97 protein-coding genes, 1 tRNA gene and 7 pseudogenes (2 of these 105 cut by a window edge) are annotated in these 113520 nt (G+C 67.8%); 60 read left to right on the forward strand and 45 right to left on the reverse strand.

Annotation, left to right across the window (positions count from 1 at the left end; translation table 11 throughout):
* The 3 genes and pseudogenes from selA to LXE91_RS30515 form a co-directional block, all read left to right on the forward strand.
* On the forward strand, nt 1–1292 hold the 3' portion of the coding sequence (gene selA / locus LXE91_RS30505) for an L-seryl-tRNA(Sec) selenium transferase (protein ID WP_039370259.1). Its footprint begins 148 nt before the window's first position; 1292 of the gene's 1440 nt are visible here — the last part of the coding sequence; its start codon lies beyond the left edge, outside the window; the stop codon is at nt 1290–1292.
* A pseudogene (gene selB, locus LXE91_RS30510) lies at nt 1289–3212 on the forward strand (selenocysteine-specific translation elongation factor). The gene selA and the pseudogene selB overlap by 4 nt, the downstream one beginning before the upstream one ends.
* Nucleotides 3213–3244: 32 nt before the next feature.
* Nucleotides 3245–3340, forward strand: a tRNA-Sec gene (locus LXE91_RS30515).
* A gap of 247 nt (nt 3341–3587) precedes the next feature.
* Here LXE91_RS30515 and LXE91_RS30520 read toward each other — a convergent pair.
* Nucleotides 3588–4643 carry an SDR family oxidoreductase gene (locus LXE91_RS30520; RefSeq protein ID WP_039370256.1) on the reverse strand — a complete coding sequence of 352 codons (1056 nt, stop codon included), beginning with the start codon at nt 4641–4643 and terminating at the stop codon, nt 3588–3590.
* A 58-nt stretch (nt 4644–4701) separates the two neighbouring features.
* On the opposite strand from LXE91_RS30520, the gene LXE91_RS30525 reads away from it, so the two are divergent.
* Nucleotides 4702–5748: an AraC family transcriptional regulator gene (locus LXE91_RS30525; RefSeq protein ID WP_039370254.1), complete on the forward strand. Its 1047-nt coding sequence runs from the start codon at nt 4702–4704 to the stop codon at nt 5746–5748.
* A 173-nt stretch (nt 5749–5921) separates the two neighbouring features.
* On the opposite strand, the gene tkt is transcribed toward LXE91_RS30525, so the two are convergent.
* Nucleotides 5922–7976, reverse strand: coding sequence for a transketolase (gene tkt, locus LXE91_RS30530; RefSeq protein ID WP_039370251.1), 2055 nt, complete (start codon nt 7974–7976; stop codon nt 5922–5924).
* 635 nt (nt 7977–8611) lie between these two features.
* On the opposite strand from tkt, the gene LXE91_RS30535 reads away from it, so the two are divergent.
* The 10 genes and pseudogenes from LXE91_RS30535 (at nt 8612) to LXE91_RS30580 (ending at nt 17049) form a co-directional block, all read left to right on the forward strand.
* Nucleotides 8612–8866, forward strand: a complete 255-nt coding sequence (locus LXE91_RS30535; protein WP_220497290.1) for a response regulator transcription factor — start codon at nt 8612–8614, stop codon at nt 8864–8866.
* Between the two features lie 17 nt (nt 8867–8883).
* Nucleotides 8884–9060, forward strand: a complete 177-nt coding sequence (locus tag LXE91_RS30540; protein ID WP_232352778.1) for a helix-turn-helix domain-containing protein — start codon at nt 8884–8886, stop codon at nt 9058–9060.
* 198 nt (nt 9061–9258) lie between these two features.
* Complete coding sequence (locus LXE91_RS30545; protein WP_135370719.1) at nt 9259–10386, forward strand: hypothetical protein; 1128 nt, start codon at nt 9259–9261, stop codon at nt 10384–10386.
* 161 nt (nt 10387–10547) lie between these two features.
* The gene (locus LXE91_RS30550) at nt 10548–12248 is read left to right on the forward strand and encodes a S8 family serine peptidase (RefSeq protein ID WP_052760183.1); all 1701 of its coding nucleotides are present in this window, start codon (nt 10548–10550) and stop codon (nt 12246–12248) included.
* Nucleotides 12249–12327: 79 nt separating this feature from the next.
* The gene (locus tag LXE91_RS30555; protein ID WP_135370718.1) at nt 12328–12987 is read left to right on the forward strand and encodes a ribonuclease T2 family protein; all 660 of its coding nucleotides are present in this window, start codon (nt 12328–12330) and stop codon (nt 12985–12987) included.
* Between the two features lie 34 nt (nt 12988–13021).
* On the forward strand, nt 13022–14080 hold the full coding sequence (locus LXE91_RS30560) for a hypothetical protein (protein ID WP_223274291.1): 1059 nt from the start codon (nt 13022–13024) through the stop codon (nt 14078–14080).
* Nucleotides 14077–15033 carry a bestrophin-like domain gene (locus LXE91_RS30565; RefSeq protein WP_223274292.1) on the forward strand — a complete coding sequence of 319 codons (957 nt, stop codon included), beginning with the start codon at nt 14077–14079 and terminating at the stop codon, nt 15031–15033. Before LXE91_RS30560 ends, LXE91_RS30565 begins: the two co-directional genes overlap by 4 nt.
* Nucleotides 15020–15562 carry a glycoside hydrolase family 19 protein gene (locus LXE91_RS30570; RefSeq protein WP_039370246.1) on the forward strand — a complete coding sequence of 181 codons (543 nt, stop codon included), beginning with the start codon at nt 15020–15022 and terminating at the stop codon, nt 15560–15562. Before LXE91_RS30565 ends, LXE91_RS30570 begins: the two co-directional genes overlap by 14 nt.
* A 137-nt stretch (nt 15563–15699) precedes the next feature.
* Nucleotides 15700–16194: pseudogene (locus LXE91_RS43795) on the forward strand (hypothetical protein); the annotation flags it as partial.
* 642 nt (nt 16195–16836) lie between these two features.
* Nucleotides 16837–17049 (forward strand): hypothetical protein, encoded by a 213-nt coding sequence (locus tag LXE91_RS30580; RefSeq protein WP_039370284.1) that lies wholly within the window; start codon nt 16837–16839, stop codon nt 17047–17049.
* A 61-nt stretch (nt 17050–17110) separates the two neighbouring features.
* Here LXE91_RS30580 and LXE91_RS30585 read toward each other — a convergent pair whose 3' ends face one another.
* The 3 genes from LXE91_RS30585 to LXE91_RS30595 form a co-directional block, all read right to left on the reverse strand.
* Complete coding sequence (locus LXE91_RS30585) at nt 17111–17536, reverse strand: NUDIX hydrolase (protein ID WP_039370238.1); 426 nt, start codon at nt 17534–17536, stop codon at nt 17111–17113.
* Between the two features lie 217 nt (nt 17537–17753).
* The gene (locus tag LXE91_RS30590) at nt 17754–19142 is read right to left on the reverse strand and encodes a nucleobase:cation symporter-2 family protein (protein ID WP_039370235.1); all 1389 of its coding nucleotides are present in this window, start codon (nt 19140–19142) and stop codon (nt 17754–17756) included.
* 142 nt (nt 19143–19284) lie between these two features.
* Nucleotides 19285–20241, reverse strand: a complete 957-nt coding sequence (locus tag LXE91_RS30595) for a LysR family transcriptional regulator (protein ID WP_039370232.1) — start codon at nt 20239–20241, stop codon at nt 19285–19287.
* Nucleotides 20242–20344: 103 nt separating this feature from the next.
* On the opposite strand from LXE91_RS30595, the gene LXE91_RS30600 reads away from it, so the two are divergent.
* Complete coding sequence (locus LXE91_RS30600) at nt 20345–21082, forward strand: SDR family oxidoreductase (RefSeq protein WP_039370230.1); 738 nt, start codon at nt 20345–20347, stop codon at nt 21080–21082.
* A gap of 8 nt (nt 21083–21090) precedes the next feature.
* Here the strand turns inward: LXE91_RS30600 and LXE91_RS30605 are convergent, their stop codons facing one another.
* Nucleotides 21091–22068: a LysR family transcriptional regulator gene (locus tag LXE91_RS30605; RefSeq protein ID WP_039370226.1), complete on the reverse strand. Its 978-nt coding sequence runs from the start codon at nt 22066–22068 to the stop codon at nt 21091–21093.
* A 133-nt stretch (nt 22069–22201) separates the two neighbouring features.
* Between LXE91_RS30605 and LXE91_RS30610 the strand changes: the two genes are divergently transcribed.
* From LXE91_RS30610 to LXE91_RS30620, 3 genes are all read left to right on the forward strand, one after another.
* A complete protein-coding gene (locus LXE91_RS30610) occupies nt 22202–22918 on the forward strand; it encodes an SDR family oxidoreductase (RefSeq protein WP_039370223.1) in 717 nt (238 codons plus the stop codon).
* A 207-nt stretch (nt 22919–23125) separates the two neighbouring features.
* Nucleotides 23126–23461 carry a putative quinol monooxygenase gene (locus LXE91_RS30615; RefSeq protein ID WP_039370220.1) on the forward strand — a complete coding sequence of 112 codons (336 nt, stop codon included), beginning with the start codon at nt 23126–23128 and terminating at the stop codon, nt 23459–23461.
* A complete protein-coding gene (locus LXE91_RS30620) occupies nt 23458–24615 on the forward strand; it encodes an iron-containing alcohol dehydrogenase (protein WP_039370216.1) in 1158 nt (385 codons plus the stop codon). The genes LXE91_RS30615 and LXE91_RS30620 overlap by 4 nt, the downstream gene beginning before the upstream one ends.
* Nucleotides 24616–24700: 85 nt before the next feature.
* Here LXE91_RS30620 and LXE91_RS30625 read toward each other — a convergent pair whose 3' ends face one another.
* Together LXE91_RS30625 and LXE91_RS30630 are read right to left on the reverse strand one after the other, a co-directional pair.
* Nucleotides 24701–26881 (reverse strand): ornithine decarboxylase, encoded by a 2181-nt coding sequence (locus LXE91_RS30625; RefSeq protein ID WP_039370213.1) that lies wholly within the window; start codon nt 26879–26881, stop codon nt 24701–24703.
* A 546-nt stretch (nt 26882–27427) separates the two neighbouring features.
* A complete protein-coding gene (locus tag LXE91_RS30630) occupies nt 27428–28480 on the reverse strand; it encodes an RNA-guided endonuclease InsQ/TnpB family protein (protein ID WP_039370210.1) in 1053 nt (350 codons plus the stop codon).
* A 92-nt stretch (nt 28481–28572) separates the two neighbouring features.
* Between LXE91_RS30630 and LXE91_RS30635 the strand changes: the two genes are divergently transcribed.
* Entirely contained in the window at nt 28573–30873 is a 2301-nt protein-coding gene (locus tag LXE91_RS30635; protein WP_039370206.1) for an Orn/Lys/Arg family decarboxylase, read from the forward strand.
* Nucleotides 30874–30919: 46 nt separating this feature from the next.
* Complete coding sequence (potE, locus tag LXE91_RS30640) at nt 30920–32305, forward strand: putrescine-ornithine antiporter (RefSeq protein ID WP_039370204.1); 1386 nt, start codon at nt 30920–30922, stop codon at nt 32303–32305.
* A 24-nt stretch (nt 32306–32329) separates the two neighbouring features.
* Here the strand turns inward: potE and LXE91_RS30645 are convergent, their stop codons facing one another.
* Nucleotides 32330–33238: a LysR family transcriptional regulator gene (locus LXE91_RS30645; RefSeq protein ID WP_039370200.1), complete on the reverse strand. Its 909-nt coding sequence runs from the start codon at nt 33236–33238 to the stop codon at nt 32330–32332.
* Nucleotides 33239–33412: 174 nt separating this feature from the next.
* Here LXE91_RS30645 and LXE91_RS30650 point away from each other — a divergent pair, with 174 nt between their 5' ends.
* Complete coding sequence (locus tag LXE91_RS30650) at nt 33413–33997, forward strand: putative glycolipid-binding domain-containing protein (protein WP_039370197.1); 585 nt, start codon at nt 33413–33415, stop codon at nt 33995–33997.
* A gap of 42 nt (nt 33998–34039) precedes the next feature.
* On the opposite strand, the gene LXE91_RS30655 is transcribed toward LXE91_RS30650, so the two are convergent.
* Together LXE91_RS30655 and LXE91_RS30660 are read right to left on the reverse strand one after the other, a co-directional pair.
* Nucleotides 34040–35032 carry a sulfonate ABC transporter substrate-binding protein gene (locus tag LXE91_RS30655; protein WP_039370194.1) on the reverse strand — a complete coding sequence of 331 codons (993 nt, stop codon included), beginning with the start codon at nt 35030–35032 and terminating at the stop codon, nt 34040–34042.
* A 305-nt stretch (nt 35033–35337) separates the two neighbouring features.
* The gene (locus LXE91_RS30660) at nt 35338–35745 is read right to left on the reverse strand and encodes a DUF427 domain-containing protein (protein ID WP_039370191.1); all 408 of its coding nucleotides are present in this window, start codon (nt 35743–35745) and stop codon (nt 35338–35340) included.
* Between the two features lie 289 nt (nt 35746–36034).
* Here LXE91_RS30660 and LXE91_RS30665 point away from each other — a divergent pair, with 289 nt between their 5' ends.
* The gene (locus LXE91_RS30665; RefSeq protein WP_039370188.1) at nt 36035–37696 is read left to right on the forward strand and encodes an ABC transporter substrate-binding protein; all 1662 of its coding nucleotides are present in this window, start codon (nt 36035–36037) and stop codon (nt 37694–37696) included.
* Between the two features lie 100 nt (nt 37697–37796).
* Here the strand turns inward: LXE91_RS30665 and LXE91_RS30670 are convergent, their stop codons facing one another.
* From LXE91_RS30670 to LXE91_RS30705, 8 genes are all read right to left on the reverse strand, one after another.
* A complete protein-coding gene (locus LXE91_RS30670; protein WP_039370185.1) occupies nt 37797–38744 on the reverse strand; it encodes a TauD/TfdA dioxygenase family protein in 948 nt (315 codons plus the stop codon).
* Nucleotides 38745–38902: 158 nt separating this feature from the next.
* Nucleotides 38903–39856, reverse strand: a complete 954-nt coding sequence (locus LXE91_RS30675; RefSeq protein ID WP_039370181.1) for a TauD/TfdA dioxygenase family protein — start codon at nt 39854–39856, stop codon at nt 38903–38905.
* A gap of 148 nt (nt 39857–40004) precedes the next feature.
* On the reverse strand, nt 40005–40850 hold the full coding sequence (locus tag LXE91_RS30680) for an ABC transporter ATP-binding protein (RefSeq protein WP_039370178.1): 846 nt from the start codon (nt 40848–40850) through the stop codon (nt 40005–40007).
* Nucleotides 40851–40890: 40 nt separating this feature from the next.
* A complete protein-coding gene (locus LXE91_RS30685; RefSeq protein ID WP_278068144.1) occupies nt 40891–41712 on the reverse strand; it encodes an ABC transporter permease in 822 nt (273 codons plus the stop codon).
* A gap of 39 nt (nt 41713–41751) precedes the next feature.
* Nucleotides 41752–42594: an ABC transporter permease gene (locus LXE91_RS30690; protein WP_039370174.1), complete on the reverse strand. Its 843-nt coding sequence runs from the start codon at nt 42592–42594 to the stop codon at nt 41752–41754.
* A 15-nt stretch (nt 42595–42609) separates the two neighbouring features.
* The gene (locus tag LXE91_RS30695) at nt 42610–43677 is read right to left on the reverse strand and encodes an ABC transporter substrate-binding protein (RefSeq protein ID WP_039370172.1); all 1068 of its coding nucleotides are present in this window, start codon (nt 43675–43677) and stop codon (nt 42610–42612) included.
* Between the two features lie 337 nt (nt 43678–44014).
* Nucleotides 44015–45001, reverse strand: coding sequence for an ABC transporter substrate-binding protein (locus LXE91_RS30700; RefSeq protein ID WP_278068145.1), 987 nt, complete (start codon nt 44999–45001; stop codon nt 44015–44017).
* Nucleotides 45002–45158: 157 nt separating this feature from the next.
* The gene (locus LXE91_RS30705) at nt 45159–46037 is read right to left on the reverse strand and encodes a LysR family transcriptional regulator (RefSeq protein WP_039370170.1); all 879 of its coding nucleotides are present in this window, start codon (nt 46035–46037) and stop codon (nt 45159–45161) included.
* Between the two features lie 100 nt (nt 46038–46137).
* Here LXE91_RS30705 and LXE91_RS30710 point away from each other — a divergent pair.
* Nucleotides 46138–47708, forward strand: a pseudogene (locus LXE91_RS30710) (MFS transporter).
* Nucleotides 47709–47795: 87 nt separating this feature from the next.
* Nucleotides 47796–47912: pseudogene (locus LXE91_RS30715) on the forward strand (AEC family transporter); the annotation flags it as partial.
* 78 nt (nt 47913–47990) lie between these two features.
* Here LXE91_RS30715 and LXE91_RS30720 read toward each other — a convergent pair.
* From LXE91_RS30720 to LXE91_RS30735, 4 genes are all read right to left on the reverse strand, one after another.
* Nucleotides 47991–49169: a LysR family transcriptional regulator gene (locus LXE91_RS30720; RefSeq protein ID WP_039370165.1), complete on the reverse strand. Its 1179-nt coding sequence runs from the start codon at nt 49167–49169 to the stop codon at nt 47991–47993.
* Nucleotides 49170–49230: 61 nt separating this feature from the next.
* Nucleotides 49231–49959 carry an aspartate/glutamate racemase family protein gene (locus tag LXE91_RS30725; RefSeq protein WP_039370162.1) on the reverse strand — a complete coding sequence of 243 codons (729 nt, stop codon included), beginning with the start codon at nt 49957–49959 and terminating at the stop codon, nt 49231–49233.
* Between the two features lie 22 nt (nt 49960–49981).
* Nucleotides 49982–51532 (reverse strand): NCS1 family nucleobase:cation symporter-1, encoded by a 1551-nt coding sequence (locus tag LXE91_RS30730; protein ID WP_039370159.1) that lies wholly within the window; start codon nt 51530–51532, stop codon nt 49982–49984.
* 251 nt (nt 51533–51783) lie between these two features.
* Nucleotides 51784–52137, reverse strand: a complete 354-nt coding sequence (locus LXE91_RS30735) for a hypothetical protein (RefSeq protein WP_076841375.1) — start codon at nt 52135–52137, stop codon at nt 51784–51786.
* An 88-nt stretch (nt 52138–52225) separates the two neighbouring features.
* Here LXE91_RS30735 and LXE91_RS30740 point away from each other — a divergent pair, with 88 nt between their 5' ends.
* The gene (locus LXE91_RS30740) at nt 52226–52774 is read left to right on the forward strand and encodes a DUF3005 domain-containing protein (RefSeq protein ID WP_039370157.1); all 549 of its coding nucleotides are present in this window, start codon (nt 52226–52228) and stop codon (nt 52772–52774) included.
* A 64-nt stretch (nt 52775–52838) separates the two neighbouring features.
* On the opposite strand, the gene LXE91_RS30745 is transcribed toward LXE91_RS30740, so the two are convergent.
* Together LXE91_RS30745 and LXE91_RS30750 are read right to left on the reverse strand one after the other, a co-directional pair.
* The gene (locus LXE91_RS30745; RefSeq protein WP_039370154.1) at nt 52839–53600 is read right to left on the reverse strand and encodes a DUF4397 domain-containing protein; all 762 of its coding nucleotides are present in this window, start codon (nt 53598–53600) and stop codon (nt 52839–52841) included.
* 293 nt (nt 53601–53893) lie between these two features.
* Complete coding sequence (locus LXE91_RS30750; RefSeq protein ID WP_039370150.1) at nt 53894–55201, reverse strand: MFS transporter; 1308 nt, start codon at nt 55199–55201, stop codon at nt 53894–53896.
* A 533-nt stretch (nt 55202–55734) separates the two neighbouring features.
* Between LXE91_RS30750 and LXE91_RS30755 the strand changes: the two genes are divergently transcribed.
* Nucleotides 55735–56181 carry a MarR family winged helix-turn-helix transcriptional regulator gene (locus tag LXE91_RS30755; protein ID WP_039370146.1) on the forward strand — a complete coding sequence of 149 codons (447 nt, stop codon included), beginning with the start codon at nt 55735–55737 and terminating at the stop codon, nt 56179–56181.
* A gap of 63 nt (nt 56182–56244) precedes the next feature.
* On the opposite strand, the gene LXE91_RS30760 is transcribed toward LXE91_RS30755, so the two are convergent.
* From LXE91_RS30760 to LXE91_RS30780, 5 genes are all read right to left on the reverse strand, one after another.
* Complete coding sequence (locus LXE91_RS30760) at nt 56245–58530, reverse strand: xanthine dehydrogenase family protein molybdopterin-binding subunit (RefSeq protein ID WP_039370142.1); 2286 nt, start codon at nt 58528–58530, stop codon at nt 56245–56247.
* A 219-nt stretch (nt 58531–58749) separates the two neighbouring features.
* The gene (locus LXE91_RS30765) at nt 58750–59403 is read right to left on the reverse strand and encodes an isochorismatase family protein (RefSeq protein WP_039370139.1); all 654 of its coding nucleotides are present in this window, start codon (nt 59401–59403) and stop codon (nt 58750–58752) included.
* Nucleotides 59404–59422: 19 nt separating this feature from the next.
* The gene (locus tag LXE91_RS30770) at nt 59423–60463 is read right to left on the reverse strand and encodes a 2,5-dihydroxypyridine 5,6-dioxygenase NicX family protein (RefSeq protein WP_039370136.1); all 1041 of its coding nucleotides are present in this window, start codon (nt 60461–60463) and stop codon (nt 59423–59425) included.
* A 47-nt stretch (nt 60464–60510) separates the two neighbouring features.
* The gene (locus LXE91_RS30775) at nt 60511–61341 is read right to left on the reverse strand and encodes an alpha/beta fold hydrolase (protein ID WP_039370135.1); all 831 of its coding nucleotides are present in this window, start codon (nt 61339–61341) and stop codon (nt 60511–60513) included.
* Between the two features lie 27 nt (nt 61342–61368).
* Nucleotides 61369–62121, reverse strand: a complete 753-nt coding sequence (locus LXE91_RS30780) for a maleate cis-trans isomerase family protein (protein ID WP_039370131.1) — start codon at nt 62119–62121, stop codon at nt 61369–61371.
* Nucleotides 62122–62419: 298 nt separating this feature from the next.
* Between LXE91_RS30780 and LXE91_RS30785 the strand changes: the two genes are divergently transcribed.
* From LXE91_RS30785 to LXE91_RS30800, 5 genes and pseudogenes are all read left to right on the forward strand, one after another.
* The gene (locus LXE91_RS30785) at nt 62420–63577 is read left to right on the forward strand and encodes an FAD-dependent monooxygenase (RefSeq protein WP_039370128.1); all 1158 of its coding nucleotides are present in this window, start codon (nt 62420–62422) and stop codon (nt 63575–63577) included.
* 142 nt (nt 63578–63719) lie between these two features.
* Complete coding sequence (locus tag LXE91_RS30790; RefSeq protein ID WP_039370125.1) at nt 63720–64223, forward strand: (2Fe-2S)-binding protein; 504 nt, start codon at nt 63720–63722, stop codon at nt 64221–64223.
* Complete coding sequence (locus LXE91_RS43800) at nt 64213–65076, forward strand: hypothetical protein (protein ID WP_423191625.1); 864 nt, start codon at nt 64213–64215, stop codon at nt 65074–65076. The genes LXE91_RS30790 and LXE91_RS43800 overlap by 11 nt, the downstream gene beginning before the upstream one ends.
* Before the next feature lie 65 nt (nt 65077–65141).
* Nucleotides 65142–66625, forward strand: a pseudogene (locus LXE91_RS43805) (c-type cytochrome); the annotation flags it as partial.
* Between the two features lie 256 nt (nt 66626–66881).
* Nucleotides 66882–67214 (forward strand): hypothetical protein, encoded by a 333-nt coding sequence (locus LXE91_RS30800; RefSeq protein ID WP_039357398.1) that lies wholly within the window; start codon nt 66882–66884, stop codon nt 67212–67214.
* A gap of 119 nt (nt 67215–67333) precedes the next feature.
* Here LXE91_RS30800 and mmsB read toward each other — a convergent pair whose 3' ends face one another.
* The 3 genes from mmsB to LXE91_RS30815 all read right to left on the reverse strand — a co-directional run bounded on the left by mmsB (nt 67334) and on the right by LXE91_RS30815 (nt 71199).
* On the reverse strand, nt 67334–68224 hold the full coding sequence (gene mmsB, locus LXE91_RS30805; protein WP_039357328.1) for a 3-hydroxyisobutyrate dehydrogenase: 891 nt from the start codon (nt 68222–68224) through the stop codon (nt 67334–67336).
* Nucleotides 68225–68240: 16 nt separating this feature from the next.
* Entirely contained in the window at nt 68241–69767 is a 1527-nt protein-coding gene (locus LXE91_RS30810) for a CoA-acylating methylmalonate-semialdehyde dehydrogenase (protein ID WP_039357325.1), read from the reverse strand.
* 112 nt (nt 69768–69879) lie between these two features.
* A complete protein-coding gene (locus LXE91_RS30815; protein ID WP_039357321.1) occupies nt 69880–71199 on the reverse strand; it encodes an MFS transporter in 1320 nt (439 codons plus the stop codon).
* Between the two features lie 161 nt (nt 71200–71360).
* Between LXE91_RS30815 and LXE91_RS30820 the strand changes: the two genes are divergently transcribed.
* Both LXE91_RS30820 and LXE91_RS30825 read left to right on the forward strand, forming a co-directional pair.
* On the forward strand, nt 71361–72320 hold the full coding sequence (locus LXE91_RS30820; RefSeq protein WP_039357318.1) for a LysR family transcriptional regulator: 960 nt from the start codon (nt 71361–71363) through the stop codon (nt 72318–72320).
* A gap of 284 nt (nt 72321–72604) precedes the next feature.
* Nucleotides 72605–73102 carry an SRPBCC family protein gene (locus LXE91_RS30825; protein ID WP_039357315.1) on the forward strand — a complete coding sequence of 166 codons (498 nt, stop codon included), beginning with the start codon at nt 72605–72607 and terminating at the stop codon, nt 73100–73102.
* Between the two features lie 64 nt (nt 73103–73166).
* Here the strand turns inward: LXE91_RS30825 and LXE91_RS30830 are convergent, their stop codons facing one another.
* Nucleotides 73167–73889 (reverse strand): haloacid dehalogenase type II, encoded by a 723-nt coding sequence (locus tag LXE91_RS30830; RefSeq protein ID WP_039357395.1) that lies wholly within the window; start codon nt 73887–73889, stop codon nt 73167–73169.
* Nucleotides 73890–74366: 477 nt separating this feature from the next.
* Here LXE91_RS30830 and LXE91_RS30835 point away from each other — a divergent pair, with 477 nt between their 5' ends.
* Complete coding sequence (locus LXE91_RS30835) at nt 74367–76619, forward strand: putative bifunctional diguanylate cyclase/phosphodiesterase (RefSeq protein WP_039357310.1); 2253 nt, start codon at nt 74367–74369, stop codon at nt 76617–76619.
* 19 nt (nt 76620–76638) lie between these two features.
* Here the strand turns inward: LXE91_RS30835 and LXE91_RS30840 are convergent, their stop codons facing one another.
* A complete protein-coding gene (locus tag LXE91_RS30840; RefSeq protein ID WP_039357308.1) occupies nt 76639–77706 on the reverse strand; it encodes a response regulator in 1068 nt (355 codons plus the stop codon).
* Nucleotides 77707–77772: 66 nt separating this feature from the next.
* Entirely contained in the window at nt 77773–78777 is a 1005-nt protein-coding gene (gene cheB, locus LXE91_RS30845; RefSeq protein WP_039357305.1) for a chemotaxis response regulator protein-glutamate methylesterase, read from the reverse strand.
* Nucleotides 78778–79114: 337 nt separating this feature from the next.
* Here cheB and LXE91_RS30850 point away from each other — a divergent pair, with 337 nt between their 5' ends.
* Nucleotides 79115–79543 (forward strand): hypothetical protein, encoded by a 429-nt coding sequence (locus LXE91_RS30850; protein WP_039357302.1) that lies wholly within the window; start codon nt 79115–79117, stop codon nt 79541–79543.
* 46 nt (nt 79544–79589) lie between these two features.
* Here the strand turns inward: LXE91_RS30850 and LXE91_RS30855 are convergent, their stop codons facing one another.
* Nucleotides 79590–79814, reverse strand: coding sequence for a hypothetical protein (locus LXE91_RS30855; protein WP_039357299.1), 225 nt, complete (start codon nt 79812–79814; stop codon nt 79590–79592).
* A 336-nt stretch (nt 79815–80150) separates the two neighbouring features.
* On the opposite strand from LXE91_RS30855, the gene LXE91_RS30860 reads away from it, so the two are divergent.
* The 4 genes from LXE91_RS30860 (at nt 80151) to LXE91_RS30875 (ending at nt 83258) form a co-directional block, all read left to right on the forward strand.
* Nucleotides 80151–80840 carry a DUF969 domain-containing protein gene (locus LXE91_RS30860; RefSeq protein ID WP_039357296.1) on the forward strand — a complete coding sequence of 230 codons (690 nt, stop codon included), beginning with the start codon at nt 80151–80153 and terminating at the stop codon, nt 80838–80840.
* Nucleotides 80837–81787: a DUF979 domain-containing protein gene (locus LXE91_RS30865; RefSeq protein ID WP_039357293.1), complete on the forward strand. Its 951-nt coding sequence runs from the start codon at nt 80837–80839 to the stop codon at nt 81785–81787. The genes LXE91_RS30860 and LXE91_RS30865 overlap by 4 nt, the downstream gene beginning before the upstream one ends.
* Nucleotides 81788–81797: 10 nt before the next feature.
* Nucleotides 81798–82820, forward strand: coding sequence for a DUF2891 domain-containing protein (locus LXE91_RS30870; protein ID WP_039357291.1), 1023 nt, complete (start codon nt 81798–81800; stop codon nt 82818–82820).
* Between the two features lie 114 nt (nt 82821–82934).
* Entirely contained in the window at nt 82935–83258 is a 324-nt protein-coding gene (locus LXE91_RS30875) for a hypothetical protein (RefSeq protein WP_039357289.1), read from the forward strand.
* A 42-nt stretch (nt 83259–83300) separates the two neighbouring features.
* Here the strand turns inward: LXE91_RS30875 and LXE91_RS30880 are convergent.
* Nucleotides 83301–83519: pseudogene (locus tag LXE91_RS30880) on the reverse strand (IclR family transcriptional regulator); the annotation flags it as partial.
* Between the two features lie 15 nt (nt 83520–83534).
* On the opposite strand from LXE91_RS30880, the pseudogene LXE91_RS30885 reads away from it, so the two are divergent.
* A pseudogene (locus LXE91_RS30885) lies at nt 83535–83738 on the forward strand (aldehyde dehydrogenase family protein); the annotation flags it as partial.
* Nucleotides 83739–83783: 45 nt separating this feature from the next.
* On the opposite strand, the gene LXE91_RS30890 reads toward LXE91_RS30885, so the two are convergent.
* The gene (locus tag LXE91_RS30890) at nt 83784–86024 is read right to left on the reverse strand and encodes a TonB-dependent receptor (RefSeq protein ID WP_039357281.1); all 2241 of its coding nucleotides are present in this window, start codon (nt 86022–86024) and stop codon (nt 83784–83786) included.
* Between the two features lie 323 nt (nt 86025–86347).
* Between LXE91_RS30890 and LXE91_RS30895 the strand changes: the two genes are divergently transcribed.
* A complete protein-coding gene (locus LXE91_RS30895) occupies nt 86348–87412 on the forward strand; it encodes an asparaginase (protein ID WP_039357278.1) in 1065 nt (354 codons plus the stop codon).
* A gap of 88 nt (nt 87413–87500) precedes the next feature.
* Here the strand turns inward: LXE91_RS30895 and LXE91_RS30900 are convergent, their stop codons facing one another.
* Nucleotides 87501–88475, reverse strand: coding sequence for a LysR family transcriptional regulator (locus LXE91_RS30900; RefSeq protein WP_039357275.1), 975 nt, complete (start codon nt 88473–88475; stop codon nt 87501–87503).
* Nucleotides 88476–88629: 154 nt separating this feature from the next.
* Here LXE91_RS30900 and aspA point away from each other — a divergent pair, with 154 nt between their 5' ends.
* Entirely contained in the window at nt 88630–90036 is a 1407-nt protein-coding gene (gene aspA, locus LXE91_RS30905; RefSeq protein ID WP_039357272.1) for an aspartate ammonia-lyase, read from the forward strand.
* Nucleotides 90037–90144: 108 nt separating this feature from the next.
* On the forward strand, nt 90145–91656 hold the full coding sequence (locus tag LXE91_RS30910; protein WP_039357269.1) for an amino acid permease: 1512 nt from the start codon (nt 90145–90147) through the stop codon (nt 91654–91656).
* Nucleotides 91657–91717: 61 nt separating this feature from the next.
* Here the strand turns inward: LXE91_RS30910 and LXE91_RS30915 are convergent, their stop codons facing one another.
* On the reverse strand, nt 91718–92401 hold the full coding sequence (locus tag LXE91_RS30915) for an alpha/beta hydrolase (protein ID WP_039357266.1): 684 nt from the start codon (nt 92399–92401) through the stop codon (nt 91718–91720).
* Between the two features lie 214 nt (nt 92402–92615).
* Between LXE91_RS30915 and LXE91_RS30920 the strand changes: the two genes are divergently transcribed.
* The 9 genes from LXE91_RS30920 (at nt 92616) to LXE91_RS30960 (ending at nt 101161) form a co-directional block, all read left to right on the forward strand.
* Nucleotides 92616–92858: an antitoxin gene (locus LXE91_RS30920; protein WP_039357263.1), complete on the forward strand. Its 243-nt coding sequence runs from the start codon at nt 92616–92618 to the stop codon at nt 92856–92858.
* Nucleotides 92859–92988: 130 nt separating this feature from the next.
* Nucleotides 92989–93231, forward strand: a complete 243-nt coding sequence (locus LXE91_RS30925; RefSeq protein ID WP_223274293.1) for a PIN domain-containing protein — start codon at nt 92989–92991, stop codon at nt 93229–93231.
* Nucleotides 93232–93549: 318 nt separating this feature from the next.
* Nucleotides 93550–93858, forward strand: coding sequence for a DUF485 domain-containing protein (locus tag LXE91_RS30930; protein ID WP_039357260.1), 309 nt, complete (start codon nt 93550–93552; stop codon nt 93856–93858).
* Nucleotides 93855–95585: a cation acetate symporter gene (locus LXE91_RS30935; RefSeq protein WP_039357257.1), complete on the forward strand. Its 1731-nt coding sequence runs from the start codon at nt 93855–93857 to the stop codon at nt 95583–95585. Before LXE91_RS30930 ends, LXE91_RS30935 begins: the two co-directional genes overlap by 4 nt.
* Nucleotides 95586–96042: 457 nt before the next feature.
* Entirely contained in the window at nt 96043–98424 is a 2382-nt protein-coding gene (locus tag LXE91_RS30940) for an MCP four helix bundle domain-containing protein (protein ID WP_039357255.1), read from the forward strand.
* 22 nt (nt 98425–98446) lie between these two features.
* On the forward strand, nt 98447–99175 hold the full coding sequence (locus LXE91_RS30945; protein WP_039357393.1) for a methyl-accepting chemotaxis protein: 729 nt from the start codon (nt 98447–98449) through the stop codon (nt 99173–99175).
* On the forward strand, nt 99172–99753 hold the full coding sequence (locus LXE91_RS30950) for a hypothetical protein (RefSeq protein WP_039357253.1): 582 nt from the start codon (nt 99172–99174) through the stop codon (nt 99751–99753). Before LXE91_RS30945 ends, LXE91_RS30950 begins: the two co-directional genes overlap by 4 nt.
* Nucleotides 99754–99795: 42 nt before the next feature.
* The gene (locus LXE91_RS30955; protein ID WP_039357252.1) at nt 99796–100755 is read left to right on the forward strand and encodes a chemotaxis protein CheX; all 960 of its coding nucleotides are present in this window, start codon (nt 99796–99798) and stop codon (nt 100753–100755) included.
* Nucleotides 100756–100795: 40 nt separating this feature from the next.
* Nucleotides 100796–101161, forward strand: coding sequence for a response regulator (locus LXE91_RS30960; protein ID WP_011355572.1), 366 nt, complete (start codon nt 100796–100798; stop codon nt 101159–101161).
* Nucleotides 101162–101201: 40 nt separating this feature from the next.
* Here the strand turns inward: LXE91_RS30960 and LXE91_RS30965 are convergent, their stop codons facing one another.
* Nucleotides 101202–101633, reverse strand: a complete 432-nt coding sequence (locus LXE91_RS30965; protein WP_306453750.1) for a DMT family transporter — start codon at nt 101631–101633, stop codon at nt 101202–101204.
* Nucleotides 101634–101681: 48 nt separating this feature from the next.
* Here LXE91_RS30965 and LXE91_RS30970 point away from each other — a divergent pair, with 48 nt between their 5' ends.
* From LXE91_RS30970 to LXE91_RS30985, 4 genes are all read left to right on the forward strand, one after another.
* A complete protein-coding gene (locus tag LXE91_RS30970; RefSeq protein WP_039357250.1) occupies nt 101682–102266 on the forward strand; it encodes a hypothetical protein in 585 nt (194 codons plus the stop codon).
* A gap of 10 nt (nt 102267–102276) precedes the next feature.
* A complete protein-coding gene (locus LXE91_RS30975; protein ID WP_039357390.1) occupies nt 102277–102729 on the forward strand; it encodes a DUF3592 domain-containing protein in 453 nt (150 codons plus the stop codon).
* A gap of 152 nt (nt 102730–102881) precedes the next feature.
* The gene (locus LXE91_RS30980) at nt 102882–103826 is read left to right on the forward strand and encodes a hypothetical protein (RefSeq protein ID WP_039357247.1); all 945 of its coding nucleotides are present in this window, start codon (nt 102882–102884) and stop codon (nt 103824–103826) included.
* A gap of 35 nt (nt 103827–103861) precedes the next feature.
* Nucleotides 103862–104287 (forward strand): DUF3592 domain-containing protein, encoded by a 426-nt coding sequence (locus LXE91_RS30985; protein WP_039357244.1) that lies wholly within the window; start codon nt 103862–103864, stop codon nt 104285–104287.
* 13 nt (nt 104288–104300) lie between these two features.
* Here the strand turns inward: LXE91_RS30985 and LXE91_RS30990 are convergent, their stop codons facing one another.
* Nucleotides 104301–105182 carry a LysR family transcriptional regulator gene (locus LXE91_RS30990; protein ID WP_039357239.1) on the reverse strand — a complete coding sequence of 294 codons (882 nt, stop codon included), beginning with the start codon at nt 105180–105182 and terminating at the stop codon, nt 104301–104303.
* 133 nt (nt 105183–105315) lie between these two features.
* Here LXE91_RS30990 and LXE91_RS30995 point away from each other — a divergent pair, with 133 nt between their 5' ends.
* Together LXE91_RS30995 and LXE91_RS31000 are read left to right on the forward strand one after the other, a co-directional pair.
* A complete protein-coding gene (locus LXE91_RS30995) occupies nt 105316–106737 on the forward strand; it encodes an MFS transporter (RefSeq protein WP_039357238.1) in 1422 nt (473 codons plus the stop codon).
* A gap of 180 nt (nt 106738–106917) precedes the next feature.
* Nucleotides 106918–107715 carry an enoyl-CoA hydratase gene (locus LXE91_RS31000; protein ID WP_039357386.1) on the forward strand — a complete coding sequence of 266 codons (798 nt, stop codon included), beginning with the start codon at nt 106918–106920 and terminating at the stop codon, nt 107713–107715.
* Nucleotides 107716–107878: 163 nt separating this feature from the next.
* On the opposite strand, the gene alr is transcribed toward LXE91_RS31000, so the two are convergent.
* Nucleotides 107879–109000, reverse strand: coding sequence for an alanine racemase (alr, locus tag LXE91_RS31005; protein WP_039357235.1), 1122 nt, complete (start codon nt 108998–109000; stop codon nt 107879–107881).
* A 302-nt stretch (nt 109001–109302) separates the two neighbouring features.
* Between alr and LXE91_RS31010 the strand changes: the two genes are divergently transcribed.
* Entirely contained in the window at nt 109303–109674 is a 372-nt protein-coding gene (locus LXE91_RS31010; protein WP_039357232.1) for an MAPEG family protein, read from the forward strand.
* Between the two features lie 27 nt (nt 109675–109701).
* Here LXE91_RS31010 and LXE91_RS31015 read toward each other — a convergent pair whose 3' ends face one another.
* Nucleotides 109702–110670: a LysR family transcriptional regulator gene (locus LXE91_RS31015; protein ID WP_039357229.1), complete on the reverse strand. Its 969-nt coding sequence runs from the start codon at nt 110668–110670 to the stop codon at nt 109702–109704.
* 119 nt (nt 110671–110789) lie between these two features.
* Between LXE91_RS31015 and LXE91_RS31020 the strand changes: the two genes are divergently transcribed.
* Nucleotides 110790–113520, forward strand: partial view of an ABC transporter ATP-binding protein/permease gene (locus tag LXE91_RS31020; protein ID WP_039357227.1) — the 5' portion only. The gene runs 809 nt beyond the window's last position; only the first 2731 of its 3540 coding nucleotides appear in the window; its start codon is at nt 110790–110792; the stop codon falls past the right edge of the window.

Genomic DNA, 113520 nt, shown 5'->3' on the forward strand with positions numbered 1-113520 from the left:
GCTGGCGTACCGCCGCGCAGCACGATCCGGCTGCGGCCGAGCCGCTCGACGAGCCGCGCATCGCCGCGGCCGTCGCGCATGCGCTGGCCGCGCAGAGCGCGGGCGCGGTGCGCGCCGTGTTCAACCTGACCGGCACCGTGCTGCACACGAACCTCGGGCGCGCGCTGTTGCCCGACGACGCGGTGCGCGCGGTGGTCGACGTGCTGACGCGGCCGGTCAACCTCGAATTCGACCTCGCCACGGGCCGCCGCGGCGATCGCGACGACCTGATCGACGATCTGTTGTGCGAACTGACGGGCGCGGAGGCCGCGACCGTCGTCAACAACAATGCGGCGGCCGTGCTGCTGGCGCTGTCGGCGCTGGCGACGAAGCGGGAAGTCGTCGTGTCGCGCGGCGAGCTGGTCGAGATCGGCGGCGCATTCCGCATCCCCGACATCATGAGCCGCGCGGGCGCCAGGCTGCGCGAAGTCGGCACCACCAACCGCACCCATCTGCGCGACTACGCGGACGCCATCGGCCCGCGCACCGCGCTGCTGATGAAGGTTCACTGCAGCAACTACGCGATCAGCGGCTTCACGAAGGAGGCGACGCTCGCCGAACTCGCGCCGCTCGCACGCGAGCACGGGCTGCCGGTGGCCGTCGATCTCGGCAGCGGCACGCTCGCCGACCTGTCGCAATGGGGTTTGCCGCACGAGACGACCGTGCAGGAAACCGTTGCCGCCGGCGCAAACGTTGTCACGTTCAGCGGCGACAAACTGCTCGGCGGCCCGCAGGCCGGCCTGATCGTCGGCGATCGCGCGCTGATCGCGAAGATCAAGAAGCATCCGCTCAAGCGCGCGCTGCGCGTCGGCAAGCTGACGCTCGCGGCGCTCGAGCCGGTGCTGCGCCTCTACCAGTCGCCCGAGTTCCTGCGTGACCGGCTCACGACGCTGCGGCTGCTGACGCGCCCGCAGCGCGAGATCGCCGAGGCTGCCGAACGCGTGCGTCCGGCGCTGCAGGCCGCGCTCGGCAGCGGTTTCGACGTGACGGTCGAGCCGATGTTCAGCCAGATCGGCAGCGGCGCGCTGCCGGTCGACCAGTTGCCGAGCGCCGGGCTCGTCGTGCGCACGGCGGACGGCAAGCGCGGCGGTCGCGCGCTGGCGCAACTCGAGAAACGGCTGCGCGCATGGCCGCGCCCGGTGATCGGGCGCGTGGCCGACAATGCGCTGCGGCTCGACCTGCGCTGCCTCGAAGCCGCCGACGAAGCGGTGTTCGTCGCGCAATGCGTGCCGCTCGCGGGGCCCGCTGCATGATCGTCGGTACCGCCGGACACATCGACCACGGCAAGACGACGCTGGTGCGCGCGCTGACGGGCGTCGACACCGATCGCCTGAAGGAAGAGAAGGCGCGCGGCATCTCGATCGAGCTCGGTTACGCGTATACGCCGCTCGACAACGGCGACGTGCTCGGCTTGATCGACGTGCCGGGCCACGAGAAGCTGATTCATACGATGGCGGCCGGTGCATGCGGGATCGACTTCGCGCTGCTCGTGATTGCGGCCGACGACGGCGTGATGCCGCAGACGCGCGAGCATCTCGCGATCCTGCAGCTGCTGGGCGTCACGCACGGCGCCGTCGCGCTGACGAAATGCGATCGCGTCGACCCTGCGCGGGTGGCCGACGTGCGAGACGAGATCGCCACGTGGCTGAACGACTCGACGCTCGCCGGCGTGCCGATCTTCGAAACGCGTGCGACTGCCGCGGACGATCCGGGCGTCGCTGCGTTGAAACGTTACCTGGCGGATGCGGCGATCGCGTGGCGCGCCCGGCGCGATGACGGGCTGTTCCGGCTCGCGGTCGATCGCGTGTTTACGCTCGCGGGGCAGGGCACCGTCGTGACGGGCACCGCGTTCGCGGGCCGCGTCGCGACCGGCGACACGCTCGCGATCGTGCGCACGGGCGGTGCGGCCCGCGTGCGCAGTATCCACGCGCAGAACCGGCCGGTCGAGGCCGGCCGCGCGGGCGAGCGTTGCGCGCTGAATCTGGCCGGGGTCGACAAGGCCGATGTCGAACGCGGCGATACCGTCGCCGATGCGCGGCTCGTCGCGACGTCGCCGCGTCTGGACGTCGAACTGACGCTGCTCGAGGATGCGGGGCTCACGCTGACGCACTGGGCGCCATTGCACGTGCATCTCGGCACGCTGCATCGCGTGGCCCATGTCGCGCTGCTCGACGGCGACACGCTCGCGGCCGGCCAGCGGATGCGCGTGCAGCTGGTGTTCGACGAGCCGGTGTTCGCGCTGCCGGGCGACCGCTTCATCGTCCGCAATCCGCAGGCAACGCGTACCGTCGGCGGCGGCCGCGTGCTCGATCCATTCGGGCCGGCACGCAAGCGTCGTACACCCCAGCGCCGCGCGTGGCTCGATGCGCTGGCCGAATGGCTCGACGAAGGACGCCTCGATGCGCTGCTCGCGCAGGCGCCGCTCGGTATTGCGCGGACGACGCTCACGCACCTGACGGGGTTCGCGCCGAATGTGCTGGCGTTGCCTGGCGATGCGTTGGCGATCGGGCAACGCGATGCCGCGTCGAACGAAGGCGCGGTGATTTCGCAGGTGCACTGGCGCGCGCTGCAGACGCGGGCAATCGAGACGCTGCGCACGTATCACGAACGCATGCCCGACGAACAGGGGCTCGACGCCGCACGCCTGCGGCGGATGGCTGCGCCGCTCGTCGGCGATGCGCTGTGGCGTGCGCTCGTCGATGCGCTGGTCGCGGGCGGCGAAGTCGCGCGCAGCGGGCCGTGGCTGCATCTGCCGTCGCATTCGGTGAGCCTCGAGCCGCGCGAGGAAGTGCTGGCGCAGCAACTGCTGCCGCTGCTGCATGCGGGGCGCTTCGATCCGCCGTGGGTGCGCGACCGGCCCGCGACACGGGCGCGGCCGAGGACGCGGTGCGCACGCTGCTGCGCAAGCTCGCGCGGCGCGGCGACGTGCAACAGGTCGTGCGCGACCTGTTCTATCATGCGGACGTCGCGCGCGAACTGGCGGCGCTGGTCGCGCATCTCGCGCCGTCGCGCGGCGGCGGGCTCGATGCGGCGACGTTCCGCGACGCGACGGGGCTCGGTCGCAAGCGCGCGATCCAGATTCTCGAGTTCTTCGATCGGGTTGGGTATCTCGCTTCCACCGCGATCTTCACTACCTGCGGCCTGACAGCGGTTGGGCGGGTATTCAGGCGTAGGCGCTCGTTGTTCTTCGGTTTCTTTTTCCCACGGAAGGCATTCGTATCCGGTGGTACGGCTGGACTTCAAATCCAGTTGGGGGTGTCAGACACTCCCGGGTAGGTTCGACTCCTGCTGCCTTCCGCCAGTCATGGCTTCCCGCGCATTCCGGCGACTTCCGTCAACGCCCCGCAGATCGATGATTTCAAAGTGATCTTTGGGTGGCGGTGTGCTTGCGGCTTCCACTCGTGTTCCGCACAGACGGGCAGTGGTGGTGTCAGGCATGGAGCCTCCGTGGAAGACAGGAACAAAACCGGAGACACGAGCTTTCGGCGCGCAGGCTCCCCTATTTTCAGGCCGAAACAAGATGGCAGCGGCAGGCAGCCGTGCGGATGCTATCGCCGGCTGGCATCACGCAGTAGCCCGAGGCGCACGAGGCTTTCGGCCGTGGCGACAATGGCGTCCTCGCGTGGACGGGGCGACCAGCCGAGCAAGCGGATGGCCTTCTGGCTGGTAGCGTTCAGATTGCGGCCGAGCAGCGGCAGCGATCCTCGCAGCGCGGGATCCCTGAGTGCGCCGATGCGTACCAGCCAATCGGGCAGCACCCGGGTGGACACATGGCGCGCGGCATCCCCCATGCGCGCTTTGAGCAGTTGCGCGACTTCGGCGAGCCACATGCTTTCGCCGGCGATGGCAATGAAGCGCTCGCCGTTCGCGGCTTCGTGGGTCATCGCGCGCACGTGCAGGTCGGCGACATCGCGCACGTCGACGAAACCGGAATTGATTCGCGGATTGCCCGGCTGGCCGTCCAGCATGCCCCGGATCAGGCGGATGGAGTGCGAATAGTCGTCGCCGAGCACGGGCCCGAGAACCGTCACCGGATTGATCGCGGACAGTTGCATGCCGCGTCCTTCTCGCGCGACGAAATCCCACGCCGCGCGTTCCGACAACGTCTTCGACTTCTGATAAGGCCAGACGTCGGCGGCCGTCAGGTTGCTCCAGTCGGTCTCGTCGAAGGGGCGGCTCATTGGCCCGTGTCCGGCGCAGATCGCACCGAAAGCAGAGGTCAGCACGACGCGTTTTACACCGGCGTCCCGCGCCGCACGCAGCACGCGCAGCGTGCCTGCTACGGCGGGCTTGACCCAATCGCCCTCACTCGTCTGCGTGCCGGTGGGCGTGGGCGACGCGCCATGCACGACGTAGGCGCAGCCGGCGGTTGCCTGTTGCCAGCCGTCGCCAGCGAGGAGATCCGCCGCGACGAATGACAGACGATCTCCGGGTGCTGCGCCGCCTCGTTCGAGCTGGGCGCGCACCTGCGTCTCGCGCGTGAGCGAGCGAACGGTGGTTCGCACCTGATAGCCTCGATTCAGCAGCGCCAGGATGCAGTGTTGTGCAATGAAGCCGGTGCCGCCGGTTACGAGAACCGATTTGAGGCTGGTATTGCTGTTCATGTCGTTGATTGTCGAGGATGAAGAACCGGGAGGTTAAGACCCGGCCCGCGGCTTGTTAATGCTCTATAGTGCGATTTACTTGCGCGACAGTACGATGATGAGTGACGACCCCTTCTCCGACATCCTGAGACTCACGAACGCCGAATCGCTGGCGACGGGAGGCTTCTCCGCCGGCGGCGCTTGGGCCGTTCGATTTCCGGCACCGGACAAGATCAAGTTCTTTGCGGTGGTAAAGGGCGCGTGCTGGGTTTCCATCGACGGAGAAGAAACGCCCATCCGCTTTGGGCGCGGTGACGTCGGGTTGCTGACGGCAAAGCGGTCTTTCGTCCTCGCAAGCGACCCTTGCGTTCCGCCGGTCGACGCGATGGCGTTGTTCTCGGGCGCCGGAAAGTCGACGGTGAAACTGGGCGATGGCGACGATTTCGCGCAGATCGGCGGACACGTACTGCTCGATCCGGTCACGGGCAGCTTGCTGTCGGACGTTCTGCCGCCATGGATTCACGTGCCGGCCGTCTTGCCGCAGGCCGTGAAGGTCCGCTGGCTTCTCGAGCAACTCGTGGAAGAGCGTGCAGCCGACCTGCCTGGGGCACAACTCGTATCGGCCCAGCTTTCCCAACTGCTGTTCATTCAGATACTGCGCGCACATCTGAAAACGTCCGCGTCCTTGACGGGATGGCTGCGCGCGTTCGGCAACCCGCGCATCGCCCCCGCATTGCGACTGATGCACGGCGATCCCGCTCGTTCATGGCATCTGGACGAGCTTGCCGCCGCGTGTGCGATGTCGCGGACCACGTTCGCTTCTCACTTCAGGGCGAGCGCCGGTGTCGCGCCGCTGGCCTATCTTGGCGAGTGGCGCATGCGTCTTGCCGAGCGCCGTTTGCGCGACGAGAACATGCCGGTCGCGGTGCTTGCGCAGTCGCTCGGCTACTCGTCCGAAAGCGCATTCAGTCATGCGTTCAAGCGCATGTCCGGGCATTCGCCGAAGGCGTATCGTCATATCGTACGGACTGCTTCTGAAGGCGTGGGCGGAGAGCGGGGCCGCGTTCGTGCGGACGTCGAGGCTACCGGTTCGACGCTGCAGTCGCTTCCATCGGAACCTCGGTGAAATGCGCGAGCGACCCGCGGATCGGATCGCGGGCATGTCGGATTCACGGCCCTCAAGACAGGCGTTGCCCTTCCTTACGCAAGGATCCTGTCAGGTGACGCAACGCGTCCAGCAGTTCGACGGCGGGCGCGGGGAGCACGCCGCCCGACACAGCTGCGTTGTCGCGTGCTCGACTAGTGCATGCCGTTATCTCGCAGCACGTCCCGCGCGGCACGAACGATCGCCTCTACCGTGATGTCGAATTTCTCGTACACGTCGTTGATTTTTCCGGACTCGCCGAAGCTGTGCATGCCGACAAATCGGCCTTTCGGGCCGATGTATCGCTCCCATCCCAGTTCGACCGCGGCCTCGACCGCGACTCTCGCAGGAGACGCGCCCAGCACAGCCTCCTGGTAATCGCGTGGCTGCTCCTCGAAGAGCAGGCGGCACGGCATCGATACAACGGTCGTCGGCACACCTTCCTTCTGCAGGATGTCGCGAGCCTGGACAGCGAGGTGAACCTCCGAGCCTGTCGCGAGCAGCGTGAGTCGGCGCGGTCCGCCATCGGCCTTCCGCAAAATGTAGGCGCCACGCGCCGACTCGTTGTCGTTGCCGGGCTCGTTGCGCACGAGCGGGACCGGCTGTCGCGACAATGCGAGGAGCGCAGCCCTGCGGGGCTGTTCGAGAATCAGTTCCCAGCACTCTGCCGCTTCGATTGGATCGGCCGGCCGATACACGGCGAGCTGCGGAATGGCCCGAAGTGCCGCGAGATGTTCGACGGGCTGATGGGTCGGGCCATCTTCTCCGAGGCCGATCGAATCGTGCGTCATCACAAAGATGGATCGCACCCGCATCATCGCGCTCAACCGGATCGCCGGGCGGCAGTAGTCCGAAAAACAAAGGAAGGTACCGCCGTACGGAATCAGGCCGCCATGCAGTGCAATGCCGTTCATTGCAGCGGCCATGCCGTGTTCGCGGACGCCGTAGTGGAGATACGAACCTTTGAACTGGCCAGGCTCGATCGCGATTTGATTCTTCGTCTTCGTATTGTTGGACACCGTAAGATCCGCCGAGCCGCCGAGCAATTCCGGAATCGCGTCAAAGAGACGATCCAGCACTTCGCCGCTGGCCTTGCGGGTGGCCATTTCACTACGACTGGCAATAAACGCCTGCCGTGCCGCGGCAATTGCCTGCTTCCAGTCATCTGGAAGCTTGCCCGCATTGCGCCGCTCGAATTCGGTACGCAGCGCCTGCGGCGCCCGGCCGACGCGTTCTTCCCACGCGAGTCTCGTGTTGCGGCCGCGCGCCCCGATCTCTCGCCATGCCTTCAGCAGGTCATCCGGGATTTCAAACGGCGGCGAATGCCAGTCGAGGGTCTGTCGTGCGCCCGCGATTTCGTCCTCGCCCGGCGCGTCGCTATGCGCGCGCTCGGTCCCGGCCTTCGTCGGAAAGCCGAACCCGATGATCGTCCTGCATGCGATCAAGGTCGGTCTGTCATTCGTTGTTCGAGCGGTTTCGATAGCGCGCCGAATCGCATCCGTGTCGTGACCGTCGATTTCCAGGACGCGCCATCCGGCCGCGTGAAAGCGCTCGATCTCGTTGTCCGAGACCGCGAGGCTGGTGGCGCCGTCGATGGAAATCGAATTGTTGTCCCAAAACGCAATCAGTCTGCCCAACCGGAGGTGGCCGGCCAAGGAGATGGCCTCGTGGCTGATGCCTTCCATCAGGCAACCGTCACCGAGAAATACGTACGTGTAGTGATCGACAAGATCATCGCCGAAGTGCGCATTCATGATGCGCTCGGCCAGCGCCATTCCGACGGACTCCGCGAGGCCTTGTCCGAGGGGGCCGGTCGTCAGTTCGATTCCCTCGGCGTGCGAGTACTCCGGATGGCCCGGCGTCTTGCTGCCGACTTGCCGGAAGCGCTTGATCTCGTCCAGGGTCATGTCGGAATAACCCGTCAGGTAGAGGAGGCTGTAGAGGAGCATCGACGCGTGTCCGTTGGAAAGCACCAGCCGGTCTCGATCGATCCAGTGGGGCGCGGATGCATCGAATTGCATGAATTCCTTGAACAGGACCGTCGCGACGTCAGCCAATCCCATTGGCGCACCAGGATGACCGCTGTTGGCTTTCTGGACGGCATCCATTGCAAGGAAGCGAATGCAGTTCGCCAGCGCGCGAAGATGTGGGTCTCTTGGGGGCGGCACGGCTTTGGGCGTCGCCCGGGAATGTGCGGTGGGATCACTCATCGGTTCTCCTGTTTTGGCTCGGAAGGATGAGGCCGCGGCGCAATATCCATGCCTTTCCCGGCGCGACTGTCACGTCGGGTGACGACGATCCCAACGTCGCCATGGTGACGTGGGGGCCCTCGAGCGTAGCAGTCGGCGATGGTGTTCAGACGGCTTCGCGTTCCCGTTGTGCCAATCGGATCGCTTTCAATCGTCGAAGTCGATGTCGTTATTTTGTAATGTTCGGGTGAAAGTTTTCATTTTTGTTTTTAATGATTGAAATAATAAACAAAAATATAAATTCACAAATGAAATGCAAGTTGAGTGCATGTCATGGCGATCGATTCAATCAGTGATATCAATCATCATGAGAAATCGAGTGCTCGGCGTATGATGCATGCTCACGATCGCCCTGAATTCAAATGGTCGGCACACGGCTGGTCTCACGATCCTGCAGCCGCAAATAATCAAAAAGTCGTTTTGCAATGGGCGACCCAGAAATAGAAAAAGCATTTCCAAGCGCATCCGCCGTGGTATGTCGCGTGCATCAAGAGAGATGTCCGGTCGCCCGTGAGGTTGTCGTGAGTGCTCAAAGGAGACCGCCGCTCCCGTGACAAAGAAGGGGATGCCCTTTCAATTGTCGACGGGGATCCATATTGAAACTCACCACACGTGAGACAGTCGTGTTGGGCCTGATTTCGCGAGGCCTTACCGACCGTGAAATCGCGGCCGAACTGTCCGTTTCCGTCTATACCGCGCGCAAGCATCGCGAAAATCTCCTCAATAAATTCGGCTTCAGGAAATCGGCGGAGCTGACCATGCGCTATTTCGCTCTTTTTCCTGATGTGCTCAAAAAAACGGTATTCGGCATCGTCCCGACCCGTTCTCGTCGCGCGAACGCGAAATCCTGAATCTGCTTGCCGCCGGCATGAGCGACAAGCAGGTCGCTCGCGCGCTCGGCATCAGCGACCAGACCGCCCGCAAGCATCGCGCGCATCTTCTCGGCAAGACCGGCTCGCCCAACATCTGCGCGCTTCTCCATACGGCCGTGCTGTCCGGCTGGCTCCCCGTTCCCTTTCACGTTACCGAGCCCGGCTCGCCGTAGCGAGACGCGTACCGCATTTGCCGTATGGAACCGGCAGGACCCGACTCGCAGAATCGATCTGCCGATTCGTCCGATGTTTCCGCCGACCCATGCGTACCGGGCCGATGGATGCGTGGACGGCCGGCATGTCGACGGCGCACACGACGCAGGGCCTGCGAGTCGTGCTCCGACTGATTCCTCTTCATTAAGGATTCGAAAATGACTCATGTACACCATGCATTGCCGGGGGTATCGCACGCGGTCTCGGGATATGTTCCGGCTTACGCGACGGCGGTTGCGCAAGGGGAGTTCGCGCCGCAGGGCATCGGCGGCGCGGTCATCGGCACGGCCGCGCCGGTGCTCGGCGAGCTGCTCGGCCGGCTCGGCGGGCTGCTGCCGTTCGCCGCGCAGCCGCAGGCGGCGTTCGCACCGCAAGGCGTGTTCGGCGACATCCTGAAATCGGTCGCGCCGACCGTCGGCACGGTCGCGGGGCAACTGGGTGGGCTGCTGCCGTTCTCGGCTCAACCGCAAGCGGCGCTTGCGCCGCAAGGCATTGGCGGCGCGGTCATCGGCACGGCCGCGCCGGTGCTCGGTGAACTGCTCGGCCGGCTCGGCGGGCTGTTGCCGTTCGCTGCGCAGCCGCAGGCGGCGCTCGCACCGCAAGGCGTATTCGGCGACATCCTGAAATCGGTCGCGCCGACGATCGGCACCGTCACCGGGCAACTGGGTGGGCTGCTGCCGTTCTCGGCCCAGCCTCAGGCGGCGTTCGCGCCGCAGGGTATCGGCGGTGCGGTCATCGGCACGGCCGCGCCGGTGCTCGGCGAGTTGCTCGGCCGGCTCGGCGGGTTGCTGCCGTTCTCGGCTCAACCCCAAGCAGCGTTCGCACCGCAGGGTGTATTCGGCGACATCCTGAAGTCGGTCGCGCCGACGGTCGGCACCGTCGCCGGGCAACTGGGTGGACTGCTGCCGTTCTCGGTCCAGCCGCAGGCGGCGTTCGCACCGCAAGGCGTGTTCGGCGACATCCTGAAGTCGGTCGCACCGACGGTCGGCACCGTCGCCGGGCAACTGGGTGGGTTGCTGCCGTTCTCGGTCCAGCCGCAGGCGGCGTTCGCACCGCAAGGCGTGTTCGGCGACATCCTGAAATCGGTCGCACCGACGGTCGGCACCGTCGCCGGGCAACTGGGTGGGTTGCTGCCGTTCTCGGCTCAGCCGCAGGCGGCGTTCGCGCCGCAAGGCATCGGCGGCGCCGTGATCGGCACCGCCGCGCCGGTACTCGGCGAGCTGCTCGGCCGGCTCGGTGGGCTGCTGCCGTTCGCGGCGATCCCCGCCCAGCCGGCATTCCACTGACCTGTCGCGACAGTAGACCTGCGCCACCCGCGGCCTCCGCGGTGGCGTATCCGATGGACGCGCGTCGCGCAACGACCCGATCGCTCCGGGGCGCGCGTCCGTCGCTTGCGACCGACTGACCCACGGCGTGCCTCGAGTGTCGCGCCACGAAGGAGATTGCGATGGACAAGGACAAGAAGCCCGCCGCCGCGAAGGCGGCAGCCGTGCCGGCGGACGGTGCCGCCGCACCGGATGTCGTGCCGCCCGATTCGGCCGATGAAGCGGTTCATGTGACGAGCGGCAAGCGCCAGTATCTGATTGCGCCCCGGCGCGGCGTGCTTGCTCGCCAGGCCGCGGTGACCCCGATGTCGGCCCACGACCTCGACAATGCGGTCGGTCGGCTGCCCGGCGTCGAAGTCGTGCGCGTGATCAATAGCCACAAGAATGCACAGATGATGTCCGCGCGGCCCGACGAGGCGACCGACACGTACGTCGTCAAGATGGACCCCGCGCACGCGCAGCTGCTGCAGGCGACGGCGCCGCCGGAAATGATCGTCGAGGAGGACCATCCGCTCGGCTACGGGAAAAAGCCGCAACAGGAGTCCGGGGCCGAGCTTCGTCCGCAGGCGGCGATTGCGTCGACCATCCTGCGCCCGGTGACGATCCGCGTGCTGGGCGCGGACGATCAGCCCCAACCCGGCATTCCGGTGACGCTCACGGGCGACGGCTTCCCGGTGAGCGGCACGACCGACGCGCGAGGCGAAACGACGCTGGCCGTCGCGCAGATGGCGCCCGGTCCGCTCCAGTCGCTGGCGGTGCGGCCGTCGCACACGTACTGGAATGTCCACCTGTCGGCGCCGCTGCTGTCGAGCGATCAGGCGAATGTGGTGCGCCTGACGCCGTTGTCGCAGCCGAACCCGAACGTGCCGCCGCATGCCCCCTTCGGGTGGGGGCAGCGCCTGATGGGCCTCGACGAGCTTCCCGCCACGGCGACGGGGCGCGGCGTGCGCGTCGCGATCGTCGATTCGGGGGCGGACGCGTCCCATCCGCTGCTGAACCATATCGTGCGCGGCGCCGATCTGACCAACGACCAGAACCCGGATACGTGGAAGGACGACGTGATCGGCCACGGATCGCATTGCGCGGGCGTGATCGCCGCGCGCATCAGTCCGCAGGCTGCCGACGCGCAGATGGCGATGCGCGGCTTCGCGCCCGACGCGGAGATTCACGTGCTGAAGATCTTTCCCGGCGGCCAGTTCAGCACGCTGATCCAGGCGCTCGACTATTGCATCGATCACGACATCGACGTCGTGAACCTGAGCCTGGGCGCACCGCAGGCGTCGCTCGCGGTCGAGCAGAAGCTGATGGAGGCCGTGCAATCGGGCGTCGCATGTATCGTCGCGGCCGGCAATTCGGGCGGACCCGTCCAGTACCCGGCGTCGTCGCCATACGTGCTCGCGGTGTCGGCGCTGGGACTGCATCGCGAGTTGCCCGTCAACACGTGGGAGCAAACGCAAATCGTCGCGCAGGCTGCGACGGCTGAAGGCCTCTTCTCGCCGACGTTCTCATGCCACGGCCCGCAGATCGGCGTGTGCGGACCGGGGGTGGGTGTCGTATCGACGGTGCCGGGCGCGGCGTTCAACGCCGAATCCGGCACCTCGATGGCGGCGCCGCACATCACGGGGCTCGCGGCGCTGCTGGTGAGCGATCCGCAGATCGCCGGCCATCTCGGGCCGCGCAGGCCGGAGCGCGTCGCCGCACTGTTTCAGCTGATCCGGATGATCTGCACGCCGATCGTTCAGTACGACGTCACGAACCGCTTCGGCGCAGGCCTGCCGCGCTTCCAGAACCTTCGGCAGCTGTTGCAGCAGGCGGGCCGCTGACGGCGCGCGAGCCGCGCCGGCCGTCGGCCGATTCGTCGGCCGGCGCAAATCGTCACACACACACGAGGAGAACCACATCATGTCGACCCTGTTACGCATGACCCGGGCTGCCTGCGTCGCCAGCCTGATTCTGACCGGAGCCGGCGCGCACGCGCAGGACTGGACGCTGGCGCTGTCCTGGAAGCTCGGTGCGTGCGTCGGCGGCGAGGGTGCCCAGACGTGCACGGCAGGCCAGCCGTCAGCGGTGCGCCAGGCCGCCGACGGCGCGCCGATCCGGATCACGGCGATCGGCCTGTATACGCCGCGGCGCGACTGCGACACGGCGCCGGTGCCGGCCGGCACGCTGTCCGACGATGCCGCGCCGTATATCGCACCCGCGAGCGCCGACGATTTCCAGCAGCACTGGAATCGCTACGGAAGCTGCACGGGGTACGCGCCCGCCGGTTACGCCGCCGAGATCGCGGCCATGGCGCGTGCGGTCGGCCTCACGAATCTCGGCCGCTACCTCGGCGAGCATGACAACAAGGTGGTGCGGCTCGACGAGCTGAAGAACGCGCAACTGCATGATTTCTTCCTCGGCGCGGACAAGTCCGTGCAGTTCCTGTGCACGCCCGACGGACGGCTCGCGGAAGTGCGCTACCGGCTGCGCGACTGGTCCGACGTGTTCGTGTATCGCGACAAGGGCGGCATGCTCGTCGTGGCGCAGGGCGGCAATTGCGGCGACGAAGTGCGGCTGTAGCGCACGTTGCGAGCCGACACGCGGGGGAGTCGACATGGAAACGCATCGTTCGTGGTTCAGGACACAGGCGGACGAATCGCCCGCCGCGGACGGCGCTGACGCAGCCTCGTCGAGGCGCGATCTGGTCGGGCAGTTGCTGATCGAATGCAGCGCGATGGCGCGCTACGCGTTGCAGCACGGGATTGCCGTCGCCCCCGACCTGATCGCGCAATTGTCGATGCTGATGGCCGGGGTGCCGCATGCCGCGGCCGATACCGCGGTGGCCGATGCGTCGTCGGTGCACGGCGCATCGTACGCGCTTGCCGCGATTCATCGCCGGCTTGCCGTTGCGATCGCACCGGCCACGCCGCAGGCCGTCACGCTGCTCGACCGCGAACTGCGCGTCCGCTCGCGCCTTGCGTGGTTGGGGCCCGTGCCGCTGATTCGCGCGCTGACGCTGTCCGCCGCGACGTTCCTGGTCGCCGTGATCGCGACGTCGCTGTCGCCGGAAGTGTCCGTCGCGAATATCGACCAGGGGTTTCTCGATTCGCACGGCACCCAACTGCTGTGGAATGCGCTGTTCCTGCTGTTCTGCGCGGGGCTCGGCGCATCGTTTGCCACGCTGTTCCAGGCGCATCGCTACGTCGCGAATTCGACCTACGACCCGAAGTACGACGCGTCGTACGGCGCGCGGCTGATTCTCGGCGTGATCGCCGGCCTGATCCTGGTCGAGCTGCTGCCGCCGCACCTGTACGACGGCGGCAGCATGCGCAGTTTCGGCAAGCCGGCGCTTGCGATGCTCGGCGGGTTTTCGGCGACGGCCGTGCATCGGCTGCTGCACCGGCTCGTGGAGACGCTCGAGACGCTCGTGCGCGGCGATACCGCTGCCGCCGCGCAGGCGACGTTCGAAGCGCATCGCGCCCATGCGGCGACCGAGCGCGTGCAATGGCAAAGCGAACTCGCGGCGGATCTGCTGCGGCTCCAGCAATCGCTTGAAGCGGGCATGCCGCCCGATGCAATCAAGCAGCGGCTCGCCGACTTCACGCGCGCGATGCTGTCGGCGGACGTGCCGCAGGCAGGGCGTCGCGACGGCGCAAGCGCAATCGGGGAATGACCATGCTCTTTCTTTACAACTGGCCGTCGTGGCTGATGGGGTTGTTCATCGTGATCGCAACCGTGTCGGCAGCGCTGGGCGCCTATGCGCTGTTCCGGTGCATCCTGCCCGTCGACCTGCTGCCCGAGCAGCGGGCGATGGCGATCACGATGGTGTCGGTCATCACGACGATCAACTCGTTGCTCATCGCGTTTTCGGCGATCAGCGTGTGGGACGCCTACAACGGCGCGGAGCACACCGTCGAGGCGGAGGCGACCGCGGCCGGCGAGCTGTCGCGCGATCTCGCCGCATTCGGCGACCCGGTCGCCAATGCGGCGCGCGACGCGCTGCGTGCCTATCTCGACGGCGTCGTCCGTGACGAGTGGCCGAAGATGCAGCAGCAGGCAAGCGCGGATGCGCAGGCGGCGGCCCGCTTCGATCTCCTGTTCGACCTGGCGAACCGGATCGAGCCGCGCAGCGAACGGCAGCGCGTGCTGCTCGGCGAGGTGCTCGCGCGAGCGAACGAAATGGCGAAGCATCGCGAACAGCGCCTGCTGACGCTCGACGCGGCGATGCCGGTCACGCTGTGGGGCGTGGTGGTGCTCACGAGCGTCTTGTCGTTTCTGCTGCTCTACCTCCTCCCGGGTACGCGTTTCCACATCGCGCTCGTGACGAGCTGGGCGCTCACGCTCGGCCTCGCGTTCTTCTTCGTGCTTGCCGTCGACCGTCCGTTCGCGGGCGAAGTCAGCGTCAAGCCCGAGCCGCTGCGCGCGATCGTCGCTGCGATGGACGGGCAATCGCGGCGTAGCGGCCCGGCCGCGTCGCGCGACGTTCCGGCATTGCCGCGCAGCCGGCGGCGGACGCGCGCGGACGACGCGGCCGTGGCGTCCGCCACGACCGTTTCCCCACCGCCGGGCGAGCGCACCACGCGCCTGCCTGATCAGATGCAAGGAGACCACGATGACACTCGATGAATTCCGGGCCGCCGCCGCCGTGTCCGCCACGCTCGCGCAACGCTGGCATCCGGCGCTTGCCGACGCGATGGCCGAGTTCGGCATTTCGACACCTGCACGCGTGGCGGCGTTCGTCGCGCAAACAGGCCACGAGACGCTCGGCTTCACGCTCACGCGCGAGTTGTGGGGGCCGACAGCCGCGCAGCGCGCGTATGAGCCGCCGTCGCGCAAGGCTATCGAGCTCGGCAATGCTCAGCCGGGCGACGGCAGGCGCTTCCTCGGACGCGGGCTCATCCAGATCACGGGGCGTACGAACTATCGCGAATGCGGCAACGCGCTGGGTGTCGATCTGGAGCGCGAGCCGGAACGCCTCGAGCACGAACCGCTGGCCGCGCGTTCGGCGGCCTGGTGGTGGGCGCGGCACGGTTGCAACGCGATCGCCGACTCGGGCGATTTCGTGTCGCTGACGAAACGCATCAACGGCGGCGTCAACGGACTCGAGGACCGGATGCGCCGATGGGCGATCGCGAAGCAGGCGATGTGTCTGTGAGTGTGCGGCATGCAGCGAGGACTGACCAACCAACGGAGGGCAATATCATGAACGCGCGAATCTGGGGTGAATTCAAAACGATACGGGGTGCGTTGATCGCGGCGGCGATCGCGGTGGGCGCGCTGCCAGGGTACGCAATGGCGGAAATCGAATGCCAGCGTGTCACCGTGAAAGAGGGGAGCGCGTTGAATTCGACGTGGGGAAAAGACCTGCATCATCTGCAAAGCACCGGCGATGTCGACAATACCGTCAACTCGCTGTGCAGCCCCGACTGGGTTCATGCCGACGATTACTGGCTCTATGGCAACTATTACCCGCTCCACCGCGGGCATTCCAAGCAGGGCGATGGCGCGCGCCTGTTCGTCCAGTCGAGGCCGAAACAGCCCGAGCTGGCCCGATACCTTTGCAAGGACACTGGCGTGAATGGTGCGATACCGTATGAGAAGGCGACGCCGATCGGCGTATTCGCTTACGAAACCTTCGTGCCGAAGACGTCGAAGGCGACCGACATCGCGAAGCAAGTTGAATTGCATGTGCTGTGCGTAGACAGGAACGCGCGAGGACAGGGGCTGGGCATCCAGATACTCAATGAGGCTGTGCAGCGCGTGACTGAGGGCGTCAGTGACGACAAGAGGGTTCGCATGCAGCTGACCTCGCACGTGAAGGCGCACGATTTCTACGACAGGCTCGACATGACATGCCGTGACGAAGGAGAAAGCGGTGCCATCGCGCGTGTCTACGAGCGCACACTGACCCACGGCGAGCGTATCGAAAGGCGTCGTCCGATCTATTACATGGACTTGCATGACAACGGGCAATGCAAACGAGTGACGTTCGGCTGTGGCCATCGAGACAACTATGACAAGCTGCGAAAACTGGCGTTCGACTCGGAAGCAAGTTACGAGCACGGACACGACAACGAGGTATTTTTTATCGGTGACTGGGCGGGCGACTACGGGTGCGACGCTGACGCGGCGCCGATAAGTTACGACGACGTGATCCGGAAGCTGGACGGTCACACCCAATGACGTACCGGAGGCGGTTGCATTGTCGAGCAACGTGCCGCATCCGACAGGCAGCCGCCCCCTCTGTTTTCCGCCACGCCACCGTCGGCATCGTGTTGCGCGATCCAAACCGTGCTCACGGTCGAGATTGGAAAAACTTGATCGGTAAAAGCACTGAAACGCGGTGAATTTTTTCCCCGCTATAGTGGAATGGCTGGTCACGGTTGCGGTATCGCTGCTGGCCAGGTCATGACTGTAGAAAGGTGCTATATGAAAAACAAAATCGACAAGACCGTCGGACCGATCTGGGGTGTGGCAGCAGGATTGCTTCTTGCTGGTGCGGGATTGAGTTTTGGTATTTTCCCGGCGGCGCTGCGCAGCTCGGGCAGCGCAAACGACTTCATGGCGTCAGGCGCCGCGATGCTGGGCATCTTCCTGGTCGTCTATTCCACGCGCGAATTGCGAAGAAAGCGCGTGCACTGAGCGTTCGCGCGCCGCTGATTCCCGACGATCGACACGAGCCGGGCGACGGCTCGCACGTGTGTTACGTCTTGCGGATTTCGTGGTTGTAGACGAGTTCGACGATTCGCTTCGTCGGAATACTCGCGCGCAGGCGGTCGACATTGTCGATCGGAAACCACTTGCATTTCTCGATCTCGTTGCTCGCTTGCGGTATCTGGTCCGGCCCGACCTCCGCGAAGAACACGTGATGGATCTTCGCGAGCCCGGTGAACTGCATCGAGTACACCAGATCCTGGCCGGTCATGCCGGTTTCTTCGCACAATTCGCGATGCGCGGCTTCGAGCGGTGTTTCCCCGCGCTTGATCGTGCCGCCGGGAAGGGCCCAGCGCGACGCCGCACGCGTGACGAGCAACACGCGCTCTTCGCGATAGCAGACGACGGTCGCGCGTTCCTTGATCGGAACGGCAGTCGTTTCGGGGGCTTGGTCGGGCGCGAGGGTTTGGGGCATGCTGCGATTCTAACCAGCACAAATCGATCGGCCAAGGCCGCTTGACCCGGTTTGACGATTGATTGCCGCCGATGCGCGGCCGGCACGCTGCGTGCGCGCCCAAAGCACACGGCCGGCGGCGGGGCCGTGCGCCGGACCGCCGATGCCGATTGGCACGACGACCGACGCGGCCCATCACGCGTGCCACGTTGTCATGCGGTTCGCACCGCGATTGCTTTTACTTCTTCTCCGGCAGGAACCAGTTCATCACGAGCGCGCAGATGCCGCCCGTCGCCACGCCCGATTCCAGCACGTTCTTCAGCGCGTGCGGCAGGCTGTTGAGGATGTCCGGCACTTGCGACACGCCGAGGCCGAGCGCGAGCGACACCGCGATGATCAGCAGTGCGCGACGATCGAGATGGACGCCCGCGAGGATGTTGATGCCCGATGCGGCCACCGCGCCGAACATCACCATCGCCGCGCCGCCGAGCACGGGCTCCGGCACGGCCTGCAGCACGCCCGCGACGACCGGGAACAGGCCGAGCACCACGAGCATCCCCGCGATCCAGATGCCGACGTAGCGGCTGGCGACGCCGGTGATCTGGATCACGCCGTTGTTCTGCGCGAACACCGAGCTCGGGAACGTGTTGAACACGCCGGCCAGCAGCGAGTTCGCGCCGTTCACGAGCACGCCGCCCTTGATCCGTTGCATCCACACCGGGCCCTCGACCGGCTCGTTCGAGATCTTGCTGGTGGCCGTGACGTCGCCGATCGCTTCGAGCGACGTGACGAGGTAGATGATCAGCATCGGCACGAACAGCGCCCACGAGAAGCCGATGCCGAAATGCAGCGGCGTCGGGACCTGGAACAGCGCGGCCTGGTGCATGCCGGTGAAATCGAGGCGGCCGAGGAACGCGGCCGCGAGATAGCCGATCACGAGCGCGATGACGAGCGCGGTGCTGCGCACCCACACGATCGGCACGCGGTTCAGCAGGATGATCGTGCCGAGCACGAGGCCCGACAGCGTCAGGTTCTCCGCGCTCGCGAAGGTGCCCTTGGCCATCGCGCCATAGCCGCCGCCCATGCTGATCAGGCCGACCTTGATCAGCGTGAGGCCGATCAGCAGCACGACGATGCCGGTGACGAGCGGCGTGATCAGGCGCTTCACGAACGGCAGGATGCGCGACACGCCCATCTCGACGAACGACCCGGCAATCACGACGCCGAAGATCGCGGCCATCACGGTCTCGACCGGCGTGCCTTGCTTGACCATCAGGCTGCCGCCGGCGATCAGCGGGCCGACGAAGTTGAAGCTCGTGCCCTGGACGATCAGCAGGCCGGCGCCCAGCGGGCCGAAGCGCTTGCACTGGACGAAGGTGGCGATGCCGGAAATCACCAGCGACATCGACACGATCAGGGTCGTATCGCGGCTGGATACGCCGAGCGCCTGGCAGATCAGCAGGCCGGGCGTGACGATCGGCACGATGATCGCCAGCAGGTGCTGCAGCGCGGCGACGAAGGCGACCATCGGCGCCGGCCGGTCGTTCGGGCCGTAGACGAGGTCGCGCGCCGAATCTGCGGCGTCGGCGCCGTGAGCGGCGGGTTGGGCGGAGGAGGCGGGTTGCATGGCGAGCGGGCCGGACAGGGTGGAAAGTGCGGCATTTTAGCCGAACGGCCCGCCCGCGCCGCTGCAATGGCGGTGATTCGGCAGATCGGGAAAACGGTGGCGGACCGGTGCCCGGGCCGGCCGTGACCGCGGCGCCCGTCGGTCAGCGGGGCGGTCGCAACGCAGGCGCGGTCGGGATGACGGTCGGGGCGGTGATCGCGTGGAACCCGGGCAGCTCGGGAATCCGTTGCTCCATGAACTGCAGGAACGTGCGGGTCCGGAGCGGCAGATACCGGCGCGACGCATAGACGAGGTGCAGCGCATGCGGCGGCACCATGTCCCACTTCGGCAGCAACCGGACGAGTCGACCGCTGTCGATCAGGTCCTGAACGAGCCACGCGGGCCCGCTGCCCACCGCGTTTCCGGCAAGAAAGCATTCCCGCAGCGCCATCGAGCTGTTCACGCGATACCGGCCGCGCATCGGAACGACGACCTGTTCGTCGCCGCGCGCGAAGGCCAGTTCGTTGCCGATGTCCGCGCGTGCGTAGCCGACATACTCGTGCTTCGCGAGATCGTCCGGCCGGCGGAGCTTCGGTGCCCGCGCCACGTACGCCGGCGTGGCGACCAGCAGGCGCGGCGACGACGCGATGTGGCGCGCCACGGCGTCGGGCGGCAGCAACTGGCCGAGGCGAATGGCGACATCGACGCCTTCCTCGACCAGGTCGATCACGCGGTCGGTCAATTGGAGCTCGACCTCGATCTCCGGCCACGCGGCGAGGAATTCGAGCACGAGCGCGTTCAGCCTCAGCTCGCCCAGCCCCAGCGGCGCATTGACGACCAGCTTGCCGACCGGCCGCACCGTTTGCCCGCGCACTTCAGCCACCGCGCTCGCATATTCGTCGATCACGCGCTTGCACCGATCGTAGAACCGGCGGCCTTCGTCGGTGGGCGCGAGGCTCGTGGTCGAGCGTTCGAGCAGGCGAACGCCCAGTTCCTTCTCGAACGCGGCGACGATCTTGCTGATCGTCGGCTGGCCGGTGCCTTCCTCCCGCGCGACCGCCGAGAAATTGCCGAGCTCGATGGCGCGGACGAACACGCGCATGGATCGCAGCGAATCCATCTTATTCCTTCATGGAATGAACCTTATTCGAGTCTCCCACATTCCTGTGCAATGGAGAATGACCTAACGTTCGCGAACCTTCAATCCCTGATGAGGAGTCGACATGAACGAGGCAACGCAATCTTCGGCACTGGACGGTGCGCACGTCGTGGTATTCGGCGGGAGTTCCGGCATCGGTCTCGCGGCCGCAGCGGCCGCGAAGGCAAAAGGCGCCAGTGTCACGCTGGTGGGCCGGACCCGCGCGAAACTCGACTCTGCCGCACAGGCGATCGGCGGCGCGCGCGTCGCGGTGGCCGACATTGCGGACCGCCATGCCGTGCAGGCGGTATTCGACACGATCACGCGCGTCGATCACCTGGTCGTCACCGCCGGCCGGTTCATTGCCGGCAAGCTGAACGAGACCGATCCCGATCACCTGCTCGCCGCGCTGCAGGAGCGTATCGCCGGGCCGGTCTATGCGATCCGCGCTGCGTTGCCGCTGATGCCCGCGACCGGTTCGATCGTGCTGACAGGCGGGCAACTGTCGGATCGTCCGGCCGCGCAAGGCACGTCGGTCATTGCCGCGGCCGTGCGCGGGGTCGAGGCGCTGGCGCAGTCGCTCGCACTGGAACTGAAGCCGATCCGCGTCAACGTGATTGCGCCCGGCTTCGTCGAGACGCCGCTGTACGACGCGTTCGGCCCGGACGCGCGCGATGCGATCCTCGCGGGCGCGGCGGCGGCATTGCCCGGCGGCCGTGTCGGGCGCGCCGATGAAGTGGGGGAAGCGATCGCGTTCCTGCTGGGCAACGGCTTCATGAACGGCGAGATCCTGCACATCGACGGCGGCGGCCGGTTGGTCTGAGCCGCGCGTCAGCCTGCCGAGCGCATGCTGGTGCGGCGTGCCGGCGGGCGCGGCGCGCGGCCATCCGGATACGCGCGCTGGCAGACGGCGATCACCGCATCGCGCAAGCGGCGGTGCACGGGGTCGCCATGCATGCGCGGATGCCAAAGCGCCGACACGAGGATCTCGGGCAGGCGCGCCGGGATCTCGAAGCTGCGCAGCCCGAGGGCCTCCGTGAGCCCCGGCGAGACCGCGTTGCCGAGGCTCGACCGTGGCACGAGCGCGATCAGGTCAGTGCTGGCCGCGACACGCATCGCATCGGGGTAGCCCGGTACGACGACATGCACGGTGTGGCTCGGGCCGCCCTTGTCGGTCGAGTCGTCGGCCGGCCCGCCGAAATCGCCGAGCTGCGACGCGATCACGTGACGGCAGGCCGCATAGCGCGCGGGCGTGATTCTCCCCGATGCAAACAGCGGATGCCCGGCGCGTGCCACCGCGACGTGCCAGTCGTGAAACAGCATGCGGGTGTGCAACTCGGGGGCATCGTCGCCGCGCTTGCCGATTTCCAGATCGACGGTGCCGTCGCGCAGCGCCTGCGGATCGCGATCGGGCTTCGGGACGAAGCGGATGCGCACCAGCGGCGCGATTTCGCCGAGTGCGGCGACCACCGGGCCGGACAGCATTTCCATGAACGATGCGGCCGCGCGAACGGTGAATGTGGATGCGTGCGTCGCGATGTCCACGTCGGCCGTCGCCGGCCGCAGCACCGCGCGCGCATCGCTTGCGATCGCATGCACGCGGTCGCGCAACGCGGCGGCGTGCGGTGTCGGCACGAGCTTGCGCCCGGCGCGCACGAGCAACGGATCGCCGGTGGACATTCGCAGCCGCGTGAGCGTGCGGCTCATCGCGGACGTGCTCAGGCCAAGCCGGCGTGCGGCGCCGGTCACGCTGCCTTCCGACAGCAGCACGTCGAGCGCGGCGACGAGATTCAGGTCGATGTCTTCCATGGCGACAGGATACGCCTCTGAGCGATTTGACATGGCGCTGGATGCAACTATAAGTTGAATCCAGTGCGTCTGGCGCCTGTCGTGGTGCGCACCTATAGTGGCTGCATGACGAAACCCGGCAAAGGCGGAAACCATGCAATCAACTGTATCGGACGGAAATGCGCCCGCGATCCTGCTCGTCGCGGCGTCACGCGGCCTCGGGCTCGCGATGGCGGAGACGTTCCTGGACAAAGGCTGGCGCGTGACGGGCACCGTGCGCGCAGGAGCGGGGCGCACGAAGCTGCACGACCTCGCCGACCGGTTCGACGGCCGGCTCGGCATCGAGACGCTCGACATCTGCGAGCCGGCGCAACTGGCCGCGCTGCGCGAGCGGCTGTCGGGCCGGCGCTTCGACATGCTGTTCGTGAATGCGGGCACGACGAACGAACCCACCGAAACGATCGGCGAAGTGACGACCGACGAGTTCGTGCGCGTGATGATCACGAATGCGCTGGCGCCGATGCGTGTGATCGAGACGCTGCAGGGTCTCGTGACCGAGGACGGCCTGATCGGCGCGATGTCGTCGGGGCAGGGCAGCGTCGCGAACAACGTCAGCGGGATGCGCGAGGTCTATCGCGGCAGCAAGGCCGCGCTGAATCAATTCATGCGCAGCTTCGCGGCGCGTCAGGCCGATACGCGGCGTGCGATGGTGCTGATGGCGCCCGGCTGGGTCCGTACGGAACTGGGTGGGCCCGATGCGCGCCTGACGATCGAGGAAAGCGTGCCGAGTCTGGTGAACGTGTTGATCGCAAAGCGTGTGCGCCCGGGGCTCGACTATCTCGACTACCTGGGGAGGACGGTGCCGTGGTAGCCGGCGCGTCGCGCGAGTAGAGGCCACTGGCGATCCGCCGTGTCGTTCGCGGCGCGGTGGCGGCACTGCGAAGGTCGCGCCGATTCAATACAATGCGACGACCCGCCAGTGACACGGCGTTGCGCCGTCGCGTTCGAATCCTTCCGGTTCGCCGCGCATTGCGTGCGTCCCCGTCGTGACGGCCCCCAGTCGAACACGGAGCGCAACATGAACGAACCTTACCTGCAGGTCATCGCGCATTTCTACGCCAAGCCCGGCAACGGCGACCGCGTGGTCGAATTGCTCGCGGAGCTCGCGCCCCTGACGCGCGCCGAGCCGAAGAATCTCGACTACGCGTATTTCCGGTCGCCGGAGGACCCCGACCACGTCGTGATCCTCGAACGCTACCGCGATGCGGACGGCCTCGACGTGCATCGGGAAACGCCGCATTTCCAGCGGATCGGGTTCGGCGCGATCATCCCGTTGCTCGATCGTCGCGAAGTGTCCAGCTACATGGTGCAGCCGGACACCGGCACGGCGACGCCACCGGGAGGCGCCCGATGAACCCGTTTCAATTCCGTACCGTTCCGACGCAGGTCGTCGAATTCGGCGCCGCGCGGCGGCTCGGCGCGTTGTTGCGCGAGCGCTTTCCGGCGCTCGTGCGGCTGTGCGTCGTCACCGACGCGTTCCTGCATCGCAGCGGCGTGCTCGCGCCCGCGCTGGAGAGCCTCGCCGCGCACGGCTGGCAGGTCACCGTGATCGACGACGTGATCGCCGATCCGCCCGAGCACGTGGTGCTGGACGCGACCGAACGGGCCGTCGCGGCCGATGCCGAGATCGTGCTCGGCCTGGGCGGCGGATCGTCGATGGACGTCGCGAAGCTCATCGCGGTGCTCGCGCCGGGGCAGCAGGCGCTGGCCGACATGTACGGCGTCGACAAGGTCGCGAGCGCGCGGCTGCCGCTCGTGCAGATGCCGACGACGGCCGGCACCGGCTCGGAAGTGACGGCCGTGTCGATCGTCACGGTCGGCGAGGCGCGCAAGATGGGCGTCGTGTCGCCGCACCTGTTCGCGGACGTCGCGATCCTCGACGCCGAACTGACGCTCGGCCTGCCGCGTGCGGCCACGGCCGCGACGGGCATCGACGCGATGGTACATGCGATCGAGGCCTACACGTCCGCGCGGCTGAAGAACCCGGTATCCGACATGCTGGCCGTGCACGCGCTGACGCTGCTGTCGCGCAACCTGCTCGCGGCGTGCGACGACGGCCGGAATCGCCACGCGCGCGAGGCGATGCTGGTCGGCGCGATGTTCGCGGGGCAGGCGTTCGCGAATGCGCCGGTCGCGGCCGTGCATGCGCTGGCCTATCCGGTCGGCGGGATCTTCCATGTGCCGCACGGGCTGTCGAATGCGCTCGTGCTGCCGCACGTGCTGCGTTTCAACGCGCCGGCCGCCGCGCCGCTGTATGCGGAACTCGCGGCGATCGTCGCGCCGTCGGCGACGGGCAGCGATGAAGCGCGCACGCACGCGCTGATCGCCGAGATCGACCGGCTGATCGTCGCGACGGGCATTCCGCGCACGCTGCGCGAGGTCGGCATCGGGGAGGGCGACCTGCCGAGGATGGCATCGGATGCGATGCTGCAGACGCGCCTGCTCGTGAACAATCCGCGCGAGGTGACGGAGGCCGACGCGCTGGAGATCTACCGGCAGGCGTGGTGACGCGGCGAGCGCGTCGTGCCGCCCGTCATGCATTCACGATGTGCTCGGGACCGCGAGCGGCGCGTGGCCGCCCGCCAGGTCGCCGCTATGCGCTCGACGCGTCGGCGCCGGCTGCCACCACGTATGCCGAAGCCTGCTTCGTGCCGTCCGGCCGCGCTTGCAGATAGACGCCCTGGATTTCCGGCTCGAAACCCGGCAGCGCGTTGATCCCGGCTTCGAGCGCACGGAAGTAGTCGAGCGCCGGACCGCCCCATGCTTCGCCGGGCACCACGCAGAAGATGCCGGGCGGATAGGGCAGCGCACCTTCCGTCGCGATCCGGCCTTCGATGCGATCGAGCGTGACGAGCTCGACGTTGTTGCGGATCAGCTCGGTATTCGCGGCCTGCGGCAGCATCGCCTGCTTCGGGAACTGCGCACGCCGGAACATCTGCTTCTGCAGATGCTTCATGTCGTGGCTGCGGTAGAAGTCGTGCATCCGCTGGCACAGCTGCCGCAGGCGCATGTTGCCGTACAGCTCCGGATACGCTTCGCACAGCGATGGAATCGCTTCGCGCAGCGGCGTGTCCTGGTCGAGGTGGCGCTCGAACTGCGCGAGATGCGCGACCAGATGCTGCAGCTTGCCGAAACTTTCGGAAGGCGTGAGCAGGAACAGGATCGTGTACAGGTCGGCCTTCTCGGGCACGACGCCGTGCTCGCGCAGGTAGCGCGCCAGGATCGGCGCCGGCGCGCCGAACGCCGCGTACTCGTGCGTGTCGCGATCGATGCCGGGCGTCGTCAGCAGCAGCTTGCACGGGTCGACGAAATACTGATCGTCGGCATAGCCTTCGAAGCCGTGCCACGTGTCGGCCGGATGAAAGCGGAAGAAGCGCAGGTCGTCGACGATCTGCTCGGTCGGGTAGTCGGCCCACGGGCGGCCGTCGATGCTCTGCGGAACGAACGGCCGGATCTGGCGGCAGGTCTTCAGCAGCAGCTTGCGCGCATCGACGCCGTGCGCGACGCAGTCGCGCCACAGGCGCTTGCCGGCCGGCCCCGCATGCATCTGCGCATTGACGTCGAGCGCGGCGAACATCGGGTAGAACGGGCTCGTCGACGCATGGATCATGTACGCGTTGTTGAAGCGCCGGTGATCGCAGAAGCGCTTCTGGCCTTCGATGTGGCTGTCCTTCTTGTGGATCTGCGAAGTTTGCGAGAAGCCGGCCTGCTGCTTGTGCACCGACTGCGTGACGAAGATGCCGGGATCGTCGGGGCCGAGCGTGAGCATCAGCGGCGAGCAGTCCTGCATCATCGGGATGAACTGCTCGTAGCCGACCCACGCCGAATCGAACAGGATGTAGTCGCACAGGTGCCCGATCCGGTCGACGATCTCGCGTGCGTTGTAGATCGTGCCGTCATAGGTGCCGAGCTGGATCACCGCGAGCCGGAACGGGCGCGGCAGGCCGGCGCGCTCCGGTGCGACGTCGCGGATCGCGTCGCGGATGCGCGTTTCGTCGAGTGCCGCGCTGTCGACGCCGCCGATGAGGCCCCACGCGTTGCGCGCGGTCTCGAGGTAGACCGGCCGCGCGCCCGACAGCACGAGCGCGCCGAGGTGTACCGACTTGTGGTTGTTGCGGTCGAACAGCACGAGATCGTCGGGCGCGAGCAGCGCGCTGGTGACGACCTTGTTCGACGTCGACGTGCCGTTCAGCACGAAGTACGTCTTGTCCGCGTTGTAGATCCGCGCGGCATTGCGCTGCGCTTCCAGTGCGGGGCCTTCGTGGATCAGCAGGTCGCCGAGCCGGACATCGGCGTTGCAGAGGTCGGCGCGAAAGATCGTCTCGCCGAAGAAGTCGAAGAACATCCGGCCGAGCGGGTGATTCGAGAAGAACTGGCCGCCCTGGTGGCCGGGGCAGTCGAATTCGACATAGCCGCGCTGCACGTATTCGCGCATCACCTTGAAGAACGGCGGCAGCAGGTTTTCGCTGTAGATGTCGGCGGCGGCCGAGATCTGCCGGCCGTAGTAGTGGCGCCCTCCGTGGCGGAGCTGGATCACGCCGTTCGCGCTCGGCAGGATCGACGGCGGCACTTCCTGGCCGGGCTCGACGGCGACGAAGAACGGAATCGCGAACCCGGTTCTTTCGACCGTTTCAAGCACCTGTTGCGCCGATTCGATTCCGACGACGATGGCCGCGATATTCGTGAAATCGGTCTGGAATACGTCGACCTGTTCGTGCGTGGTGACGAAGGCGCCGATCAGCGCCGGCTCGACTGCGATTTTCAACAGGCTCACGCGAACTCTCCCGTAAATGTGCGGAAAACGGGAGCGGCATTCGCACGGGCGCGTAATCCGCGTAATCCGTGAAATCCGTGAAATCCGGCACGCGCCGCAGCCGATTGAAACGCTCCCGCGAATGCTGAATGCCGAATGACGCGGCGCACGAAAAAGCCCTGTATGGTGCGGCCCGGCCGCCGCCGGGCAACGCACGGCGCAGCCGATCGTAGCAACAAAACCTGACGAATTCAATCGACCGGAATCGATCCTCAGATTATCGGGCGAGAACGATCGAATAATCGGGAATCGGCATGCTGCAATGCACATCAAAATGAACCGTTCGTGAAACGCGATTTGAAAACGACCGATCGTTTCACCGAATCGTCTGCTTTTCATCAAATGGCATCTATGGCATAGTCGGCTCCGAATTGGATGGCGAATCAAACCGGATTTGCGAGCGTCTCACGCCGCCGCCCGTGGCCTGCTGTCCGCGTGCTCGTGAGACGAATTAAACCCAACGAAGCATCGGATCAACGAGGGCAAAAACTTGACGTCCTCCCGCGCCTAAAGGCGAAAGATTCCCACATCTGGCGATGCACGTCCGCATCGGAGAATGTTCATAGCAGCGTTGGTATCTCGATCATGTTCGACACCACAGTTACTGCAGGTCCACTCTCTTATTCGCAGTCCCGCGATACCTTTCGGTCGCGTCGTGCTGTCTTTCGATCCGCACGCCGAACAGGACTGGGTCGAACCGCTTTCGTCGACTTCCTCGAACGTGGCTCCGTGCGCGATCGCTTTGTAGCGGAGCTTGTTTCGGAAGGACGACCAGGATGCGTCGTAGACGCTCTTCGCCATCCTGGTTCTGGCGAGTTTGACAGCCGATACGTTGCCGATCGCGATGTAATCGAAGCGCCGCACCAGATCGAGCGCGAGCTTGTGCTGGAAATCGGCACGGGCGTTCGCCACCTTGGCGTGCAGCTTCGCGATATGTCGCTTGTGCTTTCGCGCCCGTTGCGCTTTCGCCAGCTTTTCCGCCGCTCGTCGACCGAACTGGTCATTGGGCAGCTTCTCTCCGGTCGAAAGTGTGGCGAAGTCTTTCAGGCCGAGATCGATGCCGACACCGGAACGGATAGGTCGGGCCGGAACATCCGGCGTCTCGATCACGATGTTCAGAAACCAGTTGCCACGCGCATCTTGCGCAAAGTTGGTCCCGTCCTTGATCTTGCCTTCGGGAAGCAGCCGGCTGTTGAACACGCGAAAGGTGTTGCCGGCGAAGCGAAATGCGTTGCCTTCGCGCTTCAGGTCGCGGCCCTTCAGCGGCACCCAGCCCAGCGATTTCCTGCCGCGATAGCGCAGGTAGGGCCGACGGTGCTGACTGCGCGACTTCGCATATTGTTCGCACGTCGCGTTGACCGTGCCGGAGTGGATGCCGAGTTCCTTGCTACTCCCCGTCGTCAGCACGTTCAGGTCGAATCCCGTCGGCCACTTCTTGCTCCACTTGAGCGCGTGCTTCTGCGTGTCATTGCAAAAGTTCCAGACGTAGTTCACCGCACGGCTCTGCTTGTTGAGCAGTCCGTTGAGCGACTTTACGCGGTAGCGGTAGACAAGAATCATGCCGGTGATCCTATCCGGTGGAAGAAGCTGCCTGTCAACAGCATTCCTTTCCTTCCCGCCATCAATGGCGGGATTTCTCGGAGCAAATTCTGATGAACACTTCTGTCGGTGGCATTCGTCGTCTCGGCATGCGCGCGCTGCTCGTCGACGACGAGATCACGCAGGAAACCGCGACCGGGCGTGCGGTCCGCACGCTGAGCGCGGAGCTCGTGCAGCGCGACATCGACGTGCTCACGGCCACGTCGGCCGACGATGCGATCATGCTGATCCGCTCCGATCCGTCGATCCAGTGCGTGCTCCTCGACTGGGATCTCGGCGTGGACGGCCATGGGCCGTCCGAGGCCGTGGTCGACGCGATCCGGCATCGCAACGCCAACGTGCCGATCTTCCTGCTGGCCGACCGCAGCGTCGCATCGTCGGTGCCGTCCAAGGTGATGGGCCAGGTCGACGATTTCGTGTGGCTGCTCGAGGATACGGCCGACTTCATCGGCGGGCGCATTCACGCGGCGATCGAACGCTATCGCGCGACGGTGCTGCCGCCGATGTTCGGCGCGCTCGCGAAATTCTCGCGCGTCTACGAATACTCGTGGCATACGCCCGGCCACACCGGCGGCACGGGCTTCCTGAAATCGCCGGTCGGCCGCGCGTTCTTCGAGTACTTCGGCGAAGCGCTGTTTCGTTCCGACCTGTCGATCTCGGTCGGCGAGCTGGGCTCGCTGCTCGACCACTCGGGCCCGATCGGCGAAAGCGAGCGCTACGCGGCCCGCGTGTTCGGCGCGCATCGCACATATCACGTGACGAACGGCTCGTCGACGTCGAACCGCATCATCCTGATGGCGAGCGTGAGCCGCGACCAGATCGCGCTGTGCGACCGCAACTGCCACAAGTCGGCCGAGCACGCGATGACGATGTCGGGCGCGATCCCGACCTACCTCGTGCCGACGCGCAACCGCTACGGGATCATCGGGCCGATCGCGTCCGAGCGTCTCACGCAAACGGCGATCCGCGAGGCGATCGCGTCGAACCCGCTCACGGCCGGGCTGGCCGATCGCCAGCCGAAGCACGCGATCGTCACCAACTCGACGTACGACGGCCTGTGCTACAACGTCGCGCGCGTCGAGGAACTGCTCGGCGCGAGCGTCGACCGGCTGCATTTCGACGAAGCGTGGTACGGCTATGCGCGTTTCAACCCGATCTACCGCGATCGCCATGCGATGCACGGCGACCCGCGCGACCATCATGCGGATCGCCCGACGGTGTTCGCGACGCAGTCGACGCACAAGCTGCTGACCGCGCTGTCGCAGGCGTCGTACATCCACGTGCGCGACGGCCGCAACCCGATTCCGCATGGCCAGTTCAACGAAACATTCATGATGCACGCGTCGACGTCGCCGAACTACGCGATCATCGCGTCGAACGACGTCGCGGCCGCGATGATGGACGGCCCCGGCGGCGCGGCGCTCACGCACGAGTCGATCGAGGAAGCCGTCGCATTCCGGCAGATGATCGCGCGGATGAACAGCGAGTTCGGCGCGAAGGGCGACTGGTTCTTCGAGTGCTGGCAGCCCGACACCGTGCTCGAGACGCGCACCGGCCGCACGCTGCCGTTCCACGATGTATCGCCCGAGCTGCTCGCGAGCGACCCGTCGTGCTGGGTGCTGCGTCCCGGCGCGCAATGGCACGGCTTCGGCAATATCGAGGACGGCTACTGCATGCTCGATCCGATCAAGGTGTCGATCGTCACGCCGGGCGTCGCGCCGGCCGGCGGGCTGATGCCGGTCGGCATTCCGGCGAGCGTCGTGACCGCGTATCTCGATGCCCGCGGGATCGTCGTCGAGAAGACCACCGACTTCACGATCCTGTTCCTGTTCTCGATCGGCATCACGAAAGGCAAGTGGGGCTCGCTCGTCAGCGCGCTGTGCGACTTCAAGCGCGACTACGACGCGAACCTGCCGCTCGACATGGCGATTCCGTCGCTCGCGAAGGAGCACGGCTCGCGCTATGCGGGCATGGGGCTGAAGGACCTGGCCGACACGATGTTCGCGGCGATGGAGCAGCTCGGCACGACGCGGCTGATGTCGGAGGCGTTCTCGATCCTGCCGAAGCCGGAGATGAGCCCGGTGCGCGCGTACGAGCATCTGGTGCAGGGCCGCGTCGAGCAAGTCACGCTCGAGGAGCTGGCCGGGCGCACGGTCGCTACCGGCGTCGTGCCGTATCCGCCGGGCATTCCGCTCCTGATGCCGGGCGAGAGCGCGGGGCCGGCGGGCGGCCCGGTGCTCGGCTACCTGAAGGCGCTCGAAGCGTACGACCGGCGCTTCCCGGGCTTCGCGCACGATACGCACGGCGTGGAAGTCGAGGACGGCACGTACCGCGTGTATTGCCTGACGGCCTGAACGAGCGACCGGCCGCGCGGCGGCCTCACATCGAAGGATCGACATCATGGAAAACGCAGCGCGCATGTCCGACGCGGCCACCGCGGCCGCGCCGAAGAACCGGATGAACGTCTGGCAGCTGACCATCCTCACGGCGGTCAACATGATGGGCTCCGGCATCATCCTGCTGCCGTCGAAGCTCGCGCAGGTCGGCACGATCTCGCTGCTGTCGTGGATCGTCACGGCCGGCGGCTCGCTCGCACTGGCCTATGCATTCGCGCGCTGCGGGATGCTGAGCCGCAAGCCGGGCGGCATGGGCGGCTACGCGGAATACGCGTTCGGCAAGGCCGGCAACTACATGGCGAACTACACGTACGGGCTGTCGCTCGTGATCGCGAATGTCGCGATCGGTGTGACGGCCGTTGGCTACGGCACCGTGCTGTTCGACGCGACGCTGTCGCCGCTGCAGACCGGCCTGTGGACGATCTTCCTGCTCGTGCTCACGACGGTCGCGAACTTCGGCGGCTCGCGCATCACCGGCCGGATCGGCGCGGTGACGGTGTGGGGCGTGATCATTCCGGTCGTCGTCGTGTCGCTGATCGGCTGGTTCTGGTTCAGCGGCGCGACCTGGGGCGGCGCATGGAATCCTAACAACCTGCCGTTCGGGCCGGCCGTCGGCAGCTCGATCGCGGTGACGCTGTGGGCGTTCCTCGGGCTCGAATCGGCGTGCGCGAACTCGGACGCCGTCGAGAATCCGGAGCGCAACGTGCCGATCGCCGTGCTCGGCGGCACGATCGCGTCGGCGATCTTCTACATCGTGTCGACCAACGTGATCGCGGGGATCGTGCCCAATGCGATCCTCGCGAAATCGAATGCGCCGTTCGGCATCGCGTTCGCGACGATGTTCACGCCGACGGTCGGCACGATCGTCACCGCGCTGATGGTGATCGCATGCATCGGCTCGCTGCTCGGCTGGCAGTTCACGGTCGCGCAGGTGTTCAAGAGCTCGGCGGACGTCGGCTACTTCCTGCCGGTGTTCGCGCGTGCGACGCGCACCGGCACGCCGATCGTCGGGATGGTGATCCTGCTGGTCGCGCAGGTCGCGCTGGCGCTGATGACGATCAGCCCCGAGCTGAGCAGCCAGTTCCAGAAGATCGTCGATCTCGCGGTCGTCACGAACCTCGTGCCGTACGTGATGTCGATGGCCGCGCTGATCACGATCCAGAAGGTCGCGAAGGTGCCGCCCGCGAAGGCGCTGCTGACGAACGTGATCGCGATGGTGGCCACCGCGTACAGCTTCTATGCGCTGTTCAGCTCGGGCGAGCAGGCGCTGATGCTCGGCGGCCTGTGCGTGTTCCTGGGCTGGACGCTGTTCGGCTTCGTCAGCGCGCGCTTCTACCAGATGGAAGTCGACGCCCACGTGAAGGAGCCGGGGAAGTCGCTGCAGGCGTGATACCGGCGGCGGCAAGCGCCGCCGTCATCGGGCAGGGCGGGCCAGCAGCGGCGGGAGGTCGTGCTTCAGCAGGTCGACGACGGCCCGCACGCGTGGCGGCAGCGGCCGCTGCGCGTGCACGAGCACGTTGAGCGCGAAATCGGGAATCACGTACCGCGGCAGCAGCTCGACGAGCGTGCCGGCCGCGAGCGCGTCGGCGCAGGCCGGCTGCTGGACCACGCCGATGCCGCCGCCGGCCACGATCGTGTCGAACATCGGGCGCCAGTGGCTCGTCGTCATGATCGTGCGGATGCGCGCGTAGTCGAGCGCGTCGCCGTCGCGCTGCAGCGGCAGCCTCTCGCTCGCGAAGACGCCTTTAACGCGGATGAACGGGTGGTTCGCGAGATCGGCCGCCGTGTCGATCGGGCCGTGCCGCTCGAGATACGACGGCGCGGCAACGAGCCGGCGGCCGACCGTGCCGACCGGATGCGCGACGAATCCGCCGTCGCCGAGTTGCCCGACGCGGATCGAGATGTCGACGCCTTCCGTGACCAGATCGACGATGTCGTCGTTCAGGACCAGATCGATGTGCAGGTTCGGATACGCAGTGCGGACATGCATCAGCACACCCGGCAGCACGACCTCGCCGACGCATTGCGGCGCCGCGAGCCGGATCGTGCCGTCGAGCGCGTTTTCCGTTTTCGAGACCGACGCGACCGCTTCGTCCGCCGATTCGAGCAGCGCCTTGCTGCGTTCGTAGAAGATCCGGCCTTCCTCGGTGCACGTGAGGGTGCGCGCGCTGCGCAACAGGAGCCGTGTGCCGAGATGCTTCTCCAGTCGCTCGATGCGCTCGCTGACGGCCGGCTGGCCCATGTCCAGATCGCGCGCCGCGCCGGACATCGTGCCGCGCTCGACGACCCTCACGTAAATGCGCATCGTCGCCAGCAAATCCATGAAGTCGCGCCCCTTGTCCGGTTCCGGTTGATGCCGATCGACGGATGGTACCAAAGCAGCACTGCCGGAAGGTGCGCGGCGAACCGATACTGACCATCGGTTGACGAGGCCGCGTGTGTTCGCCGGTGCGATGGGGGACAATCGGCTTCCGTGCGCTCGACCGGAGACGATGACATGACGCAACAGGATGAAGCGGTGCGTACGCGCTGCGTCGCATGGCAGGTCGTGCAGACGTGGCAGGCAGCCGAATGGTGCCGACTCGGCGAGTCGCGAACGGGAGTCGACCTGTCGGGATCGGTGTCGGGTGCGATCGACGGCTCGCCGTTTCGCATCGAATACGCAATCGCATGCGGCCCGGACTGGCTCACGCGCTCGGCATGCATCACGCAGTGGGGCGGGACGCAGCCGCCGCGGCAGTGGGATATCCGCTGTGACGCAGGGCGATGGACGATCGATGGCGTCGACGTCCCGGCGCTCGCGGGCGCGACCGACCTCGATCTCGGTTTCAGCCCGTCGACGAATACGCTGCCGATCCGGCGGCTCGGGCTGGCCGTCGGCGAAGCGGCCGTGATCCATACCGCGTGGCTGCGCTTTCCGGATTTCACGTTCGTGCGCGGCGAGCAGCGCTATACGCGCACGGCGGAGCATGTGTACCGCTACGAAAGCGGCACGTATGCGGCCGATATCGCAGTCGACGAAGCGGGTCTCGTCACCGACTACGACGAATGGCGGCGCATCGGCGCGGCCCCCACACGCTGATTCACGCGTATCACCGCGCCGCCGCGCGTTGGCCGCGATGCGTCAGCGTGCGCTCGCGACCGACAGCTTGCCCGGAATCAGCTTCAGCGCGCTGAATGCGTCCGCGATGTTCTGCTGATACGCGAGCGTCGCGTCGCTGATCGGCTGCACGCCGTAGCCGGCGCGCTTGAGTGCGACTTCGAGCGTCGGCGCGTCGAGGCCGACGAGCGGCGACAGTTGCGTGGCGACTTCGGGCACATGGTCGCGCGCCCAGCGGTCGACCGCGTCGACTTCGTCGAGCAGCGCGCGCACCACCTGCGGGTGAGCGGCCGCGTATTTGCGCGCCGCGAGGTAGTACTGCGTATTGCGCACGAGCCCTTCGCCGTTCGCGATCACGCGCGCGCCGATCTGCCGCTCGGCGGCGGCCAGGTACGGATCCCAGATCACCCACGCATCGACGTTGCGCTGCACGAACGCCGCGCGTGCGTCGGCGGGCGTCAGGTAGATCGGCTGGATGTCGGCATACGTGAGGCCCGCATGTTCGAGCGCCTTCACGAGCAGGTAATGGACGTTCGAACCCTTGTTGAACGCGACCTTCTTGCCGCGCAGCTGCGCGACGTTGCGGATCGGCGAATCGGGCAGCACGACGATCGCCTCGCCCTGCGGCGCGGGCGGCTCGTTGCCGACGTAGACGAAATCGACGCCGCCCGCCTGCGCGAAGATCGGCGGCGTCTCGCCGACCGTGCCGACGTCGATCGCGCCGGCGTTCAGGCCTTCGAGCAATTGCGGGCCGGCCGGGAATTCGAGCCATTGCACGGTGACGCCCTGGCTCGCGAGCCGCTTCTCCAGCGTGCCGCGCGCCTTGAGCACGACGAAGTTGCCGTATTTCTGGAAGCCGACGCGCAGCCGCGTGCCGCTGTCTTGCGCATGTGCAGGCAGGCCCGCGAGCGGGCCGAGCGCGAGCCCGGCCAGCCCGGCGGCCGCGCCTTGCAGCCACTGGCGGCGATGCGGGTTCGCCGGTGTCGGTTCAACGTCTGCGTGCGGTGTGTCGTTCATCGAGGTGTCCTGCGTGCGGGTTCACGGGCCGCGCGCGAAAGACGGCGCGGCCGGCGCACGGCGGCCCCGATGCGGGCGATGCGCGCCACGGGCCGGCCCGTGCCGGATCCAGGACGATACGGCCGTGCAGGCCGGCGGCCAACCAACGAATCCGCATATGCAAATCAGCGGCCGGCCACGCGGCCTCGTTCGGGCCGGTGATCGGCACGAGAACCCGCCGGCACGGGCGCGCCGCGTCGGCGAATCCGCACCCGCACCCGCACACGCACAGCCGCCCGGCATTCGACGCACGACTGCCGCGACCCTCAATCGGAGCCGGCCGGGATTTCCTCGATCGAATCGACGCGATCCGGATAGAACGCGAGGTGCCCGCGGATCGCATCGACGGCCGGATACGGCGCCTCGTAGGTCCAGACGGCATTGACCGCGCGCTCGCCGCCGACCGGAATCGAGTAGTAGGCGGCGTCGCCCTTGTACGGACAGTACGTCGCGTGATTGGTGCGTTGCAGCAGTGTCAGGTCGGTGTCCTCGCGCGGGATGTAGAACACCGCCGGGTAGGCGGCTTCGCGCAGCGCCAGCGCGCGGCGCGTATCCGCGACGACCCGGCCGGCCGCCTTGACCACGACGCGCCGCGGGTGCAGTTCGACCGTGATCGGGTGATCGGGGCCCGGCGTCTTCACCGGGCGAGCAGACGTATCGGAGCTGACAGGCATCGTATGTCCTCCTGGAATCGGCGGCGCGGCGGCGCCGGGCGAATCCCGGCGCGCCCGTGCCGGCGTTGGCCAGCCGATACGATGCGCCATTTCGGGCAAGTCTGCAGGGGGCCGGAAGACGGCGGCGCGAAACGGCCGCCCGGCGCTCGGGTGGACGTTTTCATGCACGGGCAGCGGGTTGCATCCACGACGATAAGCAACGCGAAATTAATTGGTAAGCGATCGCCGGGAGGCGCGCGAAGATCGGCCGTCGTCATTTGCATGACAGCTCTTTCCTGTCTCCGTCACCATGAAGAATGCTTTCGTTTCGTCAGCTGCGCGCCGTGCGCGCGGCACACCCCATGTCGCCGCCGCCCTGCGCTGCATCGCGGCGTCGCTGCTGCTTGCCGGCGCGGCCACGCAGGCGCTCGCCGCGCCGTCCGGCAAGACGCTCGTGTTTTGCACCGAAGGCAGCCCGGCCGGCTTCGATCCGGGCCAGCATACGACGAGCACCGATTTCGATGCGAGCACGTACCCGGTCTACAACGGGCTCGTGCAGTTCAAGCGCGGCACGCTCGATCTCGAGCCGGCGCTCGCGACGAGTTGGGACGTGTCGCCCGACCAGCGCACGATCACGTTCCACCTGCGGCGCGACGTGAAATTCCAGACCACCGCGTGGTTCAAGCCGACGCGGCCGTTCCAGGCCGACGACGTCGTCTTCACGTTCCACCGGATGCTCGATCCCGACGATCCGTTCCGCAAGGCCTATCCGGTCAGCTTCCCGTATTTCAGCGACCTCGGCTTCGACCGCAACATCGAGCGCATCGACAAGGTCGACGACTACACGGTGCGCTTCGCGCTGAAGACGCCCGACGTGGTGTTCGTGCGCAATCTCGCGATGGCGTTCGCGTCGATCCTGTCGGCCGAGTATGCGTCGCAGCTCGCGGCGCGCCATCGCGAGGCCGACATCAACCAGTTCCCGGTCGGCACGGGGCCGTTCCTGCTGCGCACGTACCAGAAGGACGCGCTGATCCGCTACGACGCGAATCCCGACTACTGGAAACCGGACGACGTGAAGCTTTCGCGCCTCGTGTTCGCGATCACGCCCGATCCGGCCGCGCGCCTGCAGAAGCTGGTGGCCGGCGAGTGCCAGATATCGGCGTTCCCGCGGCCGGCCGATCTCGACACGGTGCGGCGCGACCCGAAGCTGACGTTGTTCTCGGGAATGGGCTTCAACGTCGGCTTCGTCGCGTACAACACGCAGCATGCGCCGCTCGATCGCGTCGACGTGCGGCGCGCACTCGACATCGCGATCGACAAGTCGGCGATCGTGAAGACCGTGTTCAACGGCGACGCGAAGATCGCGACGAATCCGATGCCGCCCGCGCAATGGTCGTACAACCCGCGGCTGAAGGACGCGCCGCGCGACCCGGCGGCCGCGAAGGCGCTGCTCGCGCAGGCCGGTTTCCCGAACGGCTTCGACCTGACGCTGTGGGCGATGCCGGTGCAGCGCCCGTACAACCCGAACGCGCAGTTGATGGCGCAGCTGATCCAGCAGGACTGGGCGAAGATCGGCGTGCGCGCGAAGATCGTCAGCTATGAATGGGGGGAATACAACCGCCGCGCGAAGCACGACGGGCAGCACGACGCGATCCTGTACGGCTGGTCGGGCGACAACGGCGACCCCGACAACTGGCTCGGCACGCTGCTCGGTTGCGACGCGGTGCACGGCAGCAATCTCGCGAAGTGGTGCAACCAGGATTTCGAGAAGCTGGTGGACGCGGCGCGCTCCAATGGGGACGTCGCGAAGCGCACGGCGCTGTACGAGCAGGCGCAGGTCGTGTTCAAGGACCAGGTGCCGTTCACGCCGATCGCGACGTCGATCGTGTCGCTGCCGGTGTCCAAGCGCGTGCACGGGCTGACGTTCTCGCCGCTCGGCGGGCATCGCTTCGACGGAGTCTGGCTGGATTGACGAGCGGGTCGCGCGGACGCGTGTTTTCGTCCGCGCCGTGTGATGACGGGAAAAGCCGGCGCGATGCAGTGCGCGCCGGCTGCCGGCAGGTCGCGTCGGTTCAGTTGAGCGCGACCGCTGCCGCGGCCTCGACCGGCGAGCCTTCGAGCGCGACCGACGGCCGTCCGTCCGGGCCGACCGGCACGTCGCCGATGAGCGTCGTGCGATACAGCTGGCGGTCGAAGTCGAGATCGAAGATGTCGACCGGCGCGAGGTGGGCGGTCGCGCGGTTGTCCCAGAACGCGATGCTGCGCGGTTCCCACTTGAAGCGGATCGTGAATTCCGGCCGCGTCACGTGTTCCCACAGCAGTTCGAGCAGCGCCTGGCTCTCGCGCGGCGTCAGCCCGACGACCGATTTCAGGAAGCTCGGGCTCACGTACAGCGCGCGTTCGCCGGTCTCCGGATGCACGCGCACGAGCGGATGCTCGGTGACGAGCGGCCGGCGTTCGACCGCCTCGTCGAACGCGCCGGTGGCGCGCGCACCGGCCGGCGGCGTGAAGCGGTGAATGCCGCGCAGGCCATCGACGAAGCCGCGCAGCGGTGCGGACAGCGTTTCGTAAGCCCGCACGAGGTTCGTCCAGTGCGTGTCGCCGCCGTACGGCGGGATCGTCACGCCGCGCAGAATTGACGCCCAAGGCGGGTTCACGGCGGCAGTCACGTCGGTGTGCCAGCCGGTCCACGGGCGGCGCACCGGTTCGCCTTCGAAGCGCGTCGCCTTGCGATGCTTCGCGATCGAATAGACGGCCGGGTGCCCGTCGACATGCCCGAACACCGGGTGGCCGACCGTCGGCTCGCCGAACTGCGCGGAGAACGCGACATGCTGCTCGTGCGTGAGGAACTGTTCGCGGAAGAAGATCACGCGCCATTTCAGCAGCGCGGCGCGGATCGCCGAGATCTGCGGCGTGGTCAACGGTTGCGTGAGGTCGACGCCGCGGATTTCCGCGCCGATATGGGCGGACAGCGGAATCACGTCGACCGGCTGGGCGGCGGGTTCGAGTAGGGCGCTCATGTGACGCTCCTGGCGGAAGTGGAGGGGACGGAGGGCCGACATCGTTGCGCGGGTGCGCGTCGGTCCGGAGGCGGGAAGTGCATGGTCGGTGTCCGGTAGCGGAAAGCGGGGCAGGCACGGCGGCGCGCATGGAGCGCCGCCGCCGCGCGACGCGGGCGTTATTGCAGCGTCGCCCCCGGCCCCTTCAGCACGACGCTCTGGCGGCCGTCGATGCCGACCGGCACGTCGCCGTGCACGGTGGCGCGGCGCACGACGCGGCGCGCATCGCCGTAGTCGTTGATCGCATAGTGCTGCGTTGCGCGGTTGTCCCAGATCGCCACGTCGCCTTCCTGCCAGCTCCAGCGCACGGTGTTCTCGAGGCGCGTCACGTGTTCATGGAACACCTGCAGCAGATGCGCGGAATCCTGCGCCGACAGCCCCTTGAGCCGCTGCACGAAATGCCCGAGCACGAGCGTGCGTTCGCCGGTTTCCGGGTGGACGCGCACGACCGGGTGCTCGGTTTCGTAGACGGTCGACGTGAACACTTCGCGGTAGCGCTTCAGTTGCGTATCGTCGGCATGCACGTGCGTCGACGCGTAGTCGTACGCGTTGGTATGCAGTGCCCACAGCGTGTCGGCGAGCGCGCGCAGCGGGTCGGGCAGGTTGGTGTACGCGGCGGCCGTGTTGGCCCACACGGTGTCGCCGCCGAACGGCGGAATCACGACGGCACGCAGGATCGAGATCTTCGGGTACGCATCGACGAAGGTCACGTCGGTATGCCACGAATTGGCGCGCGCGCCGTGCGCGGAATCGAGTTCGAGCAGGTGCGCGCTGCCGTCGACGGATGGCACGGTCGGGTGCGCGACGGTCTTGCCGAAGCGGCGTGCGAACGCTTCCTGCGCGGTGTCGTCGAGATGCTGCTGGCCACGGAAGAACAGCACCTTGTGGCGCAGCAGCGCGGCCTGGATCGCGTCGAACGTCGCCTCGTCGAGCGTGCCCGACAGCCGCACGCCGGCGATCTCGGCGCCGATCCGGCCGGCGACCTGGCGAAGCTGGAGCGGCGTGGCGGCCGTGCGCGGCGCGGCGTGCGAAGCATGCGAAGACGGGTGAGCGGCGTGCTGGACTTCGGACATCGGGAGTCTCCTGGAGTCGGATCGGTCGAGTCTCCATTCAAGCAGGGACCGCGCGCAATCGGAACCGATGAATCGTCACAACCTTAGCGTGGGCGCAGCGATGATCGATATGCATCGTCATGCTGAGCAATGCGGTGCGTCGTGCGCGCTACCACGCCAGCCGCCATTCGCCGATCCGGTGCGGGCGCGGCGTGTCGATGCGCCGGCCGCCCGGGCGGTCGTCGCCCGGCGGTTCGTGGTCGTCGAAATCGGCGAGCACGGTGTCGCGCAATCGCGCGAATGCGGGCGAATCGCGCCGGCGCGGGCGCGGCAACGCGACATCGACGATGCGTTCGATACGGCCCGGGCGCGGCGCCATCGTCACGACGCGGTCGCCGAGATACACGGCTTCGTCGACGTCGTGCGTGACGAGGATCATCGTGATGCGCTCCTGTTCCCAGATGCGCAGCAGTTCGTTCTGCATCCGCGCGCGCGTCTGCGCGTCGAGCGCGCCGAACGGCTCGTCGAGCAGCAGCACGCGCGGGCGGTTCACGAGGCCGCGCGCGATCGCGACGCGCTGCGCCATCCCGCCCGACAGCTGGTTCGGATACGCGTGCTCGAAGCCGTTCAGCCCGACGAGCGCGATGTGATCGGCAACCGCGCGCCGCTTCGCGGCCGCGTCGAGCGGCGCGTTGCGCAGCGCGGCCTCGATGTTCTGCGCGACGGTGAGCCACGGGAACAGCCGGTGATCCTGAAACACGATCCCGCGCTGCAGCGACGTGTCGTGCACGCGTTCGGCACCGGCCCGGATCTCGCCCGCGTAATCGGTATCGAGCCCGGCGATCAGCCGCAGCAGCGTCGACTTGCCGCAACCGCTCGAGCCGACGATCGTGACGAATTCACCGGCGCGCACGTGCAGCGACACGTCGTCGAGTACGGCGAGCGCCGCGCCGCGTTGCGCGTAGTGCTTGCTCACATGGAGGATGTCGAGCGAATCGGAGGCGAGAGTCGTCATGGCGGTGCGAGGAAAAGGGGGACGAGGAAGAGTCAGGCGATCAGCGCGCCAGGTCGCCGCGCCGGGCCAGCACCTTGCGCTCGATCGCGCGCGCGACCGCGTTCAGCGCCCAGCCGGTCACGCCGACGACGATGATCCCGAACAGCACGAGATCCATCCGGAACTGTTCGCTGCCGTCGATCAGCGTGTTGCCGATCCCGCTGCCGGCGACCAGCAGGTATTCGGCGCCGAGCGTCGCGAGCCACGAATAGATCAGGCCGAGATACAGCCCGGTGAAGATCGACGGCAGCGCGGCCGGCAGGATCACGTAGCGCACGAGCTGGAGCCGCGAGTAGCGCAGCGCGCGGGCGACGTCGACATACGCGCGCGGCACCGCATGAATGCCGTCGCAGGTGTGCGCGGCAACGGGCAGCAGCGCGGCGAGCGACAGGAATACGACCTTGGCGACGTCGCCGAGGCCGAACCACACGGAAATCAGCGGAATCCATGCGAACAGCGAGATCTGCTTGAACGTGTCGAAGCTCGGGCCGACCATGCGCGCCGCGACGCGCGACAGCCCGAGCACGGCGCCGAGCAGCAGCCCGCCCGTCGCGCCGAGCACGAAGCCGCACGCTTCACGTGCGAGCGACGCGGACAGCGCACGGCCGAGTGCGCCGCTCGTGGCCTGCGCCCGGGCGGTGCGCAGCACGTCGGCGGGGCCGACGAGCAGCCCGCTGTTCACGAGGTGCGCGGAAGCGATCGCCCACCACAGCGCGAACGCGACGAGCGGCAGCACGAAGCCGCGCCAGTCGGGCGCGCGCAGGCGGCGGGTGGCCGTGGTGGCAGGCGGGGTGGCGTCAGGCGCGGCAGCAGGATACGTCAAGGGAGGGACTCCTTCGGTGGCGCGGGCAGCGGCGGCCGATCAGCCGCGGAACGCGGACGGCACGCCGCGGCGCAAGCGTGCTTCGAGCGCATCGAGCAGCCGGTTGATCAGCAGGCCGACCGCACCGACGACGATCACGGCCGCCATCACGAGATCGAGCTGGAACAGTTGCCGCCCGTACACGATCAGGTAGCCGAGCCCTTCGGACGATGCAACGAGCTCGACGACGACGAGCGCGAGCCACGACTTCGTGAACGCGAGCCGCACGCCGGTCGCGAGCGTCGGGATCGCGGCCGGCAGCACGACGTGCACGATGCGTTGCCGGCGCGTATAGCCGAATACGCGCGCGACTTCATCGAGCGCGGGTGGCGTCTGGCGAAACCCTTGCAACGTGCTCAGCGTGACGGGGACGAGCGCCGCATGCGCGATCAGCAGGTACTTGAGCGGCTCGCCGACGCCGACGAGCAGCAGCAGGAACGGCAGCCAGCCGAGCACCGGAATCTGCACGATCGCATTGAAGCTCGGCAATACGTAGGCTTCCAGCGTGCGCGACAGGCCGAGCGCCACGCCGGTCGCGAAGCCGAGCAGCGTGCCGGCGGCGAAGCCGACCAGCACGCGCTGCAGGCTGACCAGCGTGTGGCGCACGAGGTCGCCGCTCGTCGCGAGATCTTCCAGTGAATCGAACACGCGCTCGGGCGGCGGCAGGATCTGCGGCGCGATCCAGCCGCGCGCGCTGCCGACGCTCCATAGTGCGAACAACAGTGCGGGCAGCAGCCACGGCGCGAGCCGCCACGACCACCGCTTCACGGCCGTCGCACGGTGCGGCGGCGCGGCGAGCGCGTCACGCTCGGATGACGGAAGGGAAAACGCGGTGTCGCTCATCGGGGCAGGTCCGGGTCAGGAAAGCGGCTTGCCGGCCGCGTCGTAGCGTGGCCAGTAGCTTTCGAGCTTCAGCGTGCGCAGCGCATTGTCGAGATACTTCGGCTCGAACCAGCCGTCGACGTCGACCGGCTGACGGATCAGCTTCAGCGCCAGCGCATCCTGCGCGACGGACTTGTAGCGCGCGACGAAGAACGGATCGATCAGCGGCGACAGGCGATCCTTCAGCCGCTGGTTCGCATAGTCGGCCTGCCACGACGATACCGGCACGCCGCTTTTCGCCCATAGCTTGAACAGCGCGTCGCGGTTCGCTTCGTCGGACGACCATTGCGCGCCCTTCACGAGTGCGGTGACGACGCGCTGCACGATGTCCGGATGCGCGCGCTCGAATTCGTCGAGCACGAGCAGGTGGGTCTGGCGCGTGAGCTGAGGGCCGTCGTTCTGCGATTCGTAGATGATCTTCGCGAGCCCCGCGTCGCGCAGCTTGTACAGCTGGTAGTCGCCCACCGACGCATCGATGCCCTTCGACGCGAGCGCGGCGAGCGAGCTCGCGGCGTCGAGATTGATCACGCGCAGGTCGCGTTCGCTGAGGCCGTTCTTCGCGAGCGCGTTGTCGGCGACGAGCTGCAGGTTCGTGCCACGGAAGATCGACACGCGGCGGTCCTTCAGGTCCTTGATCGAACGGATGGGGGAGTCGGGCGGCACCGCGATCTTGACGCCCGAGCGCACGCTCGCGGCGAGCAGCAGGCGCGTCTTGATCCCGTTCGCCCGTGCGAGCACGGCGGGCAGGTCGCCCTGGTAAGCGAAGTCGAGCGCCTTGTTGGCGATCGCCTCGTTGACGGCCGGCCCCGCGCCCTTGAAGAACAGCCACTCCACCTTGATGCCGTCGGCCGCGAACTCCTTTTCGACCAGCTGCTGCAACTGCGCGGTGGCCGCACTCGATCCGCCGAACGTCGGCGGATCGCCGGCGCCTTGCTGGGCGACACCGATGCGGATGGTGGCGGGCTTGTCGGCGTGCGCGGCGGCGGCCGGCAACGCAATGAGGGACGCGATCAGCAATGAGCGAAGCAGGCGCAGTGGAAGCATGAATCGATGGTCCGGAATGTTGGGAAGCGAGGCTGTGCAACAGCCTGTCGAGGCATTCTCGGCGACGTGCGGGGACCGGACAAGAAACGATTTGAACTATGCTTATCGCCGCATCGGGGGGCGCGGAAGCGGGCCCGCGGGCCGTCGTAACGGGGCGCCGATGGCTCGCCATCCCGCATCGGTGATGCGAGGCGGTACACCGGCCGGAGGGATTGGCGGCTCAGGGGGCCAGAACGGGCGCGCCGCAGCAGCACGAGCAACGCGATCGTCGTCACGAGAGGCCCGATCTACCTCCGGATGGCGCGGCCACGTCGATCGCAGCCAGGCGCGTCATCGTTCAGGCCGATACGTTGCGGATCGCGATCGATGCGACATCGACGCGCCGCGGCAGGATCGCATCGGCCGCCGCGCGGTCGGCGACACGCTGCAGCACGTCGATGTCCGCGCCGCTGAGGCTGCGCTGCGCAAGCGCGGCCCGGTGCGCGATGTCGGTGGCCGCGTCGGGCGGCAGGCGCGTGAGCGACGCATAGACGCTCGCATAGTCGGCCGGATGCGCGAGCGCCCATTGGCCCGCGCGGGCGAGCCGCTCCAGCACGTCGGCGAGCGCCGCGCGCTTCGCGCGATCGTCGAGGGTTTCGATCGGCGACGTCAGGAATGCCAGCCCGGAATTGATGCCGCTGCCGTCGCGGACGATGCGCGCGCCGCGCCGTACCGCATGGCCGTAGTACGGGTCGAACGTCGCCCAGATGCCGATCCGCTTCGCCTCGAATGCAGCGAACGCATCGACGGGCAGCACGAAGCGCACGTCGACATCACGCGGCGCGAGGCCGTGTTCGCGCAGCGCGCCGTACAACTGGTACTGCGAGATGCTGCCGCGCGCGGACGACACGACGACGGTTTGCCCTTTCAGGTCGGCGACGGTGCGGACCGGCGAATCGGGCTGTACGACGATGCCGAGCGACGCCGGCGAGCCGACGCGCGTCGCGACGATCCGCAACGACGGGTCGCCGAGTGCGGCCGTCAGCACGGGCAGGTCGCCGGCCGGCGCGAGATCGATCGCGCCCGCGCGCTGCGCCTCGAACAGCGGCGCCGCACCCTGGAAGTTGGCCCAGCGAAACCGGTAACGCGTGCCGTCGAGCACGTGCGCGGCTTCCGCGAGCGCGCGCAGGCCGCCGGCCCGGTCGCCGAGCACGAGCGTGACGCCCGACAGGTCGGCGCCGGCCGCATGGGCGGGCCGTGCGATGCCGCCGGCGAGCGGCGCGGCGGCGAGGGCGGCAAGCCGCTGCAGCACGCGGCGGCGCGGCGGGGCGGAGGAGGGATTCATCGGCGGGGTGTCCTCGGTGATCCGCGCGCAGGCGGCGCGGCTGCCGGGCAGGTTACGGAATCGGTTTCCGGCCGACAAACATCGAATCGTGCAATGCATATTCGTGCGGCAACGGCCGGCAGGGTCGCCATCGCCGCACGCGGGTTTCAGGCGGCGCTTACGCGGCGGACGGAACCGTCCGCAGGAACGCGCGTACCGCCGGCGCCTTTTCGAAGCGCCGGTGCGCGAGCGCCAGTTCCGACGTGATCGGCTTGCCGACGATCGGCCGGTACACGACGCCCGGCAGCGACACGCAGCCGGCGAGCGCATCGGGAATCACCGCAACCCAGCCATTCACGGACACGCATGCGAGCACAGCGAGCAGGCCGCCCGGGCGGGCGGCGATCAGTGGTGCGAAGCGGCCGCGGCGCGCGACTTCGAGCGTGCCGCGCTCCTGTTCGGGCACCGCGAAGCGCGCGTCGGCGAGGTCGGCTGCGCGAATGGCGGCCATCGATGCGTAGCGCGACCCGGCCGACACGGCCGCGACGAACACGTCGCGCTGCAGTGTGACGACCCGCAGGCCGCCGGGCAGCGGCAGCGGCGGACGCACGTACGCGAGGTCGATCCGGCCGGTGTCGAGCTGGTTCGCGACGTCGTCCATCGGCACTTCGCGCAGGTTCAGCTCGATGCGCGGGTGCGCGTCGCGAAACGCGCCGACGGTGCGCTGCAGGGTGCCCGAATAGACGGCCGACGACACGTAGCCGATCTCGATCCGGCCGAGTTCGCCGCGCTCGGCCAGGGCAGCGAGTTCGCGGCCGCGCTGCAGATGCTCGACCGCGGCGCGTGCCTCGGCGAGATAGGCCTCGCCGGCCGCGCTCAACGTGACGGCGCGGCGCGACCGGTGAAAGAGGCGCACGCCGAGCACGCGCTCGGCCTCCTGGATCTGCCGCGTGAGCGCGGGCGGCGCCATGTCGAGCGCTTCGGCCGCACGGGCGAAGTGCAGGTGCTGCGCGACGCTCAGGAACGCGCGCACGTGGCGGAATTCGAGTCGGTCCATGATTGCAATTTTCGTCAATAAAATAGCATCGGTGTGTCAATGACAGGCAATACGGGCCGAGCCTAGCATACGGCTCGTTCTTCCTGTTCCGGAGTAGTCAATGTCCCAGCCTTCCCCGGCGTCGCGCGCAGGCGCGGCTGCCGCCGCGCCCACGGGTGCCCGCCTGCCCGCCGCCGCGACGCTCGCCGTCGCGTCCGCCACCTGCTCGCTGATCGTGCTCGATACCAACGTCGTCGCCGTGTCGCTGCCGAGCATCGCGCGCAGTTTCCACGCGAGCTTCGCCGATATCGAATGGGTCGTGAGCGCCTACATGACCGCGTTCGCCGCATGCCTGCTGCCGGCAGGCGGCCTCGCCGACCGCTTCGGGCGCAAGCGGATGCTCTTCACGGGGCTCGCGCTGTTCTTTCTTGCATCGCTCGGCTGCGGCGTCGCACCGACGGCCGGCTGGCTGATCGCCGCGCGGGCGGTGAAGGGCGGCGGCGCCGCGCTGCTGCTGACGGCCGCGCTCGCCGTGATCGCGAACCGCTTTCCGGACGGGCGCGAACGGGCGCGCGCATGGGCGATTTGGGGCATGTGCATGGGGATCGCGACGGCCATCGCGCCGCTCGTCGGCGGCGCGATCACGCAATGGATCGGCTGGCGCTGGGTGTTCCTGCTGAACCTGCCCGTCTGCCTGCTGCTCGCGGCCGGTGCACACGTTGCGATCGACGAGTCGCGCGATCCGCACGCGAAGCGCGTGGACGTGGCCGGCAGCCTGCTGTTCGGCGCGGCGCTCGCGTGCGCGATCGCAGCGCTGATCGGCGCGCCGTCGCACGGCTGGTGGTCGGTGGCGACGCTCGGCCGGCTCGCGCTGGCCGCCGCGCTGTTCGCGGCATTCATCGGCGTGGAGCGCTGGCAGGCGCGGCCGATGATCGATCTCGCGCTGTTCCGCCAGCCGCGCTTCGTCGGCGCCGTGCTTGCGATGTTCGGCTATGCGGCGTGTGCGCAGGTGATGATGACGTTCCTGCCGCTGTACCTGCAGAACGGGTTCGGGATGCCGGCGATCGACGCGGGGCTCGGGATGCTGCCGTTCGCGTTCGCGATGATCGCGGGGCCGTCGCTCGGCGCGGCGCTGGCCGCGCGCGTGTCGTCCGACGGCGTGCTGGCGGGCGGGCTCGCGCTGATCGGCACGGGCAACCTCGCAACCGCGGCGCTGACGGCCAGCGGCGACTACCGGCTCGTCGCGCTCGGCATGTTCGTGACGGGTTGCGGCGCGGGCATCATGAACGGCGACACGCAGAAGGCGATCATGGCGTGCGTGCCGCCGAACCGCACCGGCATGGCATCGGGCATCAGCACGACGACGCGTTTCTCGGCGATCGTGACGGCCGTCGGCGTGCTCGGCGCGGTGCTGGCGGCGAGCACGCAGGCGCGGCTCGACCGGCTGCTGTCCGCCGCGCCCGGCCTGAGTGCATTCGCCGACGCACAGTTCATGTCGAGCCTGCTGGCCGGCGACCGGCGCGGGCGCTCGAGCGTGTGCCGCCGTCGGCCGCCGGCGCGCTCGCGCAGGCGGCGCCCGTCGCGTTCGCGAGCGGGTTCGCCGATGCGCTGACGGTGAGCGGCGGGCTTGCGCTGATCGCGGCCGTCGTTGCCTACAAGTTGCTTGAGCAACCGATGCGCGACGGCGCGTGACGCACGGGGCGGCCCGCGCGGGGCACCGGGCGCGACCCGGCGGAACCATCAAGCTCGCGCGTTCCGGTTTCACGCAGCGTATTCCGGATGTCATCGACGTTCGAGATTCTGCTGCCCGTGTTCGGGCTGATCGAGGCAGGGTTCCTGTGCAGACGGCGAGGGGTGCTTGGGCCGGCCTCAGCCTCGGATCTCAACCGATTGATCGGTTGTCGGGCCGTGCGGCGGATCGACGGAGATTGAACTGCGTGTCAGCTGGTTGTCGCGCCGATCGATCACGCGCGATCAATGCGACTTCGTCGCGAGGCGATGGATGCGTGCCGCATGGGCGACACGCCGAGGATGCGACGCGTGGCAATGCGTTGCCGGCCTGCGGCGCGTGCGTCGCGCGGGTTCGGGTGTATCGGCCTCGGCCGGCGTGCTGTTCCGCGCGTCGACGTCCAAGACCGCACCGGCCGCCACTGCCGCCACCGCCGGCTGCATCGCGTCGGCATCAAGCCACGCACGCGTCGCTTCCGCGATCAGCCCGCGCAACCAGCGCACGCCCTCGACGCACTCGCCCGATTCGTTCCAGGTCATCCGGTACACGATGTCCGGCGGTTCGGCCGGCAGCGCGACGGCGGCGAGCGGCAGCAGCTTCGCGTAGTGCCGCGCGAGCCGGTACGTGGTGGTCAGCAGCATGTCGGTGCGCACGAGCGCATGCGCGGCGAGTTCGAAATGCGGCAGCGTGACGACGATCCGCCGCTGCAGGCCCACGCGTTCGAGCTGCCTGTCGATCGCGCCGGACGCCTCGAGCCACGACGGTGTCGGGCACAGCTGCGGCGCTTCGGCAAACTCGGCCGCCGTCATCGTGCCGCGCCGCGCGAGCGGATGCGTCGCGCGCATCAGGCACACGACGCGATCGTCGAACAGGTCGTCCTGCCGGAACCGCGACGAGCGTGCAGGGCGATTGTCGATCACGACGTCGAGTTCGCCGTCGGCCAGTGCGCGCTCGTCGTCGAAGCCGTCGCCGAGCGGGTGAAACACGAGTTGCGCGTCCGGTGCGCGTTCGCGGAACAGCGCGACGAGCTTCGGCACGAACAGCACGTTCAGGTAGTCGGGGCAGCCGATCCGGTAGGTGCGCACCGACGTGCGCGCGTCGAACCTCGGCTGCTGGATGCGGATGAAGTCGATCACGCGCAGCGCGTTGCGCAGCGGCTCGATCAGCCGCGCGCCGAACTCGGTCGGCACCATCCCGTAGCGGCTGCGCACCAGCAGCGGATCGCCGAGCAGCGTGCGCAGGCGCTTGAGCGCGGCGCTGGTGGCCGGCTGCGACATGTTCAGGCGCACGGCCGCACGCGACACGGTGCGCTCGGTCAGCAGCACGAGCAGGATGCGCATCAGCCGCGCATCGAGCACGTCGAGAGAGACCGCGGCGTCAGGCGCGTCGCCGGGCAGGGCGTTCGGGTCTAGTGGGGCCCGCATGCCGATCCGCCTCCCGGCGACCCGATGCCCGAGTGCGACGCAGCAGCGGGCCGGCGCCGCGTCATTGCGCGAAGGTGCCCGGCCAGCCGACGATCCGCTTCGGGCGCGGCGGCGCGTACGTGCGGACTTTCGACGTTTTCAGCTTCAGGCGCACCAGCGACTCGGCGAGCGCGACGGCCGCCGATACGCCGTCGACGACCGGCACGCCCGTGCATTCCTCGATCTGCCGGTCGAGGCCGGCCATCCCGCCGCAGCCGAGGCAGATCACTTCCGCGTGATCGTCCTTCACTGCGCGCTGCGCCTGGCCGACGATCGACTCGATCGCGCGGGCCGGATTCTCCTCGAGTTCGAGCACCGCGAGGCCGCTGGCGCGCACCGACGCGCAGCGCGCGTCGAGCCCGGCGAGCTTCAGGCGATCCTCGATCAGCGGCACCGTGCGGTCGAGCGTCGTGACGACCGAGTAGCGGTGGCCGAGCAGCATCGCGACGCTCGCGGCTGCTTCGGTGATGTCGACGACGGGCACCGTCAGCAGTTCCTGCAGGCCTTCGCGGCCGTGTTCGCCGTAGCCGGCCTGGATCACCGCGTCGTACGGCTCGTCGTAGTGCATCACGCGATCCATCACGGCGATCGCCGCGAGGTAGCTCTCGAAGTTGCCTTCGATCGACTCCGCGCCGAAGCGCGGCGTCAGCCCGACGATCTCCGTACCCGGCGATGCGGAGGCCTGCGCCTGCGCGGCGATCGCGTCGGTGATCGACTCGGTTGTGTTGACGTTGACTACCAGGATCCTCATTGCGACTCCGTATGCAGGTGTTTCAGTGTCGGGCGCAGGCGACCGCGATGGGTTCGCCCGAACGCTCCTCGTAATGCCGGTTGCGATCGGCCAGCAGCCAGTACACGCTGCCCGCGATGGCCGCGCCGAGCAGCCACGAGAACGGCGTCATCGCGCTGAAGGCCGGCACGACGGCGAGCGTGATCGAGATCAGCGCGGACGGCACGAGCGCCGAGAGCGCCTTGCGGTTCACGCCGCGCGTGTAGAAATAGGCACCGGTCGGCGCTTCGGTATAGAGGTCGGGCACGTTCACGCGCTGCTTGCGCACGAGCCAGTAGTCGACCGTGATGATCCCGTACAGCGGGCCGAGCAGCGCGCCGAGGCCGGACAGGAAGTAGACGATCACGATCGGGCTGTTGTACAGGTTCCACGGCAGGATCAGCACGGCGACCGTCGCGCTGATCAGGCCCGCGCGGCGGAACGACAGGCGGTGCGGCGCGAGGCTCGTCAGCACGAACGCCGGTGCGACGAAGTTCGCCATGATGTTCACCGCGACCGTCACGATCAGGAACGCGACGCAGCCGAGCACGAGGAACAGCTTGTTCGGCACCGTCGCGATGATTTCCGTCGGGCTGTGGATGATGTGGCCGTTCAGCTTGAACTGCGCGCCGGCGAGCACGAAGCTGATCGTCGCGAACACGAGGATGTTGACCGGCAGGCCCCAGAAGTTGCCCACGCGCACCGTCTTCGCGCTCGGCGAAGAGCGCGCGAAATCGCAGAAGTTGAGCACCAGCGTGCCGTAGATCGCGAGCCACAGCGAGCCGCCCGCGAAGATCTCCGTCCACATCCTGAAGCCGGTCAGCGGCTTGCCGATCGACATCGCGAGATGGCCGCCGGTGCGGCTGAACATCCACGCGGCGAGCGACAGCGTCGTGACGAGGATCACCGGGCCGGCGAGCCCCTCGTACTTGCGCACCATTTCCATCCCGTACGTGAGGATGCCGATCTGTACGAGCCAGATCGCGACGAACGTGACCCAGCCGAGCGTCGACAGCCCGAAGATCGCGTCCTGGTCGAACGCGGCGAGGCCCGGCCAGATCGCGGTGAGCAGCACGCGCAGCACGACCGACGCGAGATAGGTCTGGATGCCGAACCATGCGATCGCGATCACCGCGCGGATCATCGCGGGCAGCAGCGCGCCGTAGATGCCGAAGCTCATCCGGCTGATCACCGGGAACGGCACGCCGGTCTTCTGGCCCATGTAGCCGGTGAGGTTCATGAAGGTGTACACGAGCACCGCGCCGATCGCGAGCGATGCGAGCATCTGCCAGCCCGACAGGCCGAGCGCGAACAGCCCGATCGCGAACGAGTAGTTCGCGATGTTGTGCACGTCGTTGGTCCACAGCGCAAAGATGCTGTAGCGGCCCCACGTCCGGCCCTCGGCCTTGGTCGGCGCGAGGTCGGGGTTGTGCAGCCGCGGGCTCAGCACGGGGTCGCGCGCCGCCGAACCGGTTCGATGCGATGCGTCGTCCGCGCCGGGCACGATGCCCGGGCGGTGGGTGGCTTCCAGTTGCACGCCGTTGTCTCCTTCCATGTGCGGGGCGCGAAACCGGCAACGTGGGAACGCTGCGCCGGCCCGGCCGCCGTGGACGTTATGTCTCGTATGTGTTCGCGAGTATGGGAGGCCGGCAACGCGATGGGAAATTAAATATTCGGTTGGCCGTCATTTGAAAAATGAATGGAAGCGGCCAGCCGCGGTGGCTGGACAAGGCACGCGAATTGCGCGCCTGCGGGCTCCATCCACATCGACATCAGCGGAGGTGTCATGCAGCGATATTCACTTCGTCACGTATCGCGAGCCGTCTTCGCCGGCCTCCTGATTGCGGGCCTGGCGGCAGGCGCGGGCTGCCAGAAGAAGAGCGACAACGGCGGCGCAAGCTCGGACTCGAGCGCAACGGGCGGCATGTCGGCCGCCCCGTCGACCGCACCGTCGGGTACGCCGAGCAGCGGCGCGGCCGGCAGCAGCGGCGACAGCGGCGCGAGCTTGCCGGGCGCGGCTTCCGCGCCGGGCGGCGCGAGCGGCGGCTGACGCGCGGAGCGGACGTCGCGCCGGCTGCGCGCGGGTGCGCCGTCCGTACGAAGGGTGCCGTGCCGGTCCGGCACGTGCGCCCGGAGACGTGCGTGCGCAGCCGCGCACATGAAAGATTTGCAAGGACCGTTGTAGCGATTCCCGGGCCGTCGGCGGCAGCCCTGATGCCGACGCGCGCGGGCCGGACAAGGAGGTGCAATGCAGAACGCGGAATCGAACCCGACCCCTGAAAAGCAGCGGGAACAGATCGAGAAGAGCCCGGTGAAGACGCCGGCGGCCGGCGACATGCCCGACGCGGCGACCCAGGCGGCGCAGGTCGCGCAGCATCCGCTGACACCCGAGAAGATTGCCGGGAAGATGCCGACCGGCCTGCCGCCGATCGAGCGCGGCACGCAGGCGCCCGACAGCGGCGATCCCGTGCGGCGAGCGGCCGCCCGGATCCCGACGCTCGACAACGCGAACATGGCGATGACCGACAACACGGTCGACGTCGACGGCAAGGGCATGGAAGCCGCCGCGGGCGCGTCGAAGTGGCACGACAACGTGATTTATTCGAACGCGTCGCTCGACGAAGCGGTCGAGACGCCCGACGAAGGGCTCGGCGGGATCGAGAGCCGACCGTCCGGCAACATGCCGCAGATCGCGACGCGGCCGGGCTGGCGCGTCCGCCATATCGGCGATGTCGACGTCGAGCACGGCGACCGCACGCGCGCCGAGCATGTGATCGTCCTGGAGCGGAACAACTGACCGCGTGACGGGAAGATGCGGCGGGCGGCACGATCGCGCCGCCCGCCGCCATCATCGGCGGTCCTTATTGCGGACCGAGTTCCTGCGCGGACGTATCGGCGTCGTTGCCCTGCGCAACCAGCACGTGGATATCGTTCGGCGTCACGTCGCCGACCCCGCCCGACGGGATCGTCAGGAGTAGCCAGTCGGCGTTGTTGTTGATGGTGACCGGCGCGGTCTTGAGGATCGGCGTCTTGCTGCCGGCCGTCGTGACGATCACCTGGTAGCTGCCGCCGTTCAGGTAGATCGAATCCTGCGTCGATGCCGGTACCGCGTTCTGGTAGGCCGCGCCCGCGAGCGTCGGGCTTTGCGTCGTGATGTCGGTGCCGGGCGGAACGACGTACACGTCGACGTTCTGCGCGTTCGGCGACGCGTTGAAGCTGCGCACGCGCGCCTTGTCCGACAGCAGGCCCTTGTCGTACGGATCGTCGATCACGGAGATCAGCGACGTCGTGCTCGGCAGCGCGATCGTCGTGTAGTGATGGCCGTTTGCCGCGCTGAACGATTGCGCGGCGATGGTCGACGTCGTGCCGGAGAGGTCGTAGCTCGCGTTCTGCGTGCCCGAGTCGACGTCGTGATAGCGCGTCACGCCCTTGTACGCGACGTTGCCCTGGTCGAGCTTCGCGTTCAGGTAGTAGTCGAGGTTGGGCCCGGCCGGCACCGCGTTGATGAAGCGCGCCTGCGGCTTCGAGATGCCGAGTTCGGTCCCGGCATCATCGCCGCCGCCGCACGCTGCGAGTACGGAAATGACCGAGCACAGGGCCACTATCGTTCGTATTGATTTCATGTCGTCCTCTCGTTCAGGAAACCTGCTTGCGATGCGGGATCGCCGCGCGAAGGATCGCGCGGTGCGCAGCGCCGGTTGGAAGGAAGATGGCTGTCCGCCGGATGGCGGGCGCGGAGATGACGCAAGCGATGTGCCTGCGCGGAGAAAAAGCCGGGGAAAGACGGCGGCGCGGGGGCGCGAAGCGCGCACGCGCCGGGCTGGCGGCGTGCGCGGGATGACACGGGGAGCGTTGGGGCGGGCCGCGCGATCGGCGCGGTTGTAAAAAGGCAGCGTCGCGCGGGCGGCGCGCTGTGTCAGCGGTTCACGAGCCGGGCCGGATACGCGAGCGCGAGTGCGCAGCCGACCAGCATGCACGCGGCGAAACCGTACAGCCCCGCGCTTTGCGAATGGAACGTGTCGCGCAGCCAGCCGATGAAGTACGTGCTGCCGAACCCGCCGAGGTTGGCGATCGAGCACGCGAACGCGATCCCGCCGGCGGCGGCCGAGCCCTTCAGGAACGTCGAAGGCAGGGCCCAGACGACCGGCATGGCGGCGGCCGCGCCCGCATTGATCAGCGAGAACAGCAGGACCGTGCCGAACGTGCCGTGCGACGACGATGCCGCGATCGCCAGCGCGACGGCCGACACCACGAACGGCACGACGATATGCCAGCGGCGTTCGCGCGCGCGGTCGGAACTGGCGCCGCAGTACAGCGTGGCGAGCACGGCCGCGGCATTCGGGATCACCATCAGCCAGCCGATGTGATACGCATCCTTCACGCCCGTGTCGCGCAGGATCGTCGGCAGCCAGAAGCTCACCGCGTAGAGGCCGAGCAGCACGCAGAGGTCGATCAGGCCGAGCGCCCAGACCTTCGGATCGGAGAACGCCTTGCCGAGTGCATGGCTCTTGTTGCCGGACGGATCGGCATCGAGGTTCGCACGCAATGCATGCTTCTCGTCGGCGTTTAGCCACTGCGCGGATTCGATGCTGTTGGGCAGCCAGCGCAGCACCGCGAAGCCGAGCAGCACCGACGGCAGCGCTTCGAGCAGGAACAGCCACTGCCAGCCGCCGAGCCCGTGCGTGCCGTCGAACGCGCGCATGATCCACCCGGAGATCGGGCTGCCGATCATGCTCGACAGCGGCAGCCCGACCATGAACAGCGCGACGATGCGCGCGCGACGCGCATCGGGATACCACTGCGTCAGGTACAGCAGCACGCCGGGCAGGAAGCCGGCCTCGGCCGCGCCGAGCAGGAAGCGCACGATATAGAACTGCATCGGCGTGTGCACGAACATCGTCGCACCCGACAGCAGGCCCCACGTGATCATGATCCGCGCGATCCACAGCTTTGCGCCGACGCGTTGCAGCACCAGGTTGCTCGGGACTTCGAACAGGATGTAGCCGGCGAAGAACAGGCCGGCGCCGAGCCCGTACACGGTATCGCTGAACTTCAGCGCGTCGAGCATCTGGAGTTTCGCGAGCCCGATGTTGATGCGGTCGAGATAGGCCGCGAAGTAGCACAGGCAGAAGAGGGTGATCAGGCGCAGCGTGACCTTGCGATAGAGATTGCCGTGCAGCGCGTCGTCGGGGGAAACGGCGGCGCTCGGGTGTGCGGTAGACATGGGATTGCCCCTGTTCGAATGTGACGGATGAATGGGTGGCCGATCGACGCGAGCGGGCGTTCCGCTGCGCACTGGAGTCTGTATATCACGGCAATTAAATAGCGTACACACTAGAAAATACCGAATCGAACAGGCACGATTCCGGCCGTGTGACGGAAAGCGATTTCGTGAGAAACACCACGTGTTTAACGAGGTTTTTGATGGATTCGTATGCACGTTGAAAGCGGGCGGCGAGACGAGGTCGCATGCACAAAATTCGTGCGTATGCGCTTAAAAGTAAAGTGTGTGCACGAAAGTCCGCCGATGTGCGCAAGCACGTGCGCGGCAGCAGGTCGAACGCGCATGGCTCGCCGTCTCGGCGGCATTCGCGGCCGGCAATGCGCAGCCGTCGGGCGATCGTCAGGCGCGCTGCGCGCCGGCGGCCGCGAATCCTGATGCACCGCAATGAAGCGGCAACCCGGCTGAGGGCCGGGTCGAATTGAGGGTGTACACTGCTTGCCTTTCCATTACACGTGGCGCGGGCCTGCACTTTCATGGCGTCTTCCAAGGATTCCTACGACTTTCACGACCAGGTCGGGCACCTGCTGCGCCGCGCGTATCAGCGGCACGTGTCGATCTTCCAGGAGGCGATCCCCGATTCGGATCTCACGGCCGCGCAGTTCGTCACGCTGTGTGCGGTCAAGGAGCGCCAGGGGTGCTCGCTGAACGACATCGTCAAGGCGACCGCGATCGACCAGGCGACGATTCGCGGCGTGGTCGACCGGCTGAAGGCGCGCGCGCTGATCGAGGTGCTGCCCGATCCGAACGACGGCCGCAAGCTGATCGTGCGCGCAACCGCGACCGGCCTCGCGCTGATCGACCGCACGGTGCCGTTCGCGCGGCAGGTGACGGAGCGCACGTATGGCGCGCTCAATCCGGGCGAGCGGGTCGCGCTGCAGTTCCTGCTGCGCAAGATGATGGAAGAGGAAGGCGACGCGTGATGCGCGTCGCTCGCGGGGAGGGGGAGCCGCTCCGCCTGGCCCCCGCGACGCAGCCCGCGACTTCTAAGCCGTGCCGGTTGCCACCTGCACGCCACCGCCATCGGCCTTCATCAACCGGCCTGCGTCGCGTAACGCCGCCCGGACCGTCTCCGGCGTAAACGGCGGCGCGTAGAACCGCACACCGGTCGCATCGAACAACGCGTTCGCGACGGCGGCCGGGCCCGGCACCGACGCCGATTCTCCCGCGCCGAGCGGCGGCTCGCCTTGCCTCGGCATCAGCACGACGTCGACGTCCGGCACTTCCGCGAAGGTCAGGATCGGATAGCTCGCCCATTCGCGCGACGCGACCTTGCCGTCGGCGAAGCGCACGCGCTCCTTCAGCGTGCGGCTCAATACCTGGATCACGTTGCCGTGGATCTGGTGGCGCACGCCATCGGGGTTGATCATCGTGCCCGTATCCTGGCCGACCGTGACGCGTTCGATGCGGATCTCGCCCGACACGCGATCGACGCTCAGGTCGACGATCCATGCCGACCACGCCGCGCCGAAGCCGGGGAAGCGGCTGTGCACGTAGCGTGCATAGGCGATCCCGCGGCCGCGCACGAGCCGCGACGTAGCGGGATCATGCGGCGCGCCTGGCACGCGCGGCGTCCAGCCCGCGCGGTCGGCCACGGCCTGCAGCAGTTCGGTCGCGCGCGTGTCCCGCAGGTGGCGCAGCCGGAACGCGAGCGGGTCGACGCCGGTCAGCGCCGCGCATTCGTCGACGAATGCATCGTGCGCGAACGAGTTCGGCAGCGCCGACACGCCGCGCAGCCACGATGCGCGCACCAGCGGCGCGAGATCCTCGCAGACGAAGCGGCGATGCGGGCTCGCGTACGGCGACACGGCCGTGCGGTCGCCCATCTCGAACACGCGCGGCTCGGGCGCGATCGTGCCGGTCAGCAGCGCCGCGAGCAGCGGCGCGTCGTTCGACGGGTAGCGCGTCGTGAAGTCGTAGCCGAGCAGGCGGCCGTCGCGCGTGACGGTGCCGCTCACCTGCATCGACTGGCCCGCGCCTTTCGGTTCCCACAGATGTTCGTCCGCGCGCGACAGCTGCACGCGCACCGGGCGGCCGACCGCGCGCGACAGCAGCAGCGCGTCGCCGCATACGTCGTCCGCGCCATTGCGGCCGTAGCAGCCGGCCGCTTCCATCCGCACCACGTCGAAATCGGCTTCGTCGCGCGCAACGAGCGTCGCGAGGTCATGGCGCAGCGACACGGGATTCTGCGTGCCGGACCACACGGTGATCCGGCCGTTGCCCGGTTCGCGATAGTCGGCGAGCGCGCATGACGGGCCGATCGAGCCGTGCATCTGGAACGGCCACGCATAGGTGCGCGACAGCGTGATCGTGTCGGGCTGCGCGCGCGCCGCATCGACGTCGCCTTCGTCGAGCAGCACGCGGCGTTTGGCCGGCGCGGCGGCGATCGCGGCAGCCGGTTCGTCGAGCGGCGGCAGCGCGGGGAGCGGCCGCCATGTCACGCGCAGCTGGCGCGCCGCGCGGATCGCGTGTTCCTCGCGCTCGGCCACCACGCCGACGAAATCGCCGATGGCAACGACGGCCACGAGCCCCGGCACGTCGGCCACCGATGCGCGATCGACGTCGATCAGGGAATCACCGACGAACGAACCGCTGTCATGCCCCGCATAGGGCGGCCGCACGACACGGCCGTGCAGCATGCCCGGCACGCGCATGTCGTGCACGAACGTGAGCTGGCCGGTTGCCTTCGCGGGCAGGTCGACGCGCGGCGACGACCTGCCGACGATCCGGTATAGGGCGGGATCTTTCGTGCGGGTGTTCAGGTCCAGCGTCAGCGCGATCCGGCGTGCGGCGACGAGCGTGGCGAACGTGGCCGTTTGCCCGTTCGCCGAGATCGTCGCGTCGTCGATCTGCAGTTGCGCCGCGTCGACATTGAACCGCTCGGCGGCAAGCGCCAGCAGCGCATGGCGCGCCTGCGCGGCCGCACAGCGCAGCGGCGTCGCGGAAATCTGGATCGTCGCGCTCGCGATGGTCGGGCCCTGGTTCGGTGTCGCGGCCGTGTCGCCGAGCACCATCGTCACGCGCGCGGCCGGTACATCGAGTTCCTCGGCGACGATCTGCGCGAGCGACGTGCGGATGCCGGTGCCGAGATCGACGTGGCCGTTGAACGCGAGGATGCGGCCGTCGTCGAGGATCGCGACGAACACTTCCGGCAGCGCCGGCACGTAGGACGACAGGCTGCCCGGCTGGCCGGGCGCCGGCTTGACGGGCGGCGCGGGCGGCCGGATCACGGTAAGACAGCCGTTGCGCGCGATCAGGTCGGAGCGATTCACGGATGAAGGGTCCTGTCGAGGGAGAGGCGGCGCGCGGCCGGATGCGGCGTACGCGGAGTGAGGCGGCCGGCGGCCCGGGCGTCCCGTTCGCGGTGTGCGCCGAGCGCCATGACGGTGACCGTCGCGAGCGCGCGCGTTCCCAATCTAGGCCGCCAAAAGCGCAGCGTCAATCGCACGGGCGGGCGCCCGCCAGTCATGCCGCCGGCCCGCCGCGACGATTCAGCGTGCGCGTGCCTGCACCGCGTCGATTGCCGCGATCGCATCGTCGAGCGGCATCACCGCCGCGTATTTCTGCTGCATGTCGAACAGGTTCGCGTCGTGCGGCGCGATCGCGCGATCGCCGACACAGTCCGCGAGCACGAGCGGGCGGAACCCGTGCGACATCGCGTCGACGACGCTCGCGCGCACGCAGCCGCTCGTCACGGCGCCCGCGACGAGCAGCGTCTGCACCGCGCGCTGCGCGAGCCACGGCGCCAGCTGCGTGCCGAAGAACGCCGACGGCACGGTCTTGCGCACGACGAGTTCGCCCGGCGCGGGCGTGAGTTCGGGCACGATCGCGCTGTTCGGGTGGTGCTCGGTCAGCGTCGCCATGCCGGGCACCTTCAGCGAGAACACGTTGTCGTCGCTGCCGTCGTCCGCATACACGATGCGGCTGTGCGCGACGGGCCAGCCGCGTTCGCGCGCCAGCGCGAGTGCGTGCGTCGTGCGCGCGATTGCCGGCGCGATGTTGCCGCCGCCGAACGTCGCGGGATCGGCGAAGCCGACCACGAAATCGACGATCAGCAGGCCGATGTTGCCGTGCGGCGGCAACGGCGTGCCGAAACCCTGCTGGCGGTAGACGTTCGCTTCGGCGTGGCGGGAAAGGTCGTTCATGATGTCGGTCGCTCGTCGGTCAGGCGGGTTGGTCGGTCACGCGGCCGTCGCGCACGACGGTCGCGCCGTCGAGTTCGACCGTGCAGCGGCGCAGCGGGATGTCGATGTGGCAGGTGGTCGTGCGGTTGCCGCCGCCTTCGTTGTTCGGGCCGAGCGAGAACAGGAAGTTGCCCTCGAACGCGCGCGCGTCCATCCCGATCGTCGCCTCGCGGTCGTACAGCCCGAGCGTCGACCAGCGCGCACGCGGCTGCAACCCCCAGCCGATATGCGAGATCGCATAGCCTTCCGGGTCGGCGAAGGTCTCCATGTAGTCGCGCAGCAGATCGGCGTCGACGCCGCCTTCGATGCGCGTCGCATAGCCGGCTTCGACCGTCAGCGCGATCGGCTCGCGCACGTAGTGCTTCTGCGGCAGCAGGATGTCGCCGCGATCGATCACGATCGTGCCGCGCGCGGTGCGGTCGTTCGGGTAGGTCAGCGCGAAGCCGCTCGGCCAGTGGTCCCAGCGGCCCGGCGCGTCGACGAAGCCGTATTCGGCCGTTGGCGGGAACTCGCCGAGCGGGCACACGAGCGCGGTGCCGGCCGCGGAGGTCACGCGCATCTCGCGGGCGGCGGCGATCCGTTTCGCCGCGGCGAGCACGCGCGTGCGGTCGGCCGGCGTCGGCACCATCCGCACGAGCACTTCGGGCGGCTCGACCGCGAGCAGGATTTTCGTGCCGGACTTCAGGATCTCGTGCTGCTCGGGCGAGAACAGCAGCGTCATCAGGTCGAGCACGAGGTCGCTCTCGCGCAGCGCGGCGATCGCGGCCTTGTTGCCGGTCAGCGGCGTCGTGCCGAGATACGCGAGCGGATCGCGGCTGAACGCCTTGTCGCCGTTCACCGGCGGCAGGTCGAGGCGGTTGACGATCGCGCCCATCGCTTGCGTCGCGATCAGCGCGCACGACAGCGTCTGCGGATGAGTGGCCGCGCTCGTCAGGATCGTGACGGTCTGGCCCGGTTCGAGGCGCGACAGCGTGAGGACTTGCTTCCACGCGTCGATCAGTTGGGAATCGCTGACTGGCATCGTCGGCTCCGGTAAAGGCGTGAAGGAAAGGGGCGGGCGCCGCGCGATCAGGCTGCGAGCGGCGCGCCGAGGAAGTCGCCGAACGCCGCGTAGAAGCCCGGTGCGTTGTCCCACGGAATCATGTGGCCGGCGCCGGGCACGCGCACGTGCCGCATCGACGGTGTCGCGCGCTGCAGTTCGGCGACGTCGTCGTCGCGCACCACGTCGCCGCGTTCGGCCGTGATCAGCAGCGACGGCACGGCCAGTTGCGCGGCGTCCGCGTGGAAATCGTCGGCATGAAAGCCTTCGTACGACGCGCGCACCGCGCGCTCGTCGCAGGTATGCAGCCATTCGGCGCGCAACTGCAGCTCGGCGTCCGTCCAGGTCGGGCAGAACGCGCGCATGCCTTCGGCGTCGGTGCCGGCGCGCGCGAGCGCCATCGAGTCGATGTACCACGGCAGCTTGCCCGGATAGTCGCGGCGGTTCGGGCCCGACACGGGCGGATCGACGAGCACGACCGATTCGAGCCCGTGGATGCCGCGGCGCGCGGCGCGCGCGGCGATCCGCGCGCCCATCGAATGGCCGACGAGGCTGGTGCGCGGCAGGCCGAGCGCGGTGACGAGCGCCGCGATGTCGTCGGCCTGCGCATCGAGGCTGTAGTCGAGCGACGGCGACGCGTCGGACAGCCCGCGGCCGCGCACGTCGAGCACGTAGGTATCGAACGCCGCGCCGAATACTTCGCCGACGAAACCCCACGTGATCGCGGGGCTCGTGATGCCGGGAATCAGCACGATCGCCGGGCGCGACGCGCGTGCGCCGGTCGCGCCGCCGTAGCGCAGGTAGTGCTGGCGGATACCGTTCGCGCGGATGTTCGCGCCATACAGGAAAGTCGAGGGCATGAAGGGACTCCGTCGAAAGGGCCGCGCTCAGTACGCGCCGGACAGCAGCGCGCCGGCGCCGGGCACGATCGGCTCGAGGTCGAGCTCGCGCAGCATCGCGTAGGTCGTCGCGATCGCGGCCGTGATCACGGGCTTGCCCGTCATCGCCTCGACCTTCGCGACGGCCGGCAGCGACGGCATCTGCACGCAGGCGGACAGCACGATCGCATCGGCGTCCTGGTAAGGCAGCGTCTTCACGATGTCGGGCAGGCGCGCCGGATCGTGGCGGCCGACGTCGAGGTTGTCGGGGATCTCCAGCGCGCGGTACGCGAGCACGTCGAAGCCTTCGTTGCGGATGTAGTCGACCACGAGTTCGGTCAGCGGCAGCATGTACGGCGCGACGACGACGATCCGCTTCGCGCCGATCACCTTCAGTGCGTCGACGAGCGCGCCTGCACTCGTCAGCACGGGCGCCTGCGCGCCGTTGTCCGCCGTGTGCTTCGTCAGGCGTGCCTGCGACACACGGTGGTAGCCGTGCCCCATCGCCATGATCGCGACCAGGCACGCGTAGCCGAGCACGTCGACGCGTGCATCGCTCAGTTCCACCGCGCAGCGGTCGGATTCGGCATCCATTGCCGCGAGTTCTTCCTTGACGACCTTCTTCATCCGCATCCGGCTCGAGTGGTACGTGAAGCGCTCGGGGCGGATCGTTTCGCGCAGCCGCAGCATCGCGGGAATCTCGGTTTCCATCGTCGTGTTGGAACTCGGCACGATCTGGCCGATGCGGTAGGTCTTGCTCATGACGGGGAGGCTCCGTGTCGGTAAGAGTGGGCGGCACGCTGGCGCGGGATCGCCGGATGTCGAGCAAAGTCTAGTGTGTACATTTGAAAATGGCAATGAATCAAAATGATCTCAATCGAGCGTCGGCCGCTTTGTGGTGCGTATATTCGATGAATTATTGGTATTTTCCCGAATGTCGGCATGGCCGGCAATAATCCTCTTGTTCTGAATAAATTGAGTGTGTACGCTACATAAACGCCATTCAATCCGCCCGTTCTCGTGCCGCATTCGGCGACGGGCCCACGATCAGGAGATCCGCATGAGCACACCCCGTATCGCAATCATCGGCGCCGGTCTCGGCGGCACGGCCGCCGCGGCGCTGCTTCAGCGCGGCGGCTACGACGTCGCGCTGTACGAGCAGGCGCCGGCGTTCTCGCGCCTCGGCGCGGGCATCCACCTCGGCCCGAACGTGATGAAGATCATGCGGCGCATCGGTTGCGAGGACGCGCTGGAGACGATGGGTTCGCATCCGGATTTCTGGTACAGCCGCGACTGGCAGACGGCCGACGTACTCGCGCAGATCCCGCTCGGCGACTACGCGCGCAAGGCCTACGGCGCGCGCTACCTGACCGTGCATCGCGGTGATTTCCATGCATTGATGACGCAGGCGGTGACGCCCGGCACGATCCGCTTCGGCAAGCGGCTCGCAGCGGTGGAGGACACCGGCGACGCGGTGCGCCTGACGTTCGCCGACGGCAGCGTCGAGACGGCCGACATCGTGATCGGCGCGGACGGCGTGAATTCGCGGATCCGCGAGCACCTGCTCGGCGCGGAACCGCCGCGCTATACGGGCTACGTCGCGCACCGCGCGGTGTTCCCGGCGTCGCTGCTCGGCAACAAGCCGTACGACATGTGCGTGAAGTGGTGGTCGGAGGATCGCCACATGATGGTCTACTACGTGACCGAGAAGCGCGACGAGTATTACTACGTGACCGGCGTGCCGCAGGCCGAATGGCCCGAGGGCGTGTCGATGGTCGACAGCAGCCGCGATGAAATGCGCGAGGCGTTCGCGGGTTTCCATGCCGACATCCAGCACCTGATCGACGTGTCGCCGTCGATCACCAAGTGGCCGCTGCTCGAACGCGATCCGCTGCCGTTGTGGAGCCGCGGCCGCCTCGTGCTGCTCGGCGACGCGTGCCATCCGATGAAGCCGCACATGGCGCAGGGCGCGGCGATGGCGATCGAGGATGCCGCGATGCTCGCGCGCTGCCTCGATGAAGTCGGCGTCGGCGACTACGCGGGCGCATTCGCGTTGTACGAGGCGAATCGTGCGGCGCGCGCGTCGAAGGTGCAGCTCGTGTCGCACAACAACACGTGGCTGCGCACGAACGAGGATCCGGCGTGGGTGTTCGGCTACGACGTGTTCGACGTGCCGCTCGTCTCGCCGTCGCGCGACAGCGTCGCGGCCGTGGCCTGACGCGTACGCGGTGCCCGCGCCGTCCGGCGCTTCGCCGTCGCGTGCGCCGCTGCGTCGGTACGCGTGTTTTCGGCGTGTTATATGTCAGGCGCGCCGGCGGCAGTGCCCGCTGCCGGTCGCTCGCCGCATTCCGGATCCATTCATGTCCCATCCCGCTTCTCCGTCGCGGCCGCTGGCGTTTCGCGTGAACGGCACGCCGCACACCTTCGCCGAGGCCGCGCCCGACGCGCCGCTGCTGCTGGTCCTGCGCAACGACTGCGCGCTCAACGGCCCAAAGTACGGCTGCGGGCTCGGGCAGTGCGGCGCGTGCACGGTGCTGGTCGACGGGCAGGCGACGCGTTCGTGCGTCGTGCCGGCCGCCGCCGCGAGCGGGCGCGACGTCACGACGCTGGAAGGGCTCGGGTCGCGCGACGCGCCGCATCCGATCCAGCGCGCGTTCATCGACGAGCAGGCCGCGCAGTGCGGCTATTGCCTGAACGGGATGATCATGAGCACGAAGGCGCTGCTCGACCGCCATCCCGCACCGGACGACGCGGCGATTCGCGATGCGTTGCGCTTCAATCTTTGCCGCTGCGGCACGCACCTGGAGATCATCCGGGCCGTGCATCGCGCGGCACGCTATCTGCGAGGCGGCGATGAAGCCTGACGCAGGCTTGCCCGTTGCACCGGAGCGCGTGGCGGGCCCCGCGCCGCGCGATGAAGTCGGCACCGATGCATTGCGTGCGCACCACGCGCGCTACACCTGGCCGATCGGCGATGCGCATGCGGACGCGCAGGTATCGCTCGACGTCGAAACGCGGACTGCGTCCGACGGGCGGATGACGACCTGGCGCTATCGCGCGCGGGCGACCACGGACGATCGTCCCGCGCCGCACGGTGCGAAGACGGAACGTGCGGATACCGGCCCGACCGAGCCGTTCGTCTACCGGCACGCGCAGACGTCGATCGAACTCGCCGAATCCGGTCACACGATTCCCTGGCATGCGCACGTGTTCGCGCGCGAATCCTTCGTCGACGAACTCGCGGGCGCGTTGCGGCGCGATCCGGTTGCGTTGCGCCTGCAGCATCTCGATGCGGCGCGGGACGCCGGGCCGCGCGAGATTATCCGGATGGTCAGTGAGCGCGCTGCGTGGGGCGCGCCGGCCGCGGTCGGCCCGGCTGCCCATGCGCGCCTGAGCGGGCGCGGCTTCGCTTTCGATGGTGCCGCAGCGTCTTCCCGCAACCCGCCGTCGACCGCCGACGCGATGCGCGACGGCGATGCGCGCTGGTCCGCATGGGTCGTCGATCTCGATGTCGACCGCGCGACGGGCGACGTCGCGGTGCGGCGCGTCGTGGCCGGGCAGGGTGCCGGCGCACCGGGCGACGCGTCGATGGCCGGCTTGCCCGCATGGCAGATCGAGGCGGCGATTTCGCGCGTAATGGGCGCGCGCCTGTCCGCGCGGCCCGCGCCCGACGAAACCGGCCGGGGGCGCAGCCGGATGCGATCGCGCATGAACTGATTGCGCTCGACGGCACGGCCCATCGCGCGCACGGCGAGCTGTCGGTGCACGACGCGCGCCGGATCGAGCAGGCGGCGGCGCCCGCGGCGGCGGCGATCGCGAACGCCCTGTACGACGCGACGGGCGTGCGGTTTCGCGCACCGCCGTTCGACGCCGGGCGCATTCGCGCGGCGCTCGCGCAACCGGTGCCGGCCGATTCCGCCGAAGCGGGGCGCAGCGACCCGCGTCGCGCATCGCGCTGGCGCCGCTGGCTGGCCGGCGGCGGCGTGGGCGCGGTGGTCGGCGGGCTGATCGGCCTCGCCTGCGCGATCCTGCTCGCCCCGCGTCGATCGCACCCGTTGCGCCCGGCGGCGCGGACGGCGCGATGTGGAGCGCGGCGACGCTCGAGCGCGGCCGCCCGGTTGCCCTCGCCGGCGATTGCGCGGTGTGCCACACGGCGCCCGGCGGCGCGACCAACGCGGGCGGGCTCGCGCTCGATACGCCGTTCGGCACGATCCATACGACGAACCTCACGCCTGATCCGGAAACCGGCATCGGCACGTGGTCGTATCCGGCGTTCGCACGCGCGATGCGCGAAGGCATCTCGCGCGACGGCACGCACCTGTACCCGGCGTTCCCGTACACGGCGTTCGCGAAGCTGAGCGAGCCCGACCTGCTCGCGCTCTATGCGTACCTGATGTCGCAGCCGCCGGTGAAACATGTGCCGCCGAAGACGAAGCTGCCGTTCCCGCTCGACCAGCGGCGCCTCGTCGCCGGCTGGAACTGGCTGTTTCACGATGCGCGGCCGTTCGCGCCGGACCCGGCGCGCTCCGCGATGTGGAATCGCGGCAAGTATCTGGTCGACGGCGCCGGGCATTGCGGCGCGTGCCATACGCCGCGCAACGCGCTGGGGGCGGAGAAGGGCGGTTTGGCGTACCTGTCGGGCGGCGAGGCCGAGGGTTGGGTCGCGCCGCCGCTCGTCGGGTCGCCGGCTTCGCCGGTGCCGTGGACCGAGGGCGCGCTGTTCGATTACCTGCGCACGGGCTTCTCTGCGCAGCATGGCGTCGCAGCCGGGCCGATGGCGCCCGTCGTCGCGGGGCTCGCGTCGCTGCCCGAGGCCGACGTCCGGGCGATCGCGCACTATCTCGCGTCGCTGTCGCCGCCCGTCGACGCAGCGGCCGCCGCCGATGCGGCCGCCCGGCAGGTGCGCGGCGCGGAAGCCGTTGCGACGCTCGGCCTCGAAAACGGCCGCCGGGCGTTCGACGCCGCGTGTGCGGTCTGTCATGCGGAATCGGGCGGCGTCGGGCATTTCGGCGTACGTCCGCTGATGGGGCTCAACACGAGCGTCAGCCAGGCCGCGCCGGACAACCTGCTGCGCGTGCTGCATCACGGGATCGACCAGCCGGCGACCGGCGAACTCGGCTACATGCCGGGCTTCGGCGACGCATTCGACGACCGGCAGATGGCCGAGCTGGCAGCGTATATCCGCGCGCGCTACGCGCCGGGGCGGCCGGCGTGGCGGAACCTGGCGGAAGCGTCGGCCAGGATCCGGCAGGCAGCCGCGCACTGATCGGCCGCCAGGCAACGGGCTGCGGGAGGCGGGAGGCGGGAGGCGGGAGGCGGGAGGCGGGAGGCGGGCCGACCGGGCAAAACTACCCGTTGGCGCGATCTGGCCCGGAATGGGGCGGAAATATTGCCCCATTTTCATCATCGTTTAACCATTCGAAACAATGTGTTCACCGAAAGGGGCATGATCTCCGGCGATCGAGCGGGCATAATGGCGCCTATGTTGCTCAATGCGCGTCGAACGGCGCGCGCCTGCCCCCATGTCCACTCCAGTTTCCTTTCGAACCTTGCGATGGTTGACCGTCGCGGCTGCCGTATGCTTGCTCGCCGCGTGTTCGACCGCTTCCGACGTGACCGCGACGTCGAACCCGAACGTGTATACCGTGACGACGCGCACGGTCGGCGTGTCGACGACGTGGGCCGATGCCCATACGAAGGCCGTCGACGAGGCCACCAACTACTGCACGCAGCGCGGCATGCGCGCGAGCATGAAGCAGGAATCGCTGACCAGCGGCAGCCGTGTCGGCGCTCGCTCGGAACTCGCGTTCGAGTGCCATCCGACCTTCGAGACGGCGTCGAACCCGCGCGGTTGACCGACCGGCGGCGTTGACGCACCGCCTCTGCCGCACGTTTTCCTTCCCCCGCATGCAAAACGACCCGCGAGGCCGTTCAGGCGCATCGCGGGTCGGCGCACGTCCGGTGCAGGCGGCGGTTACGCCGGCTGCGCCTCGTACAGCTTCACGCACGCGGAGAAGTCGAGCGTGCCGAGCCCCTGCTGGCTCATCGACTGATAGAGCTGCTGCGCAAGCGCGCCCATCCACACCGGCTGGTGGGCGCTGCGCGCCGCTTCGGTCGCGAGCCCGAGATCCTTCAGCATCAGGTTCGCCGCGAACCCGCCCGCGTAGCCGCGCGCGGCCGGCGCGGTGTCGCTCACGCCCGGATACGGGTTGTACGTGTCCGAGCTCCAGCAGCGGCCGGTCGACGTATTGATGATGCCGGCCAGCACGGCCGGATCGATTCCGAGCGCCGCGCCGAGCGCCATCGCTTCCGATACGCCCATCATCGAGATCCCGAGCAACAGGTTGTTGCAGATCTTCGCGATCTGCCCGGTGCCCGTGCCGCCGCACTGCACGACGTTCTTGCCCATGTCGAGCAGCACCGGGCGGATGCGCTCGAACAGCGCGGCGTCCGCGCCGACCATGAAGGTCAGCGTGCCGGCCTGCGCACCGCCGGTGCCGCCCGACACGGGCGCGTCGGCGAGCGGGAAGCCGCGTTGCGCGGCGGCGTCGGCCACCGCGCGCACGGTGCCCGGATCGATCGTGCTGCAGTCGATCAGCGCAGCGCCGGCGCGTGTGCCGGCCAGCACGCCGTCATCGCCGAGATAGACCGCGCGTACGTGCTGCGCGGCCGGCAGCATCGTGATCACGATGGCGCCGCGCGCTGCCGCTTCGCGCGGCGAGCCGGCGGCCGTCGCGCCGGCGCGCACTGCGACGTCGACCGCGTGCGCGTCGAGGTCGAACACCGTCAGTGCGTGGCCGGCTTTCAGCAGGTTGGCGGCCATCGGGCCGCCCATGTTGCCGAGTCCGATGAATGCAATTTCCATGGTCAGGCTCCGTGGGTCAGCGCAGCGCGATCGTCGTGTTCACGCCACCGGCGGTCGCGTCGTCGTCGAACCAGCGCGCGGTGACCGTCTTGGTCTGCGTATAGAACTGCACGACCTGCTTGCCGTACGGGCCGAGATCGCCGAGCTTCGAGCCGCGCGAGCCGGTGAAGCTGAAGTAGGGCACCGGCACCGGGATCGGGATGTTGATGCCGACCTGGCCGATGTCGATCTCGCTCTGGAACTTGCGTGCGGCCGCGCCGCTCTGCGTGAACAGGCCGACGCCGTTGCCCATCGGGTTGCGGTTGACGAGCGCGATCGCTTCATCGAGCGTGTCGGCTTCGAGCACGACCACCACCGGCCCGAAGATTTCTTCCGTGTAGATCGACATGTCGGTCGTCACGCCCGAGAAGATCGTCGGGCCGACGAAGTTGCCCTGCTCGTAGCCGGGCACCTTCACGTTGCGGCCGTCGAGTTCGAGCTTCGCGCCGGCTTTCACGCCTTCGTCGATCAGCGCGGTGATGCGCGCATGCGCGGCCTTCGACACGACCGGGCCGACATCGGTACCCGGCTCGTGGCCCGCGTTGATCTTCAGCGCCTTCGCCTTCTCGACGAGTTCAGGCAACCAGTCGCGAGCCTTGCCGACCAGCACGACGACCGACGTCGCCATGCAGCGCTGGCCGGCTGCGCCGAAGCCCGCGCCGACGAGCGCGTTGATCGACTGCTCGCGGTGCGCATCGGGCAGCACGACCGCGTGGTTCTTCGCGCCCATCATCGACTGCACGCGCTTGCCGTGCTGGCTGCCGAGGTTGTACACGTGCGTGCCGACGCGCGTCGAGCCGACGAACGAGATCGCCTTGATGTCCGGGTGCGTGCAGAGCCGGTCGACCACCGTCTTGCCGCCGTGCACGACGTTCAGTACACCTTGCGGCACGCCAGCCTCGATCGCGAGTTCGACGAGCTGCATCGTCGACAGCGGGTCCTGCTCCGACGGCTTCAGCACGAACGTGTTGCCGCACACGATCGCCATCGGGAACATCCACAGCGGGATCATGCCGGGGAAGTTGAACGGCGTGATGCCCGCGCACACGCCGATCGGCTGGCGCAGCGTGTAGGTATCGACACCGCCCGCGACGTTCTCCGCGAATTCGCCTTGCTGCAGCGTGCCGATCGAGCACGCGTGCTCGACCACTTCGAGGCCGCGGAAGATGTCGCCCTGCGCGTCGGGCAGCGTCTTGCCTTGCTCGGCCGTCAACGTGTGCGCGATCCGTTCGAGATTGCGGCGCACGAGATCCTGGAATTTCAGCATGATGCGCAGCCGCGCGCCGATCGGCGTCGTCTTCCACGTCTGGAACGCGCGCTGCGCGGACGCGATCGCGGCATCGACCTCGTCGAGCGTCGCAAACGGCACGCGGCCGATCACTTCCTGCGTCGCCGGGTTGACGATGTCGCCCCATTCGGCGCTTTGCGATTCGACGAACGCGCCGTCGATCAGCAGCTTGGCGGTGGGCAGGGCGAGGGTGGTCTGGGGAACTGCGGCGTTCATGGATGTCTCCGTAAAGCGGTGTGACGACGAAAAGGGTGTCTGCTTCCGCCGCGCATGGATGCGCGGCGGGTAGCAGGCCGAACTGAAATCGATCGAATGCAGGCCGGCGTGCTCAGGCGCGTGCCGGTCGCATCAACGCGGTGCACATGAGCGCGAACACGCCGAAGCCGACGAGGTACGCGATCACGTAGTGCGGCTGGCCGCCGCCGGCCTTGAGCAGCGACGTCGCGATCATCGGCGCGAATCCGCCGCCGATCACGCCCGCCAGCTGCACCGACAGCGAGATGCCGCTGTAGCGGATTTCCGCGGGGAACTGCTGTGCGAACAGCAGCGATTCCGGTGCGTACAGGATCGGGAACACGACGCCGAGGCCGAGCACGATCGCCCACCACGCGTACGACACCTGCTGCGTGCCGAGCATCAGGAAGAACGGCGCGGCGAACGCGCACATCAGCACGAGGCCGATCGCGAACATCCGGCGCTGGCCGATGCGGTCGCTCAGATGGCCGCACAGCGGCATCGTGACGAGCGAGAGCGCCGCGCCGGCCGTGATCGCGTGCAGCATCTCGGCCTTCGGCAGGTGCAGCTGCTGCGTCGCGTAAGCGAGCGCGAACGTGACGACCATGTAGAACCAGGTGTTCTCGGCGGCGCGCGCGCCGACGATCGTCAGCACCTCGCGCGGATGACGGCGCAGCGCGGCCGTCACCGGCGATTTCTCGGCCTTGCCCTGGCGCTGCATCTTCTCGAAGTCGGGCGACTCGGGCACCTTCGCGCGGATGAACCAGCCGAGGCCGACGAGCGCGATGCTCGCGAGGAACGGCACGCGCCAGCCCCACGACAGCATGTCGGCTTCCGGCAGCGCGGCCACCGCGGCCATCGCGACCGACGACAGGATCAGGCCGAGCCCGACGCCCGTCTGCGGCAGGCTGCCGAACAGCCCCTTGCGGCCCTTCGGCGCGTGCTCGACAGCCATCAGCACCGCGCCGCCCCATTCGCCGCCGACGGCCATCCCCTGCAGGAAGCGCATGGCGATCAGGAGCGCGGCGGCCCAGTAGCCGATGCGGTCGTACGACGGGATCAGCCCGATGATCATGCTCGGCACGCCCATCAGCAGCAGCGTGATCATCAGCATCGACTTGCGGCCGATGCGGTCGCCGAAGTGGCCGAACACGATGCCGCCCATCGGCCGCCCGATGAAGCCGACCGCGAACGTGCCGAACGCGGCGAGCGTGCCGACGACCGGGTCCAGCGACGGGAAGAAGATGCGATTGAAGACGAGGGCGGCGGCAGTGCCGTAGAGGAAGAAGTCGTACCACTCGATGGTGGTGCCGGCCATGCTGGCCCAGCCGGCCAGCAGGTAGTGCTTCGCGGTGCGCTCGGGCGCTGGCGCCGCGATGGTCGCATGCTCATCGAGGGTGGATCGGGTCTGCATGGTGTCTCCGGTTTTTTGTTGCCCGCGGCTCATGGTCCGCAGGTCACGGTCGAGTATAGTTATGCGCAGATTCATGATGTACCGATAAAGAAACCGGTTGGATATGCATTTATGCATATCGACGTCCGGCCCGGAGACTCCAGCCCCTTTTTCCCTCGCTAATGCGACACGCCACCGAGCCGGTTTCCGGCAACCTGAACTGGGACGACCTGCGCTTTTTCCTCGAAGTCGCACGCACGCAGCGCGCGAGCGGCGCCGCGAAGCGGCTGGGCGTCGACTACACGACCGTCGCGCGGCGCATTCGCGCGCTCGAGGCCGCGATGGGCACGCTGCTGTTCGACAAGTCGCGTTCCGGCGGCTTCACGCTGACGGCCGAAGGGCAGCGGCTCGTCGCGTATGCGGACGCGATGGAGACGACCGTGCAGTCCGCGTGCGACCAGGTCGCGAATACGGGCGAGGCGCTGTCGGGCCATGTGCGGATCGGGTCGACGGAAGGGTTCGGCTGCTTCTTTCTCGCGCCGCAGCTCGCGCAGTTCCGCGCCGAGCATCCGCACGTGACGGTCGACCTGCTGCCGGTGCCGCACTTCGTCAACCTGCCCAAGCGCGAGGCGGACCTGGCGATCACGCTCGAGCGGCCCGAGCGCGGGCCTTACGTGGTCACCAAGCTGTGCGACTACCAGCTGCGGCTCTATGCGACGCGCGACTATCTCGCGAACCACGCGCCGATTACGTGCACGGACGATCTCGCGCAGCACGCGTTCATCAGCTACGTCGACGATCTCGCATTCAGCAACGAATTGCTGTACCTGGACCGCGCGGTGCCGGGCGCGACGGCCGGCCTGCGCACGACGAGCGTGATTGCGCAGTATTTCGCGGCGCTGCAGGGCGGAGGGCTGGCGATCCTGCCGTGCTTCATGGCGGCCACGCAGCCGGCGCTGGTGCCGGTGTTGCCGGACGACGTGGTCGTCACGCGGTGCTTCTGGCTGACGTGCCGCGAGGATCTGCGCAAGCTGCGGCGCGTGACCGCGCTGTGGGATTACCTGCGTGCGGCGGCGGATGCGAACCGCGCGCTGCTGTCGGGGGAGTCGGGGAAGCTGAGATTCGTCGGCGAGCCGGAATAGCGGAGCGAGGGGGGGCGGTGGCGACGGCGACGATGTGATCGATCTGGACGAAAAAAGCGGCCGACGAAGATCCGGCCGGTTATCGGGGAAACGCAGATCTGGGCGCGCGGGAATCCGCAGCAGTGGCCGGTGTGGGTGCCGGCGCTCAGCCTGCTGTTCGCGCTCGCGCTGCTGCCGTTGCTGCTCATCTACGCGCGAACGGCTTGGCGCGCGGTCGTGAAGTAGCGGAGGCGGCGGGGCGGTTGTGCCATGATGTCGGCACCGACAGCCGCCAGGAGACGGTCGTGGAAATTCATTCGCAGTGGACGTTCGATTGCCGGCCCGAGCATGTGTGGCCGCATTTTCTGCATGCGCGGATGGACGACACGCGGCCGTTGCTGTTCCGCCTCGGCGTGCCGAAGCCGGTCAGCTGCCGCGTGCTCGAAGGCGTGCCGGCCGTCGGCAACACACGGCAGTGCACGACCGATCGCGGCACCATCGACCAGCGGATTCTCGTGCTCGACGAGCCTCGCCGGCTGCGTTACCGGATGGTGGCGTCGACGGTGTGGTGCCGCGACTGGGTCGGCCTGCTCGAGGACGAATTCACGCTGACGCCCATCGAAGGCGGCAGGACGCGCGTCGAGCGGCGCACCGTGTTCAGTGCACGCGGCCTTTTCAGGCCGGTTCGGCAGATCGGGTTGTGGCTCGCGTTGCAGCAGGCGCACCGGTATGCAGCCCGCAACTGGCGGCGTCTCGCGACGGCGGCGCAGGGGCAGGCGGTCGGGATGGCGCCGGCGCGCTAGGCCGTGGGAGCCGGCGTTCGACGAGCCGCCGGCCTCCTCGCGATCGCGCACCGGAACCCGGTTTTCAACGCGGGCACTCGAGCCGGTCCGCGAGTTCGTTCAGGTCCTTGACGTCGAAATCCCACGCGTCGTCGGCTTTCAGGTCGGTCGTCTGGCCGGGCCCGTGTTCGGTCGGCCGCAGCACGAACGCGGTCGACAGCCCCTGCCGGCGCGCGGCCGCGAGATCGCCGTTGTGTGCGGCGACCAGGCACAGCTCGGCCGGTTCGACGCCGAGAATCTCGACCGTATCGCTATAGACCTGCGGCGACGGCTTGTACGCGCGGACGACCTCCGCGCCGAGAATCGCATCCCACGGCAGCCCCGCGCGTTTCGCGACGTCGACCATCAGCCGGATGTTGCCGTTCGACAGCGGCGCGATGATGAAGCGCCGCTTCAGCCGTTGCAGCGCCGCGACGGCGTCGGGCCACGGGTCGAGGCTGTGCCACGCGAGGTTGAGCGCATCGATGTCGGCGTCCGGCACGTCGACGATCCCGTAGCGGTCGAGCGTGCGGACGAGGTTCTCGCGGTGCAGGACGTCGAGGCGCACGTAGCGGCGGCGCCCGCTGCGGATTTCTTCCATCGACGGCGAATATTCGGCCCGCCACGCATCGGCGAATTCGAGCGGGTCGAGCGAGGGGGCATGGCGGTCAAGGAACGCGGCGGCGCCGCGTGCGACGCCGCTTCTCCAGTCGACGATCGTTCCGAAGACATCGAAAACGAGCGCCTTGATTTCGGCAGGGTTCGTCATGGTGATCCAGTGAGGGTCGATCGATGAGGTGGCGAATCGCCGTGCCGCCGGAATGCGCGACGCCGGCTCGATCGTCATTGAATCACGGATAGGGAATGGCGGCTTGGCCGACAGCGAGGTCGTGCGGCCTGCTCGTCGAGTTCGCGGACGCAGGCCCGTCGCCGCCACAATCTGACGAACGGTTTGCATGCTCGCCGCGCACCACGCGCGGCGTGGCCCCGGGCCGTCGCGCCGCGCGCAAGTCTTTCGGCGAGCTGACTGCCGGCTGCAACCGCCGAGCGGACCACGCGTAACCCCTATGCACGCGGATGCGCCGCTTGTCGCGGATTGGTGTTAAATGTACTTCGGCGCGCGTCGGCACCGCGCGCAATACGGGGCGCACCGGGCATCGGCGTAAACCCGGAGCGAAAAACGGCACGAAGGATCGAAAACGAATCGGGCGCATCAGACCCGATCGGACAGACGGCAGGATTCATCTTGAATACCGAACCGCAAAGTTCTCGTTACAGTCTCGGGCTCGCGGCGGAAGTGCTCGCGTCCGAGCAAAGCGTGCTGAGGCTGATCACGCGCAACACACCGCTGCCGGAGCTGCTCGTCGAAGTCTGCCGGCGCGCTGAAGCTTTGCTCGGCGACGGTGCATCGTGCACGATCCTGCTGCTCGATAGCGACGGCACGCATGTGCACGTCGGCGCAGCGCCATCGCTGCCCGCGCAGTACAGCACGGCGATCGAAGGCGCGCCGATCGGGCCAGCGGCCGGCTCGTGCGGCACGGCGATGTACCTGCGCCGGATGGTCGTCGTCGAAGACATCGAAACCGATCCCCTGTGGGCCGATTACCGTGCGGTCGCACTGCCGCTGGGCTTGCGCGCATGCTGGTCGGTGCCGTTCCTCGACGAGGCGGGCGTCGTGCTCGGCGCATTCGCCGTCTATCACCGCGCGCCACGCCGGCCGGGCGACGAGGAAACCGCACTGTTGCGCGATATCGGCAACAGCGTCGGCCTCGCGGTGCACCAGGACCGGATCGCGCGACAGCTCGCGCGCAGCGAGGAACATCACCGGCTCGTGGTCAACAGCCTGAACGAAGGGATCCTCGTGGTATCGCGCGACGGCGTCGTGATCGCGAGCAACCCGAGTGCGAACCGGATGATGCGCGTGAAGGGCGACCTCGTCGGCCGCCGGCTGACGACGGTGATCCTGCGCAAGCTGCACGAGGACGGCACGCCGATCGCACCCGACGACTGGCCGAGCCGGCGCGCGCTCGAGACGGCCACGCCGCAGCTCGACTACACGGTCGGCTTCGGCCTCGCGGACGGCGACATCATCTGGGTGCGCGGCAACGCGGTGCCGATCGTGAGGCCCGGCGAGAAGCAGGCCGACTCGGTGCTCGTGTCGTTCAACGACATCGGCCCCGTGCGCGAAGCGCAGCAGCAGTTGCGCTACCTGGCGACGCGCGATGCGCTGACGGGTCTCTACAACCGCCGCTGGCTCGGCGACCGCATGCGCGAGCTGTTCGGCGGACACGATGCGGCGGCCGGCGGGCCCGCACGCGTCGCGATCCTGTTCATCGATCTCGTCGGTTTCAAGAAGGTCAACGACACCGCCGGTCACGACGTGGGCGACGCGCTGCTGCGCAGCGTGGCGGCGCGGCTCGCGGCGTGCGGCGGCGGCCAGTACGCGCTGACGCGGGTCGGCGGTGACGAGTTCGTGATCCTCGTCGACGATTGCGACGATCCCGACCGGCTCGCGGTGCTCGCGCGCGAGGTGATCGACGCGATCGCCAAGCCGTTTGCCATCGCGAACAACGAATACTGGCTCGGCGTGTCGATCGGGATCAGCGTCGCGCCGCGCGACGGCGACGATGCCGTCACGCTGATGCGCAATGCCGATTCGGCGATGTACGACGCGAAGCAGCGCGGCCGCAACCACTTCACGTTCTTCACCGCGCAGCTCAACCTGCGGCTGCAGCGCCGCTTCGCGATCGAGCAGTCGCTGCGGCGCGCGCTTTCGTCGGACATGCTGCGGCTCGCGTACCAGCCCGTCGTCGATGCGCGCAGCGGCCGCACGGTCGGCGCCGAGGCGCTCTTGCGCTGGACGAGCCCCGAGCTCGGGCCGATATCGCCGGCGGAGTTCATTCCGGTCGCGGAAGATACGGGGCTGATCGTCGCGATCGGCCAGTGGGTGCTCGAAACCGCGTGCCGGCAGGCGGCCGAATGGCGCCGCACGATCGCGCCCGACATGATGCTGGCCGTCAACCTGTCGCCGCGGCAGTTCCACGAAGGGCTCGTCGAATCGGTCGAGCGCTGCCTCGCGCAGACTCGGCTCGATCCGTGCGCGCTCGAACTCGAGATTACCGAAGGACTGCTGATGAACGACACGGACACCGTGCTGCCGATGCTCGAGGCGCTCACGGACATGAACGTGCGGATCTCGGTCGACGATTTCGGCACCGGCTATTCATCGCTCGCGTACCTGAAGCGCTTTCCGCTGCACAACCTGAAGGTCGACCGCTCGTTCGTGTCAGGCGTGCCCGATCATCACGACTCGGTGGCGATCACGCAGGCCGTGGTCGCGATGGCGCATTCGCTCGGGATGAAGGTCACGGCCGAAGGCGTCGAGACGCAGGCGCAATCTTGGTACCTGCAGCAGATCGGCTGCGACATGCAGCAGGGCTATCTGTTCAGCCGCCCGCTGGAGCCGAGCGACTACGCGCGCCGGCTCGGCGCGATGTGAGCGGGCACGCGTTCGGCGTTCAGTCGACGCGTGGGCCGCCGAAACCGCCGGGGACCGGCGTCGTCGGCGTCGCATCGATCTCGACGCGATTCTTGCCTTCGTGCTTCGCGCGATAGAGCGCGCGGTCGGCGGCTTCGATCAGCACGGTCGTCGGCAGGCCCGGCATCGGCACGATGCTCGCACCGCCGATGCTGATCGTCACGGTGTTGCCGGTCGACGAATGCGCGTGCCGCAGTCGCAGCGCCTCGACCGCGAGGCGGATCTTCTCGCCGAGCAGCCGCGCGGCGCCCGGCGACGTGGCCGGCATCACGACCGCGAATTCCTCGCCGCCGAAACGCGCGGCGAGATCGCCCGACTGGCCGAGGCAGCGCTCGATGGTCGACGCGATCTGCTTGAGCACGCTGTCGCCCGACACGTGGCCGTACGTGTCGTTGTACAGCTTGAAGTTGTCGACGTCGATCATCAGCAGCGACAGCTCGCTGCGCTCGCGCGTGCCGCGCCGCCATTCGGCGGCGAGGTATTCGTCGAGATAGCGCCGGTTCGACAGCCCGGTCAGACCATCGGAATGCGTGAGGCGCCGCAGCTCGAGATTGGCTTCGAGCAACTGCTGCTGCGATTGCCGCAGCGCGCGATAGGCCTCGTCGCGCTGCAGCAGGTTCATGTACGAGCGCGAGTGGTAGCGCACTCGCGCGACGAGCTCGATGCGGTCGGGCAGCTTCACGAGGTAGTCGTTCGCGCCGGCCGCGAACGCAGCGCTCTTGATCACCGGCTCTTCCTGCGTCGACAGCACGATGATCGGCACGTCGCGCGTCGCCGGGTTCGCGCGGTACGCCTTCACGAGGCTCAGCCCGTCGGTGCCGGGCATCACGAGGTCCTGCAGGATCACGGTCGGCCGCGTCTCGATCGCGGTGGCCATCGCGTCGTCCGAGCGCGGGCAGTAGTGGAAATCGATGCCTTCCTCGTCGACGAGCGCGCGTCGCACGGCTTCCGCGACGATCGTCTGGTCATCGACCAGCAGCACCATCGCCGGCACGTCGACGGGCGGCGTGTAGTGGCCGCCTGGCGGGCGAGTCGGGTCAATGGTCATGGTCGATGCGGGTTGTTGCGGTTGTTGCAGGGGCAGGCATGGTGTTGCGCGTGTTCATCGTCGGGCTCAGATTCTCGCGAGCGCCGCCAGCTCACCCGCGATGCGCCCGAGCGGCAGGATCGCGCGCGCCGCGCCGAGTGTCGCGGCCGCTTTCGGCATGCCGTACACGGCGCTCGTCGCCTCGTCCTGCGCGATCGTATGGTAGCCCTTCATCCGCAGCGCCTTCAGGCCGATCGCGCCGTCGCGGCCCATCCCGGTGAGCAGCACGCCGATCACGCGGCCGGGCCAGTGCTCGGTCAGGCTGTTGAAGAACACGTCGACCGACGGGCGATACGGCGTGGCGGCCGGCTCGCGCGTGTATTCGAGCGTGCCGGCACGCGTGATGCGCAGGTGGTCGTCGGTCGCGGCGAGCAGCGCGACGCCGGGCTGCGGGCGGTCGCCTTCGTGCGCGACGCGCACGGTGAGGGGCGTCTGGCCGTCGAGCCATTGCGCCATGCCCTCGGCGAACGCGCGGTCGACGTGCTGGACGATCACGATCGGTGCACTGAAATCGGCCGGCAGGCCGCCGAGAATCGACGCGAGCGCGCCGGGGCCGCCGGCCGATGCGCCGATCGCGATCAGCGGCCCGCCGCCGGCGCGGGAGGCCGTGCCGGCGAGGCGCGTGCCGCCGGGTGCGTCGAGCAGGCGGCCGATCTGGTCGATCTTCGCGAGCAGCAGGCGGGTCGTGTCGCCGGCTGCGCCGTCGCCGAGCCGCGGCGTATCGACCGCGTCGAGCGCGCCGGCGCCCATCGCCTCGAACACGCGCCATGCATTCGCGCCGATGCAGCTCGTCACGATCAGGATCGCGCACGGTCGTTCGGATCGCATGATCCGCCGCGTTGCTTCGATCCCGTCGAATTTCGGCATGATCAGGTCCATCAGCACGACATCGGGCGGCTGCGCGGCGCACAGCTCGACGGCTTGCGCGCCGTCGGTCGCGACCCACAGCACGCGGTGCTCGGGCCGGCGCGCGATCGCGCGGCGCATCGCCTCGACGGCAAGCGGGAGGTCGTTGACGATGCCGATGTTCACAAGCGGAATTCTCCGGTCGGTTCGTAATGTTGGAGGTGGGCCGGGTTCATGGAAGGGGTTGCCTGTTCGGCGCCGCCGGACGGCATCGGCGGCCGGACGGCACGGCATTCTTTTGGTTGGCGACGCCCGAATGCTGTCATGCGGCGCGGGCGGCGGCAATCGAAAAATTCGCGCATTGTGCCGTTTCAGTGCGTTTCCTCTATGACTGTGGGGTGTTTGCCGAGCGCCGTGGAGCCGGGGCGGCCCGCGCATGCCTGTCCGGCGGTTTCCGCGCGACCGGCCGCGGAAGCAGGCATGTTACCGTGGCGGCTTCGATAAAAGATGGGGAGCATGCCGGATGAGCGCGCCCGACACCGTACTGGTCAGCCGCGATCCGTACGCGCCGATCGTGATCGAGCACGACGGCCGGATGCTGTACAGGATCCATATCGAGAGCGGGCACGCGTCGTTCCACCGCGATTTTCCGGTCGATCCGGACGCGGTGCGCGTGCTGCGCGACGACGCCGAGCGCTTCTATTTCCTGTTCGCGGCGCTTCACCATCCGTATCAACTGCGCGCAACGAACCTGTCCGACGCGCAGCGCGAACGCTACTTTCGCACGATCCTGTTTGCCGGCCGCGACGAAGTCGAAGCGTTCATGACGGAACTCGACCGCGCCAGCAACGGCGCGGTCGCGAACCTGCTGAGGATCTTCACGCAGGCCGACTACCGGCAACTGCGCGCGGGCCGGTGGTTCGACACGGGCGCCGGTACGCCGGCCGCGTAGCGCCCGCGTCCGGCCGTCGTCCGCTTCGACGGGCGCAGCCGCGCCGTCAATGGCTGCGCGCGTACCCCTGGATCAGCGCGCGCATCATGCCTTCGACCGTCGCGTCGAGCAGGTCGGCTTCCTGCTCGGACTCCTCGACGAGCGCGGCATACGCGGTCGCGAGCGTCACGCGATCGACCTCATGGCGTTGCTCCATCAGCGTCACCATCCCGTCCTTCGCCAGGTGAGCGGAGAACGCGCGGCTGCCGATGGTCTGGAATACGTCAATCATGGCGGCTCTCCCGTCCGTTGCCGATGCTTTCCAGTGTAGTCGGCGCACCGGCGCTCTGCCACGCGCGGCGGCCCGCTGCACGCCGCCTGCGGGGGCACTGACGCGCGTGCCGCGACCGGCGCGTTCGCGCCGTCCGGCCGTCCCCGATTCCTCCGACGAAACACCGCCGATACATGGCCCGGGCCCGGTGTCCGCAAGCTTCAACGTTTACCCGAAGCAATAAATTGTCGACTTTTTGTCGATAAAGTCTCGTGTTAGATTGCGCCGTCAGAGCCCGGTCCAAACCGGGCAGGCGGCGCAGGCCAAGGCGCCGCGCGTCCGATCCAAGGAGGAGCAATGCTGGTGCTGATTGGGGTGCCGATCGTCGTGATCGGCTTTGCGCTGCGCTTCAATGCGCTGCTGGTGGTCACGATCGCGGGGCTCGCGACGGGGCTGGCGGGCGGGCTGAATCTCGTCGACATCGTCAGCGCGTTCGGCAAGGCGTTCACCGAAAACCGCTACATGGGGCTCATCTGGCTGACGCTGCCGGTGATCGCGCTGCTCGAGCGCAACGGGCTCAAGGAGCAGGCGAAGCGGATGATCTCGCGCGTGCACGCGGCCACCACGGGCCGCGTGCTGATGCTGTACTTCGTGCTGCGCCAGGCGACGGCCGCGCTCGGCCTCACGTCGCTCGGCGGCCATGCGCAGATGGTGCGGCCGCTGATCGCGCCGATGGCCGAGGCCGCCGCGGTCAACCGGCATGGCGAACTGCCCGATTCGGTGCGCCAGCAGATCCGCGCGCACGCATCGGGCGCCGACAACGTCGCCGTGTTCTTCGGCGAGGACATCTTCATCGCGATCCAGTCGATCCTGCTGATCAAGGGCTTTCTCGAACAGAACGGCATCTCGATCGAGCCGCTGCACCTGTCGGTGTGGGCGATCCCGACCGCGATCGCGGCCCTCCTGATCCACTGCACGCGCCTCGCGCTGCTCGACCGCCGGCTTACGCGCGGCTTCGGCCTGGTGGGGCAGGAGGGCGCACGATGATCGGCCTCGAATCGCTGTACACGCTCGCGGGGCTGATGTTCGCCGCGTTCGCGTTCTTCAACCTGACCGATCGCACGAACCCGCGTCGCGTCGTCAATTTCGCGTTCTGGGCGATCTACGCGGTCACGTTCCTGCTCGGCGCGTTGCTGCCGCATTTCGTGACGGGCTGCCTCGCGATCGCGCTCGCGGTGATCGCCGGCTCGGGCAAGCTCGGGCGCGGCAAGTCCGACGAAGCCGGGGAAGCGGCGGCCACGCGGCGCGAGACGCTCGCGCAGCGTTTCGGCAACAGGCTGTTCCTGCCCGCGCTGCTGATTCCGGTCGTCACGCTGATCGGCACGTTCGCGTTGAAGCTCGTGCCGTTCGTCGACCAGAAGAGCGTGACGCTGATCTCGCTCGTGCTCGGCACGCTCGTCGCGTTCGCCGTCGCGCTCGCGATGCTGCGCGATTCGCCCGTGCATGCGGTGAAGGAGGCCCGCCACACGATGGACGCGGTCGGCTGGGCCGCGATCCTGCCGCAGATGCTCGCGGCGCTCGGCGCGCTGTTCGCGGTCGCGGGTGTCGGCGGCGTGGTGTCGGGGCTCGTGAGGGAGTGGGTGCCGATCGATTCGCCGTTCGCGGTGGTCGCGGCCTACACGGTCGGCATGGCGCTGTTCACGATGATCATGGGCAACGGCTTCGCCGCGTTCCCCGTGATGACGGCCGGCATCGGCCTGCCGCTGATCGTCCACCAGTTCCACGGCAACCCGGCGATCGTCGGCGCGATCGGGATGCTGAGCGGCTTCTGCGGTACGCTGATGACGCCGATGGCCGCGAACTTCAACATCGTGCCGGCGGCGCTGCTCGAACTGAAGGACAAGAATGGCGTGATCAAGGTGCAGTGGCCGACGGCCTTGCTGCTGCTCGCCGTGAACACGCTGCTGATGTACGCGTTCGCATTCCGCTTCTGACGAGACCCCAATGACCGACCGACTGACTCCCGAACTCGCCTCGAAATTCGCGTCGCTCGCGCTCGCGCACCTGACCCGCGAATATCCGAACAAGCTCACGCATTCGCTCGCAGGTCCGCACGACGTGCAGGGGCCGCGCGCGCTGCACCCGATCTTCTACGGCAGCTACGACTGGCATTCGTGCGTGCACGGCTACTGGCTCGTGCTGCGCGTGCTCGAACGCTACCCGGCATTGCCGGAGGCCGAGCGCATCGTCGCGATCGTCGACGCGCACTTCACCGACGCGAACGTCGCCGGCGAGCGCGCGTATCTCGCGCTGCCGCACAACAGCGGCTTCGAGCGGCCGTACGGCTGGGCGTGGCTGCTTGCGCTGTCGGCGCAGCTGGAGCGGCTCGCGCTGAAGGGGGCGATGCCGCAGGCCGCGCGCTGGGCGAAGACGATGGCGCCACTGACCGACCTGTTCGTGTCGCGTTTCGAGACCTTCCTGCCGAAAGCGACCTATCCGCTGCGGGTCGGCACGCACTTCAACACCGCGTTCGCGCTGGCGCTCACGCTCGATTTCGCGCGCGACACGCAGCGCGACGGGCTCGCGGCGCTGATCGTCGATACCGCGAAGCGCTGGCACCTGAACGATGTCGCGTGCCAAGCGTGGGAGCCGTCGGGCGACGAATTCCTGTCGCCCGCGCTGATGGAGGCCGAGCTGATGCGGCGCGTGCTGCACGCTGCCGAATTCGACGGCTGGTTCGAGCGCTTCCTGCCCGATCTCGCGCGCGGCGAGCCGGCGACGCTGTTCGAGCCGGCGACGGTCAGCGATCGCAGCGACGGCAAGATCGCGCACCTCGACGGGCTGAACCTGAGCCGCGCGTGGTGCCAGCGCGCGCTCGCCGGCGCGCTGCCGGAAGGCGATGCGCGACGCGCGAAGCTGTTCGAGGCGGCCGACCGGCATCTTGCGAGCGCACTCGCGCACGTGGCCGGCGACTACATGGGCGAGCACTGGCTCGCGACGTTCGCGTTGCTCGCGCTGGAGGCGTAGCGCGCGAAACCCCGCCGGCGGCAAGGTCTTCGGCACGCGGCTATACTCGCCGCTCGAGTTGCATCGCGCCGCATGCGTTGCGCGATGCGGCCATCTGTCTCCTCGCGCCTCACCATGGACAAGCTCATTTCCTACGTTGCCGCGATCCACGGACTCTCGGGGCCGGTGTCGATCGTGTCGCACACGACGTCGCACGATCGCTGGACCGACGACGACGTCGAGGTCACCCGCGACGAAACCGAATACCGCTTCGACAACGGCGCGATCGTGCGCCGCTCGGTCGAGCAGGAGCGCGCGCCGTCCGATCTGTTGTGCGCGGAATGCTGGATCGACTACGACGTGCTCCGCCATCCCGATGCACAGCCGATCGGCCCGACGCGGATCACGTTCGACAACGCCTGCCGCGAGACTTTCTGGTTGCGTTATCACCTGGCTTGAACGTTTCGACGCGTTAGCGCGTAACGGTAATCAACCCGGCAATCAACCCGGCGGCGCACCGTCGGCAGCATGCAGCAGCGGCGCGAGCCGCGTAGCCGCTTCCCGCATCTTCGGCACGTTCTCCAGCAGATCGTTGAGTATCGCGCGCGCGGTCGGCGCATGTACGGCGAGCCGGTCGAGCTCGGCGGCGAGCAACCGCGCATCGGTCAGCGTCCGGTAGGTCATCTTCTTCAGCGTGAGCATCGCGTTGCGCTCCAGCGCAACGATCCGATCATCGTGATGGAAGACACCGACCTCGACGAAGCGAGCACGCTCGCACTGTCGTCGTCGGTCTGCACGAACCGCTTCAACCACATCACGCGCTTCATCACCGAGCTGGAAGTCGGCGGCGTGAAGGATTCGGGGCTCGGCTACAAGGAAGGCTTGCAGGAAGCGATGAAGAGCTTCACGAACGTGAAGACGTACTCGCTGCCGTGGTGAGCGCGGCGGGGAAGGGCATACCAAGCCCTCCCGCTGCCCGCAGCGTTACTGATAGAAGTTGAGCGTGACCATCGCAGAGCGGCCCGGCGCCCACGTCGCGTAGATCGGATACGCGCTCGCGTAATACTTCTTGTCGAACAGGTTCTGCACGTTCAGTTGAACGTCCATCGTCTTGTTCACGCGCCACGTCGCGGCCGCGTCGAAGCGCGCGTAGCCGGGCGTCCATTTCTTCGTCGTCGCGGATACCGACGCGTAGGTCTGGCTCATCACCGTCGCACCCGCGCCGAGCGTGAGCTTCGGCATCACGTCGTAGCTCGTCCACAGCGTGAAGTTGTGCTTGGGCACCATCACCATCGGCAGGCCCGATGCGCCCGGGCTGCCGGGGCCTGCATCGGTCGTGATCGCGTTCAGGTACGAGTAGCCGCCGAACACGTGCCACTTCGGGCTCAGGTTGCCCGTGAAGCCGAATTCGACGCCGCGCACGCGCTGCTTGCCCGCGTTGACCGTGTGACCGAGGCCGTCGCTCACGCGCGCGTTGGTCTTCTCGGTCTGGAACAGCGCCGACGTCAGCGACAGCTGATCCTGCAGCACGTCCCACTTCGCGCCGATCTCGATGTTGCGCGAACGCTCCGGCGCGAGATCCTGGTTCGTCGCGGTGATCTGGTCGGTGCCGCCGCCGAGGCCGCCGTTCGAACCCGGCGGGTTCGACGACGTGCCGTACGACGCATACAGGCTCACGTTGCTCACCGGCTTGAACACGAGGCCGAACTGGTAGCTGAACAGGTTCGACGTGTTCGACAGGTCGGCCACCCCGGCCTGCTTGCCGGTCGTGTCGTAGCGGTCGAAACGCAGCCCCGTGTTGAACTGCCAGCGCTCGGACAGCTTCACGGTATCGAAGATGTACGCGGAAACCGTGTCGGTGCGCGTGTTCGTCGTCGCGCCGGGGAAGCCCTTGTCGCCGTTCAGCACGATGCTGCCGGTCCACGGCATGTTCGGGTTCCAGCCGCCCGCGAGCGGCGTGCAGTTGCCGGCCACCGAGCACGGGCCGCCCGAGCGGATGTTGTTGCCGGCGGAATCCGACACGAGGTAGCCCTCGTAGCGGGCCTGTTCATGGCTGAACTCGACGCCGGCCGTCATCGTGTGCTTCATGCCGAACAGGTTCGCGCTGCCGGTCACTTCGGTCTGGTTCGAGAAGCCGTTGAGCGCGTACTTGCCGCTCTTCGCCTGCAGGCTCAGCATGGTCGGGTTCGACGCGAGGATCTGCGGGTTCGTCGCGACGTAATCGAGCGTCGAGCGGCCGAACATCGTCGTGTTCTTCAGCTTCCAGTCGTCGTTGAGCTTGTGCTCGACGCGCACCTGGGCGGTGTCGGTCTGCCCGTAACGGTAGTCGCGCGTGTTCAGCCCGAAGAACTGGCCGCGATCGGTCGGCACCGGCGTACCGCCCGACGCGCGGAACGGCACGCTGAAGTCCGGCATGTCGTACGAGTTCATGTGGTAGTAGCTGACCGTGACCGTGGTCGGCGTGTTCAGCCCGAACACGATCGACGGCGCGACGCCCCAGCGCTTGTTGTACACGTCGTTGCGGCCGGCCTGGTTCGCGTCGTGACCCATCGCGTTCAGGCGCACGGCCGTCGTGTCGTTGATCTTGTGGTTCGCGTCGACCGTCGCGCGCTTGTAGCCGTCGGTGCCGAAGCCGATGCTGCTGTTGATGAAGTTGTCGTTCTTCGGCGTCTTCGTGACGATGTCGATGCTGCCGCCCACCGAGCCGCGGCCTGCGTAGACCGAATCGGGGCCCTTGATCACGCTGATCTGCTCGACCGCGAACGTTTCGCGGTTCTGCAGCCCCGAGTCGCGCATCCCGTCGACGAAGATCGAGTTGCGCGATTCGAAGCCGCGGATCACCGGGCGGTCGGCCGACGGGTTCGCGGCCGCATCGCCGCCGAGGAACGTGATGCCGGGCACCGAGCGCAGCGCGTCCGCGAACGACGTGACGTTCTTCTCCTTGATCAGTTGCTCGGGGATCACCGTGACCGAACGCGGCGTGTCGAGCAGCGGCGCGGTGAACTTGTACGACGGCGAACGCTTCACCTGCATGTCCGATGGCGCGGTCGATTGAACCGTGATCGTCGGCAGTGTCGCCTGCACGTCGGCGGACGGGGCCGGCTGATCGGCGGCGGGCGCGGGAGCAGGGGCGGTTTCGGCGGAAGCGAGCAACGGGGTCAGGAAAACGGAGCAGGTCAGCGCCGATACGAGGGCGCGAGGCCTCGTCTTGAACTGGGCGGGCATATCGAGAGGCAGCAGAAGGTTCGGTGAGCGGGTGCGTTTTCTCGATGCCGGGCAGGCAGCGCGGCGCATCGGAAAACGTCAATGTAAATGCGTATGATTCGCGTTTGCGATCGCAATTGTACGGATTGGTACTAATTCTGTAAACGATCGAATGGTTTTTGTACTAATTTGGTCAGGCATTCGTGGGGGACGGATTGCCTTTGCGCGGCGTGCAACACCACTTTTCATCGCCCGGCCGGTGCGCCGCGGCGGCGACTCGATACACTGCCGTACCGGTTGGACGGGCCCCGGCAAGCAGGCCCCGAGCATGGAGACAAAACACGATGGACACCCAACGCGCAGCAGTCGTCACGTACCGAGGCGATGCGATCGAGAACACGCACGTCGCCCATGTGGCGGTGGTCGATGCACGCGGCAGGCTGCTGGCCCGGTTCGGCGATCCGTTCCGGATGACGCTTGCGCGCTCGGCGGCCAAGCCGGCGCAGGCGCTGTCGGTGATCGAGACCGGCGCGCCCGAACGCTTCGGCTTCGACGATGCGGATATCGCGCTGATGTGCGCGTCGCACAGCAGCGAGGACCGGCACATCGAACGCACGCGCGCGATGCTCGCCAAGGTCGCCGCGCACGAATCGGACTTGCGTTGCGGCGGCCATCCGCCGTTGTCGGACGCGGTGTATCGCGCGTGGATCAAGCGCGACTACACGCCGACCGGCGTGTGCAGCAACTGTTCGGGCAAGCACGTCGGGATGCTGGCCGGCGCGCAGGCGATCGGCGCCGCGATCGCCGATTACCATCTGCCCGACCATCCGATGCAGGTACGCGTGAAGCACGTGGTGGCCGATGCGTGCGGGCTGCGCGACGACGAGGTGGGCTGGGCGATCGACGGATGCAACCTGCCGACGCCGGCGTTTTCGCTGGACCGGCTCGCGCGTCTGTACGCATCGCTGGCCGACGGGGCGGATACGGTGGAAGCGGGCGGTGGCGACATCACCGATCGCGTGCGTGCGCTGGCGCGCATTCATCATGCAATGACCGCGTATCCGGAGTTGGTCGCTGGCGAAGGCCGCTATTGCACGGTGCTGATGAACGCGTTCGACGGGCAGGTGGTCGGCAAGCTCGGCGCCGATGCGTGCTACGGGATCGGCGTGCGTGCGTCGGCGCGCACGCGGGCGCTGGGCGCCGATGGCGCGCTCGGCATCTCGGTGAAGATCGAGGACGGCAATCTCGACGTGCTCTACATGGTCGTCAGCGAACTGCTCGAGCGGCTGCAGATCGGCACGGCCGAGCAGCGCGCGCCGCTGGCCGGCTTCCATCGGCCGAGAATGCTCAACACGCAGGGTGTCGAGATCGGGCACGTCACGTTCCCGTTCGAATTGCAGGCGGCGTGAACGGCGTGAACGGCGTGAATGCGCGGCTGTCGGTGGCCCGCGACGCGGGCCGTGCGCAGCGGTGCGAACGTGACCAAGGGCGCGTGCGCTACACGCTCGCGCCGCGAATCTTCGTCAGCTCCAGCGCCGACAGCTCGCCGATATGCGCGAGGTGCTCGAGGAGAAAGTCCTTCAGCACGCGCAGCTTTGCCGAGCTGCGCCGGTTCGCCAGATAGGCGATGTAGATGTATTCGCCCGTCAGCCGGTTCTGCAGCCGGTAGCGCGGCAGCACCGCTTCGAGCCGGCCGCTCGCGAGCAGGTCGCGCACCAGCCAGATCTCGAACTCCGCGATGCCGAGCCCCGCGCAGGTCGCTTCGAGCAGCAGCTCCGAATGGTCGGTGACGAGGTTGCCGGCCGGCAGCACGCTGTGACGCGCGTCGCCTTTCACGAGATCCCAGCGCGGATCGCCTTCCGGGTGCACGTAGCGCAGGCAGTTGTGTTGCTTGAGATCGTCCGGCGTGGACGGGCGCCCGCAACGGTCGAGGTAGCCGGGCGTCGCGCAGAGGATGCTGTCGTTGCGCGACAGGCGGTGGACGACGAGGTTGTCCAGGTAGTTCTCGCCCTCGTGAATGTCGAGATCGAAGCCGCCGGCCACAAGGTCGTTGTGATTGTCGGTGAGCCGCACGTCGAGCTGGATCGTCGGGTAGCGCGCGAGGAACGGTGCGACCAGCGGTGCGAGATGGCGGCGGCCGAACGCCACCGGCGCGGTGAGCTTCAGCGGCCCGCTCGGCTGCGCGTTCAGCTCGGCGACCACGCGCAACGTGTCGTCGAGATCGGCGATCAGCGTGACGGCGCGTTCCAGGTAGATATGGCCGGCTTCGGTGAGCGTCACGCTGTGCGTGGAGCGGTGCAGCAGTGCGACACCGAGGGCCTCCTCGATCGCCGTGACCTTGCGCGCGACGGTGGACGTCGACACGTGCATCTCCTTCGCGACCGCCGAAAAACTCCCCGTTTCGACCACCCTGACGAACGCGCGCATCGCGCCCATGTGATCGATGCCGGTTTCCTTCGCGCCTCTTTTCATTCGATTCTCGCTGTTGCGTCCCACGCAAAACCGCTTTCGATAATACAGAAGCGAGCTTGTTTTTGCAAAGGCATAGAATGCGAACCCGTCGCATCGGGAAGCGGCGCACGACAAAGCGGCACGACGAGCGGCACGAGACATCCAGGAGGGCACGATGACAGAAAACGGCTTCCGCGTCGAAGCGGATCTTTTAGGTAAGCGAAGCATTCCGAGTGAGGCCTACTACGGCGTCCATACGCTGCGCGCGAAGGAGAATTTCGACATTTCCGGCCGCACGATTGCATCGCTGCCGTTCCTCGTGATGGCGCTCGCCGCGGTGAAGGAGGCCGCGGCCGACGCGAACTGCGAGCTCGGGCTGCTGCCGCGGCCGCTTCGCGATGCGATCGCCGCTGCGTGCGTCGAGATCCGCGAAGGGCGCCTGCACGACCAGTTCGTCGTCGACATCATCCAGGGCGGGGCCGGCACGTCGACCAACATGAACGCGAACGAGGTGATCTGCAACCGCGCACTCGAGATCATGGGGCACGCGCGCGGCGAGTACGAATACCTGCATCCGAACGAGCACGTGAACCTCGCGCAGAGCACCAACGACGTCTATCCGACCGCGATTCGCGTCGCGACCTGCTTCGCGGTCGAACACCTGCTCGAAGCGATGGCGCGCCTGCGCGATGCGTTCGCGGAGCGGGCCGACGCGTTTGCCGGCTTGCTGAAGCTCGGCCGCACGCAACTGCAGGATGCGGTGCCGATGACGCTCGGCCAGGAGTTCTCGACCTACGCGGTGATGCTGACGGAAGACATCGCGCGCCTGCAGGAAGCCGGCTGGCTGATCCGCGAGATCAATCTCGGCGCGACCGCGATCGGCACGGGGATCACCGCGCATCCGCAGTACGCGGAGAAGGCGCTCGCGGCGCTGCGGCGCATTACCGGGCTCGACCTGAGCACCGCGCCGAACCTGATCGAAGCGACGCAGGATTGCGGCGCGTTCGTGCAGGTGTCGGGCGTGCTCAAGCGGATCGCCGTGAAGCTGTCGAAGATCTGCAACGACTTGCGGCTGCTGTCGAGCGGCCCGCGCGCCGGGTTCGGCGAGATCAACCTGCCGCCCGTGCAGGCCGGCTCGTCGATCATGCCCGGCAAGGTGAATCCAGTGATCCCTGAGGTCGTGAACCAGGTTGCGTTCGAGGTGTTCGGCAACGACCTGACCGTGACCTTCGCGGCCGAGGCCGGGCAGCTTCAGTTGAACGCATTCGAGCCGGTGATCGCCAGCGCGCTGTTTCGCAGCTTCAGTCATCTGACGGCCGCCTGCACGACGCTCGCGCAGCGTTGCGTGAGCGGGATCACCGCGAATCCCGAGCGGCTGCGCGAAACGATGGAGCGCTCGGTCGCGCTCGCGACCGCACTGAACCCGTACATCGGCTACAAGCGCGCGACCGCCGTGGCGGCCGAGGCGCACGCGACCGGCAAGTCGATCCGCGAGGTCGTACTGGAGCGCGAGTGGATGACCGATGCGCAGCTCGACGAAGCGCTGCAGCCCGAAGCGTTGATCCGGCCGCGCGTGCTTTGACGCCGGCTGCGCGGGCTGCCGGTGCGCGACGCCGGCGGCTTGCGTGCGGCTGCATCCGAAGCGCCCCCGCGCGGGGCGCGACACATCAAGAAACTACGGAGACACACGATGACTCACAGCAGTGAGCGCCCGGCCGATCCGGCCGGCGGCGCGGATTCCCGACATGCCGACCCCGATGCGATGTTCGCGTCGCACGAAGCCGGCTATGCGAAGCAGTTGAAGCCCCGGCACGTGCAGATGATCGCGATGGGCGGTGCGATCGGCACCGGCCTCTTTCTCGGCGCGGGCGGGCGCCTGCAGCACGCGGGGCCCGCGCTCGCGCTCGTGTACCTCGTGTGCGGCGTGTTCGCGTTCCTGATCATGCGCGCGCTCGGCGAGCTCGTGATGCACCGGCCGACCAGCGGCAGCTTCGTGTCGTATGCACGGGAGTTCATGGGCGAACGCGCATCGTTCGTCGCGGGCTGGATGTACTACCTGAACTGGGCGACGACCGGCATCGTCGACATCACCGCGGTCGCGATCTACATGAAGTACTGGGCCGTGTTCACGGACGTGCCGCAGTGGGTGTTCGCACTCGGCGCGCTCGGGATCGTGTCGGTGATGAACATGATCGGCGTGAAGGTGTTCGGCGAGATGGAGTTCTGGTTCTCGCTCGTCAAGGTGGGGACGCTCGCTGTGTTCCTCGCCGTCGGCGCCGTGTTTCTCGCGAGCGGCCACCCGGTCGCCGGCCAGATGCCGGGGCTGCACCTCGTCGCGGATCACGGCGGGATCTTCCCGCACGGCATCCTGCCGGCCGTGCTGATCGTGCAGGGCGTCGTGTTCGCATATGCGAGCATCGAGCTCGTCGGCGTCGCGGCGGGCGAGACCGCCGATGCGCGCAAGGTCTTGCCGAAAGCCATCAACAGCGTGATGTGGCGGATCGCGCTGTTCTACGTCGGCTCGGTCGTGCTGCTGACGATGCTGCTGCCGTGGACCGCGTACAGCGCGCACGAAAGCCCGTTCGTCACGTTCTTCAGCAAGCTCGGCGTGCCGTACGTCGGCACCGTGATGAACGTCGTGGTGCTGACCGCCGCGCTGTCGAGCCTGAACTCCGGCCTCTATTCGACCGGGCGCGTGCTGCGCTCGCTCGCGATGGGCGGATCGGCGCCGCGCTTCGTGTCGCGGATGAACGCACGCGGCGTGCCGTACGGCGGGATCGTGATCACGGTCGCGATCAATGCGATCGGCGTGCCGCTGAACTACATCGTGCCGGCGCAGGCGTTCGAGATCGTGCTGAACATGGCGTCGCTCGGGATCATCACGACGTGGGGCTTCATCGTGATGTGCCAGATTCTGTTCCGCCGCGCGGTCAACCGCGGCGAACTGAGGGCCGTGTCGTTCCGGATGCCCGGCGCGCCGTTCACGTCGTGGCTCACGCTGGCCTTCCTCGTCGGCGTGCTGGTGCTGATGGCATTCGATTACCCGGGCGGCACGTGGACCATCGCGACGATCCCGGTCGTCGTGCTCGCGCTGGTGGTCGGCTGGAAGCTGGCGAAGCGCGGCGCCGCACGGGAGCGGGCGGCGGATGCGCTTGCGTCCGCGGCGACGCGCGCCGTCGCCGATCCGGCGCGGGGCGCCTGAAGACGGTATGCGCCGGGCGCGCCGAGTCGTTTGGGGCCGGCGCCCCGGCCCTTCGTGACAGTCAGTTCAATCCGGTGCGTTCGCCGATCCAGCGGCCGAAATCGCCGGCCATCTCCGCGGTCAGCTCGTGGCCGGCCGCGTACAGCCGCGTCTCGTGCGCGACGCCGAGCGCCGTGAGTTTTGCATCGGCGGTGTCGGCCCATGCGACGGGCAGCTTGTCGTCGAAGCGGCCGTGCACGATCAGCGCATGGAGCGGGCGAAGGGCATCGCGCGGCGCGATCAGCGGATCGATTTCAGGCAGGATGCGCCCGCACAGCACCGCGAATGCGGTGACGTCCTGCGGCGACGTGAGCCCGACGCTCGCGCTCATGATGCCGCCCTGGCTGAAGCCGGCAATCACGGTCGGCAACGCGGCGCCTGCGTCTTTGCCGGCGCGCAACGCACGCAGCAGCGTGATCAGCCGGATGCGGCTCGCGTCGGCGCGCGCCGCATCGATTTCGGGGCCGTTCGGGCCGAAGCGCACCGGAAACCACGCGTGCTGATCGGGCCCGAACGCAAGCGGGGCGCGCAGGAATGCGATTTCAACGCGCGGATCGATGACGTCGGCCAGGTTCAGCAGGTTGGTTTCGTTGCCGCCGACGCCATGCAGCAGCAACAGGCGGGCAGCGGGGCGGCCGGCGGCCGGGCGCAGCCGGTACTGGAGGCCGGATTCGGGATCGGTGGTCAGCGGCAGGACGTCGGTCATTGCGTTGGGTCCGGGAGGGGGGGCGATGTGACAGTCTAGAGCGGGCCGGCGGGAAGGTGAATCGCCGGATGGCGATTGATTGTTTCCCGAAGGGAATGAATCGGGTGTTCCACGGCGCTCGGCCGGCAGGTGCCCTGTGCCGAGGGCATGGCTCGTCATCGGGATGCACAGTTGTTAAAGTGGGTGCATTTTGTAAGTGCGTGAGGAAATGAGGATGGATACTGCCAGGATTTTCGAGCATGGCGGATCGCAGGCTGTCCTTCTGCCGAAGGAATTCCGCTTCGAAACGACCGAGGTACGGATTCGTCGCCACGGGTCATCCGTCATCCTCGAACCGGTGCCGCAAGGCTGGGCCTGGCTCACGCCACTGATCGGCCCGGTCGACGCCGATTTCGAGGCTGCGACTACGACCGGGCCTGCCGCTCAGCAGCGCTCAGGTCTGGACGTATTTGAATGAATTTTTGCTGGATACCAATGCGGCAATCGCCATCATGAAAGGCGAGCCGGCCATGCTGGCCCGGCATGCCGGCGATCGTCGCGCGTGAACTCTATTGCGGTGCTGCTAGCGCCAGAGGGCGGCAGCGAACGTGGCACGTGTCGAGGCACTTCAGTTCGAGGTGGTGTCGCTCGATGCGGAAAATGCCCGGCACGCCGGCGCGGTTCGTGCGCACCCGACTGCGGTCGGCACTCCGATCGGTCCGTACGATGCGTTGATCGCGGGGCAGGCGCGCGCACGGCCTCTGGTGCTTGTCACGTATAACGCGCGCGAGTTTGCGCGAGTCCCGGCGCTACAGATCGAGGATTGGCTCGTCGAGACGCGTGAAGACTGATCGCGTCGATGCCATGCTCCGTCTGCGCTCGTACCCTTCCATCGGCATCGATCGATGCGAGTAACTGTCCTTGCGCGGAAATGTCCGTTTATTGAGGACGGTCGAAAAATCGCGTCCTGACTGCCCCGCATCGCTACGCTGAAACCGCATCGCCGTTGCAGCGCGCCCCGCACACGCATCCAGCGCCCCGCGTGCGGCAGCACCGCGTACCGCTAGGGAAAACCATAGCGCGCACACGCAAGATCGAGTAAGCCCGCAGTCAGTTTCGCTCTTCAGAATCGCCACACTCATTCAAAAAAGCACATCAGGAGACAGGCGATGCATGATGGGTTGGTGAAAAAAATCGAAGCGCATCCGAAGTATGCGCTGCTCAAGCGACGGCGCAATGCGCTCGGCATCTGCCTGACCGTGCTGATGCTGATCGTGTACTACGGCTACATCGCACTGATCGCATTCGACAAGTCGTTCCTCGCGAAGCCCGTGAGCACCGGCGTGACGAGTGTCGGCGTACCGGTGGGCATGGCGGTGATCGTGTTCACCGTCGTCATCACCGGCATCTACGTGCGCCGCGCGAACAACGAATACGATCAACTGACGCAGGACATCCTGCAGGACGTCGCCCAATGAAGAAGACACTTTCGATGACGCTGGTCGCGTTGCTGGCCGCGCTCGCGTGCGGCGCGGCCGTCGCGGGCGGCGGCGATGTCGGGCAGACCGCCAAGCAGGCAACCAACACCACGGCCATCGTCCTGTTCGCACTGTTCGTGGCCGGGACGTTGTGGATCACCAAGTGGGCGGCTTCGCGCACGCGTTCCGCTGCGGATTTCTACACCGCCGGCGGTGGCATTACCGGGTTCCAGAACGGCCTGGCGATTTCGGGCGACTACATGTCGGCCGCATCCTTCCTCGGCATTTCCGCGGCGGTGATGACGTCGGGTTACGACGGCCTGATCTACTCGATCGGCTTCCTGGTCGGCTGGCCGGTCATCACGTTCCTGATGGCCGAGCGGCTGCGCAACCTCGGCAAGTTCACGTTCGCCGACGTCGCGGGCTACCGCTTCGAGCAGGGGCCGATCCGCAGTTTCGCCGCGGTCGGCACGCTGGTGGTGGTGGCGTTCTACCTGATCGCGCAGATGGTGGGCGCGGGGCAGCTCATCAAGCTGCTGTTCGGTCTCGACTACTGGATGGCCGTCGTGATCGTCGGCGCGCTGATGATGGTCTACGTGCTGTTCGGCGGCATGACCGCCACCACCTGGGTGCAGATCATCAAGGCGTGCATGCTGCTCGCGGGCGTGACCTTCATGGCGATCATGGTGCTCGCGCAGTACGGCTTCAGCCCGGAGGCGCTGTTCGCCCATGCCGTGGAAGTCAAGACCGCGATCGCCGCGAATGCCGGCAAGTCGCCGGACGACGCGACCCGGATCGGGCTGTCGGTGATGTCGCCGGGCGGGTTCATCAAGGATCCGATCTCGGCCATCTCGTTCGGCATGGCGCTGATGTTCGGCACCGCCGGCCTGCCGCACATCCTGATGCGCTTCTTCACGGTGCCGGATGCGAAGGAAGCGCGCAAATCGGTGTTCTGGGCCACCACGTGGATCGGTTACTTCTACGTGCTGATCTTCATCATCGGTTTCGGCGCGATCACGCTGGTGCTGACCAATCCGGAGCTGGCCGACGTGGCCAAGGGCGTGATCAAGGGCGGCGCGGGCACGGCCAACATGGCTGCGGTGCTGGTGGCCAAGACGGTGGGCGGCGACGTGTTCTACGGCTTCATCTCGGCCGTGGCGTTCGCGACGATCCTGGCGGTGGTGGCCGGGCTCACGCTGTCGGGTGCATCCGCCGTGTCGCACGATCTCTACGCGACCGTTTTCAAGAACGGCAAGGCCAACAGTGCCGACGAACTGAAGGTGTCGCGCATCACGACGCTGGTGCTCGGCGTGATCGCCGTGCTGCTGGGCATCGCGTTCGAGAAGCAGAACGTCGCGTTCATGGTGTCGCTGGCGTTCGCCGTGGCGGCATCGGCCAATTTCCCGGTGCTGTTCCTGTCGATGATGTGGAAGGGATGCACCACGCGTGGCGCAGTCATCGGCGGCTTCCTCGGGCTGGTTTCGTCGGTGGGGCTGACGATCGTGTCGCCGTCGGTGTGGGAGGCGACGCTCGGTCATCCGAAGGGTTCGGCTTGGTTCCCGTACACGTCGCCCGCATTGTTCTCGATGACCATCGGCTTCGTGGGCGTGTGGCTGTTCTCGGTACTCGACACGAGCCTGCGCGCGAAGGCGGAGAAGGGCGCGTTCGCCGCACAGCAGGTGCGTTCGGAAACGGGGCTGGGGGCGACGCGCGCCAGCAGCCACTGACCGGTCGTTAGCCGACCACGCCCGCCCCGGGGCCGACAATGCAGCTCAGTGCATCGTCGGCCCCGGTGCGGGCGGAATCGTTTTCATCCGGCCGTCGAATTACGCTCCGACAATAATAAATCGCGAATTGGATTGAATTCGTCGATAATGCGCAAACGTTTTACGAAAGCCTGATTGCGGCTAATCCGCGGATTAAATAAATAAAAATAAAATGTCCGAATATGGAATTTCCTGGCTGCGCAGGATCACCGGCCGAAACCTTGTGGCATGAGGTTAACGGCAAATTCCGGCAATACTTTAGGGCACTTTGGCCGCAATTGTTCATTGCATTTTTATCAATGAACGATTGATTTCCGGTCATCGGATCGTCATACGCCATCCCCGATAATTCGGCGCTCACATTCTTTCAATAGACCAAACGGCGGTCGAAGCCGGATCGCTGCGGGGAGCTGTAACCATGACCATCCGTCATCGCATTACGCTGCTAGTCGTCCTGACGTTCTTCGCGCTGTCCGCGATCGGCATCTATGCCGTGTACCAGACACGCAAGAGCGCGTCCGAGGTACGCCAGGTCACCCAGGGCATCGTGCCGAGCGCGCTCGCGTCGGCCGATCTCGTCGCCGATGTGAAGAACATCCAGATCGCGACGATGACGCTCGTCTACGCGCCCGACGCGAACACCGCCGCGCAGGCGCGCGACGAGCTGAAGGCAAAGCAGGGCGCGCTGCGCGCCGCGCTCGACGTGCAGGCGAAATCGGCGGTCGGCCAGGCGCAGGTCGGGCTCGTCTCGCAGGCGAAGGAGAGCGCCACGAACTATTTCGCGGCGATCGACGACACCGTGAAGATGAAGACCGACGGCAAGCCCGAGATGGCGCAGGCCTACCTGTTCGCGAACGTCGCGCAGTATCGCGACGAACTCGAAAGCATCGTCGATACGCTGCGCGTCGAGAAGAACCGCCAGAAGGACGATGCGATCAGCGCACTGAACGGGATGCTGTCGACCACGGCGACCGCGATCGCGGGCGTCGCCGGCACGGTGATCGTGCTGCTGACCGCGCTCGGCCTGCTGCTATATCGCCAGATCACCCGCCCGCTGATCGGGATGCAGACGGCGATGAGCGAGATCGCGACGAGCCAGGATTTCACGCGCCGCGTGCCGGTGGGCCGGATGGACGAAATCGGCCATTCGATCGTCGCGTTCAACGGGATGATCGAGAAGATCCAGGAGAACTCGGCGCAGCTCAAGCAGAAGACGGCCGACATCCAGGCGATGCTGCAGAACATGCAGCAGGGGATCCTGACCGTCGTCGAAGGCGGCGTCGTGCATGCGGAGTATTCGGCGTACCTCGAAACGATCTTCGAGACGAGCGACATCGCTGGTCGCGACCTGATGGCGCTCGTGTTCGACGACTCGAACATCGGTTCCGACGCCCGTTCGCAGGTCGACGCGGCCGTGCACGCGTGCCTCGGTGAAGACAGCATGAACTTCGAGTTCAACGAGCACCTGCTCGTGAACGAAGTCGCGAAGCGGATGCCGGACGGCCGTGACAAGTGGCTCGACCTGAGCTGGTCGGCGATCACCGACGAGACCGACACGGTCGTGCGCCTGATGCTGTGCGTGCGCGACGTGACCGAGATTCGCGAGCTGACCGCGCAGGCCGGCGAGCAGCAGCGCCGCCTCGAAATGATCGGCGAGATTTTGTCGATCAGCCAGGACAAGTTCCACGACTTCGTGCACAGCGCGAAGGGCTTCCTCAGCGAGAACGAGCGGATGATTCGCCAGCACGAACGTGCCGATCACTCGATCGTCGCGGCGCTGTTCCGCAACATGCACACGATCAAGGGCAACGCGCGCACGTACAGCCTTCAGCATCTGACGAACATCGTCCACGAAGCGGAGCAGGCATACGACTCGCTGCGCCGCGCGGACGGCGGCCCCGAGTGGAACCGCGACGCGCTGATGGACGACCTGGCCCGCGTGCGCGACGCGGTCGAGCACTATGCGACGATCAACGCGGTCACGCTCGGCCGCAGCGGCGAAGCGGTGCAGGGCGCCGACTTCCTGATGGTCGAACGCGCGCACATCAGCGAGAGCCTGCGCATGCTCGACGGCGCCGATCCGGCGAACGCGTCCGACTGGCACGCGGCCCGCGACGCCGTGCGCCGCATGTTGAGCCAGCTCGGCACGCAGGGCATCGGCGATGCGCTCGGCGGCGTGATCGAGTCGCTGCCGTCGCTCGCGGCCGAACTCGGCAAGCCGGCGCCGGTCGTGCATATCGACAGCCACGGCCACCGCGTGCGCAGCGAAATCGCCGCGACGCTGAAGAACGTGTTCATGCACCTGCTGCGCAATTCGATGGACCACGGGATCGAATCGTCCGACGAACGGCGCGCGGCCGGCAAGGCGGCATCCGGCACGATCGACATCGCGGTCGGCGTGGGCGGCGGCGAGCTGTGGTTCGTGCTGAGCGACGACGGCCGCGGCCTCGCGCTCGACCGGATTCGCAGCATCGCGCGCGAGCGCGGCTGGATCGATGCCGACCACGACGCGGCGCTGTCCGACGAGGAGGTGGCCGAGCTGATCTTCCGGCCGGGCTTCTCGACCGCGAGTGCCGTGACCGAGGTGTCTGGGCGCGGCGTCGGCATGGACGCGGTGCGCAACTTCCTGAAGCGTGACGGCGGCGACATCGCATTGCGCTTCACCGACGATCGCGTCGGCGCGCCGTATCGCGCGTTCGAGACGATCGTGTCGCTGCCGGCCCGCTTCGCGGCGGACGGTGCCGCGCAGGGCGCCGGGCACGAACGTGCGCGCAGCGCGGATATCGGCGCGGCGGAGTGACGACGTGATCGTGCAGGCGTGGATGCTCCAGATGGCCGCCGCACTGGCGGGCGGTGTCGTCGTCGCAATCGTGGCGGCGGTCGTGTTTCGCGTGACGCGCAAGCGGCTCGTCGCGGCGCTCGAGCGCGACACGGCGCAGTTGCGCAGCGCGCTCGACGCGGCCGATGCGCGCGTCGCCGACGCGGCGTCGGCGCATGCGGAGGCGGCCGACGCATGGGCGCAGCGCGAGGCGCAGCTCGAGGATGCGCTGGCGCGCGAGACGTCCGCCGCGGGCACGCAGCGCGACGCGATGCAGGCGTTGTCGGCCGATCGCGCGGCGCTGGCGCAGCACGCGCAGAAGATCGCCGACGAAGCCGCGCGCCTGCGCGGGCTCGCCGGCACCTTCGAGCGCTGGCACGAGCAGATGATCTCGCTGACCACGCAGAACCAGGACATGCGCGCGAAGAACCTGGAGCTGTCGGCGATCGTCGCGCATGTGTCGATCGTGTCGCTGAACGCGTCGATCGAGGCCGCGCGGGCCGGCACCGCCGGGCGCGGCTTCTCGATCGTCGCGAGCGAGGTGCGCGGGCTGGCCGCGCGCTCGCAGGAACTGTCGAACAGCTATCGCGACAGCCTGAACCGCAACGATCTCGTGACGGCCGCGACGTTCCAGGACATCCAGGCCGGCGGCAAGATGATCACGGCCGCGCTCGCGACCGTCGAGACGCTGGCCGGGCAACTGCACGCGCGGATCGAAGGAGAAGCCGCGTGATCAGTGCGCAGGCGAGGGCCGGGTTCGAACGGATCTTTTTCGATGCCGCGCGCACGCGGCTCGCGGCCGGCGGCGCGTGCGACATCCGGCTGGCAGCCGGCCACGGACACGACGCGCCGGATCGCGCGCACGCGAAGTCGCGATCGAAGCCGAAGGCACCCGAACATGTTGTTGTGCTGACGATCTCCGCGCTGCATTTCCGCCTGCTGCTCGCGCTGCGCTTCAGCGACGACGACGCGACGCGCCGCCATTTCGCCGGCGCGACGGCGGGCACGAACAGCCAGCGACCGTTGACCGACGCGTTCATGGAAGTCGCGAACCTGTGTTGCGGCGCGATCAACCAGGCGCTGACCGCATCGTTTCCCGACCTCGGGATGTCGACGCCTTACCTGCTGAGCGGCCCGAGCATCGACTTCATGCACGCGCTCTCGCCCGATTACGTGGCCACCTACGACCTGACGCTCGATGACGACGTGCGGGTTGGCGCGACGTTGTGCGTGTGCGCGAATGCGCCGGTCGATTTCCATGTGCCGGAAACGGCCGTGATGGAAACCGGCGGCGAGCTCGAACTGTTCTGACCGACCCGGACCGACCCCGATCGACCATGAGGAACCCTTGAGATGACCCTGGACAAACCCGTCAGCAAGGTGCTCGTGCTCGACGACAGTCGCGCGCACGCCGACGCGATCAAGCGTTTCTGCGACGAGCACAACCTGGTCGGCCTGACCGTGCGGCGCAACCGGCTGCTGAAGGTGCTGCGCTCGAATATCGATCTCGGCGCGATCCTGCTCGCCGAGGATTACGGCGGTTCGCCGGCCGAGAGCGCGATCATCGCGACGCAGATCGATGCGCTGCGCCCCGAGCTGCCGATCATCCTGCGCCGCGAATCGCTCGCCTCGCGCGACGGGCTGCCGGAGGCGCTCGCGCGCGTCGCATGCGCGGCCTACGTCGCGGACGACATGACGCCGCTCAAGCGCGCGATCGACGAATACCTGTTCGGCCGCGACTACCCGAACGCACTCGTGCGCGGCATCTCGGAGATCACCGAGGCGCGCATCGACAGCCTGTTCCCGGGCATGACGATCGAGCACGAAACGCCGTGCATCGTGCGCGACCAGATCATCTTCGGCGAAGTGTTCAGCCTGATCGCGCTCGAAAGCGCGTGGTGCCGCGGCTACATGCTGCTGCAGACGAGCGAGCAGCCGCTGCTCGACATGATCGGCGGCACGCGCGACGCCGGCCGCGCGCCGGATTTCCGCGACGTGAACAGCATGCTCGGCGAGCTGACCAACCTCGTATGGGGCGCGTTCAAGAACCGCTATCTCGGCGACGCCGAGGCGCTGGCGCGCCATCCGGTGCAAGTGCCCCTCGTCGTCAATCACAAGCAGAAGTTCATCTCGTTCGGCGGCGACTGCCCGCAGCTCTGCTTCAAGTACCGGATGACCGATCCGGCATCGGGGCGCTCCGTGTGCCTCGACCAGCGCTTCGTGTTCAGCCTGAGCTGGTCGCCGGAGGATTTCCGCGAATCGGTGCAGGACGTGGGGCCGATGGTCGAATCGGGCGAACTCGAGCTGTTTTGAATACTGAAGTCAGCAACAAGGAAAGGAAGGGGAATACGACATGGCAAAGATTCTGGTGGTCGACGATTCGGGCACGGTGCGCGACGAGGTCGCGGGTTTCCTGCGCAATCACGGGCTCGACGTCGCGACGGCCGTCGACGGCAAGGACGGGCTCGCGAAGCTCAAGGCGACGCCCGGCGTGCGCCTCGTGATCAGCGACGTGAACATGCCGAACATGGACGGCCTGACGATGGTCGAGAAGATCCGCGGCGAACTGGCGAACTCGACGGTCAACGTCGTGATGCTGACGACCGAAAGCAGCCCGGCGATGAAGGAACGCGGCAAGGCCGCCGGCGTGAAGGGCTGGATCGTGAAGCCGTTCAAGGGCGACGCGGTGCTCGACGCACTGAAAAAGCTCGCGGGCTGACGTTCATCGGGCTGCGGCGCACCCGCGCCCGCCCGCGCATTCAGCGCTGCGGTTCGGGTTGCGCGGCTGCCGCGTCGCCGGTGGCGGCCGGCACGCACGGGGCGGGCGTCTGCCATTGAACGACGATCATCCCTGCGAAGATCAGCGCGACGCCCGCGATGCGCCCGGGTGTCGCGAGCCGCTGCGCGAGCCCCATCAGCCCGTAGTGGTCGATCAGCAGCGACGCGAGCATTTGCCCGGCGACGACGCAGACGATGAAGGTCGTCGCGCCGAGCCGCGGCGTCAGGATCAGCGCAAGCGTGATGTAGATCACGCCCGCGAGGCCGCCGAGCCACATCCACAGTGGGCGCTGCAGCGCGTCGCCGACGAGCGGCGAGCAAGCGCGCGGCGTGGCCGGCAGTGCGCGTAATTTACAGCGCACCGCGATATCCGTATCCTGCCGGGTGCCGAGGGCGGCGTGCGTGCGCGACATGCGCAGCACGCCCGGCATCCACAACAATCAGGAACGGGACACCTTTCCATGAAAATCAAGATCGATCGGGCCGCGCTCGTGCGCGGCGCATGCGTGACGCTGATGGCTGCGCTCGCAGGCGGCTGTGCAAACACGGGGCAGCAGCCGGCACAACAGGCCGCCGTCGGCGGCGGTTCGTCGTACACGTGCAACCCCACGCAGGCCGATGGACAGGCGACGGCCGGGAAGGGCGCCAACGGGTGCTATTTCGTGCTGCACGATCCCGCGACGAAACAGGCGCTGCCGAACACGCACTATGCGTTCGCGCTTTACACCAACGCGGCCCAGGACAACCCGGAACTCGAAGTCGAAGGCTCGACCGACGCGCAGGGGCGCACGGTCTACGTGCGTTCTGCCGCGCCGATCGATGCGGCGCGAATGGTGCTCGTCCGCACGATCGGCGACGGCCCGACGGGGCGCATCCCGGTGCTGGTCCGGCCGCAGGACGGCAAGCGCATTCCGTTTGCGCAATACAAGGTCACCGGCTGCAACGGCCCGTACGAAGGTGTGACCGACGAAACGGGGCGCGGCGTGATGTATCGCTGCAAGACGCAGTCGAAGATCGACGTGTCGTTCTATCAGTCACGCAAGTAGGGTGAACGGGATGGGATCCGGATCCGGCCGCACCGCCGCGCAGCAGACGGAGACGTTGATCGCGAAGGGCATCGTCTTTACCATCGCGGGCACGTGCATGCTGATCGCCACCGCGCTGTACGCGCAATCGACGCGCGAATTCCTGCGGACGTCGGTCGTCGTGCCGGGGCGCGTCATCAAGCTGAACGCGGGCCCGCATCATCCCGAGATCGCGTTCACGACGCTCGCGGGCGAGCAGGTCGAATACCCGCAGGGCGGCTCGGTCAGCGAGCAGGACGGCGCGACCGTCGAGGTGCGCTATGCGCCCGACGCACCCGGGATGAGCGCGCGGTTGAACACGTTCGGCGCGATCTGGGGCGACGTCCTGATGATAGGGGGAATGGGCGTCGTCTTTTTCCTTGGCGGCGTCGGTCAGTTGCGCTCGGGCGTGCGCGCGTGGCGCAGCGGGCGCAAGCGCGCGTGACCGCTGGCACCGCACTGAATCCTGCGAACCCCGTCGAGCAGAACATCATGAATCGCCAACACGAGACCGCCGGGCCGATCTTGTTGCCGCGCGAACACCCGCGTACGCGACATCGCTGCAGGTTGCCTCGTCACTTCACAGGATATTCCGGCATGACCATCCGCTTGATACCGTGGCTGATCGCGATCGGTACCGCATGCACGGGTCTGGCCGCACACGCGGCGGGCACCGCGCATTCGCTTGACCAGGTGCCGGGGAAGTTCAGTTCGCCCGACGCACGCGCCGCGTACGCGCGCGAGATGAGCGGCGCACCCGAACCGGACGGTTTCGGCGCGCACCTGCCGCCCGGCTTCACGAAAGAGGCGCTGGTTGCGCAGCTTGCGCCGGGCCAGCCGCTCGGGCGCGTCGTGCTGGTCGGCGCGAAGCCGTGGCCGCAGCGCCCGGGTTCGTTTGTCGCGATCGTCTGTGCGGCACCGACCGACGGCCTCGCGAGCGAAGTGCTGAAATTCGGTGTGCCCACCGATTGTGAGGGCTATGAGCACCACCCCGGTGTCGATGACACGAAGGAACTGGTCTGGCTGGGCGTATTCGAGCGCGGTGCGGATGGTGGGCCGCGCCTCGTCGCACGTACCGAACAGCCGCTCGACCAGGCGATCGACTGGAGCCAGACGAATATCGAGAGTCCCGACCCCGCCAGGACGGAGAACGACGTCGCAATACGGCCCGAGCGGTGGTTGCGGTTCGATCTCGCCCCCTACGCGCTGCGAACGGGCGATGCGGCGTTCGGCGTGCGGGCAGGCTGGTCGATCGGTTATGCGGGCGGCGGCGCATCGTTCGAGGCGTTGTACCTGTTCCGGATCGACGGCAAGACACTGCGCGTCGTGTTCGCGCAGCCGATGATGTACTTCCAGGATATCGGCGGCGACTGGCATCGCGACGGCACGCGCGATCACGACATCACGGAGGGCAGCAATACGCTGAACGTGCTGCCGACGTCGACGGAGGGCTTCCACGACCTGCAGTTGCGCCAGCGCGGCGGCAAATGGCGCCAGACGTTTCGCTGGTCGGCGGCCGACGGCGAGTATCAGCCGCGCTGAAGCGGCGCGATCGCCGACGGCTGCGCGCTTCGAACATGACGCAGGCATCCGACATGCAGGTATTCAAGGGCGGCCTCGCCGTGCTGACCGGCACGGTCCTGCTGGTCTTTGCGGCCGTCGATTTCCAGTCGACCCGGGACTTCATGCGTGAGTCGATCGTCGTGCCGGGGCGTGTGGTCCGGCTGGACTACGGGCCGCATCATCCGGACATCGTGTTCACGACGCGCGCGGGCGAACGAGTCGAATACTCGCAAGGCGGCGAGGTCGACGTCCATCTCGGCGAGGCGGTCGAGGTGCGCTACCGGCCTGCCGAACCGCGCATGAGCGCAACGATGAATACGTTCGGCGCGCTGTGGGGCGGGGCGATGACGCTGGGCATTGCAGGCACGCTCTTCGTATTGACCGGATCGTGGTCAGGCGTGCGCGCGTGGCGCAGCGCGCGCAAACCGGCCGCGTGCTGACACCCCGGGCGCGCTACCGGGCAGAGGGCCCGGCGGTCGCGAATTCGTCGACGACGGCTTCGATCACGGCCTGCACGCGCGCGGTCTTGTAGAGATCGGCATGGGCGACGAGCCACACGTCGAAATGATTGCATCGCCGCGCCATGAGACGCACCAGTTCGGGCTCCGCGTCGGCGCGGAAGCACGGCAGCTCTGCAATGCCGAGCCCCGCCAGCGCAGCCTCGACCAGCATCATCGTCGACGATGTCTGGAACATCACGCGGCCGCGCGAAGTCGGTTCGCCGCACAGCGCGTCCCACATCGTCGGCACCACCGGCTGCTGGTACATCACCAGATCGTGTCCATCGAACGCGCTGCCGGCGACCGGTTCGCCTCGCTCGGCCAGATAGCGGCGCGAAGCATAGATGCCCGTTTCGAGCTGCCCGAGCCGCCTGACGATCAGATCCGGCGAATCCGGCCGCAACGTGCGAATCGCGAGGTCCGCTTCCCGGCGCGTGAGGTTGGCGATTTCGGCCGATGTCACTAACACGACGTCGATGCCTGCATGCTTGCGCCGCAGCTGCGCGATCGCGGGCACCACGAAACGCTTGCCGAGCGAGTCGGTCGTGGCAATGCGTACGGACCCGGCCAACTGCTCGTCGAACCCCATCACGCGGCGTTCGATCGTGAGTGACGCCCGTTCCATCGTTTCGGCCGGTTCGAGCAGGGCTTCGCCCGCGGTCGTCAGCACATAGAGGGTCGGCGTTCGAAGAAAGAGGCGGGCCGAGAGTTCATCTTCCAGCGCGGCGATCCGACGTCCCACCGTCGCCTGGTCGACGTTCAGTTGCGCCGCGGCGCTGCGCAGCGTGCCGGTGCGCGCCAGGGCCAGGAAGAAGCGGGCGTTGTCCCAGTTCATGCGGGTCGACTGTGTCATCGGGCAGGGCGGTGTTCGGAACGGGTGATGCAAATCTGCATCACGAAAATGCGAAATTACCACTTTTCTGCATCCCAGGTCATTTCTAGACTCCTGGCATCCGTCTGGAGGTTTCATGTCCGATTGCAATCCTGTATCCATCCCCGTGCCGATAACGGCCGCGTATCGCCCCACGGCGCGCGAGCAGCGCTTCACGCTGGCGCTCGTCGCGATCGGCATGTTCATGGCGGTCCTCGATTCGACGATCGTCAACGTGGCGCTGCCCGCGATGCGGACGAGCCTCGGCGCGACGGTCGCCGAACTCGCGTGGATCGTCGACGCGTATACGCTCAGCTTCGCCGCGCTGATTCTCGCGGGCGGCGCGCTGTCCGACCGGTTCGGCGCGAAGCGCGTGTATCTCGCGGGGCTGGCGCTGTTCGTCGGTGCATCGGCGGCGTGCGGCGTCGCGTCGTCGGTTGCGATTCTCGTGATCGCGCGCTTCGGGCAGGGCATGGGTGCCGCGCTCTTCCTGCCCGCGTCGCTCGCGATCGTGCGCAGCACCTTCGACGTGCCCGCCGAGCGGGCGCGGGCGATTGCGGTCTGGGCGGGCATCGCGTCGGTTGCCGTCGCCGTGGGACCGGTGCTGGGCGGCATCCTCGTCGACGATTTCGGCTGGCGCAGCGCATTCCTGATCAACGTACCGACCGGCGCGGTCGCTTTTGCCGGGGCGGCGGCACGCGTTCGGGCATCGGTCGCGCAGCATGTGCGCCACTTCGATTGGGCCGGCCAGTGCATCGGTGCGACGGCGCTCGGCGCGCTCTGTTTCGCGGTGATCGAATTGCCGACGCGCGGCACGGGTGCCACGGAGGTCCGCTGCGCGCTGCTGATCGCCGCGCTCGCGGCCGCCGTGCTGATCGTCGTCGAGCGGCGTGCCCGCCATCCGATGGTGCCGCTCGCATGGTTTCGCAATCGCGTTTTCGTCGCGATGAACCTGATGGGCAGCCTCGTCTATGTCGGCTACTTCGGGCTGCTGTTCGTGCTGAGCCTGTACCTGCACGGACGCTTCGGCATGAGCGCGCGGCAGACGGGGCTGACGCTGTTGCCGTTCGCGCTGAGTCTGTCGCTCGGCAATCTGCTGTCGGGAAAGCTGCATGGCCGTGTTCGTCCGGTCAGGCTGATGGCGAACGGCCTCGCGATGGCGGCGCTGGCCGTTCCGGCGATCGCGATGGCGCTCGCGCTGCGTGCGCCGTGGCCGGTGGTCTGGATGGCCATGGCTGCATTCGGCACCGGCACCGCGCTGTCGGTGGCGCCGATGATCGCGACGGTGCTCGAACAGGTGCCTGCCGATGCGGCGGGCGTGGCATCCGGGTTCCTCAACGCGGCACGGCAGGCCGGCAGCCTGCTCGGCGTGGCCCTCGCAGGCGCCGCGACGATACTGTTGCCGGATCTGACCGATGCGCTATGGGTGGTCGCGGCGCTCGGATGTGTCGCCTACGCAATTGCCGCGCTGGCTGCGAGGACGGCAGGCCGCGCGGAAGCCGCGCAACGGAGCCGTTGACGGGCGAGCGGCACGCGCGTTGCAGTGGCCGGCAGGCAGCCGCGCACGCATGCGGCGCCGCGGCTGGACGTCGTGCGGAATGTGGAGGACCATTTCGTCATGACGCCGCGACCGGACGGATGCGATTTTCATCCGTTCGCGCCGCATCGAATCCTGCCGAACCCCATCGAGCGGAACATCATGAAATCCGATCAAGAGACTGCCGAGCCGATCCTGTTGCGCGACGCGCACGACGGCGTCGTCACGCTGCGGCTGAATCGTCCGCAGCAATTCAATGCACTGTCCGAGGCGATGCTCGCGAGCCTGCACGATGCGTTCGAGTCGCTGGCTGCCGATCCGCACGTGCGCTGCGTCGTGCTGGCCGCGCAAGGCAAGGCGTTCTGCGCGGGTCACGACCTGCGGCAGATGCGCAGCAAGCCCGAACTCGATTACTACCGCGCGCTGTTCGCGCAGTGCAGTCGCGTGATGCTCGCGATGCGCGCGTTACCGGTGCCGGTGATCGCACGCGTGCACGGCATTGCGACGGCGGCCGGCTGCCAGCTCGTCGCCGCGTGCGACCTGGCGATCGCCGCCGATACCGCGCGCTTCGCGGTTTCGGGCATCAACGTCGGGCTGTTCTGTTCGACGCCGGCCGTTGCGTTGAGCCGCAACGTCACGGCAAAGCGCGCGTTCGACATGCTCGTGACCGGGCGCTTCGTCGACGCGGCAACGGCCGTCGCGTGGGGCCTCGTCAACGAGGCGGTGCCCGAAGATGCGCTCGACACGGCCGTCGCGCGCAAGGTCGCGGAGATCGTCGCGAAGAGCCCGGCCGCGGTGCGGTACGGCAAGCAGATGTTCTATCGCCAGCGCGAGTTGCCGCTCGACGAAGCCTATGCGTATGCGGGCGACGTGATGGCGCGCAACATGATGGAAGAGGATGCGGGCGAAGGGATCGACGCGTTCCTCGAGAAACGCAAGCCGACGTGGCGTTCGTCGTGAGCCGCCGTCGGCGTGTGGCGAGCGAAGCGGAAGGGCCGTAAGGAAGGGCCGTAACCCGCGCCTGTCGCTCACACGGAAAGGCAAACGGGCCGCCCGAGGCGACCCGCAACCGAAGCGCACGCGAGGCGACGCAACAGCGTGTGCGTCGCCGCATCTGCGCCGGTCAGCGCCCGTAGCTCCCGGTCCGCAGCGTCGGCTGTTCGCTCGATGCACCCGGCGGCACGATCACGACCGGCACGCGGCGCGCGAGCGCGCACATCAGCTCGTAGCCGATCGTGCCGCTGGCTTCCGCCACGTCATCCACCTTTACCTGGTCGCCCCACAGCTCGACACCCGATCCGATGCCCGCGTTCGGGCATGGCGTCAGATCGACGGTCAGCATGTCCATCGACACGCGGCCGACGACGCGCGTCATCACGCCGTCCACCGCGATCGGCGTGCCGGTCGGTGCGTGGCGCGGATAGCCGTCCGCATAGCCGCACGCGACGACGCCGATCCGCATCGGCCGGTCGGCCGTGAAGCGGCGGCCGTAGCCGACGGTCTCGTCCGGCGACAGCGTCTGCACGCCGATGATCTTGCTCGTCAGCGTCATCGCGGCCATCAGCGGCGTATCGGCGATATCCCGCGCCGCACCCGTCGGCGATGCACCGTACAGGATCGTGCCGGGCCGGACCCAGTCGCGGTGCGCGCGCGGATGCCACAGCACGGCGGCCGAATTCGACGTCGAGCGCTCGCCCGGAATTCCCGCCGTCGCCGCATCGAACTGGTCGAGCTGCCAGTCGACTTCGCCTTCGTCGGCGTTCGCGAAATGCATCATCAGCGTGATCTTGCCGATCGACGGCGCGCCGGCCGCGCGCTCCCACGCGGCACGGAAAGCGGCGGGGCGATAGCCGAGCCGGTTCATCCCGGAATTCATCTTGAGCTGGATGTCGATCGGCTGCTGCGGCCTGGCCGCGATCAGCAGGTCGAGCTGCTCGTCGCAGTGCACGGCCACCGTCAGGCGGTGGCGATCGGCCAGCTCGACGTCGGCGGGCTCGAAGATCCCTTCGAGCAACAGCACCGGCTTGTCCCAGCCGAGTTCGCGCACGCGCACGGCTTCGTCGAGATCGAGCAGCGCGATGCCGTCGGCCGCTGCGAGGCCCGGGTAGATCCGCTCGATGCCATGACCGTACGCATTGGCCTTGATCACGGCCCACACGCGCGATTGCGCGGCGGTGCGGCGGATGAAGTCGAGGTTGTGGCGGACGGCGTCAGGTCGGATGTGGGCGACGATGGGACGGGGCATGGCGATGTCTCGGATCGGATGTCGTTCGGCGCGCGCGGCGGCGCGGGTTCGGCGGCCTGGCGCGACAACGCGCCGGGCCAGTGTTGAACGCTATCTTATTGGTGTTCGACCAGTTTTAATTAACGTTTTTGTCGACGATTTGGTGGAAATTTTTGTGTTGACCCAGACGCGTCGCGGCTGCCGGCGGGCCGTGCAGCCGAGTCTCCCGTCTAGAAAACCGGTGCGCGAACAGCACGACGCAATGCTAAGCTCTCGGCGATCTTGTCATTGATCAATGTAATCATAAAAGGAGGAGACTTTTGATGACGACGTCCCAGCTGTGCCTGTTCATCGTGGCGGCGTTGCCGTTCTCGATGACGTTTCTCGCGAAGGCCCGCAAGGGTTACGACAACCGCGCGCCGCGCGACTACCTGGCGAAACTCGAAGGCTGGCGCGCTCGCGCGCAGGCCGCGCACCAGAACGGGTGGGAAGCGCTTGCGCTGTTCACGGCCGCGCTGGTGGTGGCATGGCACAACGGCGCGAACGGGCATCGCGTCGACCAGCTTGCGATGGCATTCGTCGCGATCCGCATCGTCTACATGCTGATGTACCTGCTGAACTGGGCGACGCTGCGCTCGCTCGTGTGGTTCGGCGGGATGGCATGCGTGGTGGCGTTGTTCTTCGCCGCGCCGTAAGCGGCGCATGCGGGCGAGGCCGGCGCGTTACTTGCCGGTCGCGCTGCCCGTGCCGTGCACGAGGCTGTCGTTGGATGCGGGCGCAACGATCGGGCCCGCGATCGGCGCTGCTGCCGCGTCCGCTTCCGCTTCGCGGCGCAGGAACGCGATCAGTGGATCGAGCAGCCGGTGCCGTGTCGACGGGTTGCGGCGCAGCACGAAGCGCCACGACGCGGCGCGCTCGAGGCCCGGCCTCAGTGGCACGAGGCGCCCGCTGCGCAGCTCGGGTTCGATCAGCGGCGCGCGACCGAGCGCGATGCCCGCGCCGCCGACCGCCGCGCCGATGACCTGGCTGAAACTGCTGTAGCGGACGATCTTCGTCTCGAAGTCGCCCGGCAGGCCGAACTCCGTGGACCAGTTGCGCCAGTCGATCTCGGGGCTGTTCTCGTGCATCTCCTGAAGCAGCCGGGAGCGGCACACGTTCACGGAGGCAAACGGATGCAGTTCGGGGCTGCATACCGGGAACACCGTTTCCTGCAGCAGGATGTCGTCGTCGGCCTGTAGCCGGTGCGCGGGCACGTGCACGATCGCCAGATCGACGCCGCTGCGCGCGAAATCCGGTTCGTCGTCGAGCACGACGGCATGCAGCGGCGTGTCGGGATGAAGCGACGAGAATTCCGCGAGGCGGCGTGCGAGCCACATCGCCGAAAACGGCGCGTTGGCGGATACGGTGAGCCGTTGCGCGGTGCCGCGAATTTCCGCACAGGCGTCGGTCAGCCGCGACAGCGCATCGCTGACCGCCGGCAGCAGGCGTGCGCCGGCCGGCGTGAGGCTGATGCCGCCGAGCCCCGTACTGCGTTCGAGCAGCCGCGCGCCAAGCGATTCCTCGAGCGCGCGAATCTGGTGACTGACCGCGCTCGTCGATACGTTCAGTTCCGCCGCCGCGCGCGCGAACCCGCCGAGGCGGACGGCCGCCTCGAAAGCTCGCAATGCGCTGAGGGGAGGGAGGTGCGACATGCGGGGTATTGTAGTTGACTCAACACCCGTTGAAAAATCATCTTTTGCCGCGCACGGGCCGCGCGGGTAGCCTCGATCCGGTCAAGAAAAAACATCATCGGACACGACTGGAGGGCTTCATGTATTTCGACCGACGACTATGGGCAATGATGGCGGGACTGCGCTGGCGGGTTGCCGCGGCCGTCGCGCTCGGCCTGCTCGCGATGGGTGTCGGGATTCTGCGTTTCGTATTTCTCGGCCGCGTGCTGGCGCTGGTCTTTTCCGGCGCGCCGGCACGCAGCATCGGCGAAGCCGTCGTTGCAACCGCGGCCTGCGTGCTGCTGCGCGCGTGGCTCGACCATCGCCGTACGGTGCTCGCGCAGCACACGGCCGGGCGCGTGCAGGCCACGTTGCGCGCGCGGCTGTTCGACCGGATTGCCGCACTCGGCCCCGCGTGGTTCAGCGGCGAACGCACGGGCGGCGTGATGCTGGCCGTCGTCGACGGCGTCGAGCAGCTGCAGACCTTTTTCGGCACCTACCTGCCGCAGCTCGTGATCGCCGCGTGCGCGCCGGTGATGATCTTCGCGGTGCTCGCGTGGTGGGATGTGCCGACGGCCGCGATCCTGCTGGTCGCGGCGCTCGTCACGCTCGCGCTGCCGCAACTCGTGCACCGTGCCGACAAGCGCGCGGCGCTCGCGCGCTCCGCAGCGTTCAAGGCGTTCGGCGAGGAATTTCTCGACGCGGTGCAAGGCCTGCCGACGCTGAAGGCGTTCGGGCAAAGCACGGCGTTCGGCGCGAAGCTGGCCGCGAAGGCGCGCGCGCTGTCCGACAGTACGTTCTGGGTGCTCGCGCTCGGCCTGCTCACGCGGTTCTTCACCGATCTCGGCACCGGCCTCGGCGCGGCCGCCGCGATCGCGGTCGGCGCGTGGCGCGTGCGGCATGGCGACATGAGCCTCGAGGCGCTGCTGATCGTGCTGATGTCCGGCAGTGAAATCTTCCGGCCGCTGCGCGACCTGCGTTCCGTGCTGCACCAGGGGATGATCGGCCAGTCGGCGGCGAACGCGATCCATGCGCTGCTCGATGCGGATAGTCATGCACCGGCCGCCGACGCGCCGCGTGTGACGGGCCTGCGGCCGGAGATCGCGTTCGACGCCGTCAGCTTCGCGTATCCGGGGCGTCGCGCGGACGCGCATGCGGCGCTGAGCTTTTCGGTTCGCGAGGGCGAGACGGTGGCCATCGTCGGGCCGAGCGGTGCGGGCAAGTCGACCATCGTGCGCCTGCTGCTGCGCCAGCACGATGCGCAGGGCGGCGCGATCCGCATCGGCGGCCACGACGTGCGCACGCTCGATGCCGGCCAGGTGCGCGAGATGATCGCGGTCGTCGCGCAGGATGCGACGCTGTTCGACGGCAGCGTGGCCGACAACCTGCGGCTCGGCCGCCCCGACGCGAGCGATGCGGACATGATCGCCGCCGCGCGTGCCGCCAACGCGCACGATTTCATTTCGGCGCTGCCCGACGGCTACGCGACGCGCATCGGCGAACGCGGGCTCATGCTGTCGGGCGGCCAGCGCCAGCGCCTCGCGATTGCCCGCGCGCTGCTGCGCGATGCGCCGATCCTGCTGCTCGACGAGGCGCTGTCGTCGGTCGACGCGGAGAACGAAGCGCTGATCCAGCAGGCGCTCGACCGGCTCACGCGCGGGCGGACCACGCTCGTGCTCGCGCACCGGCTGTCCAGCGTGATCGGCGCCGACCGCATCCTGGTGCTCGACCAGGGGCAGGTGGTCGACGAGGGCACGCATGCGGCGCTGATCGCGCGCGACGGCCCGTATCGCCGGCTGATGGGGCCGCAACTGGAAGCGGTCGCCGAGTCGGTCGGTGCGGCGGCGACGGCCGGCCCGACCGCGCGCGCATCGTCGGGCCCGCAGGTGCGGCCGCTGAACGACGATGCGGCGGAGATCGGCTGGCCGGAAACCCTGCAGACGCTATTGCGCTTCGTGCGTCCGTGGACGGGCAAGGTCGTGCTGACGGTGCTGTTCGGGATCGGCCGCGTGCTCGCGTTCATCGGCGTCGGCGTGATCGGCGCGCTGGTGGTCGGCGCGGTGCCGGGCGGCCACGTGAGCCCGACGCTCGTCACCGCACTGCTCGTGATCGCGCCGTTGGCGGCCGTGCTGCACTGGCTCGAATCCTGGCTCGCGCACGACATGGCGTACCGGTTGCTCGCGGAAATGCGCATCGCGCTGTTCGCGACGCTCGAACGCCTCGCGCCGGCCGGGCTGCTGCGCCGCCGCTCCGGCGATCTCGTGTCGCTCGCGACGCAGGACGTCGAGACCGTCGAGTATTTCTATGCGCACACGCTGGCGCCCGCATTCGTCGCGGTGCTCGTGCCGGCCGCCGTGCTGGTGCTGCTCGCGTCGGTCGCCTGGCCGCTCGCGCTCGTGCTGCTGCCGTTCCTGTCGTGGGCCGGGCTCGCACCGGTGCTGGCGCGGCGTGACGTCGACCGGCTCGGCACCGGCGCACGCGAAGCGCTGGGCCAGCTCGGCGCGCACCTGACCGAAACGATCCAGGGGCTTGCGGAGTTGACCGCGTTCCAGGCCGTCGCGCGCCGGCGCGCAGCGTTCGTGGCTGAGGTCGATGCGTACCGCAAGCAACGCGCGAAGCTGCTCGACGATCTGTCGGCGCAGAGCGCCGCGCTGGAAATCGCGAGCGGGCTCGGCGGGCTGGTCGTCGCGGCGCTGGGCGCGCTGCTGTGCGCACGCGGCTGGTTTCCGCGCGAGTCGTTGCCGCTGCTGGTGCTGGTGGCCGTGGCCGCTTTCATGCCGGTGGCCGAAATCGGCCAGGTCGCGCGCCAGCTCGCCGATACGATCGCGTCGA

It is taken from the genome of Burkholderia contaminans, assembly GCF_029633825.1.
GTDB classification, from domain to species: domain Bacteria; phylum Pseudomonadota; class Gammaproteobacteria; order Burkholderiales; family Burkholderiaceae; genus Burkholderia; species Burkholderia contaminans.

Excerpts from the sequence above, each read along its gene's own strand:
- LXE91_RS30910 (WP_039357269.1), top strand. The coding sequence starts at position 90,145 with ATGACTCACAGCAGTGAGCGCCCGGCCGATCCGGCCGGCGGCGCGGAT.
- LXE91_RS30560 (WP_223274291.1), top strand. The coding sequence starts at position 13,022 with ATGGAAACGCATCGTTCGTGGTTCAGGACACAGGCGGACGAATCGCCC.
- LXE91_RS30800 (WP_039357398.1), top strand. The coding sequence starts at position 66,882 with ATGTCCACTCCAGTTTCCTTTCGAACCTTGCGATGGTTGACCGTCGCG.
- LXE91_RS30755 (WP_039370146.1), top strand. The coding sequence starts at position 55,735 with ATGGCGTCTTCCAAGGATTCCTACGACTTTCACGACCAGGTCGGGCAC.
- LXE91_RS30550 (WP_052760183.1), top strand. The coding sequence starts at position 10,548 with ATGGACAAGGACAAGAAGCCCGCCGCCGCGAAGGCGGCAGCCGTGCCG.
- aspA (WP_039357272.1), top strand. The coding sequence starts at position 88,630 with ATGACAGAAAACGGCTTCCGCGTCGAAGCGGATCTTTTAGGTAAGCGA.
- LXE91_RS30520 (WP_039370256.1), bottom strand. The coding sequence starts at position 4,643 with ATGAACAGCAATACCAGCCTCAAATCGGTTCTCGTAACCGGCGGCACC.
- LXE91_RS30920 (WP_039357263.1), top strand. The coding sequence starts at position 92,616 with ATGGATACTGCCAGGATTTTCGAGCATGGCGGATCGCAGGCTGTCCTT.
- LXE91_RS30610 (WP_039370223.1), top strand. The coding sequence starts at position 22,202 with ATGCAATCAACTGTATCGGACGGAAATGCGCCCGCGATCCTGCTCGTC.
- LXE91_RS30965 (WP_306453750.1), bottom strand. The coding sequence starts at position 101,633 with ATGTCGCGCACGCACGCCGCCCTCGGCACCCGGCAGGATACGGATATC.
- LXE91_RS30645 (WP_039370200.1), bottom strand. The coding sequence starts at position 33,238 with ATGGATTTGCTGGCGACGATGCGCATTTACGTGAGGGTCGTCGAGCGC.
- LXE91_RS30745 (WP_039370154.1), bottom strand. The coding sequence starts at position 53,600 with ATGAAATCAATACGAACGATAGTGGCCCTGTGCTCGGTCATTTCCGTA.
- LXE91_RS30820 (WP_039357318.1), top strand. The coding sequence starts at position 71,361 with ATGCGACACGCCACCGAGCCGGTTTCCGGCAACCTGAACTGGGACGAC.
- LXE91_RS30975 (WP_039357390.1), top strand. The coding sequence starts at position 102,277 with ATGGGATCCGGATCCGGCCGCACCGCCGCGCAGCAGACGGAGACGTTG.
- LXE91_RS30620 (WP_039370216.1), top strand. The coding sequence starts at position 23,458 with ATGAACCCGTTTCAATTCCGTACCGTTCCGACGCAGGTCGTCGAATTC.
- LXE91_RS30580 (WP_039370284.1), top strand. The coding sequence starts at position 16,837 with ATGAAAAACAAAATCGACAAGACCGTCGGACCGATCTGGGGTGTGGCA.
- LXE91_RS43800 (WP_423191625.1), top strand. The coding sequence starts at position 64,213 with ATGAAGCCTGACGCAGGCTTGCCCGTTGCACCGGAGCGCGTGGCGGGC.
- LXE91_RS30930 (WP_039357260.1), top strand. The coding sequence starts at position 93,550 with ATGCATGATGGGTTGGTGAAAAAAATCGAAGCGCATCCGAAGTATGCG.
- LXE91_RS30875 (WP_039357289.1), top strand. The coding sequence starts at position 82,935 with ATGGACAAGCTCATTTCCTACGTTGCCGCGATCCACGGACTCTCGGGG.
- LXE91_RS30545 (WP_135370719.1), top strand. The coding sequence starts at position 9,259 with ATGACTCATGTACACCATGCATTGCCGGGGGTATCGCACGCGGTCTCG.
- LXE91_RS30985 (WP_039357244.1), top strand. The coding sequence starts at position 103,862 with ATGACGCAGGCATCCGACATGCAGGTATTCAAGGGCGGCCTCGCCGTG.
- LXE91_RS30890 (WP_039357281.1), bottom strand. The coding sequence starts at position 86,024 with ATGCCCGCCCAGTTCAAGACGAGGCCTCGCGCCCTCGTATCGGCGCTG.
- LXE91_RS30595 (WP_039370232.1), bottom strand. The coding sequence starts at position 20,241 with ATGGATTCGCTGCGATCCATGCGCGTGTTCGTCCGCGCCATCGAGCTC.
- LXE91_RS30565 (WP_223274292.1), top strand. The coding sequence starts at position 14,077 with ATGACCATGCTCTTTCTTTACAACTGGCCGTCGTGGCTGATGGGGTTG.
- LXE91_RS30675 (WP_039370181.1), bottom strand. The coding sequence starts at position 39,856 with ATGTCCGAAGTCCAGCACGCCGCTCACCCGTCTTCGCATGCTTCGCAC.
- LXE91_RS30960 (WP_011355572.1), top strand. The coding sequence starts at position 100,796 with ATGGCAAAGATTCTGGTGGTCGACGATTCGGGCACGGTGCGCGACGAG.
- LXE91_RS30765 (WP_039370139.1), bottom strand. The coding sequence starts at position 59,403 with ATGAACGACCTTTCCCGCCACGCCGAAGCGAACGTCTACCGCCAGCAG.
- LXE91_RS30615 (WP_039370220.1), top strand. The coding sequence starts at position 23,126 with ATGAACGAACCTTACCTGCAGGTCATCGCGCATTTCTACGCCAAGCCC.
- LXE91_RS30940 (WP_039357255.1), top strand. The coding sequence starts at position 96,043 with ATGACCATCCGTCATCGCATTACGCTGCTAGTCGTCCTGACGTTCTTC.
- LXE91_RS30900 (WP_039357275.1), bottom strand. The coding sequence starts at position 88,475 with ATGAAAAGAGGCGCGAAGGAAACCGGCATCGATCACATGGGCGCGATG.
- LXE91_RS30850 (WP_039357302.1), top strand. The coding sequence starts at position 79,115 with ATGAGCGCGCCCGACACCGTACTGGTCAGCCGCGATCCGTACGCGCCG.
- tkt (WP_039370251.1), bottom strand. The coding sequence starts at position 7,976 with ATGAGTGATCCCACCGCACATTCCCGGGCGACGCCCAAAGCCGTGCCG.
- LXE91_RS30525 (WP_039370254.1), top strand. The coding sequence starts at position 4,702 with ATGCTCTATAGTGCGATTTACTTGCGCGACAGTACGATGATGAGTGAC.
- LXE91_RS30870 (WP_039357291.1), top strand. The coding sequence starts at position 81,798 with ATGACCGACCGACTGACTCCCGAACTCGCCTCGAAATTCGCGTCGCTC.
- LXE91_RS30700 (WP_278068145.1), bottom strand. The coding sequence starts at position 45,001 with ATGAATCCCTCCTCCGCCCCGCCGCGCCGCCGCGTGCTGCAGCGGCTT.
- LXE91_RS30600 (WP_039370230.1), top strand. The coding sequence starts at position 20,345 with ATGAACGAGGCAACGCAATCTTCGGCACTGGACGGTGCGCACGTCGTG.
- LXE91_RS30945 (WP_039357393.1), top strand. The coding sequence starts at position 98,447 with ATGCTCCAGATGGCCGCCGCACTGGCGGGCGGTGTCGTCGTCGCAATC.
- LXE91_RS30770 (WP_039370136.1), bottom strand. The coding sequence starts at position 60,463 with ATGCCAGTCAGCGATTCCCAACTGATCGACGCGTGGAAGCAAGTCCTC.
- alr (WP_039357235.1), bottom strand. The coding sequence starts at position 109,000 with ATGCCCCGTCCCATCGTCGCCCACATCCGACCTGACGCCGTCCGCCAC.
- LXE91_RS30705 (WP_039370170.1), bottom strand. The coding sequence starts at position 46,037 with ATGGACCGACTCGAATTCCGCCACGTGCGCGCGTTCCTGAGCGTCGCG.
- LXE91_RS30775 (WP_039370135.1), bottom strand. The coding sequence starts at position 61,341 with ATGCCCTCGACTTTCCTGTATGGCGCGAACATCCGCGCGAACGGTATC.
- LXE91_RS30695 (WP_039370172.1), bottom strand. The coding sequence starts at position 43,677 with ATGCTTCCACTGCGCCTGCTTCGCTCATTGCTGATCGCGTCCCTCATT.
- LXE91_RS30990 (WP_039357239.1), bottom strand. The coding sequence starts at position 105,182 with ATGAACTGGGACAACGCCCGCTTCTTCCTGGCCCTGGCGCGCACCGGC.
- LXE91_RS30540 (WP_232352778.1), top strand. The coding sequence starts at position 8,884 with ATGAGCGACAAGCAGGTCGCTCGCGCGCTCGGCATCAGCGACCAGACC.
- LXE91_RS30915 (WP_039357266.1), bottom strand. The coding sequence starts at position 92,401 with ATGACCGACGTCCTGCCGCTGACCACCGATCCCGAATCCGGCCTCCAG.
- LXE91_RS30720 (WP_039370165.1), bottom strand. The coding sequence starts at position 49,169 with ATGCGGGCCCCACTAGACCCGAACGCCCTGCCCGGCGACGCGCCTGAC.
- LXE91_RS30605 (WP_039370226.1), bottom strand. The coding sequence starts at position 22,068 with ATGGAAGACATCGACCTGAATCTCGTCGCCGCGCTCGACGTGCTGCTG.
- potE (WP_039370204.1), top strand. The coding sequence starts at position 30,920 with ATGGAAAACGCAGCGCGCATGTCCGACGCGGCCACCGCGGCCGCGCCG.
- mmsB (WP_039357328.1), bottom strand. The coding sequence starts at position 68,224 with ATGGAAATTGCATTCATCGGACTCGGCAACATGGGCGGCCCGATGGCC.
- LXE91_RS30810 (WP_039357325.1), bottom strand. The coding sequence starts at position 69,767 with ATGAACGCCGCAGTTCCCCAGACCACCCTCGCCCTGCCCACCGCCAAG.
- LXE91_RS30790 (WP_039370125.1), top strand. The coding sequence starts at position 63,720 with ATGTCCCATCCCGCTTCTCCGTCGCGGCCGCTGGCGTTTCGCGTGAAC.
- LXE91_RS30670 (WP_039370185.1), bottom strand. The coding sequence starts at position 38,744 with ATGAGCGCCCTACTCGAACCCGCCGCCCAGCCGGTCGACGTGATTCCG.
- LXE91_RS30860 (WP_039357296.1), top strand. The coding sequence starts at position 80,151 with ATGCTGGTGCTGATTGGGGTGCCGATCGTCGTGATCGGCTTTGCGCTG.
- LXE91_RS30740 (WP_039370157.1), top strand. The coding sequence starts at position 52,226 with ATGCAGAACGCGGAATCGAACCCGACCCCTGAAAAGCAGCGGGAACAG.
- LXE91_RS30955 (WP_039357252.1), top strand. The coding sequence starts at position 99,796 with ATGACCCTGGACAAACCCGTCAGCAAGGTGCTCGTGCTCGACGACAGT.
- LXE91_RS30995 (WP_039357238.1), top strand. The coding sequence starts at position 105,316 with ATGTCCGATTGCAATCCTGTATCCATCCCCGTGCCGATAACGGCCGCG.
- LXE91_RS30750 (WP_039370150.1), bottom strand. The coding sequence starts at position 55,201 with ATGTCTACCGCACACCCGAGCGCCGCCGTTTCCCCCGACGACGCGCTG.
- LXE91_RS31010 (WP_039357232.1), top strand. The coding sequence starts at position 109,303 with ATGACGACGTCCCAGCTGTGCCTGTTCATCGTGGCGGCGTTGCCGTTC.
- LXE91_RS30735 (WP_076841375.1), bottom strand. The coding sequence starts at position 52,137 with ATGTGCGCGGCTGCGCACGCACGTCTCCGGGCGCACGTGCCGGACCGG.
- LXE91_RS31015 (WP_039357229.1), bottom strand. The coding sequence starts at position 110,670 with ATGTCGCACCTCCCTCCCCTCAGCGCATTGCGAGCTTTCGAGGCGGCC.
- LXE91_RS30690 (WP_039370174.1), bottom strand. The coding sequence starts at position 42,594 with ATGAGCGACACCGCGTTTTCCCTTCCGTCATCCGAGCGTGACGCGCTC.
- LXE91_RS31000 (WP_039357386.1), top strand. The coding sequence starts at position 106,918 with ATGAAATCCGATCAAGAGACTGCCGAGCCGATCCTGTTGCGCGACGCG.
- LXE91_RS30895 (WP_039357278.1), top strand. The coding sequence starts at position 86,348 with ATGGACACCCAACGCGCAGCAGTCGTCACGTACCGAGGCGATGCGATC.
- LXE91_RS30660 (WP_039370191.1), bottom strand. The coding sequence starts at position 35,745 with ATGCCTGTCAGCTCCGATACGTCTGCTCGCCCGGTGAAGACGCCGGGC.
- LXE91_RS30815 (WP_039357321.1), bottom strand. The coding sequence starts at position 71,199 with ATGCAGACCCGATCCACCCTCGATGAGCATGCGACCATCGCGGCGCCA.
- LXE91_RS30855 (WP_039357299.1), bottom strand. The coding sequence starts at position 79,814 with ATGATTGACGTATTCCAGACCATCGGCAGCCGCGCGTTCTCCGCTCAC.
- LXE91_RS30585 (WP_039370238.1), bottom strand. The coding sequence starts at position 17,536 with ATGCCCCAAACCCTCGCGCCCGACCAAGCCCCCGAAACGACTGCCGTT.
- LXE91_RS30635 (WP_039370206.1), top strand. The coding sequence starts at position 28,573 with ATGAACACTTCTGTCGGTGGCATTCGTCGTCTCGGCATGCGCGCGCTG.
- LXE91_RS30980 (WP_039357247.1), top strand. The coding sequence starts at position 102,882 with ATGACCATCCGCTTGATACCGTGGCTGATCGCGATCGGTACCGCATGC.
- LXE91_RS30785 (WP_039370128.1), top strand. The coding sequence starts at position 62,420 with ATGAGCACACCCCGTATCGCAATCATCGGCGCCGGTCTCGGCGGCACG.
- LXE91_RS30630 (WP_039370210.1), bottom strand. The coding sequence starts at position 28,480 with ATGATTCTTGTCTACCGCTACCGCGTAAAGTCGCTCAACGGACTGCTC.
- LXE91_RS30570 (WP_039370246.1), top strand. The coding sequence starts at position 15,020 with ATGACACTCGATGAATTCCGGGCCGCCGCCGCCGTGTCCGCCACGCTC.
- LXE91_RS30665 (WP_039370188.1), top strand. The coding sequence starts at position 36,035 with ATGAAGAATGCTTTCGTTTCGTCAGCTGCGCGCCGTGCGCGCGGCACA.
- LXE91_RS30725 (WP_039370162.1), bottom strand. The coding sequence starts at position 49,959 with ATGAGGATCCTGGTAGTCAACGTCAACACAACCGAGTCGATCACCGAC.
- LXE91_RS30840 (WP_039357308.1), bottom strand. The coding sequence starts at position 77,706 with ATGACCATTGACCCGACTCGCCCGCCAGGCGGCCACTACACGCCGCCC.
- LXE91_RS30680 (WP_039370178.1), bottom strand. The coding sequence starts at position 40,850 with ATGACGACTCTCGCCTCCGATTCGCTCGACATCCTCCATGTGAGCAAG.
- LXE91_RS30730 (WP_039370159.1), bottom strand. The coding sequence starts at position 51,532 with ATGGAAGGAGACAACGGCGTGCAACTGGAAGCCACCCACCGCCCGGGC.
- LXE91_RS30865 (WP_039357293.1), top strand. The coding sequence starts at position 80,837 with ATGATCGGCCTCGAATCGCTGTACACGCTCGCGGGGCTGATGTTCGCC.
- LXE91_RS30655 (WP_039370194.1), bottom strand. The coding sequence starts at position 35,032 with ATGAACGACACACCGCACGCAGACGTTGAACCGACACCGGCGAACCCG.
- LXE91_RS30830 (WP_039357395.1), bottom strand. The coding sequence starts at position 73,889 with ATGACGAACCCTGCCGAAATCAAGGCGCTCGTTTTCGATGTCTTCGGA.
- LXE91_RS30935 (WP_039357257.1), top strand. The coding sequence starts at position 93,855 with ATGAAGAAGACACTTTCGATGACGCTGGTCGCGTTGCTGGCCGCGCTC.
- LXE91_RS30970 (WP_039357250.1), top strand. The coding sequence starts at position 101,682 with ATGAAAATCAAGATCGATCGGGCCGCGCTCGTGCGCGGCGCATGCGTG.
- LXE91_RS30780 (WP_039370131.1), bottom strand. The coding sequence starts at position 62,121 with ATGAGCAAGACCTACCGCATCGGCCAGATCGTGCCGAGTTCCAACACG.
- LXE91_RS30650 (WP_039370197.1), top strand. The coding sequence starts at position 33,413 with ATGACGCAACAGGATGAAGCGGTGCGTACGCGCTGCGTCGCATGGCAG.
- LXE91_RS30555 (WP_135370718.1), top strand. The coding sequence starts at position 12,328 with ATGTCGACCCTGTTACGCATGACCCGGGCTGCCTGCGTCGCCAGCCTG.
- LXE91_RS30590 (WP_039370235.1), bottom strand. The coding sequence starts at position 19,142 with ATGCAACCCGCCTCCTCCGCCCAACCCGCCGCTCACGGCGCCGACGCC.